This window comes from Lysobacter sp. CCNWLW3, assembly GCF_036697405.1.
Lineage (GTDB): Bacteria > Pseudomonadota > Gammaproteobacteria > Xanthomonadales > Xanthomonadaceae > Lysobacter.
The window spans coordinates 1-115,343 of record NZ_JBAHWA010000007.1; the positions used below are offsets into that span (position 1 = coordinate 1).

Consider the following 115,343-nt stretch of genomic DNA (forward strand, 5'->3'; position numbering starts at 1 on the left):
AGGGTGTAGACGATCTGGTTGCCGGCGCCGTCGGTGACGGTGGTCAGGCGGTGCGCGGCGTCGTAGCCGAAGGTGGTATAGCTGCCGTCGGGCTGGGTGATCTTGTTGACCAGGCCGGTGAGCGTGTACTCGTAACGGGTGATCGCGTCATCAGTCACGCTGCCGGCGTTGGGGCCGCGGACCTTGCTGGCGGTGAGCCAGCCGCGCGGGTGGTACTCCATGTCGGTGACGACGCCATTGGCGTCCTTGACCGATAGCGGACGACCGGCGCCGTCGTAGGCCAGGGTCTCAACGACCTGGCCTAGCGCGTTGGTGACCTTCCACAGGTCGCCCTTGCGGTGCGGGCAAGTGGACGGGGCACTGGCGCAAGTGGCGTCGTCGCTGGCGTAGTAGGTGAACTGGGTGGTGTCGGCGACGTCGGTGCGCGGGCCGTTGATCGAGGTGACCAGACCCAGCATCGGGCAGTTGCCGGCAGTGATGTCGGACTGCTCGCAGTAGGTCGTCGCGCTGGTGCGGGTGTTGGCCGGTACTGCCGGGTCGATCGCGGTGGAAGTCAGCGCCTGGCCGCGGGTGTTGTAACTGTAGTCCTGCTTGGCGAGGAGTGCGCCGCTGGCGCTGTAGGTCTGGCGCTGCGTGGGCAGGTCCAGGGCCGTGTCCCACACCGTGGTCTCGCTGCGCAAGCGGGTGCTGGCAGCGGCCAGGGCGCCGGTGGTCGGGCACTGGGCGGTGGTGGCCGCCGGATAGTCGTAGCGGGCGATCACGCGCTGCCAATCGGCGTCGTAGTACAGGCATGTCAGCTGGTCACCTCGGCGCCGACTGGAGACGTTCGATTTGATGTCGTAAACGTTGCCTGCGGCGATCGTAACCCCGCCCGCCCCTGACTCTACGCGTTGGGTGGGCACCTGCACGCCAAGACGGGTTTGGAACTGGAATTGGAGGTTGCCGCCCTGCGGCGTGGTGACGTTGACGTTGCTGCCGTCGGCACCGTAATTGACCACGTAACGGTCGACACCGCCGGCATGCTCGGTGGAAGTCGCGCGGCCGCGTGTGTCATAGCCGAACGTGGCGTACGCGACGCCGTCATGAGCGATGCTCGTCAAATACGGCAGCCCGGTCCAACCAATAGTGACGTACCCATAGGTGGTGGCAACGCCCGACTTGGTGACGGAGGCGAGCAAACCAGCCGAATCGTAAGCGTAATTTATCGACTGCCCGTCCGGCAGATCGATCCGAGCCAGTTTTCCGGATGCACCGTTGTACGTGAGCGTCGAGGCACGGCCCGTGGCATCGAGTATCGACACGACGATCCCGGAGTAGTCGCGCACATAAGTCGAAAACACCCGACCGTCGCGTAGCTCTTGCTTGATCCGGCCGCGGCTGTCGTAGATTTCCTGGCGGTTGCCGGGCTTGCGCAGCACCCAGAAAGCCTCGCCATTCGTTTCGAACCGTTCCAGACGGTACTGGCGCAAATCATCTTCCGGCCGCCAGGTGCCGTCTTCGTACTTGGTGAACGATAGCGCCGTCCCGTCCCCGCGCATCACGACGGCCGTTTGGAACATGGACGGTCGGACTTCGCTGACTATGAGTTGCCGACTCATGTCGGAGTACCAGCCGTAGCCGAACTCGCCGGACACCTGCCCAATCGGCGGCGCAGAGCGAAATGTTCTGCCCAAATCGAGCTGAGCGGTCAACTCATCGCGGGTGTGTTCGATCTTGAGGCCGTTATCGCATGAGATTGGGTTACCGACCAACGCGCACTGCGAAGGCGGCTTGGATGGTGCGATGACCGACCAGTACCGGACACAGGTGAACTCGTTCTCGTAGTTGTACCCATTCGGACACGCCTGCCTAGGAACCACGTAGTTCTGTCGGAAACTGTTGTATTCGACCTGCCCGGTCGGACGATGCGTTTCGTCGTAGTAGCAACCCACGCCCAGGGTCGGATGCGTCCCATATCGCGCGTTCTCATGCGTGATGGAATACCCGGGATACGGCTGCGCGTTGAGCGAGTCCCCCACCAGACGGCAAGCCAGGTCGGCATCGGCGTAGAGGTTCGACTGCCCCCCTACTCCCGCAAAGTACATCGTGTACGAGGAAACGCGGTGTTCCTGCCCCCATGCGTTGGCCGCTGCGCACAGCAGCATCGCGAGCGCGAAGGCCCGTGTTATCCGATTCATCCCCAGTCCCCGACGCATGCGATCAGTCGCCATGATCGCGGCCGCGCCCCAGCCGGCACAAGACGTTCGGTTTGCGCATTTATGGCGGAGTGGGCTGGGACGCGTCGCGTTGACGCGCTCAGTCGCGATTCGCCTGAGGTAGCCCGCCCTGGCTTGCGCCATCCGGACTAATCGCTGCTCAGATACGCTCCGCCGTCTATCGCCGCTCCCATCGGCGCGGCGCGCGGCCGCCGCGGGCGGCGGTGCGCGTTGCGATCATGGGCACCACATGCGAACCGCGGCGACGACGAGGTCCATCAGGTCGTCGCACATCGAACGGGCGACGCGCAGCACCGACCAGATTGGGCTAAGGGTGCTACGGCGTACGGCTTACGCCGCCGCTAGCCCATCCTCATGCCCGCCTGGGTTTGGCCTTGCGTCTGGCTCTGAACCGCCGTGCGTTGCGCCAGTTCGCGTTCGGCCACCACGCGTTCGCCTTCCTCGGCGCTCTGGCGCTGGGGGACGGCGACGGCGGCGGCGGTGTGGACGGCTTCGGTGCTGCGGTTGAAGGCGGGGTGGTCGTTGACGCGGCTGACTTCGACGGCGCGGGCGCGGGAGCCGTCGTTGTTCAACTCCACGCGGTCGGGGTTGATGTCCGCGCGCAGGCTGGCGACGGTCAGCACGCCGGCCAGGTTGGCGCTGTGCGGGCCGGCGGGGATGCCGCGGTCGCGTTCGACGCCGTGGACTTGGTCCAGCACCTGCGGGAACAGCGCGGCATAGCTGCTAGGCGTGCCGGTGGGCTGGAGCGCGCCCTGGCGTTGGTCGCCGGGCTGGCGCGCGGGCGGTGTGACGGGCTCGGTGGCGGGCGCTTGCGGGGTGGGCGTGGCGGCGTTTTCCTGACGCCGGCGCACGGCCTCGGCCGCTTCGGGCAGGCCGCGTTCCACGGCGCGGGCGTTGAGGGCGTCGCGGGTGCGTTCGTCGGCGATGCCGTTGGCGGGTTCGATGTTCTCGTCGCGCTGGAAGCGGCGCACGGCCGCCTGGGTGTTGGCGTCGTAGCGGCGGGTGACGTCCAGCAGGCCGTCGTCGTCGCGGTAGCCCAGGCCGCGCAGCTGACGTTGCACGTCGGCCACGGGATCGCCACGGTCGCCGGTGTTCAGCACGCGGTCGTTCAAGGGCCCGTACAGGTCGGTGATGCTCTTGAGGCGGAAGTTCGGGTCGGCCTGCAACACTTCGCCGCGCATGCGGTCCATCAGCGCCTGGTCGACGGTGCCGGTCTGCGGGGTGATGCCGGCGCTGCGCTGGTAGTTGCGCACGGCGTGCTCGGTGGCGGGGCCGAAATCGCCGTCCGGAGAGATCGCGCGGCCGTTGGGGCCGGTGACGTTCAAGGCGGCCAGGTATTGCTGCATTTCGAACGCGCGCGCGTTGGCGTCGCCGCTGCGCAAGGTGGCGTCGGCGGCGGGCGCCGGCGCGGCCGGGGTCAGGTCCACGCCGTCGCGCTGCACCGAAGTCACCAGGTCGGCGACGTTGCCCTCCCAGCCGCGCGCCAGCCCGGCGATGTGGGCGGCGCGGTCGCTGCCGTTGACGATGGCGCGGGCGCCGTCGTAATCGGCGTTGTTGGCGTTGATGAACTGGCCCAGGCGCTGCTCGGTGAACAGGCCGTCGCGCATGCCGCGCACGAGGATGCGCGAAGCGGTTTCCGGATCGGCGGCCAAGGCGGGGTTGTCGGCCAGCTCGCTGCCGCGCCCCAGCGCCTCGCCCAGGCGTTGGTAGTTGTCGCGATGGGTGAGGTGGGCGTAGCCGCGGCCGAAGTAATCCTCGCCGCCCTGGTAGCCCAGGCGCGCCGCCTGCTGGCGGCCGTAGTCTTCCTCGGGCTTGGTGAAGTTGAGGCTTTCGTGCTCGGCAGTGGCCAGCACGTAGGCGATCTGGCGCTGGTCGGTTACGCCCTCTTCCAGGCAGGTGCGCACGATCAGGCGCACCGCTTGATCGCGGGTGATCGGGGAGGCGGCGCTGCGCCCGTATCCGTCGCTCATGACGTCATGTCTCCTTGTAGTTTGGAACTCCTGGCGGACCCGCGGCCCCGTTGCCGGCCGCGACCCTGCCGATGTTACTGAGCGTCTTTAGTGCAGGTACTGTAATCCTTGCGTTCGACGACCTTGGGCGTGCGGGCGCGGGCGTCGATGGTCTGCTCGCTGCGCTGGCAGGGCCCGCTGCGGGACCATACGTACAGGCGGCCGTCGGCTATGCGCGACAGCGACTGCCCGCGCACCAGCTCGGCCAGCGCGCGGCTTTCGACCAGGCGCCGGCTGCCGGCGTCGTACAGGTAATAGGTGTAGGACGGGTCGCCGTAGCTGCCGTCCGAGCCGGTCCAGACCAGCAGATCCTCGTGGCCGTCGGCGTTGAGGTCCGACAGGGCGAAGCTGTGCCAGCCGTCGGCGAAACCCGAGGCCAGCGGCCCGCGATAGGCGGTGGCGCCGGACGCCGACGGCGAGCCCACCAGCACCTGCGCGAGCGTCAGCGTTTGCGGCCCGGCCAGGGCCGGCATGGCGATCTGCAGGCTGACGTGCTTGCACGCCACCCGCCCCTGCCCGCCGCAGCCGTCCGAGCTCAGGGCGATCGTGGCGTCGCCCAATTGCAGGCGCAACGCGCCTTGCGCGTCGGGCACGCCCTGGGCGGGCAGCGCCGGCGCAGCGGCGGGGGTTTCGTCGGCCAACACGTCGAAGCGCGCGATGGTGCGCTGCAGCCGGCAGCGCCCGCCGTCGGCGTGGGCCGGCGCGGGCCCCGTGGCCACGGCGCCGCAGGCGCGGTCGGTCTCGGCCTGCCAGGCGGCTTGCTGCGCCTGTAGCGCATCGCGTGGCGCGCCGCTCAGCGCGGCGGCGCGTTCTTGCAGCAGTTGATCCAGCGCACGGGATTGATAGGCCACCTCGTCGTCCAGGCAGCGCACTTGGGCCTGGGCGTCGTCGCCGGCGGCGGCGAGGCAGTCGCGGTACTTGCGGCTGCCCTGCGGGGGCGGCGCGTCCGCCTGCGCGGGTGCGGCGGATGGGGCGGCGGCGGGTGCCGCAGCCGGGGCGGCCTGGGCCGGTTCCGCCGCGGCGGTGTCGGCCGCGGGCTGCGACTGCGCCGGGCCTTGGCAGCCCGACAGCACGGCCCACAGCGCCGCGCTGACCATGAGGGTGCGGTGGCGCCGACGGCGCTGCGCCCGATCGTCCTTGTTACGAGCCATGCCAGCCTTTCTAGACTTGGGGGTGGAAGCGAAGCTTAGCTGGCTTATACCGCAGCAGGCGGGGCCGGGGAAGACGGACGAAACCTGGCCTCAAGGTAAACACATCCCTCCGCCAAAGCGCTCTACGAACTGGCGTGGACGAAAACTCGGCTCTGGCCCCAATGCGGTGCGACCTTCCGTCCCAGACTCCACTAAAACTTCCAGGACGCAGCCGCGATTGGAGGAGATGACTTCGACCTGATATCGGCGCCCTGCTTCGGGGAAAAACGTGCCGGTGGCAGTGCAGCCCACCGTGGTACGGGTCGGGTACCCATACGAATAGCTCTCCGTCAGGCTTAGGGTGAACTCTTTGCCTGCGGGAATCGTGGCGTTGGCGAAGGGACGAGGTTCGACGAACAGCGAGTGTTCTTGGCCGAGCGAGCGCATGCCTTTGCAGGTGCTCGCGTTGACGTAGGTCACGCCCTGAATGGTTTTGGTGTCCGATCGGTTCCGGACCACAAGCACCGCATTGGCGTCGCCGGTGGGCAGCGTGGCCAGCACGCAACCCGACAGCAAAAGAAACGGCGCCATCAGCGCCGCGGTAGACCATAGACGCATTGCTGCCCCTGTTTGCGTTGGATATCCGGCACAAAACCACGCCCGCGACACGCGCCGGGCCGCGTGAGGCTTCGGCCATCGGGCGTTGTTCCTCGATCCGCCGGGAAAGACGACGGCCCACTAATGTAGCGCGCCGTCGGCGGGGCGCCCTCACCGGCCCACCGCACGACGAATCGGTTGCGCGCCCTACTCCGCCGACGGACGGGCCGCGTCCGCGATGCGCTCCAGGTCGTCGGCCAAGCGGTCGAAGCACACCGCCAGCGCTTCGGCCGAGATTGACAGCAGGTCGGGCGTCCAGGTCCTGCGGCTCGGCCAGTTGGGCGAACAGGTGGTCGCGGGTTGGGTTAGGGCTTGGTGGGCGCTTGCGGGCAATACGTAGTTGCTGAGTACGACCGCCGGAATGCCTGAGCCCGCCCCCATGAGTGTCCTCAGCTAGCACTCTGCGCCAGCGAAGCGCGCGCAGGCTAGCCCATGCGGGCGGTGTGGGCTGAATAGGTGGGCCTAGATCTTGCGAGGCGCTACCGTGCGGCTCTGTTCTTGAGATTGCCCTTGGGCGAGCTGGTCCTGGCGCTGGTTGGCTGCGTCGAGCTTCTGGATCGATGCCTCGACCGGGACCTGAGCCGCCGCCTCGGTGTTGACTAAAGCCAGCTTGTGGGCCGGATCGCGCAGGCCGCCTTCGACCGCGAAAATGTCGGCGCCCGACGTGGCGCGTGCGCCCGCAACGACGTGGTCGACGCGATCCAATCCGTTCTGCTTGGCTGTCGCCAGCAATGCCACGACGGTTCGCTCGCCGGCTTCGCCGAACGACATGCCGCGCTGGGCGTAGATCTCCTGGACGCCCGATTTGATCTTCTCGTACATCGGGTGGTCGGGGTGGCTTGGCTGGGCCGGGTCGTGGGCCAGCCGGCGGTCGCCATCCGTTCCGGGACCGGTGCCGCCGTATTGCCGGGGGATTGTCCTGCCTTCGGCGACGTCCTCTTGGAACGCCCGGGAGATGCGGCTCATGTCGTGGCGCTCGGTGGCGTCGGCGCCGATCGCGGCCCCCTTCACCAGATATTCCACCCACTTGGAGCCGGGACCGACCACCCGGCCCAGCGTTTGATCAAGCAGCGGCGTTTCTGCCAACGCGCCGCCAATCAAACCCACCGCCCATTGGCCGTGTTCGAGCACGCCTTCGCGGCCGGCGAGACTGGAGATAGAGAACTTGGTGCCGATGTGATCGCCGGTGCGCTCGTTCACGACACTGTTGTTGACGGTGTAGTTAAGCAGGCTGGTCGGCTGCACAGTTCCGTGCTCGTAGGCGGGGGCGCCCGGCGGGGCAATATTGTTGACTTTGCACCACCCCTTGTAACCATCTGATTCCACAATATTCTGCGCGCCTGGCGCATCGAAGGTGCGTCCGCCCCAACCGAAGGTATGCGCGACGATCTGCGCATGCGCGCCGCCGAGCGAATGCCCCGTGACCTCGATCTTGTGATCGGCGCCGTACCTCTTATGCATCTGCAGGGCGTAGTTCAGCGCCGCTTCGATCTGCGGATCCCAGTCTTTTCCGCCCTGGCTCAAATAGCCTGCCATGGCTCGTTGCACATCGCCCATTTGCTTCTGGGTGTGCTCTGTCTTCGGGCCCGGTGCACCGACGGCGCCGAGAAGATCACCATCGGCGGCTAGCTTGATATCGGGGCCATACCAGTCCAGAGCTTCATCGCTGCCGCGAAAGGCCAGCACTATGCGTCGTTCTGGGTCGCCTTGCTTTTCGAACGCAGCGACAGTCAAGCCGTTCTTGCGGTTATCTTCAAAGTTATCCAGTTGTGCAGACTCAACTTCGCCCAGCAAAGACCATTGTTCAGGGAGCCGATAGGACTGGCTCTTGCCGTCGCGCGCGGCAACCAAGTCAGCATGATCGCCGTAAGCCGCATCTGACAGCATTGCGTAGGCAGCATCTTCCTTAAGGTCAAGCATAGCTCCGGGGAAGATCGGAGCACCGTTTCTGCTCATTACACTGATTCCTTGTGCGGGTCGAACGGCAACTCACTCGGTAGGGGCGGCTTCTTTGTCCAAATCGTAAAAATCGATTTGCACGCGATCCTGCCCGGATTTGATGCGATGGCTCCTCTTAAATTTTGACTTGGTCGACGCGGTGGCTGGGCAGTAGAAACTGGGAGAACTGTTCGGGAAGTTGTCGTAGCTCTGTACTTTGCAAGGAACGACCACCGGGGCGCTCAAGGAGTTCGCCTCAACAGGGCATTCGCGGTGGTCTCCAGACCTCGGGTTGACGTCGCAACCAGATGCATCTGCCCCCTCATGGTAGAAGTTGTAGGTGTGGATCACGCGCTCCACGACCACAGGTTCTTCGCCAGGCTCGCCGGCCTTCACTACCACGGCATCAACCTGCGCCAGTATCCAGTTGCAGGCGCCGGGCAAGTACTTGTCCACGGTCAGCGTCGCTTGGTAGCGGCCGTGTTTTCGTGACACTTCGATGAGTTCCCTGTGGTAATTCGGGCCTTGACCCAATCTCGCACCGGGATGGTTGAAGCAGGTCATGTCCTTGGTGTCCGTGACGTAGAACGCGCCTAGCGCAATCTCCAACGAGTCGGGCACGCGCCCCTCGATGCGGACGACATGCTTGGGCTTCTTGTTTAGAACTCGCGCGACATCCTTAGCCTGCGCTGGAGCGATGCCGGCTGGCGAGGTACAACCCGCCAGCGATGGGGCCAGCATCAATGCCGCGGCGACAAGACCTGTCTTCAAATGATGATTCACGTCGTCTTCCAGTCGATGTGCTGATGCGGCTCTACGGAGAACTGCATTCGTAGTGAAGTTAAGCGCTTGCCGGTTCGCTCCCGACGCTGCGGCCACGGCAGCAAGCTATGGTCGCAATTTCGCATGCGCGGCGCAGTTGGGGAACGCCTCATTGCGGTGCCATATTTTTCTTTGGTTAAAAGTGGTGAGCACAGGCACACGATAGCGAAACGTGCCGTGCCGCACGAAGTGGCTTACTGTGTGGGGTCAGGCTCTTTGTCTAGATCGTAGAAATTGATCTGTATGCGCTTCTGGCCAGGCTTTATTCGATGACCTATCTTGTAATCGGCCTTGGTCAATGTCGGGCAATAGAAGCTAGGCAAGGTCTTGCTTGCGAAAGACTCGACCTTGCAAGGAATGATCACCGGAGTGCTCAAGGAATTTGTCTTGATAGGGCAGCGATACTCATCCATGGAACTCGGACTGACGTCACAACCCGAGGCGTCAGTTTGGTAGCGATTGAATGCAAAAGTGCTGATTACTTTCTCCACAACTTCTGCCTCCTCGCCTGGTTCGCCGACCTTCCCCACGATGGCGTTGACCTGCGCCAGTATCCAGTTGCACGCGCCCGGCAGGTATTTGTCTACGGTCAGCGTCGCTTGGTAGCGGCCGTTCTTGCGTGACAGCTCGATGGGCTCCCGGTGGTAGTTCGGGCCTACACCCCATTTCGCGCCCGGATGGCTGAAGCAGGACATGTCCTTGGTGTCCGTTACGTAGAACGCGTCCAGCTCGATTTGTAACGAGTCGGGCACGCGGCCCTCGATGCGGACGACGTGCTTGGGCGCCTTGTTCAAACTTCGCGTAACGTCCTTGGCGCCTGATGGGGCGATGCCAGCAGGCGGCGTGCAGCCCGCCAGCGATGGGGCCAGCGTCAAAGCCGCGGCGATAAGACCTGCCTTCAATCCTTTGTTCACGTCGCCTTCCAGTCGATGGGCCGATGCGGCTCGGCGGGGAATTGCATCGGCACGAAGTCTAGCGCGCGTCGATGCCCCCGACGCCGACGCCGACGCCGCGGCGGCAGACCCATGATCACAATTTCACGTGCGCGGCGCCGTCAGGAATTGCCGCATCGTGGTGTCAGATTTTTCTTGGGTGAAAAGCGGTGGGCATAGGCACACACAGCTGAAGCATGCGAGGCACCGCGCGAGCGAGCGCGGAAACGCCGCCCTGCCCTGCGTGAGCGGACCCTGCGCCGACCTGGATTGCGCGCACCCGACGAGGCGCGGCGTTCGCCGCCGCACCACCGCAAGGTGCGCTGCGCGCCGGCGGCGGACCGCCGCCCTACTCCGCCGACGGGCGGGCCGCGTCCGCGATGCGCTCCAGGTCGTCGGCCAAGCGGTCGAAGCACACCGCCAGCGCTTCGGCCGAGATCGACAGCTGGTCGGGCGCGTCCTGGTCCTGCGGCTCGGTCAGTTGGGCGAGCAGGCGCAGGTGGTCGCGGGTTTGGGTTAGGGCTTGGTGGGCGGTTGCTGGCAGCGTATAGCTATTAGGTGCGGCGGCCGATGTGCCGTGTCCGTTCTGCATGGTTGTCCTCAACCTTCTTTAGGCGAGGACAACGCTATCTGGCCTGCGGCTATATTCAAAATTCGAATAAATAGCGACTAGCGCGCCACCGTAATTATCTTCGCAAAGGAAGGAAGAGTCACAAGATCAGGGAACGAACAAAAACACACCGAACGACAGCTTGATGGGTGGGCAGGCGCTGCGTTCTGCACACCTTGTCCGCCGCACGACACGTAGCACGTTGCTCGTACTGGGTGGAGAGAATCGGCGCCTCTTTTGGCTTAGCCGGCCAGCTTCACCCGTTAAGGAGCTATAGCTATGGGTTACCGGAAGCGAGAAGGGAAAGACACTTGGCACTTTTGCAAAAATTGCTCGAACTGGCCTTTGAGCAACTACAAAGAACAGGAAGCGAAGCCAACTTCAGGCGAGTTCTGTAACGAGTGTCTCGCTAAAAATAAAAATGGTGACTGTAAGCGTTAGTTGTCAACAGCCCTCCCTGTAACTGGGGAGGGCTGTACCGTACGGCTGATGTCCTGATGACCAATCACGTGCACCTTCTAGTGACGCCGTCCTAGACGGGGCAAGTCGGCTCGATGATGCAAGCACTCGGCCGACGTTTTGTCCGCTACGTGAACGATCGATACCACCGCACCGGTACGCTTTGGGAGGGGCGTTACAAGGCCTGTCTGGTGGACAGCGACCATTACCTACTGCGGTGCTACCGCCACATCGAGCTCAACCCCGTACGGGCAGGGTTGGTGCCCACGCCCGGCCTGTATCGCTGGTCTAGCTATCACGCCAATGCGCTAGGCGAACACGCCCCACTGATCACCGCGCACCCCGCCTACCTGGCATTGGACCCGCAGACCGAACGTCGCGCACATGCGTATCGCGCGTTCGTCGAAGAAGCGCTCAACCCAGAAGAGTTGGATGTCATTCGACTGCGCCTACAACGCCAGCACGCACTCGGCGGAGATCGCTTCCGTACCATGATCGAGGAACAACTACAGCGTCGCGCCGGACCGGCGAAGATCGGGCGGCCACGTAAGGCGTGAGCTGGCGGGACGCTGTAGCTGAAAGTGCACTCTGACCCCTGTTCCGCGCTGTAGCGGAAAGTGCACTCTGACCCCTGTTTCGGCTGTTTCGCGGGGCTCCGTACTGACGCTCCAGCAAAACACTATGTGTTAAGCCTTTACGTCATCTTACCGGAGAAATTGAGATGGGCGCGCAAGAAGAATGTACCACACAAGCCGAGAATTTCCTGCATGCGACGAGACGGGAACCCCTCTCGTAATTAATCCTCAGAATTATCGCAATCAATTTATAAAATGAAACCACATAGATGACACTCGATCGCCACTTGATTAAGCAATGAGTCAATGCGTACTAATTATGGAGCACTTGGGTAAAGGCGATTATCTTGTCCCGCGGAAAGCCAACGCACAGTGCTTTCCAAATGTTGATAAGATCTAGAGCACTGAGCGAGCACCTCTAAGTTAAGCCTCGCTGTTAACGAAGCCTGGTCGAGCGTCGGCATATAAATAGAACCGCGCGGCAGTGAACGAGAAATATGCCCTTTGGCGTCCCTATTATTCTGCCCCGCAGAGAAAATTGGCGCAGGAATACCATAATATCCCTCACAACAGGCAGCATCTTCTAAGAAGAGAGTCTCATACTCCCTAACAATAAAAGCAAAAGCCGTCGGCCGAAGAACTCGTGCATGATTTAGCACTTGATAGGCTACACGTAGAGAATCCAATACGCATCCATCGTCATGATCGAGCAACCAAAGGACTGACTCTGAGTCGCGCTCAGCCACACGCTGAAAGCGAACCAAGCTCTCCCCCCCCCTCGCGAGCAATGAGGGCATGCCGGCTCTTCGCTGCGGCCTCAGAACTGTCGTTTGAAAATCACCAAGCCGCTCTTGAAGAACACGCCTCAGCAATACCTGACTCGCGCTTTCTTCTCCATGGCCTTCAACCACTAATTGAAGCACAGTCATTCTGGCTGCAATCCATCTAGAACCATAATTTCCGGAAGGGTCATTAAACGTTCGCGGACAATATCGAGCTGCTTACTGCTTACCGGCCCAACCTCAGTTCCATTTTCACCTTGAGACACAACCCGTATCGAATCGAGATCAAATAACTCCAATAAATACGGACTATGTGTTGTTATTAACAGCTGCGTTCGCTCTTTAGCTTCCTTGAAAGCATCTGCCAGCACTCTAAGCGCACCGGGATGCACCATTTGCTCCGGCTCCTCAATCGCCAAAAAGCTCGCCGGCGGGGATTGATACAGCGCAAGCAAGAGACCGAACAAGCGCAGCGTCCCATCTGAAAGCTGATATGGAACCAGGTCCATATCTCGCTTCCCATTACCTCTTGCAAATCGAAAATGAGGAACAAGGAAGCCGCCGACACTTTTAATTGCTACATCTTCAAGCTGGGGCAACACGTATCTAATTAAATTTATTACCTTAGTCAGCCCCTCCTGCCCCTCTTCCGTCTTTTGCATACCCCTTATAACGGAAGCCCAATTCCTACAATCCTCTGCAAGCGTCGCCGCGGCCTGACTTGGCGCTGGCGAACGCATAACATTTGGGTAAATAGCGGCGAATCTTGAATCCGCAAGTATCAAATCGAACACGGTCTGCGTGTCCAACATGTTTCCAACGGGCATTGGAAACCTATATGAACGAGACATCGCAAGCTCATCAACCGGAACAAATCGCTTTGACGATGCTCCATCAAGGAAAATCGCACCCTCTTTGTTTCTTTCCATCCAGGTAGTGCTTACCGGATAGAAAATCGGATCATCATCTCGGTCGAAGTACATTTCGTGATGAATTAAGTCCCCCGATTCCTCCAAGACCTTCAACTCATCGTTATTACTACCAAACTTGAACCCATATGACGCGCTCATCGAGCGAACACCCTGCGAAAGGGCTGTATTCGGCGTTGAATCTTCTATCTGAAAATAAAGCCGAAGCTCGACGTTAAACGGCTTCTTAGAATGACTTGCCTGCCGAACGACTCTAACCCCATTCCGAACCGAAACAGCCTGATCGAGGCCCTCTGCCATTGCATCGCGCATAAACCTAATCGCATCAACAACATTGCTTTTTCCAGCAGCGTTTTGCCCAACTAATATAGTCAAGTCACCAAGCTCAATGCTTTGCTCAGCTATGCTTCGAAAATGTTTGATGTGAAGACGCTGAATTCTAGAAAATTGCATCTGCCGCCTCCCATCCACGGACAAGAATTACAGCACCCACTCTACGAGGCATCTTATCTTTACGCAAAGCCGTCGCCAGGCTCTATTCAAGTAGACGAAGATTGCTCCGCTTACCTCGCCTTGCCTCACCAAACCTCATCCGCTGCTTACGTACATGCCCTCTGAGTGCGCTCGCGCAGTGTTGGCCCATATCGAGTGTGAATCACCCGAACTCCAGCTTGCCAGTGTACTCGCCGTAATCACGGTATTGGGCCTGGTGGTAGCAGCTGTATCGGTGGTGACTCCATTGATGACCGCATAGACATAGAACGTTTCACCAATATCCAGCACTTGGGCCCCAAAACTGTGCCCCACACTCTGCAGCCGTACACCATTCTTGCTGTTGGCGACCGGACTCCAGCAGGGCTTCTGAAACTGCAACCGGCTGAACTGGCTACTAGGCAGCTACGTCACGTTGAATCATCTATGGACCATTGAGCACCACGAACGGCGCGACGTAGGCGGCGTTGTTGCGCAGGGTCAGATGGCTCATGGGGTGTCCTGTGCGGTGTAGGCGCCGTCGGCTGGCCGCGTTCCCCGCCGCCTGCCGCGCCTGCCCCGCCTCAACCGATATCGAGCGTGAAATAGCCCTGCTCCAAGGTGCTGGTATCGCTAACCGCCGTCACCGTCGCATTGGGATTGACCGTGCTGAACGTGTCGGTGGTTACCCCATTCACGACCGCATAGACATAGAAGGTGTCGCTGATATCCAGCGTCTGCATCGTGAAGCTGTCGGCCACCACCACCGCCTGCATGGGCACCCCATCCTTTTCGATGGTGAAGGTGACCGGCGCCAGGGTGGTCTTTTGGAACTGCATCTGGTCGGGGCGGGTGCTGTAGCCCTGCACCACGTCGAACTCGTAGGTGCCTTGCTGGCGTACTTGCAGGACCTGGGCCAGGAAGCTGACGGCGCCGGTGACGTCCATCGGGGCGGAGGTGTAGGTGTTGCCGTCGATGATGGTCATGGCGGTGACCTGGTAGCTGCCTTCGGTGGGCACCAACATTTGCGCGTTGGGCTCGATGCCGGGCAGGCGCGCGATGATCTGGCCGCCTTTGCGCACCACGAACTGGGCGATGTAGTTAGTCGTGTTGCGTAGCGTGATGGGCATGGGGCGTCCTGAGGGGTGAGTCGTGTGAAAGGGCGGTAGCGCTTAGCGCGGGACTGCGCGCACAGGTGCGCGTCGCAGGCCGATGACCGGCGTGTTGGCCGCAGCGGTGGATGGCGCAGCTGCGCGGCGTTCGGTGGGTGTGCGGGGCGATGGATGCAAGGACAGGCTGCGGCGCGCTGGCGCCGCGCAGCCGATGGCCGAACGCGTGGCGGGCCGTCCAGCCCGACCGTTGAGGCCCATGAGCATCGATCCCCTCCCTAGATTCGATGACGGCGTGCCGCCCGGCCGCTTGGCGCCGGATTGCGATGGCGTATGCCGGTATTACCCCTAGTGCCGCATGCTGCTACGAAATGTGCGCGCGATCAACTTTTTGAGGGGCGCCGGGCGGCGGGTTGCGGTGGCTGCCGTCCCCTGTCATTGGGAGGGTGTGCCGGAGGGGGGCGGCAGGCGGCCTCTCTCTGCTTGCGGGGGGTGGGGTGGCGCGGTGTGTGGGGGGCGAATCGCGGCTTACGCCGCTCCCACAGGAAGCGGGAGGGTGGCGGCGACGGGGCGCCCCCCCTGCGTGCGATGACGGGGCGCAAGGCGGGCTGGGCCCGCCTTGCGCGTTGGATCGGCTCACCAGACTTCGCAGCGGTCCTTGGCCGGGCGCACCATCGGGGCGTCGGCCTTGCATTGGAAGGCCTGTTGGAACGCCGGCAGGTTGGACAGCGGGCCGTTGACGCGGTACTTGGCGATGGGGTGTGGGTCGCCCTGGATCATGCTGCGCTGGGTTTCCATGCGGGTTTCGTCGCCGCGCCATTGGCCCCAGGCGATGAAGAACTGCTGCTCGGGGGTGAAGCCGTCCAGGGTGGGTTCGGGGCCTTTGCCTTCGCGCGACTTCAGATAACCGCGGTAGGCGAGCTTGGCGCCGGCCAGGTCGCCGATGGATTCGCCCAGCACCAGCTTGCCGTTGTGGTGCACGCCGGGTTCGATGAAGTAGCCCTCGAACTGGTCGACCACGCATTGGCCCTTGGCGGCGAACTGCTTGCCGTCGGCGGGGGTCCACCAGTTGGCCAGGCGGCCCTGGGCGTCGAACTGGGCGCCCTGGTCGTCGAAGCCGTGGCTGATCTCGTGGCCGATGACCACGCCGATGGCGCCGTAGTTGACGGCGTCGGTGGCGGTGAGGTCGAACGCGGGCGGTTGCAGGATGCCGGCGGGGAAGACGATCTCGTTCTGTTGGGGGTTGTAGTAGGCGTTGGAGGTGGGCGGGGTCATGCCCCAGCGGCTGCGGTCGGTGGGTTTGCCGACCTGGCTGCGGTTGTCGGCGACGTTCCAGCGTTGCGCGGCGACCAGGTTGTCCCAGGCGGATCCGCGGCTGACGACCACGCCTTTGTAATCCTTGAACTTGTCGGGGTAGCCCAGTTTGGGGAAGAAGGTGGCGCGCTTTTCCAGGGCTTTTTGCTTGGTGGCCTCGTCCATCCAGTCGAGTTCGCGGAGGGTGTCGTCCATGGCCAGCAGGATGTTTTTGACCATCTCCTGCATGCGCGCCTTGGCTTCGGGCGGGAAGTATTTTTCGACGTACTTCTGGCCAAGGGCTTCGCCGAGCTGGGTGTCGGTGAGTTCGGCGCAGCGCTTCCAGCGCGGTTTGATCTGGGTGGCGCCGGTGAGGAACTTGCCGTTGAAGGCGAAGTTTTCCTCGACGAAGGGCGTGGAGAGGGAGTCGGCGAAGTAATTGAGCAGTTGCCACTCCAGATAGGTCTGCCATTGCGCGACCGGGGTGGTAGCCAGTTCCTTTTCGAACTGGCGCAGGAACTTGGGCTGGCTCACGTTGACGGCGTTGCGCGGGATGCCGGCGGCGTCGAAGTAGCGGGCCCAGTCGAAGCTGGGCGCCAGCTTGGTCAGGTCGGCGAAGGCAGTGGGGTTGTCCTGCAGTTTGGGATCACGCAGTTGCACGTTGTCCAGCGAGGCCTCGGCCAGGCGCTTTTCGAAGTCGAACACGACTTGGGCGTTCTGCTTGGCCTGCTCGACCGGCAATCCAGACAGTTCGAACAGCTTGGCGACGTGCACGAGGTACTTGGCGCGCGCTTCGACGAAACGGGGCTCGGGCTTGAGGTAATAGTCGCGGTCGGGCATGCCCAGGCCGCTGGCGTAGAGGTGGGCGACGGTGCGCGAGGGTTCGTGCAGGTCTTCGCCGGCGTAGAGGCCGAAGGGCACGGGCACACCGACGTCGTGCAGCTTGCCGATCATGCGTTGCACGTCGTCTTTTCCGCTGAAGCTGCTGATCTCAGCGCGCCAGGGTTGCAGCGGCTGGCTGCCCAGCGCGTCGATGCGGGATTCGTCCATGCAGGCGGCGTAGAAGTCGCCGGCGAGCTGGCCGGCGCTGCCCTTGGGCCAGTCGGTGCGCGCGGACAATTCGTTGAGGATGTCGCGCACGTGTTCCTTGTTGACCTCACCGGACTGCCAGCGCCGGCTCCAGCGGTCCATGTAGGCCGGGATCGGGTTCTGTTTGCGCCAGGCGCCGTTGGCGTAGTCGAAGAAGTCGGTGCACGGGTCGCCGGCGCGGTTGATGTCGGCGGGTTGGATGCCATGCACGGCGCCGGCGGAGGCGGTGGTGGAAGCGGCGAGCAATACGACTAGCGGAAGGCTGGACTTCATCGCGGCAACGTCCTTGCTGGAAGGGTTTGGTCACTATAGCCAGGGGGTGGAGGGGGGCCTGTACCGGAAGTCCTGGGGTGGTTTGGGAGGGTTGCGGTTTGATGGGTGCGCGCGGTAAGTGCGGTGGCGTGGTCGCGGCTTGCGCCGCTCCTACAGAGGGCCTTGGGGTGGCGTGGTGTGTGGGGTGGCGGGGTCGCGGCTTACGCCGCTCCTACCCCAAAGCCTGCTGTGGGAGCGGCGTTAGCCGCGAGGGTCGGTCGGTGTGTCGGTCACCTGCCCTACTCTCGTCCCTTAAGCTTCGGGCGGTGGGCTTGTGCGCCGGATCGTTGCGATGCGGTGGTGCAGGCCGAGGGAGCGCGGGCGCGGTGGGTGTGGGCCTGCGCGGGGATGACCACCAGGGGGATGAGATGACTCGATATCGGGGAGTTCGCAGGTTGGCCGTGCTGGCTGCGGCGGCGTTGTGCGTGTTGTCGGGGTGTGCGTCGGTGGGCAAAGGCGACGTTGCGGGCCTGCCCATGGAGCAGCGCGTGGGAACGGGCTTGTTGGGCGCCGGCTTGGTCGGCGCACCGGCGGGTTGGCCGGAGGCGGTGCCGTTGCCCGAAGGCGCGCCGATCGACGGCTACCGTTGCGTGGGGCGGCATTGCACCTTGTGGTTCGGGCTGATGACGCTCGACGAGGCGATGGCGCTGAAGCACAAATACATCAAGTTGCTGCGCGATAGCGGGCAATGGGAATTGCTGGGTTCGGACGAGCAGTACGAGGCGCAGGCCTTTCGCTATACGGGCAAGACGGAGTCCGGCTGCGGGTACACCTTGGAGATCGAGCAAGGGTCCATCCCGAACGACTATTACCATCGTTGGCGGGTGTCGACGTCGTTGACGTGGTGAGGGGGTTGGGGTGAGGGTTCAGCGCAAGCGATGGGCTGCAACCTCCTGCGGCCCTCATCCGCCCTTCGGGCCCCTTCTCCCGCACGCGGGAGAAGGGAAGATCAAAAGGCGCTGCGTGCTTTCGCCCTTCTCCTTCCGGGAGAGGGGTTGGGGTGAGGGTTCGGCGCGAGTGCGTGGCCGCCACCTCATCCCGGACCCTCATCCGGCGCTGCGCGCCACCTTCTCCCAAGGGAGAAGGGAAGACCAAAGGCGCTGCACGTCTTGGCAGGGAAGACCAAAAGCCTGTGTGCTTTAGCCCCTCTCCCTTGGGAGAGGGGTTGGGGTGAGGGTTCGGGGTGCGAGTAATGGGCTCCGACCGCCTGCGGCCCTCATCTGCCCTCCGGGCATCTTCTCACCCCTGGACACCCTCCGGGCGCCGCAAGCGGGAGAAGGGAGGATCAAGAGCGCGGCGGGCTTTGGTAGGAGCGGCGTGAGCCGCGACCGCGCAGTTGTGTCTACGGCGCGGGTGACGATTCGCGTAGCGATCGGCCAACGATGGCGCCCAGAGAAACGCCCGCCGGTGGCGGGCGTTTCGGGTACGGCGGTGCGGCGGTTTACTTCACGTAGATCGAGGTGATGTGCGAGCCCAGCGCGCTGCCGTTGACGCTGCTCATCTCGCCGTTCTTCCAGATCACGGCCTTGGCGTACTGGTTGATGATGTTGTTGGTGCTGCCGCCCACGTAGACGTCGGTGCCGTGGACGAAAACAGAGGTGGCGATGGCGCTTTCGCTCTCTTCGGACAGGTCCACGCCTGTGGTATTGATCCACAGCTTGGCCACGTACTTGCCGCTGGGGCGCAGCTCCCAACCGACGGCGTAGACGCGAGTGCCCACGACCTGCAGGTCGGTCACGCGGGAGTGCATGCCCGCCTTGCCCAGGGTCACGCCGTAGAAGACGCCCGGCGTGCCGTAGTCGGCGGGCGCCGCGCCGTGCGATAGCGCGCGGTAGATGTAGCCGGCACGGTAGAAGATGCTGTTCTCATGGGCATAAGGCGCGAACGAGCCGCCCGCGTACACGTTGGTGGTGGTGGTGGTGACGGCCTCCACGTAAGGCAGCGGGAAGTATGGGATCTCGGTGCCGTTGACCCACATCGTGCCGCTGCCGAACGCGCCGGGGGTTGTCGGGTGGCCTTCCATCGTGAATGCGTGGGTACCGACGACATAGGTCTGGCCGTTGCGCACGGCCATGCGCGTGCCCATGCCGCGGTAGGCGCTGGGGTTGATCGGCAGCAAGGTCATCTGGCCGTTCTTCCAGTACACCGGCTTCATGTCGGCGAAGTTGGGCTGGGGGCCGGCGATGCTGCTGAACTTCGCGTCGGTGTAGCCGGTGGTGTAGATCGTGTTGCCTTCGATGAACAAACCCTTGGCGCCGGCGAACTGGTTGACGTAGGTGCTTGAGATGCTGGCGATCTGGCTGTGGATCTGGCCGTTCTTCCAGACCATGGCCGAGGAATCGGCGGCGGCGGCGTTGTTGGTGGTGATGTTGGCGGTGCCGGCCACGTAGACGTCGGGCTCGCCGGTTTCGAAGTTGTCGACCACGAAGATATCGTTGGCTTCCTTGGCGCCGGTGTTGTAGCTGTTGACCAGCGGCGGCAGGTCGGTGCGCACGCCGTCCACCCACATGGCGGCTTGCCAGTTCGGGGTGTAGGCGGTGCCGACGGCGTAGACCTTGGGGGTGTCGACCGGGCCGCAGGGGTTGCAGAGCTCGAGTGCGGCGACCGGCAGCGACAGCGCGGACAGCAGTACGGTCGCCAGCAGGCGGGGCTTGAGGTTCTTCATGGGTGCCTGGATTCCTTGGTGGGCAGACGCCGCAGTCGTTGCGGCGCGCAGAGGTAGACCGGTGCGGCGCCGGAAACATGACAGGCGGGATGGCGGAAGTGCGGCGGCGTCAGCGGAAGCCGGAGCCGTCGTTTGGATGGCGGTGGGGTTGCGGCCTGCGTGTGGGAGCGAGTGCGGCTTACGCTGTTCCTGCGGGTTGCGACGCCGCTGGGGGGATGGCGCTTGGGGGGATCGCGGCTTACGCCGCTCTCACAAGGGGCGCGGCGATGCGGGTTGGGGCGTCGCTGGCCTCTGGTTGACGGGTCGCGGCTTGCGCCGCTCCTACAGGGGGAGCGGCGGTGCGGGTTGGGACGACGCTGGCCTGTGGTTGACGGGTCGCGGCTTGCGCCGCTCCTACAGGGGGAGCGGCGGTGCGGGTTGGGACGACGCTGGTCTCTGGTGGGCGGGTCGCGGCTTACGCCGCTCCTACAGGGGGGTGCGGCGGTGCGGGTTGGGACGACGCTGGCCTCTGGTGGGCGGGTCGCGGCTTGCGCCGTTTCTAACTTAAAACGATTGGGGTGGCGCGGGTGCGGGGCGTTGGCGCTACGGGGCGCTTAGCCGCGCCAGTTGGCGTGGCTGCGCCAGAACTCGACGCTGCGCTGGTAGGCGGCGCGGTCCAGGCGGACGCCGGAGCCGCCCTCCTCCACGCCCAGGGCGTTGCGCATCATGGTGATCGGCGCCATCGGCGTTTCCACTGGTTCGGCGGTGTACATGCAGCCGACCACGCCCCAGTCGGCGTCGGTGCGGGTGCCCTCTTTCGCCAACTGCTCGCGGCTGTAGAGGATGACGATCAGGTAGTCGGCCACCGGCGGGTCCAGGCCTTCGAACCAGCGCACCAGCACGGGCAACTCGTCCTGGGTGCGCGCGTCGTAGTCGCTGCGCAGCAGGTGGCGGTTGGCGTCGGTGATGGGCACGGCCAGGCAGCGGGTCGAGGTCCAGTTGCGATGCACGTGCAGCTTGCAGAACGGCGCGTAGCCGTCGAGCACCTGCAGCGGCGCCACCTCGTTGAGGTGGCGCTCGAACTGGTCGGGCGTGCAGTCCTGGATGGTGTTGCGGCGCGGCTCGCGCGGGAACAGGCGGGCGCGGGCGAAATCGGTGAGGACGATGGTCATGCGGGGCGCGGGCGACGAGGACAGCGCATTATCCGGCATGCGCGCGGCCTGTCTTCAAACCGGGTTCCGCCGCATGGCGCGGCGGAACCCGGCGGGCATCAACGACCGTCCGGCGCGTTTCCGGCGACGGAGCGCACAGCCTCGGCAACCGCCTTCGGGGCCTCGCGGTGGATGTTGTGGCCGGTGGCGAAGTAGCGGTGCGTGCCGCGTGAGTACGCGGCGAACAGGGCCGCGTGCTGGCGCTTCCACAGCGCCTTGCCCTGCGCGGTTTCCTCGAACACGAAGGGCTCGGCCGCCACTTGCGTGGAGGTCATCAGGGCCACCGGCAGATCGGGTTCGCGCTGCGGCGCCAGCGCCGCTTCGCTGTCCAGCTGGGCGATCAGCAGCTTGTAGTCGGCGACCCACTTGGGCGGCAGGACCGACTCCAGGGTGCGGTCGTCGGCCAGCACGCGCTCGCGATCGGCCTTCATGAACTCGTGCCGCTGCGACAGCGTGGCCGGATCGACCAGCACCAGGCCCTGCAGGCGCTCGGGATGACGCCGCGCGTACTCGGTGGCCAACAGGCCGCCGTAGGAATGGCCCACCAGCACGATCTTTCGGCCCGGCGCCAGCGCCTCGATCACCGCGCCCAGGTCCTGCACGTGCTGGTCGATGGTCTTGGCCTGGCCGTCGCTGCCGGACTTGCCCAGGCCGGCGCGCGCATAGGCGATGCATCGGCACTGCGGGCCGAGGTCGGCGATGACGTCCTTCCACACACCCGCGTCCTGGCCGAAGCCGGACTCGAACACGACGGCCATGGGGCCCTCGCCTTGCTGCTCCGCCGACAGGCTGTAGCCCGTACGCGCGACCTGCACTTCCCCCGCGTAGGCGCCCGTCGCGCACAGTGCTAGCAACGACAACGCCCATGCTTTCATCGACAACGCTTTATGCACTGCATTCCCCTGTGATTTCGATTTGAGTTGGCCCGTCGCAAGGACGGCCAGGAAGTGTATCGGTGATGGACACGGCCGGGCAGCGGGTGGAGGTCCAGTTGCGGTGCACGTGCAGCTTGCAAGAGGACGATGGTCATGCGGGGCTCCGAACGAAGAGGCTGGCCGCGCCTGTCACAGCGCGGAGAACTCCGCCTCCCACTTGCCGTTGTGCAAGCCGAGGATGCTGGCATCGGGCGCGAAACAAAGCACGGGCAGGTCCGGGGCGATGCGCATCAGGCGGCAATTGAACGGCGCCTCGCCCGTTTTGTCCCAGTCGTTCTTGGCCGGCACGAAGGTGTAGGTCTCCCACACGCCGCTGAAGGCATTCATGTTCCAGCGGCTGGCCCAGCCGCGGTCGGCGCTGTCCATCTGCACGTCGTTGATGATGTAGGGCGGTCGGCCGATCTGGGCCCAGGTGTCGCCGTGGTCGGAGGAGATATGGACCTTGGAGAAGGCGCCCTGGCTCCAAAGCGCGCTCACCACGCCGGTGGTCGGATCGATGCGATGAGAGGAAATGCGCGCGCCGGGGGTGATGGTCTTCCACTGCCCGCTGGCCAGGTCCAGCCGTTGCAGGGCCGTACCGGCCAGGACGTAGTAGCGTCCGCCCGCCAACTGCCCGCGCGCGCCGAGCCAACCGACCTGATCCTTGGGCGCCAGGACGAATTCCTTGGACAGGGCCAGGTCGGCGAGGTCGTCGCTGCGCCCGATGTAGACGCGCAGGCGCACCGAGGGCGTGCCTCTCACGGCGGCCACCAGGCCGTTGCCGCGCGGGGCGTTGGAATCCTCGAACTTTTCGGTGGAGGTGACGATCCAGCTGCCGTCGGCGTGGTCGATGTCGATGATGGATTCCAGACGGCCCAGGGCCTTCAGCTCCGCCCAGGTCGCGCCGCCGTCGCGGCTGGCGCGCAGGTGGCCGTCGTCGCTGCCGGCGACCAGGCGACCGTCGGCGTGCTCCACCGCCAGGATCTGCCGCAGCGTGTCCATGCCCGTGCTGCTCCACTGACCATCCGGCGTGCGCTTGCGCAACTGCCCGAGGTCGGCGGGGAAGAACAGCGTGCCGTCGGCGAGCCGCGCGGGCTCGTCCTGCAGCGGCGGCGTGATGCCACGAAGCAGGCGCAGGAATTCCTTGGGGTCCTTGGCCGCGATCAGCGCGTCCTGGGTGGAAGGCTTGTTGACCTTGCGATCGTAGGCCAGCAGCAGGTCGGCGATCAGGCCCAGGCCGGTCTTCTCACGGATGGTGATGGGCGCGGACACCGAGGCCATCGAAAAAGGAATGGGGGCCGGGTCTTTCAGCACCGCCGCGATCGGCTTGATGGCTTCCGCCAGCGCCCCCGCATGCTCCGGATGCGGGACCGGCACCACGACGAACTGATAGCCGCCCACATTCACCGGCATCAGGTCGCCCAGGTCCGTCACACGCCCCGCCTGGACCTCGAACTCCGGCCCTTCCCGCCAATCGGACGCGAGTTTGTCCGGCGGACCGAATGCAGGCGCGGCCGGCCATTTGAGTACGCCCCAGAGTTTGATCTTGTAGCGGCCTGCCGGCAGCCACTTCGCGACGGCGTGCGCCGCAGGCAACGACGTCACGGCCGCCGGTGTGTCTATCACCCAATCCTTGCCGCCCGCCACCGGAGTGACGGTGAGCGCTTCGCCGCCGCCCTTCGGGAATGAGGCATAGACATAACCGTGCGTAGGCGCCAACTCGGCCGGTACCTGCGGTTTTTCCTTGGCGGCTGCCGGCAGCGCCAGCATCAGGCCCATCGCAAACAAAATGGCTCGCACTCGAACTCCCCCTGGACGAATCGCAATTCATGCCGAGGAAGTCCGAACAGACGCGTCCCCCCGGCGCATCAACCACCGGAGCACATCGGCGCCGGGACGGGCGCGGGAACACTCCCGCACCCGCACAAGCTTCACATATTGCGGCGGTATTCGCCGCCCACGTCGTACAGCGCGTGGCTGATCTGGCCCAGGCTGTGGGTCTTGACCGCTTCCATCAGGCTGGCGAACACGTTCTTGCGCTCGCGCGCGGCGGCCTGCAGGCCCTTGAGGCCGTCGGCGGCGTAGGCGTTGCGGCCGGTCTGGTAGGCCAGCACGTTGTCGATCTGCTGGCCCTTTTCGGCTTCGGTGGAGCGGATCAGTTCGATCTCGGTGACGATGTCGCCGCCGTGGTCCTTGGGCAGGAAGGTGTTGACGCCGACCAGCGGCAGGCTGCCGTCGTGCTTCTTGTGTTCGTAGTACAGCGACTCTTCCTGGATCTTGCCGCGCTGGTACATGGTGTCCATGGCGCCGAGCACGCCACCGCGCTCGCTGATGGCCTCGAATTCCTGGTAGACGGCTTCCTCGACGATGTCGGTGAGGTAGTCGACGGCGAAGCTGCCCTGCCAGGGGTTTTCGTTGAAGTTCAGGCCCAGCTCTTTGTTGATGATCATCTGGATCGCCACGGCGCGGCGCACCGACTCTTCGGTGGGCGTGGTGATGGCTTCGTCGTAGGCGTTGGTGTGCAGGCTGTTGCAGTTGTCGAACAGCGCGTACAGGGCCTGCAGGGTGGTGCGGATGTCGTTGAACTGGATTTCCTGGGCGTGCAGGGAGCGGCCCGAGGTTTGGATGTGGTACTTCATCATCTGGCTGCGCGGGTCGGCGCCGTAGCGCTCGCGCATGGCGCGGGCCCAGATGCGGCGGGCGACGCGGCCGATGACGGTGTACTCCGGGTCCATGCCGTTGCTGAAGAAGAACGACAGGTTGGGCGCGAAGTCGTCGATCTTCATCCCGCGGGCGAGGTAGTACTCGACGATGGTGAAGCCGTTGGACAGGGTGAAGGCGAGCTGGCTGATCGGGTTGGCGCCGGCTTCGGCGATGTGGTAGCCCGAGATCGACACCGAGTAGAAGTTGCGGACGTTCTTGTCGACGAAGTACTGCTGGATGTCGCCCATCATGCGCAGGGCGAACTCGGTGCTGAAGATGCAGGTGTTCTGGGCCTGGTCCTCTTTCAGGATGTCGGCCTGGACGGTGCCGCGCACGGTGGCCAGGGTGTGGTCCTTGATGCGCTGGTAGGTCTCCGGGTCGACGACCTGGTCGCCGGTGATGCCGAGCAGGCCCAGGCCGAGGCCGTCGTTGGTCTCGGGCAGCAGGCCGCCGTACTGCGGGCGCTGCTTGCCCTCGTAGAGCTTTTCGATGGTGTCGTGGGCAGCGTCCCAGCGCGCGCCGTCCTCGCGCAGGTACTTCTCGACCTGCTGGTCGATGGCGGTGTTCATGAACATCGCCAGCAGCATCGGCGCGGGGCCGTTGATGGTCATCGACACCGAGGTGGTGGGCGCGCACAGGTCGAAGCCGGAGTACAGCTTCTTCATGTCGTCCAGCGAGGCGATGTTGACGCCGGAATTGCCGATCTTGCCGTAGATGTCCGGGCGCACGGCCGGGTCTTCGCCGTACAGGGTGACGCTGTCGAAGGCGGTGGACAGGCGCGCGGCCGGCTGGCCGACCGACAGGTAGTGGAAGCGGCGGTTGGTGCGCTCGGGCGTGCCTTCGCCGGCGAACATGCGGATGGGGTCTTCGCCGGTGCGGCGGTAGGGATAGACGCCGCCGGTGTAGGGGTAGTAGCCCGGCAGGTTTTCCTTCTGCAGGAAGGTCAGCAGCTCGCCCCAGCTCTTGTAGGTGGGCGCGGCGATCTTGGGGATCTTCTGGTGGCTGAGCGAGTCGCGGTAGTTCTCGACGCGGATGGTCTTGTCGCGGACCTTGTACTCGTTGACCTCGTCGGTGATCGACTTCAGGCGCGCGGGCCAGTCGCGCAGCAGCTTGAGGGCTTCGGAGCTGAGCGATTGGACGGCGTCGTTGTAGCGCTGGCGCAGGGTGAGCAGGGTGCGGTCGCCGCCGTCCAGCAGGGCTTCGGCGGCGTAGAGATCGAGCTGCTTGGGCAGTTGCCCGTCGCCCAGGTCGTGCAGCGATTGCCAGTACGACTGCGCGCGGTCGGCGACCTCGGCCTGGGTCTCGATCTGGCGGTTGATCGCCCTGCCCTGTTCGGCGATCTCGGCCAGGTAGCGCACGCGCGCGCCCGGGATCAGCACGGTGGCGCGCGGTTCCTTGAGGTCGGTGTTGACGTCCGGGGTCCAGCGCTGCGCCGGCAGCGAGAGCTTCTCGCGCAGCAGGCGGCACAGGTTGGCGAACATCCAGCTGATGCCGGGGTCGTTGAACTGGCTGGCGATAGTCGGGTAGACCGGGATGTCCTCGTCCTTGGTGGCGAAGGCGACGCGGTTGCGCTTCCACTGCTTGCGCACGTCGCGCAAGGCGTCTTCGGCGCCGCGCTTGTCGAACTTGTTGAGCACGACCAGCTCGGCGTAGTCGAGCATGTCGATCTTTTCCAGCTGGCTGGGCGCGCCGAAGTCGCTGGTCATGACGTACATGGGGAAGTCGACCAGGTCGACGATCTCCGAGTCGCTCTGGCCGATGCCGGCGGTCTCGACGATGACCAGGTCGTAGCCCAGGCCCTTGAGGAAGCCGATGCAGTCCTTGAGCACGGCGTTGGTGGCCACGTGCTGGCGGCGGGTGGCCATGGAGCGCATATAGACGCGCGGGCTGCGCAGCGAGTTCATGCGGATGCGGTCGCCCAGCAGCGCGCCGCCGGTGCGGCGGCGGGTCGGGTCGACCGAGATCACCGCGATGCGCATCTCGGGGAAGTTGGCCAGGAAGCGGTTGAGCAGTTCGTCGGTGACCGAGGACTTGCCGGCGCCGCCGGTGCCGGTGATGCCCACCACCGGGGTCTTGCCGCCGGACAGCTGCCATTGCTTGCGCAGGTGGGCGAGCTGGGCTTCGTCGAGCAGGCCTTCCTCGATCGCCGACAGGGTCTTGCCGATGGTGATTTCGTCGTCGATCGCGGCCGGCTTGTCGGGCGCGGTGTCGGCGATGCGGCCCTCGTTGGCGCGGCGGATCACGTCCTCGATCATCGCCACCAGACCCATGTGCATGCCGTCGTTGGGGTGGTAGATGCGCTCGACGCCGTAGGCCTGGAGTTCGCGGATTTCCTCGGGGGTGATGGTGCCGCCGCCGCCGCCGAACACGCGGATGTGGCCGGCGCCGCGTTCCCTGAGCATGTCGACCATGTACTTGAAGTACTCGACGTGGCCGCCCTGGTAGCTGGACAGGGCGATGCCGTCGGCGTCTTCCTGCAGGGCGGCGCGGACCACGTCCTCGACCGAGCGGTTGTGGCCCAGGTGGACCACTTCCGCGCCCTGGCCCTGGATCAGGCGACGCATGATGTTGATCGCGGCGTCGTGACCGTCGAACAGGCTGGCGGCGGTGACGAAGCGCAGCGGGGTGGCGTCGGCCTGGGCGGCGGGGACTACGGCAACGGGAGTGCTCATGGCGCGCTCAATACGAAAAACGGATATCGCGCATTGTAGCGCGCGGGGGTGTCGGGGCTGGAGGCCGGGGACGTGCGGGCGGGTATGGGGCGATGGCGGGAGAGGCCGGGCCCGCTTCCTGTGGGAGCGGCGTGAGCCGCGATCGGTGTGTGGTGTCGCAGCCCATCGCCGGCTAACGCCGGCAGGTGTGGTGGCGAATCGCGGCTCACGCCGCTCCCACAGAAAGCCAGAGCTAGAGCCAAAGCCGACGCGGAGCCGTTCACGCGCAGCGAGCTGGGCTTCAGCTTGCTGGCGTGGCACTGAATCGCCGCAGGCGATGCGTCAACAGCGCCGGCGATACGGACGTTGTCGGGCTGACGGCGGATGGCGCCGGTAGCGGAGCAGGAAGATGACGATGCGTCCCTGGGTATTGGCTGCGGCGGTCGCGGTGGCAGCGCTGGGCACGGTGCATGCGCCGCCGGCGCAGGCGCGCGGCTATGTCGACGTGAGCGTGCGGGTGGCGCCGCCGCCGGTGCGCTACGAGCGGGTGCGGCTGCGCCCGGGCTATGCGTGGGCGCCGGGCTATTGGCGCTGGAACGGGCACCGCCACGTCTGGGTCGGCGGGCACTACGTGCGCGTGCGGCCGGGCTATGTCTACGTCGCGCCGCGCTGGCACCGGCACGGGCCGGGCTGGCGCTTCAACGACGGCTATTGGGCCCGGCGCTGAAGCCGGCGCGGGCGTTGCGGAACCGTAACGCCCGCGGCGTCTGCCCAGCGGCGCGAGGCTCGGTTACGCTCAGGCGATGAGCGACGACCCCGACCTCACCCGCCTGCGCCTGGACGCCGAACACGGCTCGCCGCAAGCCCTGTACCGCCTGGCGACCGCGCTGGTCGTGCGCCAGCGCCTGGACGAAGCCTGCATGCTGCACCGGCGCGCGGCCGAGGCCGGGCTGGCCAATGCGCAGATCGAGTACGCGCGCATGCTGATGTTCGGGGTGGGCACCGAGCCCGACCCCGAGCACGCGGTGGAATGGCTGCTGCGCGCGGAGGCGGCCGGCAGCCCGATCGCGGGGTATTTCCTGGCCCTGATCGCCCTGGGCGGGCTGGCCTTGCCGCACGACGGGCGCAGCAACGAGCGCCTGCTGGCGGCGGTCCAGGCCGACTATCCGCCGGCTTTGCGCGCGGCGGCGATCCACTTCGGGCGCCGCCCGAACGAACGCGACCAGACCCTGTGCCTGCAGCTGCTGGAACGCGGCGCGGGACGCGGCGATATCGTCGCCGCGCGCCTGCTGGCCGAGCGCCTGGCGCGCGGCGAAGGCTGCCCGGCGCAGCCGCAGGCGGCGCAGGACATCCTGCAGCAGTTGGCCGCGCACGGCGTGACCCGCCTGCCGGCCAGCACGCCCCCGCCGCCGGCGATGCGCGCGCCGATCGCGCCGGGCACCTTGGCGCTGGAGGAAGCTTTGCAACCGGTCGCGGTGACGCCGTTGTCGTCGGCGCCGCGCGTGGCGACGGTGGATGGCTTGCTGTCGGCGGACGAATGCCGTCTGCTGATCGCCAGCGCCCAGCCTTCGCTGCAGCGTTCGCAGACCATCAACCCGGACACCGGCGAGCCGATGCCGCACGAGCAGCGCACCAGCAGCGATTCGGCGATCGATCCCATCATCGAGGACCTGGCGCTGCGCGTGGTGCAGTTGCGCCTGGCCCATGCCGCCGGCGTCGCCCTGCCCCAGGCCGAACACCTGACCGTGCTGCGCTATGCGCCCGGCGAGGAATACCGCCCGCATCGCGACTACCGCCCGCCGGGATCGCTGGAACGCGACCGGCCCGGCGCGGGCAACCGGCTGCGCACGATCTGCGTCTACCTCAATGCGGTCGAGGCCGGCGGCGAAACCGAGTTCCCGGTGGCCGGCCTGCGGGTCGCGCCGCTGCCGGGGCGAGCGCTGATCTTCGACAACCTGCATGCGGACGGGCGGCCGGATCCGGATTCGCTGCATGCCGGCCTGCCGGTGTTGCGCGGGGAAAAATGGCTGGCGACGCTGTGGCTGCGGGAACGGCCGTATCGGTTGTTTTGAGCGGCAGTTCGGTATTCGGTATTCGGCAACGCCTGCGCGCGTACTGCTTTGGGGTAGGAGCGGCGTGAGCCGCGACATGGTTTCCGAGCTGGCGCCGTTGTTGCGATGACGCGATCGCGGCTTACGCCGCTCCCACAGAAGTCTGGCGCTGCGCTCGAAGCAGGACCGCCGCGGGCTCCGTGACTGCCGCGCGCTTCTTGTGGGAGCGCCGTGAGCCGCGATTCGGTGGCCGCGGGAACGTGGCGCCGGCATGTGCGGTGGCGCGGTCGCGGCGTGTGCCGCTCCTACAGGGAGCGGCCGCAAGGCGCTTCGGCTTTGGGGTAGGAGCCGCGTGAGCCGCGACATGGTTCCCGAGCTGGCGCCGTTGTTGCGATGACGCGATCGCGGCTTACGCCGCTCCCACAGAAGGCTGGCGCTGCGCTCGAAGCAGGACCGCGGTCGGGCTCCGTGACTGCCGCGCGCTTCTTGTGGGAGCGGCGTGAGCCGCGATTCGGCGGCCCGGCGAGCGGCGCCGCATGTGTGGCAGCGCGGTCGCGGCTAGCGCTGCTCCTACCCAAGGCGAATCGGGAACCCGCATTCATGTTTGCCCCGGACCGGGCTCCACGCTGGCGGTTCGCGGGCGCTCGGGCACGCATACGTAGCCGTATCCCCCGATTGCTTTAGACTGTCGCCCCTGCGGCGTCCGCAGTGAAGGCCCCGCGCAAGCGAATTCCTTTAAATTCACCGACTTACCAGACACTTCTGGCGTTAAGCGCAATGCGCGATCCACGCCGTTTCGGAGCACCCGATGATTTTCGAAACCCTCGACACCTTCGGCCATGAGCAGGTCGTGTTCTGCCATAACAAGGACGCCGGCCTGAAGGCCATCATCGCGATCCACAACACGGTGCTGGGCCCGGCCCTGGGCGGCCTGCGCATGTGGCCGTACAAGACCGAGCAGGACGCGCTCAACGACGTGCTGCGTCTGAGCCGCGGCATGACCTACAAGAACGCGGTCGCGGGCCTGAACATCGGCGGCGGCAAGGCGGTGATCATCGGCGATCCGGCCGCCGACAAGTCCGAGGCGCTGTTCCGCGCGTTCGGCAAGTTCGTCGATTCGCTGGGCGGCCGTTACATCACCGCCGAGGACGTCGGCATCGACGTCAACGACATGGAATACGTCTACCGCGAGACCGAGTACGTCACCGGCGTGCACCAGGTCCACGGCGGTTCGGGCGACCCCTCGCCGTTCACCGCCTACGGCACCCTGCAGGGCCTGATGGCGGCGCTGAACAAGCGCTTCGGCGACGAGGAAGTGGGCAAGTACAGCTACGCCGTGCAGGGCCTGGGCCACGTCGGCATGGAGTTCGTGAAGCTGCTGAAGGAACGCGGCGCCAAGATCTTCGTCACCGACATCAACAAGGGCCTGGTCGACAAGGCCGTGAGCGAGTACGGCGCCGAAGCGGTGAGCCTGGACGAGATCTACGACGTCAACGCCGACGTCTACTCGCCCTGCGCCCTGGGCGGCACCATCAACGAGCAGACCCTGCCCCGCCTGAAGGCCAAGATCATCTGCGGCGCGGCCAACAACCAGCTGGCCAACAACGCGATCGGCGACGAAGTGTCCAAGCGCGGCATCCTGTACGCGCCGGACTACGCGGTGAACGCGGGCGGCGTGATGAACGTGGCGCTGGAACTGGACGGCTACAACCGCGAGCGCGCCATGCGCATGATGCGCACGATCTACCACAACCTCGGCCGCATCTTCGAAATCGCCGAGCGCGACGCCATCCCGACCTACAAGGCCGCCGACCGTCTGGCCGAAGAGCGCATCGACGCGATCGGCAAGCTCAAGCTGCCGATGGGTCGCACGGCCCCGAGCTTCCGGGGTCGAATCCGCGGCGGCCACTAAGCGATTCGACGACGACGGGGCCGCAAGGCCCCGTCGCTGTTTGGGCGCTATCCACACATTTTGTGCAACCAGATCAGATCGACAGGAGTCCCGATGCGTCCGTTCCCCCTGGGTGAAGAGATCGATGCGCTGCGCGAGGCCGTGCGCCGCTTCGCCGAAACCGAAATCGCGCCGCGCGCCGCGCAGATCGACCACGACAACGCCTTCCCGCAGGACCTGTGGCCCAAGCTGGGCGAGATGGGCTTGCTGGGCATGACCGTGCCGGGCGAGTACGGCGGCAGCGAGATGGGCTACCTGGCCCACCTGGTGGCGATGGAAGAGATTTCGCGCGCGTCCGGTTCGGTCGGCCTGTCCTACGGCGCGCACTCCAACCTGTGCGTGTCCAACCTGTACGCCAACGCCAACGAGGCCCAGCGCCGCAAGTACCTGCCCAAGCTGTGCACGGGCGAGTGGAAGGGCGCGCTGGCGATGAGCGAGCCGGGCGCGGGCTCCGACGTGGTCGGCTCGATGAGCTGCCGCGCCGAGCTCAAGGGCGAGGTCTGGGTGGCCAACGGCAACAAGATGTGGATCACCAACGGCCCCGAGGCCGACGTGCTGATCGTCTACATGCGCACCGCCGGCAAGGACAGCGGCAGCCGCTGCATGACCGCCTTCATCGTCGAGAAGGGCATGCCGGGCTTCAGCACCGCGCAGAAGCTGGACAAGCTGGGCATGCGCGGTTCCAACACCTGCGAGCTGGTGTTCGAGAACTGCGAGATTCCGGCCGAGAACGTGCTGGGCGAGGTCAACCAGGGCGTCAAGGTGCTGATGAGCGGCTTGAACACCGAGCGCCTGGTGCTCAGCGGCGGCCCGCTGGGCCTGATGCAGGCGGCGATGGACAGCGCCCTGCCCTACGTGCGCGAGCGCAGGCAGTTCGACGCGGCGATCGGCACCTTCGGCCTGATGCAGGGCAAGATCGCCGACATGTACACCGCGCTGCAGTCCAGCCGCGCCTTCGCCTACCAGGTGGCGCGCGATTACGACGCCGGCCACAAGAGCCGCGTGGATGCGGCCTCGTGCCTGCTGCACGCGTCCGACAGCGCGGTGCAGGTGGCGCTGGAAGCGATCCAGACCCTGGGCGGCAACGGCTACATCAACGAGTACCCGACCGGCCGCATCCTGCGCGACGCCAAGCTCTATGCGATCGGCGCGGGCACCAACGAAATCCGGCGCATGCTGATCGGGCGCGAGTTGTTCGACGGCAAGTCGTGAGGTAGAGCGCCCCCGCTTCGGGGTGCCGGGGTGGGCGTGGGTTGTGGTGGCCGCGGCGGTGCGATTTGCTCGCCGCGGCTTTGATGCACTGGGCTGCCTGCTTTCTGGGGGACCCGGTCTCTGTGGAAGCGGCCTCCCACAGACATTTCCTTCGGTCATAGGCCGCGATCGCGCACAGCGTCGGAATCGCGGCGCCAACCACACCTGAGCAATCGCGGCTTACGCCGCTCCCACAGGAAGCTGGGGGCGCAGAGTTGCGCCGGTGTGTGGGGTCTCGCGGTCGCGGCTTGCGCCGCTCCCACAGGGAACGGGTGCGAAGGGCGCTTGGCTTTGGGGTAGGAGCGGCGTGAGCCGCGACCTGATCTCCGAACTCGCGTAGTCATCGAGGTAACGCGGCCGCGGCTTGCGCCGCTCCTACCCCGAGACTTCGGGACAGCCCGGCGGGTACCTGGTCGCCGTCCCACGGCCGGCGCATTGAGCGCAGTTACCTTCGTGGGCGTTTCGTTGGCGTACACCAAGCTGAGCGGGATTGCGAAGGTTTCGTTAGTTCGCTCTCAGCGGTCCCTGCGACGCAATCCACAGTTTCGATGCCTCGCCCAGCCCGTCCCGGACAGGACTTCGACCCACCCGAACCGGGCCCTTTCCGGCATTTGCGGCAGTGCAGCATCGGGTCGCATAATCGGAAAGTTCCGGCCCCTGCGCCGGCCGCACTATTCCGGAGTCCGCCATGAGCGACATCGTCATCGTCGGTGCCAAGCGCACCGCCATCGGTTCCTTCCTCGGCCAATTCACCGGCGTCCCGACCCCGACCCTGGGCAGCGCCGCGATCTCGGCCGCGCTAGAGCAGGCCGGCGTCGCCGCCGACCAGGTCGACGAGGTGATCATGGGCTGCGTGCTGCCCGCCGGCCTCGGCCAGGCGCCGGCGCGCCAGGCCGCGCTGGGCGCGGGCCTGCCGACCGCGGCGGGCTGCACCACCATCAACAAGGTCTGCGGTTCGGGCATGAAGGCGATCATGCTGGGCCACGACCTGATCAAGGCCGGCTCGGCCAAGGTGGTGGTCGCCGGCGGCATGGAGTCGATGACCAATGCCCCGCACCTGCTCAACAATTCGCGTACCGGCATCCGCTACGGCAGCACCGAGATGCTCGACCACATGGCCTGGGACGGTCTGACCAACCCCTACGACGGCAAGGCCATGGGCGTGTTCGGCGACGCCACCTGCGCCCAGTACGGCTACGACCGCGCTGCGATCGACGCCTATTCCGAGGAAAGCGTCAAGCGCGCCCAGGCCGCGATCGCCAACGGCGCCTTCAAGGACGAGATCGTCGCGGTCACGGTCAAGGGCCGCAAGGGCGATGTCGTGGTGGACAGCGACGAAGAGCCGGGCAAGATCGACGTCAGCAAGATCCCGGGCCTGCGCCCGGCGTTCGGCAAGGACGGCGTGCTCACCGCCGCGGCGTCTTCTAAGATTTCCGACGGCGCCGCCGCCGCGGTGCTGATGTCGGCCGACGAGGCCGCCGCGCGCGGGCTCCAGCCGCTGGCGCGCATCGTCGCCCACACCGGCCATGCCCAGGCCCCGGAATGGTTCACCACCGCGCCGGTGAAAGCGATTTCAAACGTGCTCGAGAAGGCCGGCTGGACGGTCGCCGACGTCGACCTGTTCGAGGTCAACGAGGCGTTTTCGGTGGTCGCCATGGCCCCGATGAAGGACCTGGGCATCCCCCACGAGAAGCTCAACGTCAACGGCGGCGCGGTCGCCCTGGGCCACCCGATCGGCGCCAGCGGCGCGCGCCTGGTGGTCACCCTGCTGAACGCCCTGCGCGCCCGCGGCGGCAAGCGCGGCGTGGCCTCGCTGTGCATCGGCGGCGGCGAAGCGACCGCCATTGCGGTCGAGCTCCCGTAAAAAGTTAAAAACGCGTTGTGCAAAAAAAACCGGCCAGCCGCTTGACACGCGTCACTGGCTTGTCATCATGTTATCGGCGCGCAACTGCGCGTTGCCTAACTAATCGACGAGGAAACCGAACCATGACTTTCAACAAGGCGCTGCTCGCCCTGGCTCTGGGCCTGGCCCTGGCCGCTTGCTCGAACCAGAAGCAGGCTGATGACGCTGCTGCTGATGCCGCCGCTGCTTCGACCGAAGCCCAGGCCACCGCCGACGCCGCCGCCGCTACCGGCGACGCCGCCGCTGCCGACGCTGCTCAGGCTGCTGCCGACACGGCCGCTACCGCTGCCGACGCCGCTGCCACCTCGGCCGACGCGACCGCCGCTGCCGCTACCCCGGCCGCTGCTGACGCCGCTGCCGACGCTGCTGGCAAGGCCGCTGACGCTGCCGCCGACGCCGCTTCGGCCGCCACCCAGGCGACCGACGCTGCCAAGGAAGAGCCGAAGAAGTAATACCCTCCTCGGTTCGCTAGAACCGATCGGGTACGCAAGTCAGGAAGAGCCGCCGGTTTACCGGCGGCTTTTCCGTAGCTGATGTAGTGGTCAGTGAACGATAGAACCGGCCAGTCCGGGTCGCTGCGCGCACTGGCGTTGCCTGATGTTCGTCCGCGCTTACATAGATAATCCTTCAGACAACTCCTCCGGAGACAACCATGAACACCAAGCTCCACGTCCTCCTCGCCGCCGCCGTCCTGGCTCTGTCGGCTTGCACCAACAACACCGACGCTGCGAAGGACGAGGCCGCTCAGGCCGCGACCGCCGCCGAGCAGGCTGGCGACGCCGCCGCCCAGGCCGCTGACGCCGCCGGCACCGCCGTCGCCGAAGGCGCCGACGCCGCCGCTGCCGCCACCGGCGAAGCCGCCGCTGAAGCCGGCGCTGCCGTGGACAAGGCTGCCGACGCCGCTGGCGCCGCTGCCTCCGACGCCGCTGCCGGCGCCGCTGCCGCGACCGCCGACGCCGCTGCTGCGACCGCCGACGCCGCTCAGAAGGTCGCCGACAAGGCCGACGCTGCTGCGACCGAAGCCAAGAAGGAAGAAGCGAAGAAGTAATTCGCTTCGCTCCTGCGAAATACGGAGAGGCCCGCGCAAGCGGGCCTTTCTTTTGGTGCCTTGCGTGCGCAGCGCCCTGCCCTGACGCCCCGCGACCGGGACGGTTCTGCGAAAGCGTCATTGGCCGGCGCCGGCTCTTTGTGGTTTGATGCCGCGTCTTTCGAACAGCCCGCCTCGATGCCCGCGATCACCTCCCAGCTCGACCCGCGCTCGCAGGATTTCCGCGACAACGCGGCCTATCACCAGGCCCTGGTCGAAGAGCTCGACGCCCGTCTCGCCCGCGCCGCCCACGGCGGCGGCGACAAGGCCCGCGACAAGCACACCGAGCGCGGCAAGCTGCTCGCGCGCGATCGCATCGCCGCGCTGCTGGATCCGGGCTCGCCGTTCCTGGAAATCGCGCCGCTGGCCGCCGAGGGCATGTACGAAGGCGCCGCGCCGGCCGCCGGCATGGTCGCCGGCATCGGCCGCGTGCAGGGCCAGGAAGTGGTGATCGTGGCCAACGACGCCACCGTCAAGGGCGGCACCTACTTCCCGATGACGGTGAAGAAGCATCTGCGCGCGCAGGAAGTGGCGCGCGAGAACCGCCTGCCCTGCATCTACCTGGTCGACTCCGGCGGCGCCTTCCTGCCGCTGCAGGACGAGGTGTTTCCGGACAAGGAGCACTTCGGCCGCATCTTCTACAACCAGGCCCGGTTGAGCGCGGAGAACATCCCGCAGATCGCCGTGGTCATGGGCAGCTGCACCGCCGGCGGCGCCTACGTGCCGGCGATGTGCGACGAGTCGATCATCGTCAAGGAACAGGGCACGATCTTTCTGGGCGGCCCGCCGCTGGTGAAGGCCGCGACCGGCGAGGTCGTCGACGCCGAGGCCCTGGGCGGCGCCGAGGTCCACACCAGCGTGTCCGGCGTGGCCGACCACTTCGCCCAGGACGACCGCCACGCGCTGCAGATCGCGCGCGAGATCGTCGGCAACCTCAACCGCCGCAAGACCCTGCCGGTGGCCGTGCAGGCCGCGCGCGAGCCGCTGTACGCGGCGCAGGAGCTGTACGGCATCGTGCCCAAGGACACCCGCCGCCCGTTCGACATCCGCGAGGTGATCGCGCGCATCGTCGACGGCAGCGACCTGCACGAGTTCAAGGCGCGCTACGCCAAGACCCTGGTGACCGGCTTCGCCCATGTCCACGGCTACCCGGTCGGGATCGTCGCCAACAACGGCATCCTGTTCGCCGAGAGCGCGCTCAAGGGCGCGCATTTCATCGAGCTGTGCAACCAGCGCGGCATCCCGCTGGTGTTCTTGCAGAACATCACCGGGTTCATGGTCGGCAAGAAATACGAGAACGCGGGCATCGCCAAGGACGGGGCCAAGATGGTCACCGCCGTGGCCTGCTCGCACGTGCCCAAGTTCACCGTGGTGATCGGCGGCAGCTTCGGCGCCGGCAACTACGCCATGTGCGGCCGCGCCTACGGGGCGCGCTTCCTGTGGATGTGGCCGAACGCGCGCATCAGCGTGATGGGCGGCGAACAGGCCGCCTCGGTGCTGGCCACGGTGCGCCGCGACGGCATCGAGGCCGCCGGCAAGGTGTGGACGGCGGACGAGGAAGAGAGCTTCAAGGCGCCGATCCGCGAGCAGTACGAATCGCAGGGCAACCCCTACTACGCCACCGCGCGCCTGTGGGACGACGGCATCATCGACCCGGCCGATACCCGGCGCGTGCTCGGCCTGGGCCTGTCGGCCAGCCTCAATGCGCCGATCGAGGAGCGCACGCGCTTCGGCGTGTTCCGGATGTAAGCCGGTGGGGCGGAGCCCGGCGCCGCGTGCGCGCCGCCGCCGATGGCGGCTAACCGCCTTGCCGCAATATCGCCCGCTCCTGCCCGCGCGCGCGGCTGAGCCGGCCCGCGGCAGGGTATCTTGCCGATCTGCGCGCAGCATGCGCGCCGCCGCGGGCGCTTGCGGCCGGCGGACGCGATGCAGGCGCGCGGCACGACCCCGACCCACCCTCTGCGCGTAGCCCTGACCATGATCGTCGGCATCGACCTCGGCACCACCCATTCCCTGATCGGCAGCTACGGCCCGGACGGCCCGCAGCTGATCCCCAACGCCCTGGGCGAACTGCTGACGCCGTCGGTGGTCAGCGTCGACGACGACGGCGCCATCATCGTCGGCCGCGCCGCCCAGGAGCGCATGGTCTCGCACCCGCAGCGCAGCGTCGGCGCGTTCAAGCGCTGGATGGGCACCGACCGCCGCACCGCGCTGGGCAAGCACGTCTTCCGGCCCGAGGAACTGTCGGCGCTGATCCTCAAATCCCTGCTCGCCGATGCGCAGGCCCAGTTGGACCGCAAGATCGAGGAGGCGGTGATCAGCGTGCCGGCCTATTTCTCCGACAGCCAGCGCAAGGCCACGCGCATCGCCGGCGAACTGGCCGGGATCCGGGTCGAGCGCCTGATCAACGAACCCACCGCCGCCGCGCTGGCCTACGGCCTGCAGCAGCGCAGCGAGGGCCGCTACCTGGTGTTCGACCTGGGCGGCGGCACCTTCGACGTGTCGATCCTGGAGATGTACGACGGGGTGATGGAGGTCCACGCCAGCGCCGGCGACAACTTCCTCGGCGGCGAGGACTTCTCGCGCTGCATGCGCGATGCTTTCCTGCGCGATCACCAGCTGAGCCTGGAGGCGCTGTCGCTGGCCGAGCTGGCGCAGCTGGAGCGCCGCCTGGAACTGGCCAAGCGCGAACTCGCGCACGGCCACGAAGCGCAGGTCGAGCTGGCCCTGCTGGGCCAGCCGCGGCGCTGGCACATGGACGAACACGCCTTCGCCCAGCTCTGCGACCCGCTGGTGCAGCGCCTGCGCGCGCCGTTGGAACGCGCCATGCGCGACGCCAAGCTGAGTCCGGACCAGCTCGACGAGATCGTGCTGGTCGGCGGCGCCTCGCGCATGCCGCTGGCCGCGCGCCTGGTCTCGCGCATGTTCGGGCGCCTGCCTCTGCGTCACGTCAATCCGGACGAGGCGATCGCGCTGGGCGCCTGCGTGGCCGCCGGCATGAAGGCGCGCGACGAGTCGCTGGAGGAGATCATCCTCACCGACGTCTGCCCGCACACCCTGGGCGTGAACACTTCCGAGGAAACCGGCAACGGCCAGCTCGCCAACGGCATCTTCTCGCCGATCATCCACCGCAACAGCACCGTGCCGGTGAGCCGGGTCGAACGCTATTACCCCTTGCGCGACGGCCAGCGCCAGGTCGAGTTCGAGATCTACCAGGGCGAGAGCCCGCGGGTGGAAAACAACGTGCGCCTGGGCAGCATCGCGATCGACCTGCCGCCCAAACGCCGCAACGAAAACCCGGTCGACATCCGCTTCACCTACGACATCAACGGCCTGCTCCAGGTCGAGGCCACCGCGCTGTCCACCGGCCTGACCCACGAAGTGGTGCTGGAGAAGAATCCCGGCGTGCTCGGCCCCGAGGAGATCCGCGCGCGCCTGGCGGTGCTGAGCGCGCTCAAGGTGCACCCGCGCGACCAGCAGGAGAACATCGCCCTGATCGCGCGCGCCGAGCGCCTGTACGAGGAACTGCTGTGGGCGCGCGATCAGCTGCAGTCGGTGCTGGTGCAGTTCCGCGGCGTGCTCGACGGCCAGGACGTGCGCGTCATCTCCGAACATCGCGGCCAACTCAGCCAGTTCCTGGACCAGATCGAGGCCCAGGGCCACGCATGAATCCGTACGCCATTCTCGGCCTGGATGACGGCGCAGACGAGCGCGCCATCCGGCGCGCGTATGCCCAAGCCCTGCGCGGCGCCCGACCGGACGAAGACCCCGAAGCGTTCCAACGCCTCAACGAGGCCTATCGTGCGGCGCTGGAACTGGCGCAGCGGGCCGCCGTCCGCCCGACGACCTCGATGCCGGTCGGCGAAAGGCGCCAGCTCTGGAGCAGCGGCCAGATCACGCTGTCCGCCGAACCCACGAGCCAGGCCGCTGCCGCCCCCGTTGCGGCAGCCGTGGAAACGGTGTCGATCCCGCAATTGGCCCGCACGATCGTCGAAACGGCCGGGGCCGAATCCGCGCCCGCCCTGCGGTTATGGCTGCAAGCCTGCGAGCCCCTGTACTCGCTGGACCGAAAATCCAATGTGGCCTACAGACTGGTACAGGAACTGCACCGGCAGCCGCCGATGCCGGCGGACACGCTGGAAGTCCTGAAGGACTTCTTCGACCTGGGAACGATCGGCGCCCATCCCAGTTCGGTGCAGGCCGCATTCCAGTCCTTGTGGCTGGCGTCGCAGTTCGACTACGAGGCCTTCCTCGCCCAGCTCAAGCGGCGCAGCCGGGCATCCGTCCGCGAGCTCAACCACTGGCTGCAATCGCAACATCCCTTGAACGACGCGAGCTTGCGTCAGGACATCGCGGTGCGCTTGCACGGCTGGCTGATGGACCAGCACGCGTTCCATATGGATTCGCCCGGCTTCGACCTGCTGGCCAGATTCTTCGCCTTTCCGGACGCCCAACTCCTGAGCGACCGCAACTTCGTGCGCATGGTGATCGCCACCGAGAACACGGACTACATGAACGTGCGAACGCCGACGGCGATCAGGCAGTTGAAGCGCAGGTTCGACCCCATGCAGGCGATCCTGATGGCGATCATCCCCGGCATGCCCACGCACATCGCGCGGGTCGCCGAACGCTTGGCGCAGCGCTATCGAGGCGTCCCGGACGCCCTGAACTTCCGTCAGCACCAATTCTTCATGGAGCTGACCCGCAGCAGTCCATGGAATCCGATGCGCTGGGCGGTGGTCGCGCTGCGAACGGCCGCCACCTTCGTGACGTGGCTGGTGGTGAGCTGGTTCGAGCATCGGCAACTCGCGCCCGGCGCCAGCGCGCTGGTCGCGGGCGTCGTCGGCCTGCTCAGCGCGATGGCGATCTTCATCGGCGCCTACGGACGCGGACGCGCGCCGCAATACACGGCTGCCGCGCCTAGCGCTTCGCCCCCCGAAGCATAGCCGGCACATGTCGGACGACCCGTTCCAGACTCTGGGCCTGAGCCGCGACGCCGACGAGCGTGCGATCAAGCATGCGTACGCGCAGCGCCTGCGCGCGACGCGCCCGGACGAGGATCCGATCGGTTTCCAGGAACTCAACGACGCCTATCGGTCCTGCCTGGAGTACGCCGCTTGGCGCGACAGCGGCGGCGCGGCGCGCCCCGACGACGACGCGGACCCGTTGGAAGCCGGCGACGGAGACGGCGACCGCCCAGCCGTCGCGATCCGGGTCAGCGCCGAGGCCCTGGCGGCCGCCATCGCCCTGGATCGCCGGCTGGCCGACGGCAGCGACTTCGATTGCGACGCCTTCATCGCCGGGCTGTTGCGAACCTCCAGCACCGGCAGCGGCACCGATATCCACCGTTGGCTGCAAGCGCACCCGGCCTTCTACGTCGTGGGCGCGCGCGAAGCGCTGGCGCCGCGCGTGCTGTCGGGCTTGCTCGAGGCGTCCGATCTGCCGCCGCGGCACCTGGCCGCCCTGCTGCATTTCTTCGGTTTGAACGAGATGCACGAAGGACGCGAGGGGCTGCTGCCGCGAATCGCCGAACTGCGGCGACGCGCGCAGCTCACGCCGGCGCACATCGCCGCGGCCAAGGCGTTGTTCGACCCGCCCAAGCCCGACGCTGACGACGAAGGCGTCGGCCTACCGCCGTTCTGGACGATCTGGGCCGGCATCGTGCTGATCGTCGGCCTGGTCCGCTGCGGTGCGGCGCTGACCTGATGCGCGAATGCTTCGCCCTGCTCGGCCTGCCGCGCGACGCCGACGAACGCGCGATCAAGCGCGCCTACGCGCAACGCCTACGCGCGACCCGACCGGACGAGGATCCGGCCGGGTTCCAGCGTCTCAACGAGGCGTACCGGCGCTGCCTGGAGCTGGCGACACAACGCGCTGCCAGGTCGCGGGCATCGGACGAGCGCGACCGGGCCGAGGATGAGGACGAAGCGCCCGCACCGCCGACACCGCCGCATCCCGATCCCGTGCCGGTCGGAACGGACCACGCCCCGGCCGCGGCCATCGATGAGGCCCCACGCTACGTGCGCGTCAGCTTCGATGCGCAGGCCTTCATCGACGAGCTGCTCGCGCGCATGCATGCCGAGCCGGCGGACGCGCTGGACGCGTGGTTGCGCAGCCAGGAACCGCTGTATTCGCTGGAACTCAAGCACGCGCTGCACGTGCGCGTCGCCGCGGCGCTGACCGAGGCGGAGCCGGTGCCGCCGTCGTCGCAATTGCGCGCAGTGATGCGGTTCTTCGACCTGGAAGGGGTTTCGGCCGACGGCGATTGGCTGCGTCGCAGCCTGCACGACACCCTGCGTCGGGCCGACGAGGCAGACGCGCTCGATCGCGAGATCGCACGCCTGCGCTCACCGCGGCAGAGAGCCGTCGATCGTTTGCTGATCGCCGAATTGCTGGGCCCCTTGAGTTTCCTGCGGCGCTGGTTCCTGTTGCTGGTGCCGCTGCTGCCGTCGCGCCTGCTCAAACTGATGCTGACGCTGGAGCACGACTATCCCTCCGCCGTTCACGCTCGCCTGGACCTCAGCGCGCGACTGTACTGGCGACTGATCACCGACCGCAGCCGCCTGGAGCCGCGTCGGCTGGCCATCGGCATGATCCGGGTGCCGCTGTACTACGCCGGCATGGCCGGCTTCGTGGCCGCGCTGAGCGCAAGCACGGCCCCGTTCGAAGGCATGGCGCTCAACTGCGCCGCGCTGATGGTTCTGCTGCTGGCCTGGATGCTGCTATCCACGCTCGCGCCACGCGCGAAGCGCTACCTGGAACGACGATACGGCTGGGACGCCAAACTGCAAACGGCGGCCGCCTGTTTTCTGATCGGCCTGATCGCCAGCCCGTGGTGGACGGTCGCGGCGCTGGTGCTGATGGTGGTCGTGGGCCTGTCTTGGTCGATTCCGCGCACCGGGTTGACGCACATGGCCTCGTTCCTTGCCATGGCCAGCGGTGCGTTCGCCGCGTACTTGACCGGCATGGCGCTGCAAGGCGGTAGCGATCCTTCCACCCTGGTGTTGGTGACGACTGCCGCCTACGCGGGCGCCTTGCCCGTGCTGCACGACCTGCTCTACGCGCGCATAAAACGCCGGTCGCTGTCGGAAGCGCGCACGGGCACCGGCTGGCTGTGGTGGGTGCTGGCCTCGCACTTGGTGGCGGCGAGCGCATTCCCGATCTGGATCCGCTTGCTGCGCGGCGAAGTTTGAGCGCGACGCGGGACTAGCCGCTTGCCCGAATCGACAGTCTCGTGACAGCTTGAGTTGGGCGACGGGCGGCGGCGCCCCATTCATCGTCCTGAAAAATTTCTGAACCATTCTGGCCGGGTGCGCGGTGCAACTACGCGGTACGAACCGCGCAAATCCGCGTTGTCGTTGGCGGCATGCAAGCCGCGCCGAAACTGAATCCGCGACGCGGGTTTTCGCTGTGCGGATTGGTGAGGCGCATCACATCGGTCGCGTTGTATCAGCGTGTTAGGCTCCAAAGCTCAACCTCGCTGTTACCCGTTCTTCACCCGAACGTTCCCCCGAACCAGAGGAAGCCGCGTCATGGCCATTTTCAATCAACCCACCCCGCCCAAGCGCGAGACGCTTCCGCCGCTGCAGCCGGAGACGGCGCTCAAGCGCGAGCCGGACACGGCCAACGAGATCAGTTTCGGCCAGGCCTCGACGCCGGCGCCCGCGCCCTTCGCCAACGCCACGCCCGCTCCGTCCTATGCGGCCAAGCCGGCCGAACGCGAAGGCGGCAAGGAATCGCTGATCGCTTCGGACCTGTCGATCGAAGGCAAGATCCAGGGCTCCGGCCATATCCGCATCGCCGGCCGCTTCAAGGGCGATGTGAAGGTCGACGGCGACCTCACCATCGAAGTCGGCGCCAAGTTGAACGGCGGCGTGAGCGCGCGCAAAGTCGTGATCGCGGGCGAGCTGGAAGGCAACATCGAGTCGGCGCAACGCGTCGAACTGCTGGAGAGCGGCATGATGGTCGGCGACGTCAAGGCCAACGTGGTCATCGTCGCCGCCGGATCGCGCATGCGCGGCCAGGTGCAGTTCGGTTTCGAAGACAAGGACGGCAAGGCCGGCGCCGACAAGGGCGGCAAGTCCGACAACGGCGGCAAGGCGGAGAACGGCGCCGGCGCATGAACGCCGCACGCCCGGGCCTGCCGGGAGCGACGCGCACCTGTCCGCACTGCAAGACCACGATCCTCGACAGCGCCAACGTCTGCCCCGCCTGCAAGCACCATCTCAAGTTCGACCCGGACGCGCTGCAACACGCGGCGGCGAAGTTTTCGCCGCTGCATGTCGAAGGCACGATCCACGCGCCCGTCGAGGGCGCGTGGGAGTACACCATGCTGTTGTCGATCCGCGACGAGGACGGCAACGAGGTCACCCGCCAGGTGGTGGGCGTGGGCGCCATGTTTCCGGGCGAGCAACGCACGTTCACCCTGGCCGTCGAAGCCGTGGCCGCGACCGGCTACAAAGCGGTCAAGCGCAAGCGCTGATCCACCACCGCGATCACGCTTCCGCGCAGTCCCCGGGCGCGGCGTTTGTTGCGCCGCCGGGCGCGCGCTAGCATACGAATGCCACCTCGCCGACGTCCGCGCGCCACAACAGGCGCGGCCGACGCCGTGCGACGGAACGGATGCCCCCTACAAGGAGACGTAGTCATGAGCAAATCGCTGATCGACAAGATCGGGCGCGAGCGCGCGAACCAGCTGATGCAGGATGCGGTGGCCAAGGCGGCCGCCGAAACCGACGCGCTCGGCCTGCCTCATGTCGTGGAAATAGACGGAGTGTGGTGCAAGCAGTACCCGGACGGTCGGATCGAACCGATCGATGGGGAGGCTTCCCATGACCCCGTTTGATCGGCCGCAGATGACGGTGCTGGCCGGGCCGAACGGCTCCGGCAAGAGCACCGTGACCGACGCCCTGATGGACAGTCCGGCGTTCCCGGCCATCTACGTCAACGCCGACGACATCGCCAAATGGCTGCAGAAGCCCAGCGGCGACACCGAGCTCAAGCTGCGCACGCCGGCCGTCACCGAGGACGATCGCGCCGCCTACAAGCGCGACGCGCCGGGCATGGCCGCGGGCCTGATCGAGAGCGAACGCGCGCGCGGCGTCGAACTCAGCCCGGCCGGCGCCGAACGCAGGGTATTGGACGGTTACGCGGCCAACCTCGCCGATCGCGCCCGCGCGACCGCGGTGCAGGGCGACCAGCCGTTCGCGTTCGAAAGCGTGATGTCCACGCCGGGCAAGCTCGCCCTGTTCGACGAGGCGCGCAACAAGGGCTTCGATGTCGACCTGGTGTTCGTGACCACCGCCAGCGGAGAGATCAACAAGCAGCGCGTGCAGGATCGCGTCGCCAAGGGCGGGCATCCGGTCGACGTGGGCAAGATCGGCGAACGCTACGAGCGCGCGATGGACCTGCTGCCGCTGGCGGTGGAGAAATCCAAGACCGCGCAGATCTTCGACAACAGCAAGCACGGCGAGCTGCCGAAACTGGTGGCGGAGAAGCTGCCCGACGGCAGCATGCGCTACCCGCAGGGCGAGGAAACGCCGCGCTGGGTGAACGAGCGCCTGCGCATGCCGCTGGAGCAGCGCGAGAAGTCGCGCGCCGAGCTTGCGGCCACCGCCGACAAGATCAAGCCGGGCCTGTCGGACACGATGGTCGACGCCGACATCGGCCGCGGCCTGAGCTACAAGGGCCTGGTCGCCAAGACCACCGACCAGCACATCATGCAGTTCGTGCCCGGCCAAGGCGGAGGTCCGGGTGCGCTGGTGCTGCACGACCGCAGCGTGGCCCCGCCCGGCGACTACGCCGCCCTGCAGCGGCCCGAGCATCGCGGCACCCAGGTCGAGATCGGCTATGCCTTCGGCGTCGACGGCAAGCTGCCCCCGGGCACGCACGTGACCGCGCCGGCGCTGGCGCAAGGCCAGCAACAGGGCCAGATGCCGCCGCCCGGGCAGGAACCGCCGGCGCATGGGTTGCGCTCCAAGCTTTGAGGCCTCGCCTTGGCCGCACCAAGCAGAAGCCCCGCCATCGCGGGGCTTCTTTTTTGTTGGGAGCCGCGCTCGGCGCGGCTGCCTTCCCCCCTTTCAAACGCTTGTCTTCCCCCTTTGAAAAAGGGGGATCGAGGGGGATTTGCTTTGGCTGCGAGGAAGAGCAAATCCCCCCTAGCCCCCCTTTTTCAAAGGGGGGAACTGCTACTGCGCCACCTGCTTGTCTTCCCCCTTTGAAAAGGGGGATCGAGGGGGATTTGCCTTTGCTGGGAGGAAGAGCAAATCCCCTGCCCCCCTTTTTCAAGGGGGGAACTGGCTCAAAGGCAGAGTCGCTACAAAGGGGCGAAGGGCTGCAAGGGAGCCGTACTTCCAAGAGGCAACTGCCGCGACGATTCAGTCCGACGGCCCGCAGCTGTCGCAGCCGGCGCAGTTGGGGCCGGAGGCGCTGGGCGCCGGCGCGATCGCGCGGCCGAGGCGGCGCATCCAGTCGGGGCGGCCGTCGCGCACCAGCGGCAGGGCGCAGGCGATGCGCAGGCGGCGCACGCCGCCGGGGAACTGCTTCTTCGCGACCACCGCCGCGCTGGCGATCACCGCCAGCGCGATCACCACGTATTGCGCGAGCAGCCCGGCGTCCATGTTCAACCCGCGCCCAACGCGACCGCGACCTGGTAGGTCACGAACGAGGCCAGGTAGGCCAGCGCGAACAGATAGCCGGCGCTGATCGCGACCTGCTTCCAGGAGTTGGTCTCGCGCCGGATCGTGGCCAGGGTGGAGATGCACTGCGGCGCGTAGATGAACCACACCAGCAGCGACAGCGCGGTCGCCAGCGACCAGCCATGGCTGATGATCGGCGCCAGCGCCTGCGCCGCGGCCTCGTCGTCGGCGGCCGACAGCGCGTAGACCGTGGCCAGCGAGGACACCGCCACTTCGCGCGCGGCCAGGCCCGGGATCAGGGCGATGCAGATCTGCCAGTTGAAGCCGATCGGCGCGAACACCGCGGTCATGGCGTGGCCGATGCGGCCTGCCAGGCTGTAGTCGATCGCCGGCAGGGTCGCGTCGGCGGGCGCGCCCGGGAAGTTCAGCAGGAACCACAGCAGGATGGTCAGGGCCAGGATGATGCCGCCGACCCGGCGCAGGAAGATCCAGGCGCGCTCCCACAAGCCGATCAGCAGATCGCGCGGATGCGGCAGGCGGTAGGAGGGCAGTTCCAGCAGCAGGGCGTGCTCGCCCTTGTCGCGGCGCCACTTCTTCATCACCCACGACACCATCAGCGCGCTGAGGATGCCGGCCGCGTACAGCGCGAACAGCACCAGGCCCTGCAGGTTGAGCACGCCCAGCACCTGTTGCTGCGGGATGAAGGCGCCGATCAGCAGCGCGTACACCGGCAGTCGCGCCGAACAGGTCATCAGCGGCGCGACCAGGATGGTCGCCAGGCGATCGCGCGGGTCCTGGATGGAGCGCGTGGCCATGATGCCGGGGATGGCGCAGGCGAAGCTCGACAGCAGCGGAATGAAGGAGCGCCCGGACAGGCCGGCGCCGGCCATCATGCGGTCCAGCAGGAAGGCCGCGCGCGGCAGATAACCGGATTCTTCCAGCGCCAGGATGAAGGCGAACAGGATCAGGATCTGCGGCAGGAACACGATCACGCCGCCGAGGCCGGCGATGATGCCGTTTACCACCAGGCTCTTGAGCGGCCCTTCCGGCATGGCCGCGCCGACGCCGTCGCCGAGCAGGGCGGTGCCGGCCTCGATCAGGTCCATCAGCGGCGTGGCCCAGGCGTAGACCGCCTGGAAGATCAGGAACATCACCACCGCCAGCGACAGCAGGCCCAGCACCGGATGCAGCAGCCAGCGATCGAGCGTGTCGTCGATCTCGGCGGTGCGGCGCGGCATGCTCACCGCCAGCGCCAGCAGGCGTCGGGTCTCGGCGTGCAGGTCGTCGGGCTGCAGACCTTCGGTCGGATGCGCGTGCGGCGCATGCGCCAGGTCGGAGATCCGGTCCAGCATCGCCACCAGTTCGCGCGCGCCGTCGCGGCGCACCGCCACCGTGGGCACCACCGGCACGCCGAGCTCGCGCTCGAGCACGGCCAGGTCGACCTCGATGCCGCGGCGCTTGGCCGCGTCCATCATGTTGACCGCCAGCACCATCGGCCGGCCCAGTTCGCGCAGCTCCAGGGCGAAGCGCAGGTGCAGGCGCAGGTTGGTGGCGTCGACCACGCAGACCATCACGTCGGGCGCCGGCTCGCCGGGATAGAAGCCGCGGCAGAGGTCGCGGGTGACCGCTTCGTCCAGGCTGGCCGCGTGCAGGCTGTAGGCGCCGGGCAGGTCGAGCACGGCGTAGCTGCGGCCCGAGGGCGCATGCAGGCGGCCTTCCTTGCGCTCGACGGTGACGCCGGCGTAGTTGGCGACCTTCTGGCGGCTGCCGGTGAGCAGGTTGAACAAGGCGGTCTTGCCGCAATTCGGGCTGCCGACCAGGGCCACGCGCGGGATCCCGGGCGTGGCGGCGGTGGCCATGGTTGCGGCGTGACTCATGTGTCGCTCCCGCCAGCCTGGGGCTGGACCTGGACCCGCGCGGCCTCGCTGCGGCGCAGGGCGAAACGGGTGTAGCCGATCTGGATCAGCAGGGGCTCGGCCGACAACGGCCCGGCCGCCATCACCTCGACCCGTTCGCCCTTGACGAAACCCAGCTCGCGCAGACGCCGCGCGATCGCGTCGTTCGGGGCCTGGTCTTCGACAGACTCGACCGTGGCCGCGATACGGCGCGGCAATTCGGACAATTTCAAGGCTTCACCAATGGCCGCGGCGGGTGTCCGGTCGGACATCACAAATAGGAATTGTTCTCATTCTAGCATCGCCGGCCGTACCGGGGCGGATCGCCACGGGCGCCGGCTATCATTCGCCAGACTCCACACAGCAGCCCCCGCCCGCGATGAACCATCCGTTGCTGAGTTTGCGCGAGGGCCCGGTGGCCCGCCTGCGCCTGAACCGCCCCGCCCTGCACAACGCCTTCGACGCGGTCCTGATCGCGGCCCTGACCGGCGCCCTGGAGGCGGTGGCGAACGACGGCTCGGTGCGGGTGGTGGTGCTGGAAGGCGACGGCGCCTCGTTCTCGGCCGGCGCCGACCTCAACTGGATGCGCGGCATGGCCGCCGCCAGCGAGGCCGCCAACCGCGACGACGCCCTGGCCCTGGCGCGGCTGATGCGGACCCTGGACGAGCTGCCCAAGCCGACCGTGGCGCGCGTGCACGGCGCGGCCTTCGGCGGCGGCGTCGGCCTGGTGGCCTGCTGCGACATCGCCATCGGCGCGCCCGAGGCCAAGTTCGGCCTGACCGAGAGCAAGCTGGGCCTGCTGCCGGCGGTGATCTCGCCCTACGTGATCGAGGCGATAGGCGCGCGCCAGGCGCGGCGCTGGTTCGCGACGGCGGAAATCTTCGACGCCGACACCGCCCTGGCGATCGGCCTGCTGCACGCGGTGGTGCCGGCCGATCAGCTCGACGCGGCGGTGCAGCGCCAGATCGAGCTGCTGCTCAAGGCCGGCCCGGTCGCCGCGGCCCAGGCCAAGGCGCTGGTGCGCCGGGTCGCCGCGCACGGCGACCGCGACCGCCACGACGCCGACAACGCCGACCTGATCGCGCGCCTGCGGGTCTCGCCCGAGGGCCAGGAAGGCCTGGGCGCGTTCCTGGACAAGCGCAAACCGGCCTGGATCCCCTGAGCCGCCCGCCTACCGCCGCACCGTCCCAACCGCTACAAGGAGCCGTACCGTGATCGACCATATGGGTATCAACGTCGCCGACTACGCGCGCAGCCGCGCCTTCTACAGCCAGGTGCTGGCGACGCTGGGCTTTGCCGTGGTCATGGACGTGACCAAGGAGCAAAGCGGCGGATACGAAGGCTGCGGTTTCGGGCCGCCGCAGCAGCCCAAGTTCTGGGTCGGCACCGGTCCGGCCGCCGGCGGCGTGCATATCTGCTTCAGCGCCGGCTCGCGCGCCCAGGTCGACGCCTTCCACGCCGCGGCCCTGGCCCAGGGCGCGCGCGACAACGGAGCGCCGGGCATCCGCGCGCATTACCACCCGAACTACTACGGCGCCTACGCCTACGACCTGGACGGCAACAACATCGAGGCGGTCTGCCACCTGCCACCGGCTTGATTCACTGTTGTCACATAAACGGTGCGGGCCGCCCGCGCGCAGTTGACCGCGCGCGGCGTGGCCGCGTTCACTAGCGTCCCCACCGCGATCCGCACGGAGGCCGTAGGTAGCAGCATGCTGGACCATATCGACTTCGCGGTCTCCGACCTGGCGCGCAGCCGCGCGTTCTACACGCGCGTGCTGGCGCCGCTGGGGATGGCGCCGGTGCTGGAAATCGCGCGCGACGACGGCCGCGAAGGCACCGGCTACGGTCCGCCCGGGCGGCCGCTGTTCTGGATCGGCCGTGGCGACCGCCTGACCGGCCGCCTGCATGTGGCCTTCAGCGCCGACACGCGCGAACAGGTGGATGCCTTCCATCGCGCCGCGCTCGCCGCCGGCGCAGGCGACAACGGCGCGCCGGGCCTGCGGCCGCGCTACCACCCGCATTACTACGCCGCATTCGTGTTGGACCCGGACGGGCACAACATCGAAGCGGTCTGCCATCGGCCGCCGGCATGAACGGCCGGCCCCTCGCCTCGCCCATCCCTGACCGGGAAGGATAGCCCCGCATGTTCAGCAAGATCCTGATCGCCAACCGCGGCGAAATCGCCTGCCGCGTGATCCGCACCTGCCGCCGCCTCGGCATCCGCACCGTCGCGGTGTACTCCGAGGCCGACGCCGATGCCCAGCACGTGCGCCAGGCCGACGAGGCCTATCCGATCGGCGGCCCGCGCCCGGCCGACAGCTACCTGCGCGGCGACGCCATCATCGAGGTCGCCCTGCGCAGCGGCGCCCAGGCGGTGCATCCGGGCTACGGCTTCCTCAGCGAGAACGCCGACTTCGCCGACGCGGTCGCGGCCGCGGGCCTGGCCTTCATCGGCCCGGCCGGCGCCTCGATGCGCAAGATGGGCAGCAAGGCCGGCGCCAAGGAACTGATGCAGGCCGCCGGCGTGCCGGTGGTGCCCGGCTATACCGGCGCCGACCAGACGCCCGAAGTGCTGCATCGCGAAGCGGACGCGATCGGCTACCCGCTGATGATCAAGGCCGCCCACGGCGGCGGCGGCAAGGGCATGCGCATCGTGCGCGCCAGCGACGAGTTCCTGGCCCACCTGGAAAGCTGCCAGCGCGAGGCGCGCAACGCCTTCGGCCGCGACCGCGTGCTGCTGGAACGCTACGTCGAGCAGCCGCGCCATATCGAGATCCAGATCTTCGGCGACCGCCACGGCCAGGTGATCCACCTCAACGAGCGCGAGTGCTCGGCGCAGCGCCGCTACCAGAAGGTGCTGGAGGAATCGCCTTCGTCGTTCCTGAGCCCGGAACTGCGCCAGGCCATGGGCGCGGCCGCGGTCCAGGCCGGGCATGCGATCGACTACGTCAACGCCGGCACGGTCGAATTCATCGTCGGCCAGGACGGCGGCTTCTATTTCATGGAGATCAACACCCGCCTGCAGGTCGAGCACCCGGTGACCGAGTACGTGACCGGCCTGGACCTGGTCGAGTGGCAGCTGCGCGTGGCCTCCGGCGAACCGTTGCCGCTGGCCCAGGACGCGATCGTGCAGCGCGGCCATGCGATCGAAGTGCGCCTGTACGCCGAAGACCCCGAGGCCGGCTTCCTGCCCGGTTCCGGCAAGCTCGAGCGCCTGCGCCTGCCCACGCCCGACGATCACGTGCGCATCGATTCGGGCGTGGTCGAGGGCGACACGGTCACGATTTTCTACGACCCGATGATCGCCAAGCTGATCGTCGCCGACATCGACCGCCCCAGCGCCCTGGCCCGCTTGCGCGCGGCGCTGGCCGAGTGCGAGATCGCCGGGCCCAAGTCCAACATCGAATTCCTGGAGCGCCTGGCGCGCCACCCGGCGGTGGTCGAGGGCCGCATCGACACCGGCTACCTGGACCACCACCTCGACGAGTTCATGCCCGCCGCCGACGGCGCCGACGGCGAGGAAGCCGACGACCTGCTGATCGCCGCCACCGTGGCCGAGCTGCTGGCCCAGGAGCGCGACACTCGCCGCCGCGCCGCCGCCTCCAACGACCCGGAATCGCCCTGGGCGATCGCCGACGGCTGGCGCCTGGGCCACGGCGGCCGCCGCAGCCTGGCCTTCCTGCGCCGCGAGGAGCGCCTGGAGCTGCACGCCCAGGGCAGCGCCGGCGACTACCGCATCGAACAGGCCGGCCGGATCCGCCAGGTCCAGGGCGCGCGCCACGGCGCCGAAGGCCTGAGTCTGCGCATCGACGGCCGCGCACGCCGTTTTGCGTTGCTAGGAGATGAGCGCCGGGTGGTGGTCCACGACGGCGAGCGCCGGCTGCGCTTGTTGCCGGTCCCGATGTATCGTCATGAATCGGCCGCGGCGGCCGGCACCGGCCACCAGGTGGTGGCGCCGATGCCGGGCCGGGTGGTGGTGGCCAAGGCCGCCGCCGGCGACACGGTCGAAGCGGGACAGGAGGTCATGGTGATCGAAGCGATGAAGATGGAACTCAGCCTCAAGGCCCCGCGCGCCGGCACGGTCGCCGAAGTGCGCGCGGCCGCCGGCGAATTCGTCGAAGCCGACGCGGTGCTGGTGGTGCTGGTGGTGCTGGACGCATGAGCCTGCGCCCCGCCCTCGCCGCTTTGCTGCTGCTCGCGCTGTCGGGCTGCGTCGCGTTCGAGCACTCGCCCGCGACCGCGCTGTCCTGCGACCCGGCCCTGGCCGGGCGCTGGCGTGCCGACCGCGACGGTCCCGGGCCCGGTCGCGAGATCGTGGTCGACGCGCAATGCCAGGCGCAGTGGCCGGTGCAAGAGGGCGCGGTCGACGTCAGTCTGCGCGGCTACACCCAGGGCGCCACGCGCTACGTGGTGCTGTCGCCCGACCATGCCCAGCAAATGCTCGGCAACGAGGGCGAGCTGAAGTTCAAGGGCAACGCGCCCAAGCACGCGGTGTTCATGGCCGTTTACCGGATCGACGGCGACCGTCTCCACGCCTGGCTGCCCGACCCGGCCCGGATCAAGGCCGCCATCGGCGAGGGCAAGGTCCACGGCCGCCCGCTCCAGAACGGCGACCCCTCATCGCTGCTGGTGCAAGGCGATGCAAGCCGCATCGCCGGGCTGTTCGCGCAGGGCCCGGAGCCGGTGTTCGGCCCGCTCAGCACCGAAACCGCAGCGGTGCGCCTGCAGCGCGTCGGCGCTGCCCCGATCAAGGCCGCGCCATGACGCTCCGCGCCTCCCTCGCCGGCTTGCTCCTGTTCGCGCTGTCGGGCTGCGTCGCCTTCGAGCATGCGCCTCCCGACCTGTCCTGCGACCCGGCCCTGGTCGGCCAGTGGCGCTCCATCGAAGACAGTCCGCGCATCGATGTCGCGGTCGACGCGCAATGCCGGGCCCGGGTAACGTGGCCCGACGAGACGGTCGAAATCACCCTGCGCAGCTACGGCCGAGGCGGCGTGCGCTACCTGGCGCTGTCGCCGCGGGAAGCCGAATCGATCGCAGGGGAAGGAGGCGAAGGCCTGGAAAGCATCATGCCCGCGAACAGCACCTTGCTGGTGGCCTACCGCATCCGCGGCAAGCGCCTGCGCGCCTACATCCCCGACGCCGAGGCGGTCCAGGCCAGCCGCGCCGCCGGCAAGCTCAAGGCCAGCCCGCTGACGGTGCAGGACGAGGACAAGCACGATCACGACAACTCGCTGGTGGTGCACAGCGATGCCCACGCGATCGCCCGGCTGCTAGATACCGATCCCGATGCGCTGTTCGGCGATCTGGACGCATCCGGCGCGGCAGCGACCGAACTCAAACGCGTCGGCGCCGCGCCGGCGAAGGCCAAGCCATGACGCCGTCCGTGCGCATCGTCGAAGTCGGCCCGCGCGACGGGCTGCAGAACGAAAAGGCGCAGATCGCCACCGCCGACAAGATCGCCCTGATCGATCGCCTGTCCGCGACCGGCCTGCGCAGCATCGAAGCGACCAGCTTCGTCAGCCCCAAGTGGGTGCCGCAGCTGGCCGACGCCGCCGAGGTGTTTTCCGGCATCCAGCGCAAGCCGGGCGTGCACTACCCGGTGCTGGTGCCCAACGAACAGGGCTACGAGCGGGCGCGCGCGGTCGGGGTGGAGGAGATCGCGGTGTTCACCGCCGCCTCGGAAGCCTTCAACCAGAAGAACATCAACGCCAGCATCGACGAATCGCTGGCGCGCTTCGCGCCGGTGCTGGCGCGCGCCAAGGCCGACGGCGTGGCGGTGCGCGGCTACGTCTCCACCGTGCTCGGCTGCCCTTACCAGGGCGCGGTGCCGGTGGCCGACGTGGTGCGCGTGGCCAAGGCCCTGCACGCGATGGGCTGCTACGAAATCTCGCTGGGCGACACCATCGGCGTGGGCACGCCCGGCAAGGCGCGCGCGATGCTGAAGGCGGTCGCCGCGGAAGTGCCGATGCCGGCGCTGGCGGTGCATTTCCACGACACCTACGGCCAGGCCCTGTCCAACATCCTGGCCTGCCTGGAAGAAGGCGTGGCGGTGGTCGACTCGGCGGTGTCCGGCACCGGCGGCTGCCCCTACGCCAAGGGCGCCAGCGGCAACGTCGCCAGCGAGGACGTGGTCTACATGCTGCATGGGCTGGGCATCGAGACCGGCGTGGATTTGAACGCGCTGGCCGACACCGGGCGCTGGCTGGCCGGCCTGCTCGGCCGCGAGACCGGCAGCAAGGTCGGCAAGGCATTGGGAGCGACATGAGCCAGCATCCGCCCGGGAACGAAACGCCCGCGCCGCCGCCCACGGCGGACGCGGCCGCGACCCTGGCGGCGCTGGAACTGGCCTGCCACGACAGCAGTCTGTCGGAGGCCACGCGCGCCCTGCTGCTGCAGGCCGCCGAGGCGATCCGCAGCAGCAGCGACGACGCCGACGTCGCCCACACGCGCTACCGCGCGGTGTTCGACGCGGTGCCCGACCCGGTCAGCATCCTCGACGAGGCCGGCACCGTGCTCGACCTCAACAAGGCCGGCATGGCCGCCTACCGCCGGCCGCGCGACCAGATCGTCGGCCAGCCGATCCATGTGCTCAATCCTGAGCTGCCGCGCGACCACCTCAACCCGGTCTGGGAATCCCTCAACCGCGGCGAGACCTACGTCATCGAAGTCACCAACATGCGCGGCGACGGCACCCGCTTCCCCGTCGAGGTGCACTCGGCCGGCTTCGAGCACGAGGGCCGGCGCTGCATCGTCGCGGTCGCGCGCGACCTCAGCGGCCGCCGCGACGCCGAGCTGCGCTACCGCGAGCTGATGGAGACCGTCGACCGCGGCATCGTCGTGCACGATCCCGATTTCCGGGTGATCTACGCCAACGGCGCGGCCATGCGCATCCTGGGCATGGGCGAAGGCCTGAGCGCCGACCACGAAATGGCCGCCGAGCACTGGATGGTGATCGACGAGCACGGCCGCGAACTGAGCCAGAAGGAATTCCCGGCCCAGCGCGCGCTCGACAGCGGCCGCCGCGTCGAGAGCATGGTGATCGGCCTGTACCACCGCGTGCGCCGCAACCTGATCTGGCTGTCGGTGACCTCGCTGCCGCAGTTCCCGGCCGGCGGCAACCGTCCGCACCAGGTGCTGTCGCTGTTCACCGACGTCACCGCGCTCAAGCGCGACAGCGCCCTGTTCGACCGCGCCCAGAGCCTGGCCCATATCGGCGGCTGGGAATGGGAGGCCGGCCCCGACCTGCTCTACCTCACCGAGGAAGCGCAGCGCATCCTCGGCCACGATCCCGCCCCGGCCAGCATGGGCGAGATGCTCAACTGCCTGCGTCCGGGCGACCGTCAGCGCCTGCGCGACGCGCTCGACCACGCGATCGCGTTCAGCCGCAACATCGACCTGGAACTGCAGGGCATGCGCGCCGACGGGCGCGGCTTCTGGGTGCGCGCCATCGCCCAGGCCGAGGCCGCCGACGCGCTCAACGCGCGCCTGATCGGCACCCTGCAGGACATCACCGAACGCAAGCACGACGAAGAGAACCTGCGCATCCAGGCGCGCAGCGATCCGCTCACCGGCCTGCTCAATCGCGACGCGGTGCTGTCGGAACTGGAAAGCCGCCTGGACGATCCCAACCGCGCGGCGCTGGCGGTGCTCTACATCGACCTGGACCGCTTCAAGGTGGTCAACGACGTGCTCGGCCACGCCGCCGGCGACCGCCTGCTGGCCTCGGCCGCGCGCCGCATCCAGCGCGCGGTCGGCAGCGAGGGCTCGATCGCGCGTTTCGGCGGCGACGAATTCCTGGTGGTCTGCGACACCGGCGACGACCCGGCGCGGCCCGAGCGCCTGGCCGACTCGATCCTGGAGATCTTCGGCGACAGCTTCCGCCTCGACGGCGAGGAGTTCAGCATCACCGCCAGCATCGGCATCGCCCAGGCGCCGCTGGACGGCGTGCGCTCGCAGCAGCTGATCCAGAGCGCCGACGTGGCCATGTACGACAGCAAGCGCCGCGGCCGCAACGGCTGGCAAAGCTTCACCCCGGAACTGGCCGAGCAGCAATTGCACCGCCTGCAACTGGAAACCCATCTGCGCCGCGCCGTCCACAACGACGAGTTCCACCTGGTCTACCAGCCGCAGGTCAATCTGGCCGACGGCTCGGTGGTCGCGGTCGAGGCGCTGATCCGCTGGCGCAACCAGTCGCTGGGCGAAATGCGTCCGGACCGTTTCATCGACCACGCCGAAACCACCGGCGACATCGTCGGCATCGGCAGTTGGGTGCTGAAGGAAGCCTGCCGCCAACTGCGGCGCTGGCACGAACGCGGCCTGGACGTGCATCGGGTCGCGGTCAACGTGTCCTATCGCCAGTTCCTGGGCGAGGACCTGGCCAGTTCCGTGGCCGCGGCCCTGGCCGAGTCCGGCCTGCCCGGCACCGCGCTGGAACTGGAGTTCACCGAGCGCGTGCTGATCGAGGACGTGCCCGACACCATGCGTACCTTCCATGCCCTGCGCGAGATGGGCGTGATGCTGACCATCGACGACTTCGGCGAAGGCTACAGCGCGCTCAACTACCTGCGCCGCCTGCCGATCCACGGGCTCAAGCTCAGCCAGTTGTTCGTGCAGGGCGTGCCGGACAACCAGTCCGACGTCGCGGTCTGCCAGGCGGTGACCGGCATCGCGCGCAGCCTGGGCCTGGGCCTGGTCGCCGAAGGCGTGGAATCCGAACGCCAGCGCGCGTTTTTGCTCAAGCTCGGCGTCGAGGTCGGCCAGGGTTTCCTGTTCGCGCCCGGCCTGCTGCCGGACGATCTGCAGCAGTACTACCGCTCGCCGCTCGCGCAGCCGGGTTGAGCGCGCACGCCCCGCTGTTTTCGCCGTCGTTCCCGCGAAAGCGGGCTGCGCCGCCCTTTCTTAGCCGTCATCCCCGCGAAGGCGGGGATCCAGTGACTTCAGCGCCCCCGCAGGTATCGACGTCGCCCCCTCTCACGCGAGGCCCGCCAATGAACCACCGCTTGCGCCTGGCCCTGTGCGCCGTACTGCTCACCGCCACCCTCACCACCCAAGCCGCCGACCCCAAACTCGCCCCCCGCGGCGAAACCCTGCTGCTGCGCCCCGAACGGGTCTGGACCGGCGACGGCGAGGCTTCGCATGCAGGCTGGGCGGTGCTGGTGCGCGACGGCGCGATCGTCGCGGTCGGCCCCGCGGACGGCATCGAAGCGCCCGCCGATGCGCGCCGCATCGACCTGCCCGGCGCGACCCTGACCCCGGGCCTGATCGACCTGCACGCGCACCTGTTCCTACACCCCTACAACGAGGCGGCCTGGAACGACCAGGTGCTGAAGGAAGCCGAGGCCTATCGCACCCTGCTCGCCGCGCGCCATGCGCGCGAAACCCTGCGCGCCGGCTTCACCACCCTGCGCGACCTGGGCACCGAAGGCGCCGGCTACGCCGATCTCTCGCTCAAGCGCGCCATCGACGAAGGCCTGATCCCCGGCCCGCGTCTGTTCGTGGCCACCCGCGCCATCGTCGCCACCGCCAGCTACGGGCCGGGCCCGCGCGGTTTCCGCCCCGACCTGGAGCTGCCCGGCGGCGCCCAGGAGGTCAGCGGCGTCGACGAAACCGTGCGCGCGGTGCGCGAACAGGCCGGCCACGGCGCCGACTGGATCAAGGTCTACGCCGACTATCGCATCGGCGCCGACGGCAGCGCCCAGCCCACCTTCAGCGCGGCCGAACTGCGCGCCCTGGTCGACGCCGCCCACCTCAGCGGGCGCCCGGTCGCCGCGCATGCGGCCAGCGATGCCGGCATGCGCCTGGCGATCGCGGCCGGCGTGGACAGCATCGAACACGGCTACGGCGGCAGCGCCGCGACCTTCCGCCTGATGCGCGAGCGCGATGTCGCCTACCTGCCGACCCTGACCGCGGTCGAATCCACCGAGCAGTACTACGCCGGCTACGTGCCCGGCCAGACGCCGCCGACGCCGAAACTGCGCGAAGCCGAGCAGGCCTTCCGCACCGCCCTGGCCGAACGCACCACGATCGGCTGCGGCAGCGACGTCGGCGTGTTCCGCCACGGCGACAACTACCGCGAGCCGGTGTGGATGGCCAAACTGGGCATGGCCCCGGCCCAGGCCCTGCGCGCCTGCACCTCGGTGGCCGCGCGCATCCTGCGCCAGTCCGAACGCATCGGCCGGATCGCCCCCGGCCTGCGCGCCGACCTGGCCGCGTTCGCCGGCGACCCCAGCGGCGACATCGAGGCCCTGAAACAGCCCGTGCTGGTGGTCAAGGACGGCACGGTCTACCGCGAACCGGGGCGGGACGCGCTGGCGCCGGCGCCAGCGGCGGCCCGGCCAGTCCGGTAAAATCGCCGTTTTCCCCGACCCGGACCTCCCTATGCAACTCGACACCGTGCGCGCCATCGTCACCGGCGGCGTCTCCGGCCTCGGCCTCGCGGTCGCCCAGCACCTGGTCGCCCACGGCGGCAAGGTCGCCCTGTTCGACCTCAACGACGACAAGGGCGCCAGCGCGGTCGCCGAACTCGGCGCCGAGCGTGCGCGCTACTTCCGCACCGACGTCGCCGACGAAGCCGGCGTGGTCGCCAACGTGGCCGCGGCCAAGGACTTCCTGGGCGGGCTCAACGTCGCCATCAACTGCGCCGGCATCCTCGGCGCCGGCCGCGTCCTGGGCAAGGACGCGCCGATGCCGCTGGCGCAGTTCCAGGGCACGGTCATGGTCAACCTGGTCGGCAGCTTCAACGTCGCCAAGGCCGCCGCCAACCTGATGCAGCACAACCAGGCCAGCGCCGACGGCGAGCGCGGCGTGATCGTCAACACCGCCTCGGTGGCCGCCTACGAGGGCCAGATCGGCCAGGCCGCGTACTCGGCGTCCAAGGGCGGCGTGGTCGGCATGACCCTGCCGATGGCGCGCGAGCTGGCGCGCTTCGGCATCCGCGTGATGACGATCGCGCCGGGCATCTTCTGGACTCCGATGGTCGACGGCATGCCCGAGTCGGTGCAGCAGTCGCTGAGCGCGTCGATCCCCTTCCCCTCGCGCCTGGGCCGCCCGCAGGAATTCGCCGACCTGGTCGCCTACATCCTCGGCAACACCTACCTCAACGGCGAGACCATCCGTCTCGACGGCGCGACCCGTCTGGCGCCCAAGTAAGGCCGGGAATCGGGAATGGGGAATCGGGAATCGCCAAAGCGCTTCCGTCTCCGTCCCGCTTCTCCACGCCGTTGCCTTGCCGATTCCCTACTCCCTACTCCCGATTCCCTATTCCCGGCCCCAAACCCATGAAAGCCTACGACGTCAAAAAAGGTAACGTAATCGAGCACAACAACACCGTGTACCAGGTGCGCGATATCGAACGCAGCTCGCCGCAGGGCCGCGGCGGCAACGTCAAGTTCCGCTTCACCATGTACTCGGTCCCCGGCGGCAGCAAGTTCGACCTCAGCGTCGGCGGTGACGACGAACTCAAGGAAGTCGAGCTCAGCCGCCGCCAGGCGACCTACTCGTACAAGGACGGCGACGCCTTCGTCTTCCTCGACGACGAGGACTACACCCCGTACACGCTGGATGCCGACGTGGTCGGCGACGCCGCCGGCTACATCGTCGACGACCTGTCGGGCTGCTACGTGCAGATCATCGACGACCAGCCGGTCGCCCTGCAGCTGCCGGCGAGCGTGACCCTGGAAGTGATCGAGACGCCGCCGGAGCTCAAGGGCGGCACCGCCACCAAGCGCCCGAAGCCGGCCAAGCTCTCCACCGGCATCGAGATCATGGTGCCCGAGTACATCGTCAACGGCGAACGCGTGCTGGTGAACACCGTCACCGGCGAGTTCGCCGGCCGCGCGGATTGATCCAAGCGCCGCCCGACGCGCAGGCCGCTCCGGCCTGCGCGTCGCCGATGTGGCGGCGTCAAGCATCGGTCGATGCCCCGACGTGAACGAGTACGGAATCGTCCTCCACGCGACCGACACGCGCCAGGCTTCCAGGCACATGCTCACCAATCCCGAAGCAGCGGAATTCTTCAAAGGCCAGTCGGCGCATTCCGACTTGACCACGGAGTTGCTCGCGTCGCTGGCGCGACTCGGAGCGTACGAATCGGCGGGCGACGGCGCCCCCTTCGCCGCGCCCTGCTTCATCACCGCGGGTACCGTTTTCTGCGGTGCCGCCGGCATGTGCGACACCTACTGGCGGTTGCGCGCCAGCGATATCGCCATCGCCATGGCGACCGGAGCCGAAGCCGCCGCCGTGGGCCCGGAATGGGTGCGCATCGCGCTGTTCCGGCCGTCCTGGCCGCGGCCCGATCTGGCGCATTGGGCTTTGCGCGCGTACGACTACGCCCGCACGGGGCCTTAGCCGCGCGGCCCTTGCGCAGCAGCCGCTGGCTGCGGGCCCATCGAGCGGCTCGCCGGCCTTCGAGCAATGCGTTGACACGGCTTCTGCGCCGCCTGAATATCGGACGCAACGCCCGTCTCCGCCTGCCCGCGCTGGAAGCCCCATGAAATTGCTGCTTTCGGCCGCGGTCTTCGCACTCCTGCTGACGCCGGTCTCCGAATCCCAGCGAACCGGCGAACCGGCGCGGCAAGCCGCCGACTATGCCTCCGTGGCGGGGCTTCCGCCCCTCTCATCGAACCCGGCACAGCCTTCGGTGCGTGTGTGGCGCCGTATCGCGCTGACCGACTCGATAACCGCCTGGGTCGTCACGCGGGGCAGTATCTCGGTCTATTCGGGAAGCGACTCGAGGAAGCTGCGCCTGACCAGCAGCATTACGACGCATCGGGCGCAGAAGGTGCTGAAAGCGTTCCAGCGGTTGCGCGCCTATGACGGCCAGTGGATCTTTTGCTCCCGCGTCAAAGATGGCTGGGGCCTGGTCATAGAAGGAGCGGACGCATCGGGGCACTTCGCTTTCACGTCGAGCACTCCGAACCTATGCGCGGAATATGAGACGAAGCGGATTCATCGGGCCTACGAACTGCTGACCGATATCGCTGGCGACGGGCAGTAGCGCCGCTCTGAATACGCTGGCCATCACCCTCAGTGCCAGCCGCCGGGCAGGTCCGGGCCCCGTCGTCGTCTCCGGAGCAACGGCAGGCGGGCTTGCGTATGGCTACGGCGGCCGCCGTCTGGATATTCCGTGTATTTCTTCCGCCGGGATTCCGATGCCGGACGGCCGCCGGGCGCACGACGCGCCCGCCGGTGTTACGGTTGAGGCCTAGCAGTGCTTGCTAGCCAGAGCCGCCGTTCGGCTCGCCCCGATCGGGGCATCAGGCAACAGGAGATCGTGTGATCAAGTTTCTTCAAGGCTTGCTGGGCAAAAAGTCGTCGTCGGGATCGGCCGACGCTTCCTCGGACACGGAAGCCCTGCTCAAGAGCGAACCGCCGTCGGTGCAGTGGCTGAGCAAGGACGATCCCAAGAACCCCTTCGTCGTGGACGGATACGATTGCCTGGCGTTCGTCAGGTCCATGCTGTCGTCCACGCAAGACCCCGGCGTCGCCGCTTCCTTCACCGCGCTGCGCGGCAGCCTGGGCCAGGAACACGTCGGCCGGTTCCCTTCCGACAGCGTCGCGCTGGACTGCCGGCTCGCCTATCCCTTCGACGGCGAAACCTCCGAGGGCGTGCTGTTCAAGGCGGCGCGCATGGAAGAGAAGTGGGACATCTACCTCTATGGCGATCGTCTCTACTTCAGCCGCAGCTGGACGGGCGGCCTGGCCTTCGTGGCGCAGTTCAGCGTCGCCGGCGGTTCGCTCACGATTTCGCAGATATCGGCGTCCTCCAGCGGCACCGGCATGGATTACCGCTACGCGGTCAGACAGGTCGACTACCTGGTGCGCAGCCATATCCTGAAGGAGTCGCTGCCCCATCCGCTGCCGACGGGCCTGGACCGGGACCCGGCCAGCATCGGCCTGTTTTCGTTCAGCCAATACGGCTGGCTTTGCTGTTTCGGCACCTTCGACGAGACTTTGCGGCGGGACCTCGCAAAGGCGCAAGCCGACCTGCCGACATAAAGCGCGAGCGCCCCGATCGCGATTCGGTCCAAGTCTTAGCAATACGGTCAGGCCAGGAACCACTCATGTTCAACAACCTCATCCCCAAGATCTTCTACGACCGCCTCGAAGACGGGCTGGAATTCTTCGTCGACGGCCTGGGTTTCGAGCTGCGCTACCGCGACGCGGGCATGGCCGTGGTCGCGCGCGACGGCGCCAAGGCCTACATCGTGGAGAGCCCGGAGTACGCGGCCAAGGACCGCCCCGAGCTGGGCATCGATACCGACGACGTCGACGCGGTGTTCAAGGAGATGTCCGCGCGCGCGCCGCAGCTGCTGCATCCCAACTCGAACCGGGTCGCGCTCAAACCCTGGGGCAGTCGCGAGTTCGCCATGTTGGACAAGACCACGGTCTGCGTGAACTTCCGCCAGTGGCCGGCCGAAAACTGAGATGGTCCAGGCCGACTACCGCTTCGTGCCGGCGACCACGGCGGACCTGCCGCGGCTGATGCCGGTGCTGCGCGAGTTCTACGCCGAGGAACACCTGCCCTGGAACGAGCCGGCGCTGCGTGCGGCGCTGACGCGGTTGGTCGCCGACCCGGGCGCGGGCCGTCTGCGCCTGATCCTGCGCGGCGACGAGATCGCCGGCCACCTCGCGGTCGGCTTTTGCTTCAGCCTGGAATTCGGCGGCCGCTACGGCCTGCTCGACGAGCTGTTCGTGCGGCCCGCCCACCGCGGCGCCGGCCTGGGCAAGCGCGCCCTGGCCGAGGCCGAAGCGCTGTGCCGCGCGGAAGGCCTGCTGGCGCTGCGGCTGGAGGTCAACTACGACAATGCGCACGCACGCGGCATCTACGAACGCGCGGGCTACACGGCGCATGCGCGGCGCCTGATGACGCGCTGGCTCACGGCGGACTAGGCGCGCTGCTGTATTCCACCGGACAAGCCGAGCTTATTCGGGCTACTTACCGGCACATAAAATACGCAGACATCCGCTCAGCCGTCACGATCGGCGCGCGCCTGCGGTTTATTCTGGCCGCACTCCGCTCCCCCAGGCCCGAGGAAGGATGCATGCGCCGCCGCAACGCCTTGCTGCTGAGTCTCACCTTCTTCGCGGCCGTCGCGCAGGCGCGCGAAGCCAAGCTCGACGACCCTCGCCCCGGCGGCCGTTTGAGCGCGCGCGAGCGCTCGCTGTGCGAGGCGCCGGAAGCCTACCCCGGCTGGTGCGAGCAAGCGCACGAAGTACGCGCCTTCCTGCAGCGCTACGACCTGTGCGAGCACTGGCGCGGCGAGGAAGCGCCGCCGGGCGACAAGCGACGTCGAAAAGAAATCGCCGAAGGCGCCAATGGCGCCTGCAAGGGCAACGACCGCCGCCTGACCGAATTGCGACGCCGTTACCGGAACGATCCCGCGGCCGCGGCCTTGCTGTCGCAGTTGGAGTTCAATGGCGGGCCCTGAGCGCCCGCTGCCATACCCCTGCAACCATCCTCGCTCAGCATCGCGCCTTCCCCCGCACCAGCGCTCGCAAGGAAAGCCCATGGTCTCCGACACCCGTCGCGATTTCCTCAAGTTCGCCGGCGCCGCCGCCACCTTGGCGATGCTGCCGCCGTCGATCCGCAACGCGCTGGCCACGCCCGCCGCGCGCGTGACCGGCACGATCCAGGACGTGCAGCACGTGGTGATCCTGATGCAGGAGAACCGTTCCTTCGACCATTACCTGGGCGCGCTGCGCGGCGTGCGCGGCTTCGACGACCCGCGCCCGATCGCGCTGCCCAACGGCGATCCGGTCTGGCGCCAGCCCAAGAGCGCCGGCCAGGCCGTGCTGCCGTTCCGGCTCAGCACCGACAGCACCGCCTCGCAATGCCTGGCCGACATCGACCACAGCTGGAAGGGTTCGCACGCGCGCTGGAAGGACTACAACGCCTGGATCGCGACCAAGGGCCCGATGTGCATGGGCCACTTCACCCGCGCCGACCTGCCCTACTACTACGCGCTGGCCGACGCGTTCACGGTCTGCGACGCCTACTACTGCTCGCACCACGGCCCGACCAATCCCAACCGCATGCATTTGTTCACCGGCACCAGCGGCATGACCGTGGGCGACTACGGCGCGCAGGCGGTCAACAACGCCGACGACGGCAACTGGACCTCGGACATGTCCAAGGACAAGGCCAGCTTCGTCGGCCACCGCTGGAGCACCTACGCCGAGCGCCTGCAGAACGCCGGCATCGGCTGGCGCGTGTACCAGGAGTACGACAACTACGGCGACAACTCGCTGCAGTCCTTCGCCAACTTCCGCAATCTCGACCGCAACTCGGAGCTGTACCGGCGCGGGCGCGCCTGGGTGGACGGCTCGACCGCCGCCAACGCCGCCGCCTCGCGCGGCGAGCACCTGGTCGCGGCCTTCGCCAAGGACGTGCGCGAAGGCACGCTGCCGGCGGTGTCCTGGATCGTGCCGCCCTACATCATGAGCGAGCACCCGGCTGCGACCCCGGCCTACGGCGAATCGCTGACCGCGCGCCTGCTGGAGGCGCTGGTCGCCAATCCCGAGGTCTGGTCCAAGACCGTGTTCATCATCAACTACGACGAGAACGGCGGCTTCTTCGACCACGTGCCGCCGCCGCTGCCGGCGATCAAGCCCGAGTTGGGCAAGAGCACGGTCGACACCGCCACCGAGAACTACAACGGCGTGCCGGTGGGCCTGGGCATCCGCGTGCCGATGTTCGTGGTCTCGCCCTGGAGCAAGGGCGGCTGGGTCAACTCGCAGGTGTTCGATCACACCTCGGTGCTGCGCTTCCTGGAGGCGCGCTTCGGCGTCGCCGAACCCAACATCAGCGCCTGGCGGCGGGCGGTGGCCGGCGACCTCAGCACGGCCTTGGACTTCGCCGGCGCCGATCCGGCGTGGCCGGTGCTGCCGGACACGCGCGAGCACATGACGCGCGCCGACCAGAGCTGCAAATTGCCGGTGCCCAGCGCGCCCAAGCAGCCGAAGATGCCGCGCCAGGAACCGGGCCAGCGTCCGGCGCGCGCGCTGCCGTACCAATTGCAGGTGCACGGCCGCATCGAGGCCTCCAGCGGCCGCTATTGGCTGGACTTCGCCAACACCGGCATCGCCGGCGCCGGCTTCAACGTATACGCGCGCAATCGCAGCGACGGCCCCTGGTACTACACCCTGACGCCGGGCACGCAGCTGTCGGATTACTGGAGCGCCAAGGCCTATACGCAGGGCAAGTACGATCTCAGCGCGCACGGGCCGAACGGCTTCCTGCGCGTATTCCAGGGCGATCTGCTGAAGGCGACCGCCAGCGGCGGCGCGAATCCGGAGCTGCGGATCGAGTACGACCCGGTCAACGAACGCTTGCTGCTGCGCTTCACGAACTCGGGCACCGGCGCCTGCCGCCTGAGCCTGCGGCCGAACCACTACAGCAGCGCCGCGCCGCGCAGCTATCCGCTGGCGCCGGGCGCCAGCGTCGACGACAGCTGGCCGCTGGCGGCCAGCGCGCATTGGTACGACCTGAGCCTGAGTTCGGACCACGACACGACCTACCTGCGCCGCTTCGCGGGGCATGTGGAGACGGGGCGGCCCAGCGTCAGCGATCCGGCGATCGGCGCGGTTTAAGAGCGGCCCTCACCCCAACCCGCGCTCAGGCCCGACCGCATGGCGGTCGGGCCTGAGCGCGAGAGAGGGGCTACGCCAGAGTCATGGAGCGCAGTGTCGCCCGGCATCGAACCTTCGCGACGATGCGGTTCGCCTGCGGCTCACCACATCCTACGGCTCTGCCACCGTTTACTCGGACACCGGACAACGCGCTAAAGGCACTGGATCCCCGCCTTCGCGGGGATGACGGCAACAACAACACGGCCGCTACCGCTGCCGTTGTCGTCGTTGTCGTTGTCGTCGTCGTTGCCGTTGCCGTTGCCGTTGCCCCGGCATTTGAATCCAATGCCACGAACTCGCCCAGCCCCACTCAGACCCGGAGGGCGGCGCGCAGGACGCGCGCCGTTTTTCGATAGGACAAGGATGTCCTATCGAAAAATCCCGGCGCCCACCCCGATCTCGCAAGGGAGGTTTGGCGAGACCCTGCCCTTCTCTTTGGTTACTTTCTCTTGGGCAAGCAAGAGAAAGTGACCCGCATGCGCAGCAGGCGGAAGCCGTTGACTTTGCTAACCACCATTCGCAGCAGCACCCGACGAAGCGCTGAAGTCACTGGATCCCCGCCTTCGCGGGGATGACGAGCAAGAGCAAGAAAAAGTAACTGCACGCGCAGCGGGCGAAAGCCGTTGACCTTGCCATCAACCATTCGCCGCAACACCCGACGAAGCGCTGAAGTCACTGGATCCCCGCCTTCGCGGGGATGACGAGCAAAAGCAAATCCTCCCCAGCCCGCCCGGCCAGCAGGCATAGCCTGCCGGCGTTCACCCGTGCACGAACCTGGGCTTCGTAAGCGCACAGCTTCGCCCTTCAAGAAAGAAGGGAGCCTGAAGCTGGAGCATGCGCGAGCGCCGAACATGGCGACGATGCGGTTCGCCTGCGGCTCACCGCATCCTACGGTGCCGGATCCCCGCACGCGCAGGGATGACAGGCCTAGGCGAGAGCGGTGCCACCGAATAACGACTAGAACTCGGACTCGCTCGGTTACCGCAGTTCGCGGTCGCGGCTTGCGCCGCTCCTACAGGGAGCCGATTGCCATCGAAGGCCATGCAGGAACCGGGAGCGCGGTCGCGGCTTATGCCGCTCCTACAGGGAGCGAGGGACCTCGCGAGGTTCACCCCTGCCGCGCCAACCACTTCCTCGCCATCCGGCGCATCGACTCATCGCTGCCCGGATCGTCCAGCAGCTCGTCGATGCGGCGCCAGGCCAGGTCCAGCGATTCCTCGCTGACCACGTAATCCTCGCTGCCGTTGGCGCGCACCACGTAGCGCACGTCGTAGTGCCAATGCCCGGGCACCTCGCGGCGTTCGGGGATCCAGTGCCGGTCCAGGTCGAAGGGTTCGGGCTCCACGCTCAGGTCGGACAGCCCGGACTCCTCCTCGGCCTCGCGCAGGGTCACCCGGGCCAGGTCGCGGTCGCCGTCGGCGTGGCCGCCCAACTGCAGCCAGCGTTCGAGCTTGCGGTGGTGGGTCAGCAGCACGCGCTCGCCGGCACGGTCGACCAGCCAGCAGCCGCCGGTGTAGTGGCCCTCGAGCCGTTCGCGCCGGAACGGGTCCTGGGCGTCGTCCAACAGGTCCAGGAAAGGCTGGACGCGTTCGGCCTCGTCGGGCCAGCGCCGCGCATAGTCGATGAGATTGGAACGCAGCTCGGCGTCCGGGTCTGAATGTCTCACGAGCATCCCAAATGCTGCACTGCGGCTTGATCCGGAGGCGGATTATGCCGGCAAAGACCATGACTTTGTCCCGCTTGCCGCTGCTTTCCCCGCTGGGTTATGGTGGCCCGCCATTGCGCCATACGCCGGTCGTGCCGTTTGTACGGGGCGGCCGACCATTCACCATCTGGGGATACTGATGTCTAAGGGCCTATTCATCACCAAGCCGGTGCAAGCCGCGCCGCACGTGGACGCCGGGGAAACCCACGGCAGTCTTCAAGGCGAAGCCTCGCTCAAACGCGCACTGACTTCGAAACATTTGGTGATGCTGGGCATCGGCGGTGTGATCGGTGCCGGTATCTTCGTCCTCACCGGCCAGGCCGCGGCGCAGCACGCCGGCCCGGCGGTGGTCATCAGCTTCATCCTGGCCGGCTTCGCCTGCGCCCTGGCCGGCCTGTGCTATGCCGAGTTCGCGGCCATGCTGCCGGTCTCGGGCAGCGCCTACTCCTACTCCTACGCCACCCTGGGCGAGTTCGTGGCCTGGTTCATCGGCTGGAACCTGGTGCTGGAGTATCTGTTCGCGGCCTCGACGGTATCGGTAGGCTGGTCCGGCTACTTCAGCGAGCTCTTGCAATTGATAGGCGGATGGACAGGCACCGACCTGGCCTTGCCCAAGGCCCTGGCCTCGGCGCCCTACACCTTCGTCAACGGCAGCATCCAGGCCACCGGCACCTTCATCAACCTGCCCGCGGTCTGCATCGTCGCCGCGCTCAGCGGCCTGTGCTACGTCGGCGTGACCCAGTCGGCCTTCGTCAACTCGATCATCGTGACCATCAAGCTGGTCGTGATCCTGCTGTTCCTGGCCTTCGCGGTGAAGTACATCAGCGCCGACAACTGGACCCCGTTCATCCCCGAGAACGAAGGCCCCGGCAAGTTCGGCTGGGAGGGCATCGCGCGCGCCTCGGCGATCGTGTTCTTCTCCTACATCGGCTTCGACGCGGTCTCCACCGCCGCCGGCGAGGCCAAGAACCCGCAGCGCGACATGCCGATCGGCATCCTGGGTTCGCTGTTCATCTGCACCATCCTGTACATCCTGGTGTCGCTGACCCTGACCGGCATCGCCGACTTCCGCACCCTCAACACGCCGGAACCGGTCGCGACCGCGCTGGGCAACTACCCGGCGCTGAACTGGCTGCGCTTCATCGTGGTGATCGGCGCGCTCGCCGGCCTGTCCTCGGTGATCCTGGTCATGCTGATGGGCCAGCCGCGCATCTTCTTCACGATGTCGCAGGACGGCCTGATCCCGAAGGTGTTCGCCAAGGTCCATCCGAAGCACCAGACCCCGTACATCGGCACCATCATCGTCGGCATCTTCGCCTGCACCCTGGCCGGCCTGTTCCCGATCGACGTGCTCGGCGAACTGGTCTCGATGGGCACCCTGCTGGCCTTCGCCACGGTCTGCGTCGGCGTACTCGTGCTGCGCTACACCCGTCCCGATCTGCCGCGCCCGTTCAAGGTGCCGCTGGCGATCATCGTCTGCCCGCTGGGCGCGATCGCCTGCCTGTTCCTGTTCTGGCAGGCCTTCTCCGAGCATTGGCGCCTGATGGTCGGCTGGACCGCGATCGGCATGGTGATCTACATGGTCTACGGCTACCGCAACAGCAAGCTGCGCAAGGCGGGCTGAACATAGCAAGAGGCGCAAGGCCGGCGGAGGCTCCTGAACAGCCCGCCGGCCTTGTCCATTTCAGGACCGACAGTTCAGGCCCCAGGGCCTGCCCGATTCCGCCGGACGCACCGCGGCCCGGCGCCAGGAAGATGCGATGAAACAACTCTGGGCGACCAAACACCCGCACGCCGCACACGCCGATGCCGAGGGCCTGAGCCTGCACCGCACGCTCGGGCCCTGGGGCCTGACCGCGCTGGGCATAGGCGCGGTGATCGGCGGCGGCATCTTCGTGATCACCGGCCAGGCCGCGGCCGACCACGCCGGCCCGGCGATCATGCTCTCGTTCGTGCTGGCGGCGATCTGCTGCACCTTCTGCGCCCTGGCCTACGCCGAGTTCGCGGCGATGGTGCCGGTGTCCGGCAGCGCCTATTCCTACACCTACGCCACCCTGGGCGAGCTGGCGGCCTGGTTCATCGGCTGGATGCTGGTGCTGGAGTACGGCGTATCGGCCTCGGCGGTCGCGGTCAGCTGGACCGGCTACTTCCTCAGCCTGCTCGATCATTTCGACATCCACCTGCCGTCGGCCCTGGTCAGCGCGCCGCTGGATGCGCAGCTGCGCCCGACCGGCGCGATCGCCAACCTGCCCGCGGCCGCGATCGTGCTGCTGCTGACCTGGCTGTGCTACGTCGGCATCCGCAAATCCTCGGCGATGAACATGGCCATGGTGGTGCTCAAGACCGGCCTGATCCTGCTGGTCATCGTCGCCGGCTGGAAGTACGTGGACCCGGCCAACTGGCAGCCTTTCATCCCCGAGAACCAGGGGCCGGGCAAGTACGGCTTCGAAGGCGTGCTGCGCGGCGCGGCGCTGGTGTTCTTCGCCTACATCGGCTTCGAGGCGGTGTCGGTGGCGGCGCAGGAATCGCACAAGCCGCAGCGCGACCTGCCGATCGGCATGCTGCTGTCGCTGGCGATCTGCACCGTGCTCTACATCGCCATGGCCGCGATCATGACCGGCCTGGTGCCCTATACCCAGCTGGGCACCGACGAGCCGGTGGTGACCGCGGTCGCGGCGCATCCGCAACTGGGCTGGCTGCGGGTGGTGGTGGAGATCGGCGCCCTGATCGGCCTGTCCTCGGTGGTGCTGGTGATGATCATCGGCCAGCCGCGCATCTTCATGATCATGGGCCGCGACGGCCTGCTGCCGCCGGTGTTCACCAAGATCCACCCGGTCTACCGCACCCCGCACATCAACACCGTGATCACCGGCATCGGCATCGCCGTGCTGGCCGCGCTGTTCCCGCTGGACGTGCTGGGCGAGCTGACCTCGATGGGCACCCTGATCGCGTTCGCCGCGGTCTGCGCCGGCGTGCTGATCCTGCGCCGCACCCAGCCCGACCTGCCGCGGCCGTTCAAGATCCCGTTCGCCTGGGCGATCTGCCTGGCCGGCATCTTCAGCTGCCTGGCGCTGCTGTCGACCATGACCGCGCACAACTGGTTCCTGATGGCGGTCTGGACCGCGATCGGCTTCGCGATCTACTTCCTGTACGGCATCCGCCACAGCCGCCTGCGCGCGGCCTCGGGCCGCTGAGCCCGGCGCGGGCCGGCCGGCCCGCGCGCAACCAACCCCGGCGGGCCGCCCTGGCGGCCCGTCGCCGGCCGGAACGCTGCGTCGCCGGCCGCGGACACGCCGTCGACGCGCAGAGTTTGTAAACTGGCGGCATGAGCACCGCCCTGCCCTACGACCCGCAACGCCTGGCCCACTGCGCCGGCGAAATCATCGTCAACGTGCGCGAGCTGTCCGCGCGCGGCTGGACGCCCGCGACCAGCAGCAATTTCTCGCGCCGGATCGACGAACGCCACGCGGCGATCACCGTCTCCGGCCGCGACAAGGGCCGCCTGACCGAGTCCGACATCATGGTCGTGGACCTGGAGGGCGCGCCGGTCGCGACCAGCCACCGGCCCTCGGCCGAGACCCTGCTGCACACCCAGCTGTACAAGCGCTTCCCCGAGATCGGCTGTGTGCTGCACACGCATTCGCAGACCCAGACCGTGGCCTCGCGCCTGTACGCCGGCATGGGCCACGTGCATCTGGAAGGCTACGAGCTGCTGAAGGCCTTCACCGGCAACACCACCCACGAGATGAGCCTGGAACTGCCGGTGCTGCCCAACACCCAGGACATGCACACCCTCGCCGCCCAGGTCGACGCCCTGCTCGACCGCCAGGACATGTGGGGCTATCTGATCGACGGTCACGGCCTGTACGCCTGGGGCCGCGACATGCCCGAGGCGCGGCGCCACCTGGAAGCGTTCGAGTTCCTGCTCGGATGCGAACTGGAATTGAGGAGACTGCAGCGATGAGCCGCCTGCGCATATTCGACGAAGACGACGCCCGCACGCCGCGCCTGAGCACCAGCGACCGCGCCGAAATGGCGCGCGAACTGGCCAAGATCGGGGTCGGCTTCGAGCAGTGGCAGGCCAGCCGCCCGGTCGCGCCCGGCGATGCGCCGGATGCGATCATGGAAGCCTACCGCGCCGACATCGACCGCCTGGTCGCCGAGCGCGGCTTCAAGAGCGTGGACGTGGTCAGCATCGCCCCGGACAACCCGCAGCGCGAGACGATGCGGCACAAGTTCCTCGACGAGCACTACCACAAGGAAGACGAGGTCCGCTTCTTCGTCGCCGGCTCCGGCCTGTTCACCCTGCACGTCGACACCGGCGTGTACGAGATCAAGTGCGAGCAGGGCGACCTGATCTCGGTGCCCGACAGCACCCTGCACTGGTTCGACATGGGCCCGGAGCCCAGCTTCGTCGCGATCCGCTTCTTCACCGAGCCGGATGGCTGGGTCGGCCATTTCACCGGCACCGACATCGCCCAGCGCTTCCCGCGCTACGAGAAGGGCCAGGCGGCCTGAGACCAGGCGCGCCCGCGCTCAGGACAGGCGTTCGACCGCCAGCACCGGGGTTTCCACCAGCGGGCTGAAGCGCTGCAGGTCGCGCACCTCGTCCAGGGCCCACCACGGCCCCGGGCTGCGGATGTGCAGGCGAATGCGATTGGCCGGCCCCACCCCGGACGGCAGGATCCTGATCAACACCTTGCCGTTGAGGGTGCCGGTGCCGCCGCTCAGGCGCACGTCGTTGCCCTCCACGATGGTCCGGTTGTCCGGGGTATCGGCGATCGCCACGATGAATTCGATGCTCATGCCCGCTCCGCGCTCGGGCCCGGAGCGGCCCGCCTAACCGCAAGAACGCCGCCGGCGGCCGCGCGTGAACGCTCGCGCCGGCGCGGCGCACGCACGCGCCTTTGCCTCGTCGCGCCCGGAAGGCGACAATCCCAGGTCCCCACCGCGACACCCCCGCCATGCCCATCCGCGCCATCCTCACCGACATCGAAGGCACCACCAGCAGCATCTCCTTCGTCAAGGACGTGTTGTTCCCGTACGCGCGCCGCGCCCTGCCCGGCTTCGTCAAGGCGCGCGGACGCGAGCCGGCGGTGCGCAAATGGCTGGACGCGGTGGCGACCGAGAACGGCGGCCTGTGCCAGGACGAGATGATCGTCGAGGTGCTGCAGGGCTGGATCGACGAGGACCGCAAGCACACCGCGCTCAAGGCGCTGCAGGGCATGGTCTGGGCCGACGGTTACCAGGGCGCCGACTTCACCGCGCACATCTATCCCGATGCCGCGGCCGCCTTGCGTGCCTGGCACGCGGCCGGGCTGCCGCTGTACGTGTACTCCTCCGGCAGCGTGCCGGCGCAGCGCCTGTTCTTCGGCCACAGCGACGACGGCGACCTGACCGGCCTGATCTCGGGCTGGTTCGACACCGAGATCGGCGGCAAGCGCGAGGCCGCCAGCTACGCCCGCATCGCCGAGTCGATCGGCCTGCCCCCGGACGAGATCCTGTTCCTGTCCGACGTGGTCGAGGAATCCGACGCCGCGCGCGAGGCCGGTCTGGCGACGGTGCTGATCGACCGCCTGGAAGATTACCCGCAGCCGCGCCTGGGCGAAGCGGCGCATGGGCATATACGCGCGACCGCGTTCGATCAGGTCGAGGTCTGACCGGCACCCGTAGTTTCGGCCGTCGTAGTCGGGCTGCGCCGACGCTCGAAATCTCGATCGCGGCTCACGCCGCTCCCATATGCGCAGGCGCGCCTCGCTTTGGGGTAGGAGCGGCGTGAGCCGCGACCGTCATCGCGAACGGCCGCGCCGATCGCGCCGGCTTTCGCGGCCGTCCAGGCACATCGGCCCTGCGTGGGGATGCCGCGGCGTGGAGAGGTCGCGGCTCACGCCGCTCCTACCCCACAGCCGGGCAGGTGCTACAGGCGACTGACGCTGCGCACCCGCACCTCGGTGCAATCCACGCCGTGCGCATCCGCGGCCTGGCGGCGGATGCGCTCCAGCACTTCGGCCGGATCGAAGGCAGCGGTCGGCGCGTAGTCCAGGGTGCTCTGCCCCCACACGACATAGCGCCCGCCGACCAGGATCTCGTAGTCGGCGAAGTAGTAGTAATGCGCGCTCATGGCTGTATCGCCGCGCGCCGCTCAGGTACCCACGTGCACGCCGTGCCCGCATTCGGCGCAGCCCAGGTGTTCCAGGGCGATCGCCAGCGCCAGGGTGTAGCTCTGCGCGGCATAGCCGTGCACCTGGGCCAGGCAGGCGCCGCCGTGGGGCGCCAGCGAGGGTTCGGGCGCGTCCATGTCGTCGTCGTGGACTTCGATGTAGGGCGTGTCCAGCGCCTCCAGGGCGCGGCGCAGGCGTTCGCTGGCCGGGGCGCAGGCGCCGGGGTCGAACAGCAGCAGTTCGACCCCGCCGGAACGCAGGCCGCTCAGGCCTTCGACCAGTTCGGCCTCGCTGCGGCAACTGCGCAGGGCGATGGTCTTGCCGGCGTCGGCCGCGGACTGGGCCAGGCGCGCGCGCACCGCATCGGGCACGCGCGCGCCGGCGCCGGCATGGAGGGATTCGGGGCCACGCAGAATGACGATGGACACGTTGTCGCTCGTTGCGCGCTCGGGGCGGCGCGCTTGCGAAAACTGTAGGCGCGTCGGGCGTAAAGCCTCCATGCCCCGGAACGGCGCGGGCGTAACCGTCGCGTAAAACCCAGCGCCGCGATGGCGCGCGTTCATGCGCGGGCGCTGCGGCTCAGCCGTGGATCTTCTCGCCGCGCTCCAGCATCGCCACCAGCTTCTCGATCCGCGCCGCGCGCGTCTCGGGCTTCTTGGCGGTCTGGATCCGCCACAACACCGCGTAACGGTTGCTGCGGTCGATCTGCTCGAAGAACTTGCGCGCCTTGGCGTTCTTCTTGAATGCCGCGGCCAGGTCGTCGGGCACCTCGATAGTGCGCGCCGAGGCGTAGGCGCCCTGCCAGCGTCCGTCGGCCTGCGCCGCCTCGACTTCGCGCAGCCCCGCCGGGCGCATGCGGCCGGCCGCGATCAGCGCTTCGACCTTGCCGATGTTGATCTGCGACCAGATGCTGCGCGGCCGGCGCGGAGTGAAGCGCTGCAGGAAGTAGCGCTCGTCGCAGCTGCGCTTGAGGCCGTCGATCCAGCCGTGGCACAGCGCCACGTCCAAGGCCTCGGGATACGACACCGAGGCCACGCCCTGGTTCTTCTTGGCGATCTTCAGCCACAGGCCGGGCGCGCCGGCGTGCGTCTCCAGCCAGCGCTCCCAGGCCGCGGCGTCGGCGAACAGTTCGATCGGCAGGTCGGTCGGCAGTTCGGCGGCCATCGGCTACTCCTCCGCGTCCTGCAGGCGGTAGACGGTATGCGCGCGCTGCTCGCCCTGCCAGGGATCGAGCGTGCGCACTTCGATGCGGTGTTCGCCCGCCGCCAGATCGGTCGGCAAGGCCGCGCGCCACAGGTGCGCGGAAGGCTCGGCCTCGGGCGAGCGATCGTAGCCGCGCAGGCTGGCGGCCTCGTCGTCGCGCACGTTCTCGGCCCGCAGCGCCGGGTCCGGCTGGGCCACGCGTCGCATCGGCGCCCAGGCGCCGTCGTCGATGCGGAACTCGACCTGGCGGTCGTCCTGGCCCATGTAGACGTTGGCGTACAGGCCGAAGGCCGGATAGGCGCCGCGGCGCAGCACGCGCGGCGCGTGCAGGGACATCGCCGGCGTCGAGGCGGCCGCGGCGTGCAGGCGCGCGGGGTGCCAGCTCAGGCGATAGGCGCCGTCCGCGTTCACGCCCAGGCGCGCGTAACCGTTCGGGGTGCCGTCGGCCATGGTCGCGGCGGGAATGCCCTGGGCGTCCTTGACGCCGGACCAGAACGCGCCGCAGGCGGCGCCGACGTTGTACTCGTGCAGCGGCGCGGCGCCGTGCCAGCCGTCCTGGGCGTCGTGGTAGACGTGGCGCTGGACGTGGCCGTGGCCGCTGAGCAGCAGCACCTTGGGGAAATCGCGCAGCAGCGCGAACAGGCGCTCGCGGTCGGCACGGCGGAAGGTCTCGCGTCCGGGCGCGGCATCGAAGAAGGGAATATGCACGCCGAGCACCAGCAGGCGGTCCTTGCGCGCGCCGGCCAGGTAGCGCTCGAGGAAGGCGAACTGCTCCTCGCGCAGGCCGCCGATGTAGGCCGGGCTCTGGCCGGGGCGGTAGATCACGTCGTCCAGCATCACGAACGAGGCCGCCTGCTCTTCCCAGGCATAGGTCTCGGGACCGAACACGTGGCGGTAGCTGAGCAGGGAATCCTCGTCGCGCGTGGCGTCGAAGTCGAGATCGTGATTGCCGGGCACGTGCAGCCAGGGCACGCCGAGCTGGGCGGTGGCGCGGTTCATGGCCGGATACAGCGAGAGGTCGTCGTTGACGATGTCGCCCAGGCTCAGGCCCAGGTCGGCGATCGCGCCCTGCCCCACGCGCGCGGCCAGCAGCGGCTCGACGATGTCGCGGCGGTAGTAGTCGACATCGGTCGCGGTCTTGGGCTGGGGATCGGCGAACACCAGCACGTCCAGCTCGGCGCGCGCGGGCGCGGCGTCGGGGATCAGGGCGTAGTCGCGGCAGCTCGGGAACGAGGCCGGGATGCCGCCGTATTTGAGCTTGGGTCCGGGCTCGCGCTGCACGTTGAAGCTGAAATCCGGCAGGCCGTTGTCGCGCCGGCCGACGCGATAGCCCGGCGGCTTGATCACGAAGCTGGTGCGGCCGTCGATCGCGGGCAGGTGGTAATGGCCGTGCGCGTCGCTGGCGACCAGCTCGACGCCATCGGACACGCGGATGTCCGGCAGGCCCGGCTCGCCCTGGTCGCGGTTGCCGTTGCCGTTGCGGTCTTCGTAGACGATGCCGCTGTTGCACGGCGGCGGCAGCGCGAGCGCGCTGGCCGGAGCGATCAGGGCCAGCGACAGGACGCAGGCGGTGACGGATGGACGCATGGCGGGCTCCGGACGGGGGGCCCATTATGCGACGCCGGCTTGGCGATCCATGTGCCGGAGCGCACGAGTGCGCGCTGTCGCTTCCTATGGGAGCGACGTAAACCGCGATGCGCGACAACACGTCAACCGACGCGGGTCCAGGCGGGCGTTTTCTCGGCAGGTCGCGGTTCTCGTCGCACGCCGAAGGTCGAATCGCGGCTTACGCCGCTCCCACGAAGAACAGGAACCGATGGGCGCGAAAGCCTGCTCAGGCCGGTTCGGAACCCCGATGCGGCTGGCCGTGGCGCGACTTCAGCACCGCGACCGCATCGTCCAGCGACAGGCCGCGCGCGCGCAGCAGCACCAGCAGGTGGTAGAGCAGGTCCGCGACCTCGCCGCACAGCGCGGCATCGTCCTGGACCACGCCGGCCAGGGCGGTTTCCACGCCCTCCTCGCCCACCTTCTGGGCGATGCTGCGCCTGCCCTGCTCGAACAGGCGCGTGGTGTAGCTGCCGGGCGGGCGCTCGCGTTCGCGGCGCGCGACCAAGCGGTCGAGCTCGGCCAGGAAATCCGTGGGCGCGTGTTCGAAGCAGCTGTCGCGACCGAGATGGCAGGTCGGCCCTTGCGGACGCGCCTGCACCAACAGGGTGTCGCCGTCGCAATCGGCTTCGATCGCCAGCAGCTGCAGCACGTTGCCGGAGGTCTCGCCCTTGGTCCACAGCCGTTGCCGGCTGCGGCTGTAGAAGGTGACGTGGCCGCTGGCCAGGGTCTGGGCCAGGGCTTGCCGATTCATATAGCCCAGCATCAGCACGCGCAGGGTCGCCGCGTCCTGAACGATGGCCGGCAGCAGGCCGTCCTGCTTGTCCCAGGACAGGCGGTCGATGGCGTCCGGAGCCAGCATCGGCGGTGTCGCCTCAGTGGACATCGCGGACTTCCACGCCTTGCGTGCGCAGCGCGCGCTTGAGTTCGGGAATGCGGATCGCGCCGGAGTGGAACACGCTGGCCGCGAGCGCGGCATCGGCGTCGGCGTCGCGGAATACTTCGGTGAAATGGGCGATCTCGCCGGCGCCGCCGGAGGCGACCAGCGGCACTTCGCAAACGGCGCGCACCGCCGCAAGCTGCTCCAGGTCGTAGCCGCGGCGCACGCCGTCGCTGCCCATGCAATTGAGCACGATCTCGCCGGCGCCGCGCTCCTGCGCCTCGACCACCCAATCCAGGGTGCGCCGCGCCAGCGCGCGGCTGCGCTCGGGATCGCCGGTGTACTGGCGCACGCGCCATTGCCCGTCCTCGTCGCGCAGGCTGTCGACGCCGACCACCACGCACTGCACGCCGAAGGCGTCGGCGATCTCGCCGATCAGCTCCGGCCGCTCCAGCGCCGGCGTGTTGATCGAGATCTTGTCGGCGCCGGCGCTGAGCACCGCGCGCGCGTCCTCGACGCTGCGGATGCCGCCGGCGACGCAGAACGGGATGTCGATCGTGCGCGCCACCCGTTCCACCCATTCGCGGTCGACGCTGCGCCCCTGCGGGCTGGCGGTGATGTCGTAGAACACCAACTCGTCCGCGCCCTCGTCGCGATAGCGCAAGGCCAGTTCGACGATATCGCCCATGTCGACGTGGTCGCGAAAGCGCACGCCTTTGACGACGCGGCCCTCGCGCACGTCCAGACAGGGGACGATGCGGCGGCTCAGCATCGCTGCGCCTTGTGCAGGGCTTCGCCGAGGCCGAAGCGGCCTTCGATCAGGGCCTTGCCCAGCACCGCGCCGCGGCAGCCGGCTTCGTGGGCGGCGACGATGTCGGCGATGTCGCGGATGCCGCCGGAGGCCTGCACCTGCATCTCCGGCGCGATCACGCGCACGTGCCGGTACAGGTCCAGGTTCGGCCCCAGCAGGGTGCCGTCGCGGGAGACGTCGGTGCACAGCAGGTGGCGCACGCCGACGTTGGCGAAGTGCTCCAGCATCGGCTCCAGCTGGGCGCCGCTGTCCTCGGTCCAGCCCGCGACCGGCAGGCGCCAGTGGCCGGTGCTGGACTGGCGCGCGTCCAGGGCGACGGTGATGCGGTCGGCGCCGTAGCGCTGCAGCCAGTCGCCGACGCGGTCGGGCTCGCGCACCGCCAGCGAGCCGACCACGACGCGGTCGGCGCCGGCGTCGAGGATGGCCTCGATGTCGGCCTCGCTGCGCACGCCGCCGCCGGTCTGCACGCGCATCCAACTGGTGGTGGTGATCGCGCGCAGCAGCGGCGCCAGGGTGTAGCCGCCGTAGCGCGCGGCGTCCAGGTCGACCAGGTGCAGCCAGCGCGCGCCGGTGTCGGCGTAGCGCTTGGCCATGCTCAGCGGTTCCTCGTCGTAGGCGGTTTCCTGCTCGTAGTCGCCCTGGCGCAGGCGTACCACGCGCCCGGCGCGCACGTCGATGGCCGGGTACAGCGTGCAGTTGTTCATGCCGGCACCCCGTCGAGGAAGTTGCGCAACAGGCGCGCGCCCACCGCCGCCGAACGCTCGGGGTGGAATTGCGCGCCGTAGCGGTTGTCGCGCCCGACCACGGCCGAGAACGGCACGCCGTGTTCGCTCGCGGCCAGCGTGTCGGGGCCGACCGGCACCGCGTAGCTGTGCACGAAATAGGCGCGGTCACCGTCGGCGATGCCGTCCAGCAGGGGCGACGTGCGTCGCCGTTCCAATGCATTCCATCCCATGTGCGGCACGCGAACTCCCTGGCGCGGTTGCAGTTTGCCGATGCGTCCCGGCAACAGCCCGAGACACTCCACGTCGCCCTCCTCGGACGACTCGAACAGCAGCTGCATGCCCAGACAGATCCCGAGCAGCGGCTGACGCAGCGCCCGGATGGTGTCGACCAAACCGAGCTCACGCAGCCGCGCCATCGCTGGCGCCGCCGCCCCGACCCCCGGCAGGATCACTCGCTCGGCCGAACGGATCGTGGCGGGGTCGGCGCTCAGAACTGCGTGCGCACCCAACCGCTCCAGTGCATAACGCACCGAGCCGATGTTCCCCCCACCCATGTCGATCAGTACGACGCCCGTCACGAAAACCTCTTGCTCGCGCTGTCGCCAACCGCAGGGGCTGGCTCAACTATCGTCATTACGGCCCGGAAGCGGACTTGCGGCCGCCACGCCGGACCGGACTGCATATTCCTGAACGGCAACGCCCGAATCAGAGCGTGCCCTTGGTGCTGGGCAGGCCGTGGCCCTCGCGCCGGATCGCCTGCCGCAGCGCGCGCGCGACCGCCTTAAAGCAGGCCTCGACCTTGTGGTGGTCGTTGTCGCCCTGCACGTTCAGGTTCAAGTTCAGGCCTGCTGTCTCACATAAAGAACGGAAAAAATGCGGCACCAGTTCGGTAGGCACGTCGCCCACGCGTTCGCGCGCGAACGCGCCCTCGAACACGAAATAGGGCCGGCCGGAGAAATCCAGCGCCGCCGTGGCCAGGCTTTCGTCCATCGGCAGGACGAAGCCGTAGCGGCCGATGCCGCGCTTGTCGCCCAGCGCCGCGCGCAGCGCCTGCCCCAGCGCGAGCGCGCTGTCCTCGATGGTGTGGTGCTCGTCGATGTGCAGGTCGCCGCGGCATTCCAGCTCCAGCGCGAAACCGCCGTGCTTGCCCAACTGCTCCAGCATGTGGTCGAAGAAGCCCAGGCCGGTGGACACGCGCGGGTCGGCTTCGCGGTCCAGGTCCACGCCTACTTCGATGCGGGTCTCGCGGGTGTTGCGCTGGATGCGCGCGGTGCGCGGCGCATCGGCCAGCGCATGGGCGATGCCCGTCCAGTCCCAGTCGCCGCCAAAGGCCTCGGTGCGCAGTTGGAAACCGCGGATGCCCAGGTTGCGCGCGAACGCGATGTCGGTGTCGCGGTCGCCGACCATGGCGCTGCGCGTCCAGTCGATGCCGCGGTCCTTGAGCAGCGGCAGGGCCAGGCCGATCGCCGGTTTGCGCGTGGGCGCGTTGTCGGCCGGCAGGCTGGTGTCGATCAGGATGTCGCGGAACACGATGCCCTGGCTGGCGAACACCTGCAGCATCAGCGCGTGCGGGCCTTCGAAGTCCTCGCGCGGGAACGCGGCGCTGCCCAGGCCGTCCTGGTTGCTGATCATCACGAACTGATAGCCGGCGTCGCGCAGGCGCAACATCGCCGGGATCACGCCGTCGACGAAGCGCAGCTTGGCGTAGCTGTCGATCTGGAAATCGTCGGGCTCGGCGATCAGGGTGCCGTCGCGGTCGACGAACAGGAGCGGGATCTGGCTCATGGGCAGGATTCGAAGCTGAGGTTCATGCGGCGCGCTCGCCGGCGTCGGCGCGGGTCAGGGCCTGCAGCACGCGCGCGTTCTGTTCGGCCGTGCCCAGGCTGATGCGCAGGGCGTCGGCCAGCTGCGGCGCCGCGCGCATGTCGCGCACCACCACGCCGGCGGCGAGCAACGCGTCGTAGGCGGCCTGGGCGCGTTCGAAGCGCGCCAGCAGGAAATTGGCCTGCGAGGGATAGACCTGGCGCAGGCCCGGCACGCCGGGCAGCGCGGCGTACAGGCGTTCGCGCTCCAGCACGCAGGCGGCCGCGTTGGCCAGGCTGAGCGCGCGCGCGCCGCCGTCGAGCGCGCGCAGGGCCAGCGCGACGCAGGGCTCGGCCAACGGATACGGCGCCTGGCAGCGCTGCAGGGCCGCGATCAGGGCGGCGTCGGCGATGGTGCTGCCGATCCGCGCCGCCGCCAGCGCATGCGCCTTCGACAGCGTACGCAACACCACCACATTGGGCTGGGCGGCGATCAGGCCGATCGCCGACGGCGCCTGCGCGTATTCGAGATAGGCCTCGTCGACGATCACCAGCGCGCGTTCGCGCAAGCGCCGCGCAAGCGCCGAGATCGCGTCCAGCGGCAGCAGCGTGCCGGAGGGATTGCCGGGCGAGCACAGGAACACCAGCTTGGCGCCGGACGCCTCCGCGGCCGTGGCGACCGCGTCGAAATCGCAGACGAAGCCCGCGGGCGTGTCGCGCAGGTCGACCTCGACCACGCGCGTGCCGTGCAGGCGCGCGCACACCGCGTACATGCCGAAGGTCGGCGGCGTGGTCACGATGGCGTCGCCGCCGGGGCGGCAGAACGCGCGCAGCAGCAGGTCGATGCCTTCGTCGCTGCCGCGGCCGGCCAGCAGTTGCTCCGGCGCGCAGCCGTACAGCTCGGCCAGGGCCGCGCGCAGGCGCGGCGGCTGCGGATCCGGGTAACGGCGCAGCGCGCCCTCGGCGTCGGCGGCGTTGGCCCAGGCCGATTCGTTGGCGTTGAGCCAGACCGAGCCGGCCAGGGCTTCGCTGCGCGCCGACTTGTAGCCGGCGAAATCGCGCAGGTCCTCGCGCAGCAGCGACAGCGGCGCGCTCATGCGGCCACCTGCCGCAAACGCAGCGCGACGGCGATGCGGTGAGCGTCCAGGCCCTCGGCGCTGGCCAGCTCGACCGCGCAGGGGCCGATCGCGGCGATGCCGCGCGGCTGCACTTCCTGGACCGTGATCGCGACCTGGAAGCTGGCGACGTTGACGCCGCCGGCATAGCGCGCCGCGCCGCTGGTGGGCAATACGTGGTTGGTGCCGCTGCAGTAGTCGCCCAGCGCTTCCGGGGCCCAGTCGCCGAGGAACACCGAGCCGGCCGCGAGCACGCGCGGCAGCCAGGCGCGCGCGTCGCGCAGCGCCAGGATCAGGTGTTCGGGGGCGTAGCGGTTGCTGACTTCCAGCGCGTCGGCGATCGAATCCACCCGGATCGAACGCGAGGCGCGCAGCGCCGCGCGCGCGGTCTCGGCGCGCGGCAGGGCCGCCAGTTGGGTTTCGATCTCGGCCTCGACCGCGGCCAGCAGCGCGGCGTCGTCGCTGAGCAGGATCACCTGCGAATCCGGGCCGTGCTCGGCCTGCGACAGCAGGTCGGCGGCGACGAAGGCCGGATTGGCGCCGGCGTCGGCGATCACCAGCACTTCCGAAGGGCCGGCCGGCAGGTCGATCGCCGCCCCGTCCTCCAGCAGCGCGACCTGGCGCTTGGCCTCGGTGACGTAGGCATTGCCCGGCCCGAACAGCTTGTCGCACTTGCCGACGCTGGCGGTGCCGAAGGCCATGGCCGCGATCGCCTGCGCGCCGCCGAGCTTGTAGACCCGCTCCACGCCGCAGCGGCGCGCGGCGTACAGCACGGCGGGATCGGCGCGGCCGTCGCGGCGCGGCGGCGTGCACAGCGCGACCTGCGGGCAACCGGCCAGGCGCGCGGGCATGCACAGCATCAGCGCGGTCGAGGGCAGCGGCGCCGAGCCGGCCGGCACGTACAGGCCGACGCGCTGGATCGGACGCAGGATGCGCTCGCAGCGCACGCCGTCGCCGCTGTCCAGGATGTAGGGCTGGGTCATGCCGGCGGCGTGGAAGGCTTCGATGCGCGCGGCGGCCTGATCGATCGCGGCGCGCAAGGTGGCCGGCAGCTCGCGTTCGGCGGCGTCGAACTCGGCGGCGCCGACCGCGAATGCGTCCAGGGCGACGCCGTCGTAGCGCGCGCTCAAGGCGCGCAACGCGGCATCGCCGCCGGCGCGCACCTGCTCCAGGATCGCCGTCACCGCCTCGGCGGTTTCGCGCCGGGTCCGCTGCGCCGGGCGGCGCAGCGCCGTCTCGCGCCGGCCCTCGTCGAGCGCATTCCAGTCCAGGCGCTGCATCAATGCCGGGCCGCTCATGCCAGCATGCCCTCGACCGGCAACACCATCAGGCCGCGCGCGCCGGCGCGCTTGAGTTCCTCCAGCCGCTGCCAGGTCACCGCGCCGTGGCACAACGCCTGCAGGGCGACGCCGTCGCCGCCGTCGAGCTGCATCACCGTCGGCGCCTCGGCATCGGGCAGCAGCGGCAGCAGATCGGCCAAAAGCTGGCGCGGCGCCTGGAACAGCAACAGCTTGCTGTGGCGGATGCGCAAGGCGCCGTCGAGGCGGCGCAGCAGCAGGTCGGCGAGTTCGCCGCGCACGTCGTCGAAGGCTTCGACCGGGCCGGCCAGCACGGCCTCGCTCTGGATCAGGGTGGTCACGGCCTTGAGCTGGTTCGCGGCCAGGGTGGCGCCGCTGGAGACCAGGTCGCAGATCGCTTCGGCCTGGCCCAGGCGCGGCGCGATCTCGACCGAACCCGACAGCAGCACCACCTGCGCGTCCACGCCCTGCTCGGCCAGCCACTGCGACAGCAGGGCCGGATAGCTGGTCGCGATGCGCTTGCCCGCGAGCTGCGCCGGGCCCTGCCAGTCCCAGCCCTCGGGCACGGCCAGGTCCAGCCGGCAGGCGCCGAAACCGAGCGCGCGCCATTCGCGGAACGCCGGCGCGCGGCCGCTGCCGCGACGGTCGCCGTCCTGCTCCAGCAAGACGTTGCGGCCGACCACGCCGAGGTCGCAGACGCCGTCGGCGATCAGGCCGGGGATGTCGTCGTCGCGCACCAGCAGCAGGTCCACCGGCAGGGTTTCGCCGTAGCAGAACAGGCGGTCGCGACTCTCGCGCCAGCTCAGGCCGCAGGAGGCCAACAGCGCGCGCGCCGGCTCGGCCAGGCGGCCGGACTTCTGGATGGCGATGCGCAACCGGTCGCGCGCGGCCGGGCTGGCGGGAGGACTCATGGGGAAATCTCGAAGAGGAGGGGCATGGGCGCTCGGCCCGGCGGAACGGTTCAGCGGACGCGCGTGGGGCGTCGATGGAGGGCCGCGGCGTAGCCGCCGGCGCCGCGTTCCAGGGTGCGGGCGACGCGACCGATCGTGGTCACGCTGACCCCGGTGCGGTCGTGGATCTCGCGGTAAGGCACGCCCTCGCGCAGCAGCGGCACGACCCGCCAGCGGTCGGTCATGGCTTCCAGCTCGGCCGGCGTGCACAGGTCTTCGAGGAAGGCGCGCATCTGCTCCGGATTGCGCAGCCCCAGCAGCGCGCCCGCCAGGCTGGCGATCGGGTCTTCGCTGTCGTCGATGTCTACGGCGCGGCGCTTCACGGGGGCTTCGCTCTATCGATAATGTATTAACGCGTTAATACATTAGACGAACCGGACCGCCCTCGTCAAGCCGCCCCGCCCGGCCGCGCGGCGGCGGCCGGCATCGGCGAAAACCGCCGTTCATCACAATATGGGCGACCGACCGGCGGTCGCTGGCGCCTCGTCTGTGGCCGTGCAGGCCGCAAACTAAGACGGTGCCGGAGCGTAGACTGCCTCCGAGCCCGCGCCGCCGAGAGCCACCGCCGGCCGGACCAACGGAGAGGGTGCGAATGGGGCGTGGTTGCAGAGTCCTACAAGTTTGGCTGCTCGCACTCGGGCTTTGCCTAGCCGCTACCTCGTGGGCCGCGTTCGCCAACAACGACGCCTCCCTGGTGCTGGACGGCACCCACGTCGGCGTGCCGCTGGAACCGCACATCGCCTATTACCACGATGCCGACGGCCGCCTGGACCTGCTCGGCGCCGAGCGGACCCTGCGCGAAGGCCGCTACGCGCCGCTGCCCAACGGCAACGCCGCGTTCGGCTTCCAGCCCGGCGCCTACTGGTTCCACGTGCGCCTGCTCAACCGCGACCGCGACGAACCGCGCTGGCTGCTGGTGCAGCAGTACGCGCTCAGCGATCGCATCGACGTCTACACGCGCCATCCCGACGGCCGCGTCGATCATCTGGCCGGCGGCGACAGCCTGCCCTTCGCCTCGCGCAGCATCCGCTACCGGCATCCGAACTTCTGGTTGAACCTGCCCGCCGACCAGCCCGCCGACCTGTACGTGCGCGTGCACAGCCAGAGCTCGATGCAGGTGCCGCTGACCCTGTTCACGCCGACCGCGTTCACCGAGGTTTCGCGCGACGCCCAGTTCGGCATCGGCCTGTACTACGGCATCCTGCTGGCCTTGTTCATCTACAACCTGGTGCTGTGGCTGAGCCTGCGCGACGCCAGTTACTTCTGGTACCTGCTGCATATCTCCGCCTTCGGCCTGGTCCTGATGACCCTCAACGGCCTGGGCTTCGAGTACCTGTGGCCGCGTTCGACCTGGCTGGCCGACAAATCGGTGCCGCTGTCGATCTGCCTGGCCCAGGTCGGCATGCAGCAGTTCGCGCGCACCTTCCTGGGCCTGAAGCAGCGTTGGCGCCTGGGCGATCGGGTCGGCCTGGGAATGATTGCCTTCTTCGTCCTGCTCGGCGTCGCCGCGACCCGCCTGCCCTACAACGTCGCCACCCCGATCGCCTCGGCGGCGGTGTTCTTCAGCATCGCCTGGATCGCGGTGGCGACCCTGGTGGTGCTACGGCGCGGCTACAAGCCGGCGCAGCTGTTCCTGCTGGCCTGGTCGATGTTCCTGCTGGGCACCGGCATGTTCACCGCGATCGCCTTCGGCCTGCTGCCCAAGGTGTTCATCACCGAGTACGGCGTGCAGATCGGCTCGGCGCTGGAGATGCTGCTGTTGTCGGTGGCGCTGGGCTATCGCTACGCTTCGCTGCGCAACGAGAACGAGCGCATCGTCCACGAGGCCAAGACCCAGCTCGAACACAAGGTCGAGCAGCGCACGGTCGAGCTGCGCAGCGCGCTGGCGCAGTTGGAGGACGCGCACGAGCGCCTGCGCGAAAGCAGCCAGCGCGACGGCCTGACCGGCCTGCACAACCGCACCCATTTCCGCAACGTGTTCCAGGATCTGCTGGCGAAGTCGCAGCAAAGCGGCCGGCCGCTGTCGCTGCTGATGATCGACCTGGACCACTTCAAACAGATCAACGACCGCTATGGCCACCTGGTCGGCGACGAATGCCTGTGCTGGGCCGCGCGCACCATGGGCCATGCCCTGCAGCCGCATCGCGCGCTGCTGGCGCGTTTCGGCGGCGAGGAATTCATCGTCGCCCTGCCCGGCCTGGACCTGCAAGCGGCCTCGCGCGTGGCCGAGGACCTGCGCCAGCACCTGCGCGAACAACCCTGCCGCAGCGGCGAGCACGCGATCACCATCACCGCCAGCATCGGCGTGCACGCGATCGCGCGCGAGGCCGACAACGACAGCGATTGCGACAACGCCATCGATCCCGCCCTGCAGGACGCCGACCAGGCCCTGTACCAGGCCAAGGCCGACGGCCGCGACTGCGTGCGCACCTCGGTGCAGGAAGACCGCAGGCGCAACTAGCCCATAATGCGCACGTGGGATGCGGCGAGCGCGGCGAACCGCACCCTACCCCGGCTTGCGCTAGACCGCCGGCGCGTACATCACGTCGGAACGCAGCACGTACTTGCAGCCGGACTCGACCGCGGCGCCCTCGTGCCAGGTGTCGTGCACGAACAGCAGGGCGGCGCCGCGCCGGGGCACGACGCGGAAGCTGCGGAAGTCGGTATCGCCGCCGGCGAAGCCGTCGTTGAGATAGACCAGCAGGGTCAGCCGGCTGCCGCGCCCGTCTTCCAGCCAGGGGCCGTCCTTGTGCATGCGGAAGCGCTGCCCGGGCCCGTACTTGTAGAACCGCAGCGCGCGCGGCAAGCCGATCGCGGACTCGCCGTCCAGCAGCGGCAGCGCGATCCCGTCCAGACCGCGCCACAGGCGCTGGACCCAGTCCGGCGATTCGAACACCACCCGCTCGTTGTTGCGCACCTGCGGCATCGTGCGCGCGCCGCCCGGCGCGCGCACGTCGGCGGCGGCGAAGCCGCGCGCCTCCGCCAGTTCGATCAAAGCCTCGCACTCGCCGGCGCCGAGGAAATCCTCGACGCTGAACACCCGTTCGTTATGCACGATCAGCCGCATGACCGAACCTCGCGATCCGGCCGTTTCACAGCACCGAACGCGCCGCCGCGAGCACGCTGCCGTCGGCGACCATGCCCAGCGCGGTGGCGACTTCGCCGTCCAGGGCGCGGTCGCGCGACAGGAAGGCGATGCGCTCGCGGATCGCCGCATGCGCGGCCGCGACCGCACGGCCCGGACGGAACTCGTCGGCCGCCGCGAGTTCGGCGCGCAGGCCCTCGACCTCGGCCACGAAGCCCGCATGGTCGGCGTCGCCGGCGGCCGGGCCTCCGGCGACCTTGGCCGCCAGCCCCAGCGCGTCGGCGCGATCGGCCAGATCGCGCGCGGCGTTGATCATGTCGCGTCGCAGGTCCAGCGCTTGCGCGGCGGTGTACAGCTCCAGCGCCAGCACCTTGCCCAGGTCGTCGGCCATGGCCAGCACGTGACGGGCCTCGTTGGCGCCCATCGAGACGTGGTCCTCGGCGTTGGCGCTGGTCGGTATCGAATACACCGAGGCCGGATGCGCGCGGCTGGCCAGGTCGTTGACGATGGCCGCGGCGGTGTACTGCACGATCATGTGGCCGGACTCGGTCGAGTCCTCGTTGCCGATCAGGAACGCCGGCAGGCCGTCGTTGGTGGCCGGGTCGACCAGCTTGTTGAGGCGGCGCTCGGAAATGCTCGCCAGCACCGGGATCGCGGCCTTGACGTAGCTCATCGCCAGCGCCAGCGGCATGCCGTGGAAATGCCCGGCCGAGATCACCTGCTGCTCGACGTGCTCGGCCTGCGCGTCCGGGAACACGATCGGATTGTCGGTCAGCGAGTTGAGCTCGACCTCCAGCACGCGCGCGGCCTGGGCCAGCGCGTCGCGCACGGCGCCGTGCACCTGCGGGATGCAGCGCAGCGAATAGCTGTCCTGCGGCTGGTGCTTCTTGCCGCCGCGGAACGGCCGGAACCGCAGGTAGAACTTCTCGCGGCCGTGGCGCTGACCGAACGGCACCCAGTCCCAGCCGATGTCGAAGCGCAGCGCCTGCGATTCGGGCGTGTCCCAGCTGCGCGGCTGCCAGGCGCGGAAACGCGGCACCAGGTGATAGGGAATGTCGGACAGGGTCGAGCCCTCGAGCAGGCGGCGCAGATGCGCGGCCACCTCGACCTGGCCCGGATGCGGACGCAGCGCGTGCACTTCCTCGGCGAAGGCGCCCAGGCGGCCGGCGAAGGCGTCGATGGTCATGGCCGCGGCCAGGTCGGCGGTGTCGGCCAGATCCTCCAGCTTCTCCAGCGCCAGCACGCCGCACGCCAGCATCTGCGCGGTGCCATTGTTCAACGCCAGACCTTCCTTGTACGACAGGGTCACCGGCTTCAGACCGGCGCGCTGCAGCGCCTGGCCGCCGGGCATGCGCTCGCCCTGGTAGTAGGCTTCGCCGCCGCCCAGCAGCACGATCGCCAGGTGCGACAACGGCGCCAGATCGCCGCTGGCGCCTACCGAACCCAGCTGCGGCACCACCGGCACGATGCCGGCGTTGAGCATCGCGGTCAGCGCCTGCAGGGTCTGCACGCGGATGCCGGAATGGCCGCGCATCAGGGTGTTGATGCGGATGCACAGCATCGCGCGCACGATCTCCGGGGCGAAGGGCTCGCCGACGCAGACCGCATGGGTGACGATCAGATTGCGTTGCAGTTCCTCGTGCAGGGTTTCGCCCGAGGCCTGCGCGCCCGGCAACTGGTCGCGCAGATGATGGGCGCCGAGCAGACGGTCGGCGTTGCTGCCGAAACCGGTGGAGACGCCGTAGATCGGCTCTTCGCGACGCACCTGTTCGGCCAGGAAATCGGCCGCGCGTTGCACCGCCGGCAATTGCGCCGCGGCCAGTTCGACCTGGGCGCCATAGGCCACCGCCACCAGCTGCGCGCGCGTCAGCGAACGGCCATCGAGTTGAATCTTGTTCATTTGCAACCTCGCCTCGCACCCTGGCGATCATCTGAACGGCGGGCCTGCGCCGCGAACGGCTGGGCCCGGCCGAGCGTACTCGGGAGTCGGTGCGTCAATGCCACATTGGGAACCGCGACGGCGGATGCGCGCCGCGGGGTGATTCGATCCGCCGCGGCGCCGGATTCCGATCCGGCGCGCGGCGAACCGTGGAGCGGAATCCGGACGCGAACCCGCACGCCCGGCACCGCGATTCATCGGCGCGACAAGACGCCATCGGAGCCGCGCGATTCGCGACGCCGACGCCGTCCGCGCCGTTCGAACTCATTCGGAGACGGCCTGCGGCATGACCCGCGCCTGCTCCAGCTCGACCCGCAGGGTGCGCGCCAGATCGCCGCGCGCGACCTCGAACTGGTCCTCGCGGCGCAGGTCCTTGACCGTGGCCACGCCCTTGGCGATCTCGTCCTCGCCCAGCACCACCACGAAACGGATGCCGGCGCGGTCGGCGTACTTGAACTGCTTGCCCAGCTTGGACGGCTCCATCACCACTTCGGTGTTGAGGCCGCCGTGGCGCAGCTCGTTGGCGACCGCCAGGCAGTGCGGCAGGTGGGCGCCGTCCATCTGGGTCACCAGCACCTGCACCGTGCTGGCGGCGGTGTCGACCAGGCCGGCCTCGCGCAGCTGCCAGAACAAGCGGGTCAGGCCGATCGAAATGCCGACGCCGGGCAGGCGCGACTTGGTGTAGTGGCTGGCCAGGTCTTCGTAGCGGCCGCCCGAGCAGATCGAACCGATCTGCGGGTAATCGTCCAGGGTAGTCTCGTAGACGGTGCCGGTGTAGTAGTCCAGGCCGCGCGCGATCGAGAAATTGAGCGCGTAGTTGGCTTCGGGCACGCCCAGCGCGCGCACCAGCTCCAGCACCTCGCGCAGCTCGGCCACGCCGACGCGCAGCGACTCGTTGCCCTCGCCCAGCGCGTCCAGCCGCGCCATCGCGTCGGCGTGCGAAGTCGAGCGGATCTTGACGAAATCCAGGATGGTCGCGGTGCCCTGCGCGCTCAGGCCGAACTCGGGGCCGGTCAGGGTCTCGCGCACGTAGTCTTCGCCGCGCTTGTCGAGCTTGTCGACCTCGCGCAGCACCCGCGCCTGCAGCTCGCCGTCGGCCACGCCCTGGGCCTCGAAGAAGCCGCGCAGCAGCTTGCGGTTGTTGAGCTGGATGGTGAACTTGCCGATGTTCAGCTCGGAGAACACCGCGTGGATCGCGGCCGGCATCTCGGCGTCGTGGCGCACGCTCAACGAATCCTTGCCGATCACGTCGATGTCGCACTGGTAGAACTCGCGGAAGCGCCCGCGCTGCTGGCGCTCGCCGCGGTACACCCGCTGCATCTGGTAGCGGCGGAACGGGAACGTCAGCTCGTGCTCGTGCTCGGCCACGTAGCGCGCCAGCGGCACGGTCAGGTCGAAGCGCAGCGCCAGCTCGGGCACGCCCTCGCCGCCGCCCTCGGCGGCCTTGTTCAAATTGCCGGTGGACTGGACGAAGTAGACCTGGCGCTCGGTCTCGCCACCGGACTTGGTCAGCAGCACCTCCGACAACTCCATCACCGGCGTTTCCACCGGCAGGAAGCCGAAGCGCTCGAAGTTGCGGCGGATCGTGTCCAGCATGCGCTGGAAGGCGATCTGGTCGGGCGGCAACAGCTCCATGACGCCGGGCGGGGTGCGTGGCTTGATCAAGCGGGACTCCGGGGGTGGGACGCGTCGGCACGGCGCGCTGCGGCGCGCGCCTGGTGGACGCAAGGGCCGTAGTTTAACGTTCCGCCCGGATGCCGCACCCTCACCCGGAACGGCGCCTGCACCGGCCCGCGCAAGGGATTGCTCTCTGCCCCTTGCTCGCCTCGATGGGTGTCGCTAGAATTGTCGGCTCAGCTGTCGGGGTGTAGCTCAGTCTGGTAGAGCGCTACGTTCGGGACGTAGAGGTCGCAGGTTCGAATCCTGTCTCCCCGACCAAAATTGCTAGAGAAATCAGTAATTTGCATGAGAACCGGCCAAGCGCCGGTTTTTTTGTGCCCGTCCATCCTGCATACATCCTGCAAAGGGATAGGAAGACACCTACCCCACACCACACAGTGCCCCGATGGCGGCGGCAGCGCGCGGGCACGATGTTGACCCCGCCAGCAACGTGCGGCGCCCGCCCATGGTTATCCACGCGCACGGACTACCGCAGGGATGCCGTGGGGCGGACTAGACTAGACGGCATGGCAGACCCACCCTCATGGATCACGACAGCAGGCAAGGCCGCAGCAAAGTACCTGCGGGCCTACCCACTCCGTCAACTTGCGTTGGCTGCCGTGCTGTTTGTTCCGTTCCACGTAGTCATCCGCCTAGCCTTGGCGGTATTAGGCACCGAGCAGGCATTAGTTGAACTAGCCGGCGGTTGGGGCATCCAAGTTATGGCAGCGGGCTTGGCATTAGTGACGGCATTCTTCTGGATAGCGTTAGGTACGCGCGGCGCATCCAACGCCAAGAGAAAAGCTCGAGCGAACGCCCGCGAGAAGGCCAAGGCCGAGCGTGAAGTTCAGCGCGAACGCTGGCGCGCAGTTGTTCGTGGATTGAACGAAGGGGACAAGGTGATATTGCGCCGGTTCGTCGACCAGCGCCGCATACAGTTTGAAGGTAGGGATTTGGTGCCTGGAGACGAAGATACCGATGCGCTACAGCGGATCCAGGCGCTTGGAATCTTTGGTATGTATTGGCCCTACTCCCGTTTAGAAGATGCTGTTTTTGACCTTTTGCTTGCCGAGCCGGCGCTAGTTGGATCAAACGCCCAGCCGACACAGAGAATCCGAGCCAACTAGCCGAGCATGCACAACGCGCACGAAGAACGTTACGTCTTCTACAGGTCATGCCATGCCGACTTCAGCGAGGCCTTACGCTTGCTGGAAGACGCGGAGGAACTGGAAGACAACAATGCGATACCAAACAGGGTGTCGGGCACGTTGCAGCGTTACGCCGTGGTCGTATACTTCCGACCGTTCACAAGGGCAGACACAACGTTTGCCCACCCGCAACACCATGGCAAGAATGCGAAGAAGATTTGTCTTGGCAAGGGATTCATTCCCGCCGAGCTGCTGCCATTCCATGATGAGTTGCGGACCTATCGTGATTCCGCATACGCCCACACTGACATAGCGATCAGGAACCCACGGCTTCACTTCTGGCGTGGCGGACCCTGGGAGTTTCCTATCGCGATTTCACCACCCGACAAGAAGCCGCTGCACATCCACCGAGACAAGATGAAACAACTGTGCGCGACGGGATTGGCATGGTTGAACAACGAGATTAAGAACATGGAAGAACAGTTCCGAATTCAGTATCGCGATGATTAGCAGAACCGTGCGCTATTCGCTGTTGCGTACCACCGTCAGCTGCGGCGGCGCCTGCGTGGCGAACTTATGACGACCACGCGCGATGGCGCGGGCGTTCTCTTTCATAGTCTCTTTCTTGCCCGTCTCGCCCATGCGAGCGTGCATGTACGGCAGCAGTTGCTTTGCGGCATCAGCACGCATAGCGATCGGCAGGCCAGCCAGGTTCATCACGTCTAGCAGGAACGTTTTGGGATCGGCGTACCTCTCGCGCGGCATTGCCGGCGCGCCTGACTTGATGTCCACGCCAGGCGTGGCCTTCGTTGCAATCTTGAGCGCCGCTCGGATTGCAGGATTCGCCATGAGTTTGTCGGCGGCGACAGATGCGCCCGCCACCGCATAGCCTGCCGCAATGGCAGCATCCCGGTTAGTGCAGCCCGCCGCCTTGTTGGCGACAAATGCCCGCTGTTTGTCGGTAAGTTTCGTCATGGTGGTTAAGCCTTCATGGTCATTTTTATCCCTGCATGAGGGAACGGGCGGTCTAGGCGTCAACAGATCGCCAGTGATTTCCTGTCACGCCGCGCTGGCGTCGTCAACGCGGCGCTGCGGCAAGTTCTCCAACCGCCTCACTTCGTCAACGTCCATCCATGGCTCGTTGTTCAATGCCTTGGCGTAGAACTCCGCACGCTCGCCAGCCGTGCCGCGCAACAGCGCGTCCACGGCATGTTCCGCATAGAACCGTTGGCGCGCGATAGGGCCAAGCAACTGCTGCGAGATAGCCGACTCCCACAGGTTGAGCCAACGTGTCAGGCTGAACTTCACGAACTGTTCGCCCAACGACTCTACGTTGTTGTAGGACGCCTGCTCCAAGGTCTGGACAAGAATGGGCGGCACGCGGAACAGACGGCAAACCTCTGTCACGCTGAAGTTCATGGCTTCCAACCATTGGGCGTCTTCATTCGACAGGCCCACGTTCTCCAACTTCAGCCCACGAAGACCCATGATTAGAGTCTTTCCGGCATTGGCCGGAGAAGCGTAGTTATTCAATAGTCCACGCAGACTGTGCATGTCTTCGGTGGTCAGGTCGCGCTTGCTCTCGTTGTATAGGACAGAAGCAGGACGGGCGCCGCGTCCGAAGCTGGAAGAACCATGTGTCCGTAACGACAACGACAGGCCCAGTGTTTCGCGTGCGATGGTCACACGGGACTTGCCCACTATGCTGCCTGGATCGGTCCGGTCGCGAAGGTGTAGTACTTCATCGGCCAGCAGGCGCACGGGCTTGCCATTGTCGTCGGTGTAGTCGTACCTGTATCTACCGCTATCCAGCTTAACGATGGACACGCGACCAGGGTGCAGTGGATGCAACGCCGACACTTCGCCGGCACCGTTCGATTCCTTCCGCGCATAGCCGTTCCCATTCAGCAGCACGCTGGCGGTCATGCACTCTCGGAACTCCATGCCGGACTGATAGTCGTTCGGCCGTTCCAGCACCCGGGACAACCAATGACCGTCTGCACGTTCGCGACTGCCATCCTCATTCCGGCGGTACGTGTGCAGCGGCAGGCATGCCGTCGATTCGCTCAACGCCTGCACACACGCAAATACCGTGGAAATGGATTCGGCCGACTTGGCGTCAACATAAGCGCCTGCCGTGCTGCTTCCACCACCGTTCGCCAGTGCGTTCCACGAAGGGTCTTCGGCTCGCGTCTCGCGCCCACCTTTCAGCATGCTCCAGATGTTCATAGCGTCAACTCCTAGCGAACGGTGTCAAGCCAATAGCGCAGCATCGACAGTTGCGATGCGGGCTGAAGGCTGCGCAGGTGGACTTCGGTTGCGCCGTAGGCGGGACGACTCTGGACAATGGACACCTCATCCAACGTCACATTGCGCAGTTCGCGCGTGTTGCCGTTCCAGTAGTCGCCACCCTTCGGGACGTTGAAAGCGAAGGAACAGCCCCCCAGGTCGCCACGCTGCGCCAGTGCGGCAAGGTCACGCCCGGCTTGCGTGTCGGGCAGGTCCAGCGTGAACGCTAAGCCGGCGTCATCCTCTGCCAGCGTCAACGTTCCGCTGCGGGTCCGGCCCAGCACTCGGCTGGTGTCGTGGTCGGCCAGCGCAAGAATGTCGGCACCGGACGCCAACGACGCAGCGAATGCTCCGCGCCGGATGACTTCAGTGAAATCGCCAATGGTGGTGGGGCTATCAAACTTTGCGATGTAGCCCGTCAGCTTGCGACCGTTGGCGGTAACGCCAGCCGTGGCGCGTTTCTCGATCATGGGTGCGTCTCCAAAGACACAGCCCGCCGCTAGGACGGGCTGCGTTGTAGCGGGCAGTTACAGCGCGAGGTCGGAGGCGACCACGAACGCCTGCGGATGGCGCACGGCCACGTCCACAGTGGACATCGCACGCACCAGCACGCCACCGCGACCGTAGGCCGGCTGCGCGTAGGGGTTCACGAGGATGTCGATTTCGCTCCAGATGCCAAGCAACACCTGCGACCAGTCGCCGAGAATGGCAATGCCGGCATCCGGGTCGGGCGTGGCGTTGTTCGGCACCTGATTGGTGCTGTAGGACTGGATGCCCGCCATGCGGCCGTCATCGCCCAGCAGGTAGATGCCCGTGCCATTGGACTTTTCCGTGCCGGCGAACTTCGCGGCCACGCTGGGATTGAACAGCCACGACGACGCATCGACATTCGCCAACTCGGCCTTGGCTTTCATCGCAAGCACGTTCACCCAATTGAGCGTCGCGAGATTGGCGGTCTGAATGCCCAGGGTGGACAGCACGCCGGTCGGCTCATTCGCGCCACCGCCCTTGATGAGCGCCGAGTCGATGGCCTGCGCCAACACCGCCGCGAAGTCATCGCGCACCAGCTGCTCCACGTCCGGGCTGGACTGCATGATGAGTTGCCGGGACAGTTCGGTGACACCACCCGCGTGCTTCGGCGCCAGCGTAACGTTGGTCGGGTTCACGTCCGAGTCCGGCACCGCACCGTTTTCGGCTACCCAGCCAACGGACACGCCCGTACCGTGCTTCGGAACGGTGACGTTGCCATGCAGCCCGGATAGCACACGGACACCCAGGCGACGCGCCAGCAGCTTGTTGCGCAGCGGCTGGATGTACAGGTCGCCACGGTGGTCTGTGGGCACCAGTTCCGGCGCGCTTCCAGTGGTGTTGACGCGGCGTTCCAGCGCGGACATGGGCACGAACACGCCCTGCGCCTTGCGGCCGGTGCGGCGTTCGGTTTCCTGCGCGTATTCCAGTTCCGCACCGGACAGCGCGCGGCCTTCCACGCCGGCCTGTAGCACGCGCAGCAGCGAGACGCGGCCTTCCAGCGCAGCGACGGTGTCACCACCGTTACCGGCCACCACCGTCACGCCAACGGCGCGGCGTTCGGCATCGTCCAGGAACTGTTGCCGCTGTTCGTCCTGCTCCAGCGATTCGATATCGGCGCGGATGGTGGCGAAGTTGGCCGACTCATCGGCGGTAAGTTGACGCTTTTCCGTTTCGGCCTTGGCGACGATCGCGCGGGCTTCAGCGGTACGGGCAGCCTTACGCTGCCGGATTTCCTGAAGGGTCATAGCTATTGCTCCGGGTTGTTTGGGACAGTCCCGGTTGCCCATTAACCACACCCTTTACGGCCCTAGAAGCAATTTTGCTCGCGACTCGCGGCGCACTATTCGCGACGCGATCGGTTGACGCCGCGAAGCGTAGAAATGCGCAAAACTCAATAGCCGGTTACGTCGATGATCAGGATGCGACGCCCGATGTCGGCAGGCTGCGCGAAGATGGTCACCATGTCGCCAACAATACGATTCAGGACGCCCTGCGTTGCGATGGCATATTCACGCCCAGCGGGCATCATGGTATCGAAGGTACCCGTAGCAGTCGGGACGATGACTTCCGCGATTACTGGATGCTTTAACCGTGAATCAAACGTCAACTCGTTTGATGCGTTGAACACTTGAATGCCATAGGTCGAACCACCGGGCGCTGCGGGCTTGTCGAACAAATAGTAGTGATAGTCCCCAGCACCAGGAGTCGATCCGCCAACAAGTAGCGTTGAAACACCGGCGCTGTACGTTCTTGCGTGCATGGATGACAGCACTTCTGACTGGCGATATGCCCATACCGGCAGTTGCGCGGTGCTGTTGCTTACATGAGCCAAGTAAGGCGGGCCACCGCCAAGCGGCGTAGCAATGCCTTTGGCGGCAAGTGCGATATTGAAATTGGTGTCGTCGATTAGCACGGTACCGTGTTCGTTGCTTATCAGAATTCCTGCGGGCATGTCAAAAAACTCCAATTGAGAGATAGCTGTCCCGGCGACTATCTGTTGGCGTTCCTCCGAAGTCCCACGAAACCACGTCACCACTTACGTTCACGGATGGCGAAACGCCTGTTGTCCCGGTCGGCAGAACATCGACCTGCGCCGTTCCTTGCGATGACAAGCCGGAGACATTGACGCTGCCGTTACTTGTGCCTGTGTATTGGATAGTCAGCATTCGATAGAGACGGTTTGACGTATCGAACTGCAACGTTCCGTCTTCATTGAACACTTGAATTCCAGATGGCATTGTTGATTCCTCCTTCATTGTTGAGATGTGCATTGGTCACGCCAGCGGGTAACAGGTAACAGGCCGCTTCTGCCAAACCTAAAAAGAAAAAAGATATGTATGGGTCATACCCTCAAACCTACTCAAACCTTATATTCCTTCTCTACTACCACCTATTTCTTCTTTTACCTGTTACCTACAAGAATTAAACAGCTAAAAACAAGGTGTTTTGGCAAGTAACAGGTAGTAGCAGGCTCTATCAGCTGTTACCCGTTGACGCGTCCAACGTTCGTTGACGCCTCCAACGCAGCATGCGCCGACCTGTCGAGTTCAGCCCGCACTTCATCGTTGGTGAGTTCTACGCCGTTACAAACCCACACGCGGCAAGGCTCCCCGCTCCATTTGAGCTGTCCAGCCACGTTGCTGTAGCCCATCCGCGTGAACATGTGATGCAACGCCGTCGAGCGCGGCATGTCGAAGCTGTCGAAGCGTGAGCGGGCCTCTAGCAACCGGCCAAGGTGGGCGCTGGAGAACACGCGCGCCGTCACCCCGTGAGCCCCCTCAGCGATGATGGCCTTGGCTACGCTTTCGGCTTCATCCTCGCTGGAGGCCATCATCCGCTGCTTCTCGGGCGTCATCATGGCGCTGCCGTTGATGTCAAAGCTGGCCGGGATATCCACGCCAAGCAGCCATTTACGCAGTTCACCCGCGCAGTTGTTCTTCGCCTGGTCGATGGCATCGGTGCGGGCCTTCCAACTGGCAGCATCCAGGCCACAGTAAGCGAGCATGCCGGCCATGTCCGCCCAGGGCGTATAGATGACGAACCAGCGACGGTCGGTCGGCTCCAGCGGTAGCGCGTCGTTATGATTCGTGGTCGCGATATGGTTTGTGCAATTCCACGTCTGATACGGCTTTGCACCCTTTGGGTTCACGTCAACGATGTTGTTAGATATGAACTCTTTCATAGCGTTGTAAAGCTGGTGACGCACCTTGCCCGTGAGCATCACTTCTTCGATGACATTCACAGCACCTCGCACCGCCCAATCTGTAAAGCCGCCGCTGTTGGCAATATTGCTGTTGCTTGTGGTGGACATGTTGCGGAATCCCATCGCAGCGCGAAGCACCGTCATTGCGAGGGTCTTACCATCGCCATGGATACCTTTGATGATGGGCGACCAGCGGACTTTCACGCCGGGCCGCTGCACGTTGTGTGCGAACCAGTACAGCAGTTGACGGAATACGGCGTCGCGACGGCCGCACATGTCATACAACATTGCTTGAAACGCCATGATGCCGTCCCACCCCTGCGGGGTGTACAGCACTGCGACGACCGGCAGGCTGCTGGGGCTATAGCTGTTGGCGTACTGTGCCCCGTCCCATTCGTAGATCGAGCCTTGATCCGGCCGATAGCCCACCTCATCGACCTTGGGCATACCCCAAAAGTGCAGGCACTGCTCGGCGGCATTCTCACGCCGGCCGGTATTGTTAACAGGCATTTTTTCGCCATAGATGGCCTGAAAACCGATCATGTCCATACTCTTGCCGTTGTCGGTGTTGTAGAACCGATTACCGTTGGCAACGAAACAGAACGGCCTAGCCCAATCCGGCAGCGCGTCGGGGTTTATCGCAACATCGGTGTGCGGCATCGCCGGCGGGAACAGCAGCGCGCGCAGCCTAGCGATGGGAATGTCGCTATCCCAGAACCTGAGTTTCTTCTGTATTGCTTTAACCACGCGCTCTTGCAGCGCGGGCACGATGCCGCGCAGTTGAATGGCAGGAATCACATTCTCATGTAGTTCCTGCTCATCGCCGCACGCCGCGATCCATTCGAGAAGTTCGCGCTGAGCGGTATACGATTCGTCGCTAATAATTGGCGCGCGCGTGACGGTAACAAGTGACTTGTTCAAGTTCAACCTCTGTTTTTATCCGCGTGAAGGTGTCGCTCTGCCAAGGCGGACGCGGGTGCACGGAGGTGCTATTTCTTGGGCGAAACGTACATCGTCACCAGCGACCACATGCCGTGGAAATGCTCGGCTCGTTCGTCGTACTCGTCGCACAAGGTGCCGTGGACGAACAGGGCGCGGGCTGCGGTCAACTCGCGCGGCTCATCGGCCAGCACTTCCGCCAGCACATCGAACCAATGCAGTGACGCGTTGTGCCAGCACGCGATGATGTCAGCGCGCGTGGCATGCGGATATTCCCGGCACAGGCTGTCAATAACGCGGGGATCAGGCTGCGGGCGCATTGTCCACCCCCGGATAGAACGGCCTGCAAAGAGTGTCGATATTCCGCCGATAGATGCGCTTGTAATGATCGTTTGCCACAAGGCCATATAGCGCGAACAGTTGCGCGACGGCTTCGCGCTCGCGGGATGGCAATTTGTCTAGACGATCAGCGTAGGCAATACCACCTTCGACCCACCGGCAAATATCAGCAGTGGATGCGCGAGGAACGATAATGCGGATGCGGCCATGGATATCCATCAGTGGACCTCCCTGCCAGCCAACCATTCCTGATAGATGCGCGCAGCTTCAGCATCGAAGCGCGCATACACCTCGGCGTCGCCGGACTCCATGCCCTCCAGGTACAGGACGAACATGACTCTGGCGGCGTCCGGCACCTCGTCAACTTCGGTCAACTTGAACATGCCAGTGATCTTCAGCACGATCTGACCGAGGAAAAACATGCGACGGTGCGACGCGGACGACCAATGGTCATGCACGAAGTCCGCCATAGCCGGCATAAGAATGTTAGCCATCATGGCTTAAGCCCGCCGACGCTGGCGGGCGCGTTCGGCCTTCGCGCGTTCCGGCGTGCGCCGCTCGGCTAAGTCACGCGCCATGTACCGCACCGGACGGCCAGCATTGCTTTCAGACGCTAGGAACGCGCACCACTTCTGCGCAGCGGCAGGCGTGGCGAACCGCTTGCGACCTACCACAACGGTTTCAAGGTCGCCGCACGCGATAGCGCGATCCACGTTGGACAGGCTCTGCCCGGTGATCGCCGGCAGTTCAAGCCGGCCGTACATGAGTTTGCTAGTCATCTTACTGCACCCTTGATTGATGCTGGCGACGACTCGCCAGTAGGTGCAGCTTGAAACGGAACAGTTCCAGCAGTAATCCTGGAAAGTTTGGAATATCGCGGGAGGGACCGGCTAGCCCTCTGTCACGCCAGCCATTTGCATTGCCACGACATAGATATCGCTCCGTGCGTTCTTGTGATTGTAGAACCAGTTTTCTGCGGTCGTTTTCTTCACACCGCACGTCTCGCCGGCAATTTCAAATATCTCAACACTAATTGGCACCTTCTGAACATGATGAAGTCGTAAAACCTCGGCTATCACATAAATCGCGCTGGCTCTTTCCTTCCGCTCTGCATCCTGCCGCTTGCCCTTGGGACGTTCAACGCCGAATGCCTCATCTAGCGTCCTAACGTCATAGTTCTTGTATGCAGCAATTGCGCCAGTGACCGCACTTGCGAGCCATACGGGCATCGGCAGCGCTAATGTCGCAGCCGTGGATATAGCTTCAAGCAACGCGTCTCCGTTAATGATGATGTTGCCGGCTTTGTCGTGAGACTCGACGCGATCTCGCATCCGTTCCAGCATGTCCACGCGCAAGTTTTCAGTCGTCATCTCTTCACCCCCAATTTGGCGACCGCATCGGCCAACTTGTCCGGCGCAAGGTGCGAGTAGCGCAGTGTCATCGCGATGTCCGCGTGCCCTAACAGTTCACGCACCGTGTTCAAGTCCACGCCAGCCATGACCAGCTTGGACGCAAAGTCGTGCCGCAAGTCGTGAAAACGGAAGTCTGTCAACTTGGCACCCGTCCCCAGCCCGTCCCATGACTTGTTGACGTTCGTCAGCCGCCCACCACCAGCACTGGGAAACACCAGCCCTCCCGCGTCGCCCTGCTTTTTCCACCGTTTCAGCACGTCCACGGCTTCAGCATTCAACGGCACATGGCGGGCCTTACGGCTCTTGGCGTTGCCTGCCGTGACCGTCAATAGCTTGCCGGGCAAGTTCACGTCTGACCATGACAAGCCAAACAGTTCTCCACGCCGCAGGCCCGTGTTCCTGGCGACAAGCACCAGCGGCATAAGGTGATCCGTAAATCCATCCTTCGGCCACTGCGGATGCCCGACGCTGCCGCGCGCTGCGTGCCAGGCGTTGTGCCGCTCCCGGCTAGCCCTACGCTCGGTCTCACGGGCTGCCAGCGCGTCACGTAGGCGCTTTTCCTCATCGGCGGTCAGATAACGCACGCGGCTGTTATCGGCTCCCTTGGCGCGCTTGACGGCCTTCAGCGGGTGATCCGACAAGAACCCCCATTCCACAGCGCGCGAGAACACGGACCGGATGCGGTCAAGGTCACGATTGACGGTGGCGGGCTTGCGCTTGGCTTTCAGCCGCTTGGCCTTGAATCGCTCAACGTCGAACGCGGACAGGCTGCGCAACTCCCGTTCGTACAGGTCGCCAAAGCAGGCTTTGAGTGCGTCAACGGTCGCCTGCCCGGCCTTTTGGTGAGCCTTGGCCCACGGGGCGTAGTGGTCAGCAACGAAGTCGCCCAGTGTGATCGGCTTTTCCGCTGCCGGCTTGTTGGCCTCAATGACCGCCACAGGCGCGCCGTGCTCGGCGACCTCCCCCAGTTCGCGGCGCGCAGCATCGCGAGCGCCTTCTAACGTCATCACGGGATACGTGCCAATGATTCGCTCTTGACCACGCCCCCACGTCACCGCCCAGGTACGTTTGCCCGTGGCATTCACGCGCAGCAGCAGACCCGGCACGGTCGCATCCCGCAACCGGTACAGCTTGCCAGTGGTCTTGGCCGCCTCAACGGTCTTTCGTGTCAACGCTTCGCGCGTGATTCTCGCCATGTCGATTCCCGTAGTTCACAGGACCATCCTGCAACCGTCCTGCAAAATACACCATAGCGCGACGCGTCGCAAAACGTCACGACCATATAAATCAATTACTTAATTAATATCCTATTGATCCACGACCCCTATAAATTACGTTCGGGACGTAGAGGTCGCATGTTCGAATCCTGTCTCCCCGACCAACTGAATCAAGCAGTTACGAACGAACCGGCCTCTCGCCGGTTTTTTTGTGCGCGCGGAAAACCTGCCCAACAGCGCAGCGGGACCGCAGCGCCTCCGCGCAAACGCCCTACTCCGCTTGGGACCGCCAAGATCAAACGCCGCTGGCGTCGCGAACCGCACCTGCGGACCTCGATCCAGTGCATATCTCGCGATTCAGACGACCGCCGGCCTTGATCTCGGCCGCTTGCCTGTTCGTCGCCCTGTTGCTCCTCTCCCAAGCGGTGGCCGGATCCGTTGGGCGATGCACGGCCTCATCACCGGAAGCCAAAATGGCCATGGGTAGCTTGATGGGCTTGGTGATGCCGCTTACCGCCGTCAGATGACGCCATGCGCCACGCCGCCGCGGGCCAAGTTACGCGAGTCCTCCGCGTCGCTTGCCCATAGCCACCGGTCGACGCCATCCACAAGCAAAAATGCCCGAATTAAGGCGTGATCACGGCTCCAAGAGCAGGTGCAGCATCTTACGGTGGGTCTCTTTGATGCGCTCCACTTCGCCGGTGGCGGCATCCCCGAAAGCTAATTTAGCGACCGCCACGTACACCACCGGCGTCATGGCGAACTCGAAATGCTCGGTGAGCGGATTGGCTTTCATGCGCCCTGCCGCCACTTGTTCATTGATGACGGCCTGTCGTTCCGCCCGCCCTTGCAGATTGGATTCATGCCACTTGGCCAACAGATCCGGAATGCGGTGCCCCTCCGAGATCAGCAGCCGCATGATCGCGAGTGCTTCGGGCGTAAGCCCTCCATAGATCACATCGATCAGGTTATCGACGAACTCAGCAACGCTTTGCGCATCTTGAATTTTCGCCCAGTTGTCCTGCGACTTCCCTACCGAGGACAAGGACTGAAGCAGGGTTTCGAAGATCTCGTCCTTGCTGGAGAAATGAGCGTAGACGTTGGCTTTTGAAATGCCTACGCGTTCGGCGATCTTGGAGATGCTGGTGGCAGCGAATCCCAAGGCGCTGAATTCGATCAGGGCGGCCTCCAAGATCTGCTTGCGGCGGACCTCGGGAGACAGTCGCGTCCTCTTCCCCTTGTGATCGGCGTCCTGCCCCGCCTTCGTACCTTTTTTCATCATCGCAATATTGTTCCTGGGGAAGACGCGCAACGCGCGTATCTATCGCTGGCGATCCGCCGTTTCCGCGTTCGCCGGCCCTTCGAAGTTTAGACAGGCATCGGCCCCGATAGGCCGGCATGGCCGGCCGCGCCGCATCTGGGCCTCCGTCGGCGAACTTTCTTATGAATCTCAGCGGCTTGCCTTTCAGGCTGAACCACCGCTTACCGCCGCAAAATCACTAACGACCGATCGGTCATTATAACGTAAGATCGCTACCGTCCGATCGGTCATTAGTGGAGACCGACGCGATTCGGGGCTCTCAGCCCATGTCACGACCGCCCTCCGAAACACAGGAGGTGATCGCGCATCCATTCCCTGACACCGTCAAACCAAGAGGATCCGCCCATGGAGCACCGCAGCACCCGACCCGGCACCACCGCCTCTCTACTCGCCCTCGGCCTCACGGCCGCGATGGCATCGTTCTCCTGCCAGGCGCAGAACAGCGAAGACGAGCCAGGCGACGAATCCCACTGGGGATTGGGTGTCGGCACCACCTTGCTGCAGCGGCCTCACCGCGACATAGACGATGAAGTGAAGGTCTTTCCCGTCGTGAGCTACGAGAATCGCTGGGTCAGCCTGGCCGGCTCTCGATTCGATCTCAAGGTCAATGAAAGCGAGCGGCTCTCGTTCCGTGCGAGGGCGCGCTACAGCTTGGATGGCTACGAGTCGGGCGACTCGGAGTTTCTGCGCGGCATGCAAGATCGCGACGACAGCGTCTGGCTTGGCGGTGCGCTGGTGTGGCGCTTGCCTGCGGCCGAACTGTCGGCGGAGTACCTCGCCGACGCGATGGGGAACAGCAAGGGATCGCGCGCGCATGTTCAAGCCGAACACCGCTTCGGCTTCGGGCGCTTTGGCCTGACTCCCCGCATAGCGGCCGAATGGGTCGACAAGAAATACGTCGCCTACTACTACGGCGTGCAGCCAGACGAAGCCACGCTGGTTCGTCCCGCTTATGCAGGAAAATCTACGATCAACGTCGAGGGTGGCGTTCGCGCCGACTACACGTTCGGGCTCAAGCACACCGTATTCCTGGACATCGGCGTGACCGGGTACGGCAGCGCCATCAAGGATAGCCCGATCGTCGATGGTTCCAACCAGAGCCGAACGTCGCTCGGCTACGTCTATCGGTTCTGACGGCCGAATTGCCGTTTGCGTGCAACGCCTATCTCTCCGCCCCATCCCCTGAACCTAGGACACCCATCGTGCAGCCTCGACGACCAAGGAAGACGCAATTGTCGCCGAGGCTGCCAGGACGAGACTTGTCGGACCTGCTGCCCGATCTTCCTCCACGGAGAAGAAAAGCATGCGCAATGCCTCTTCGCTTCAGCCTTCTCCTGGTCGGCGCGGCGACGCTCGCTTTGCTGGTCGCTTCTTCGATCCTGCTACTGATGGCGGCCTCCTTTCCTTGAATCGACATCTCCGACCTGTGCTACTGGAGCACTAGATGAACGCCATCCGCTCTTGCTTGATCGCCGCATTCGTAGTCGCCCTATCGGCCTGCGCCAGTCATTCCGTGAAATACGAGGCGCCGCCGCTCGCGTACGAAAGTACGCTGGTGAACTCCACTGCCAGCGCAGAAAATCCGGCGCCGCCCACACTCGAGCGCCCCGATGACTCCACGCCTTCGACAAGCACGGGTACCGACCATCGTTCGGTAGCCAGTTCCGTCCCCGCCGCGTCTTCGCAGATGCAGACGACGTCAACCTCCACCACCAACAGCGACAGTTCCCTCGCCGCGTCTACGGCAGCCGTAGACGTCCCAACGCAAGCCGAACGCGATGCCTTGTCGATCTATGGACTGCCTGAGGTCCGCGACCCCTGGGAGCGATTCAACCGTCGCATGCACCGGTTCAATACGGCAGCCGACAAAGCCGTCGCCCGGCCATTGGCTGTCGCTTACAAGGCCGTTACACCAGACCCAGTAGAGAACAGCGTGACGAAGTTCTTCGGCAACCTTCGCTCTCCCGGCACCGCTATCAATCAAGTGCTCCAGGGGCGTCCGATACGCGCGCTCCAATCCGCGGGCCGCTTTGCGCTGAACTCCACCCTCGGCGTCGGCGGCTTATTCGACCCCGCCTCGCGCTTCGGCATGCCCAAGTACAACGAAGATTTCGGACAGACCATGGCGACCTGGGGATGGCGCGACTCACGCTATCTGGTCTTGCCCCTGATGGGGCCGCGCACCGCTCGCGACGCAGCAGGCATGTTGGTTGACCAGCCGCTCTCCCCTGTCAGCCACATCAAGAGCGGCATGGCAGCCAATGGATTTAGCGTCCTGCAGACGATCGACGGACGGGCCCGTCTACTCCCCATGGATGCGATGCGAGAGCGGGCAGTGGATGACTACGCCCTTGTCCGCGATGCCTGGATGCAACGCCGCAATGGCCAGGTCGATCAGGACATACGTCACTCCAAGGACTGAACCCTTGGCGCCGCAGTTATGCTGCCCTCGAAGCGCCCCTATTGGGAGCAGGTCTTCAGTGCGCGGACCGCGAGATCAGCGTAAGCGCGGCCTCTAGGCACTTCAGGTCGCGACGGTTGCCAAACGAGCGATATATCGCTCGCTCCTGCACGTAATCGGAAAGAATGGTTGGCGGCCTCCCGGTCGCCGGATCTTTGGCGCCCGAGTAGGTCGGCATCTGGACAACACCCAGCCCCGCGCGAGCGGCGGTAATCAACGACTCGTTCGCCAGCTCCAGGACCGACACCCCCTTCCCGCACCAGCCCAACCGGCCGCTCCGCAGCGCATCCGTGCCGGAGGGACGCCCCCGGCCGGATGCGATCGCTTTCCTTATTGCTGCACGGCATAGCCGGCGAAGCGCCAGTTGCCGTCTTCGTCGAGACGGAACGACACCAGTTCGCGCACCGGCGGCTTGCCGGCGAATTCGGCCAGGAATTCGGTCGAGGCGTACAGGCCCGGCGGCAGGGCATTGCCGTCGCCGGACTGGCGGCGCACCGACAGCCAGCTGCGGTTGGGGGTCTTGCCCAGGGGCTGTCGGGACTTGGTGATGCCGGCCACGAAGGCGTCGCGGGTCAGCGATTTCTTGGTGACCACGGAGGCCTCGTCCCACAGCTTGGCCGCTTGCCCGGCGTCGACCGCGGTGGCCACGCGCAGGGCCGCGTCGCGTATCGCGTTGGGATCGACCGCCCCCGGGCTTGCGGGCTGGGATGCGGCCGGGCGGGCCGCCTGCGGCTGCTGCGCGACCACGGCGCCGGTGGCCAGCAGCAGGACGATACCGACTACGGAAAGACACTTGTTCATGCGAATACCTCGATCGAAGTTACATGCCGCGCGCGTTTAGCGACGTCGCGGTGTTATTGAAGTCCCCACACCACCACCTCGACGCGGCGATTGGGCTGCAGGCAGTCCACCAGTTCGTTCCTGGGCAGCGAATCGGAGCACTCCTTCACCGGTTCCGATTCCCCTACCCCCTGCGCCTTGAGCCCGTCCGCGGCCACGCCGTTGTGGATCAGCAGTGCGCGAACGGTCTGCGCGCGCCGCTGCGACAAGGCCAGATTGGCGGCTTCGTCGCCGATCCGGTCGGTGTGCCCGATCACCTGGACGACGGTCGCCTGGGCGCCCTTGAGCTGGCCGGCGACGGCCGCCAGTTGCTCGCGGCCTTGCGGCAGGATGTCCTGCGGCTCGGAACGCGCGAACGCGAACAGCGCATCGGCCGACAGTTCGAAGCGCTTGGGCCCGGCCGCCGCCGCGGCCGTGGCCACGACGGCCGGCGCCTGGGTCTTGAGCCGGTCCGCGCATCCGGCCGGCGACCAATGGAAGCTGCGGCCGTGGTAGTCCTGGTCGAAGATGACCTTGTACTGACAGGTGACGACCGCCTCGCCCTGGCGGAAATGGAACAGGTAGTCCCACTCGCGGGCGGCGTAGCCTTCGCGGAAATGCGGCCTGCCGATCAGGTGGTACAGCTGATCCTTGGTGACCCCCGAGCCGATCTGGCCCAGGTTGTCCACATTGGGAAAGGTGCCTTCCTTCAGCACGATCCTGTCGACGGACGGAAACACGACCTCGTCCGCGCGCGCGTCCGGTCCGATGCCGCGGCTGACATGGCGCGTGCACGCGCTCAGCGTGACGGCCGCGATGAGGGCGCATAGCGCGAACCGTGCGATACGCGCCGAACTGTTCCTGATGACCATGCCTGTCTCGCCTCTTGTATGTCGTCTCAAAACTTCGGTGATCGGTCGGATGTCCCGGCGGCTGCCACCTACTCGGGGATCTCCGCCGCCGCTGGTGCTCGGCTTGTAAAAGAAGCGGCAGGCCATGCCGGGGTAGGCGTTCGCGCCGGCCTGCCGCTCAGGCAGCTACCACTGGATGCCGGCGCCCACCGAGAAGCCCCAATCGCGCGTGGTGTTGCCGCTGGCCTGGGCCTTGTAGACGTAGCGGCCGTTATCGGTGATGCCCGACAGGCCGATGGCCATGCCGTACTCGCCCTGATAGCCGCCGAAGCCCACCGCCAGCATGCTCTTGCCCGGCAGGTAGGCCTGCGGCAGGCCCGCCATCGCCATCGCCGACGAGGTCGCGCCGCGATAGCCGCGTTCCATCGTCCACACGTCGTTGTCCAACTGGGCCAGGCGGGCGTCGGTGTACTGATTGGCCTGGTTGATCGCGTAGTTCACGCCCGAGCTGAGCTGATTGACGTTGACCGCGTCGGTGCCGGCGATGCCCGGCGCCACGCCGGTGATCGTGCGTCCGCCGATGTTCATCTCGCCGGTCGAGGTGCTGTTGCCGACATAGGCCGCGTTGTAGTTGGTCTGCGCGCCGACGGTGGTGGCCGAGCCGTTGCCGACGGCCACGCTGTTGACGTGGGTGGCCTTGGAACCCGCGCCCAGCGCCGCCGAATCGTTGGCCGTGGCGCTGGTGTTGGCGCCGATGGCGACGCTGTTGTTGCCGCTGGCGCTGGAGTTCACGCCGCCGGCCATGGCGTTGACGCCGGTGGCGCCGTTGTTGGCGTAGTTGCCGCCCTGCACGCCGCCGTCGTTGACGCTGTAGTAATGGGTCGCGGTGGCGTTGACGTGGTTCTGCACCGCCTGCAGCTGGGCGACGTTGACCGCATCGCTGGGCGCGGTGCCCGCGGCCACGCCGGTGATCTGGCGGTACAGGCCGCTGCCGGCGTCGCCGACGCTGACCGCGCCGGCGGTGCTGGTGGTGGCCGCGATGGCCGCGGTCTGGCCGGCGGTCGCGCCCGGGGGCACGTAGCCGGCGACGCCGGCCGCGGTGTTGGAGACCGAGCCCGCACCCAGCGCGACGCCGCCGGCGACCGTGGATTGCGAACCCGAGCCCACCGCCACCGAACCGGCGCCGGAGGCGTTGCTGTTGACGCCCACCGCGACGCCGCCCTGGCCGCTGGCCGAGGCGTTGACGCCGGCCGCCACCGAGTTCACGCCGCTGGCGCCGTCGTTGTTGTAGTTGCCGCCGCGGGTGCCGCCGTCGTTGACGCTGTAGTAGTGCGCCGTGGACGAGTTGACCACGTTGCTCAGGTTGGCGATCGCCTGGTTGGTCGCGTGCAGCTGCGAGCCGTTGATCGCATCCGTGCTGGTGTCCGAGATGCGGCCGGCCGCCACGTTGGTGATGGTGCGCTCGGCGCCCAGGCTGCCCACGCTCACGGTGCCGACCGGCGCGGTGCCGGCGAAGCTGTAGCTGGTGCCGCCGATGACGACGCCCGCCGTGCCCACCGCCGCCGCCGTCGACGCGTTCGACCCCAGGGCCACGCTGTCGGCGTCGTTCGCCGTGGCACCGTAGCCGATCGCCACGGCCCCATCCCCGCCCGCGGCCGCGTTCACGCCCGCGGCCAGCGAGTTCAGACCGGTGGCGCCGTCGTTGGCATGGTTGCCGCCCTGCACGCCGCCGTCGTTGACGCTGTAGTAATGGGTCGCGCTGGCGTCGACCTCGTTGCTGAGGTTCTCGATCGACTGGTTGGTGGCGAACAGCTGCGAGCCGTTGATCGCATCGGTCGAGCTGCCGGAGATCCGGCCCGCGGCGACGTTGGTGATGGTGCGCTCGGCGCCCAGGCTGCCCACGCTGACGGTGCCGGTGGGTGTGGTGCCGGCGAAGTTGTAGCTGGTGCCGGCGATGACGACGCTGGAGGTGCCCACCGCGACCGCCGTCGCGGCGTTCGATCCCAGGGCCACGCTGTTCGCGTCCGCCGCCGTCGCCCCGAAACCGATAGCCACCGAGCCGGCGCCGCCGGCCCCCGCGTTCACGCCCGCGGCCAGCGAGTTCAAGCCGGTGGCGCCGTCGTTGGCGTAGTTGCCGCCCTGCACGCCGCCGTCGTTGACGCTGTAGTAATGCGTGGCACCGGCTTCGACCACGTTGCTGAGGTTCTCGATCGATTGGTTGGTCGCGAACAGCTGCGAGCCGTTGATCGCGTCGGTGGAACTGCCCGATATCCGGCCCGCCGCGACGTTGGTGATGGTGCGCTCGGCGCCGAGGCTGCCCACGCTGACCGTGCCGGTCGGCGTGGTGCCGGCGAAGTTGTAGGTCGTGCCGTCGATCGTCGTGCTGGAGGTCCCCACGGCGGCCGCGGTGGCCGATCCGGAACCCAGCGCCACGCTGTTGGCATCGGCCGCGGTCGCGCCGGCGCCGATGGCGACGGAACCGCTGCCGCTGGCCGCCGCGTTCACGCCCGCGGCCAGCGAGTTCAGGCCGGTTGCGCCGTCGTTGGCGTAGTTACCGCCCTGCACGCCGCCGTCGTTGACGCTGTAGTAGTGGGTCTGCCCGGCCGTCACTTCCTGCGATAGCGCGCGCAACTGGGCGACGTTGACCGCATCGGTGTCGGTGGAGCCCGCCGCCACGTTGGTGATCTGGCGGGTCTGGCCGCTGCTGCCCACGCTCACCGCACCCAGGCGGCTGACCCAGGTGCTGCTGGTGTCGGTGGACGGCAAACCGGTGACGGGGTCGTAGCCGGCCGCGCCGGCGGCCGTATTGGCCACCGAGAACGAACCCAGGGCGACGCCCTGCGGAGCGCTGGCGTTCGCGCCCGCACCCAGGGCCGTGGCGTACTCGCCGCTGGCGGCGGAACTGTCGCCCAGCGCTGTGGCGCTGCGCCCGCTGGCTGCCGAGGCCGGTCCCATCGCCAGCGCGCCCAGGGCGCTGGCATTGGAGCCGCGGCCGAACGCGGCCGACGAAACGCCCGACGCCTGCGAGGTGTCGCCCACCGCGACGGCGCTGGCGCCGGAGGCTCCGGCGTTCGGACCGATGGCGGTGGCCGCGCGTCCCGAAGCGGCCGAGTTCGCGCCGAACGCGCTGGAGAACTGATCGCCGGCCTGGGCGTTGTTGCCCACGGCCGTCGCGAACTGCCCGGTCGCGGTCGCGGTATCGCCGACCGCGGTCGTCCAGGCCGCGGCCGCGTCGGAGTTCACGCCCACCGCCACCGCGCCCTGATCGGCGGCGGTGGAATTGAAACCGACCGCCACCGACAGGTTGCCGCTGGCGCTGGCGTTCACACCCGCCGCCAAGGCATTGGTCCCGGTGGCGCCGTCGTTGGCGTAGTTGCCGCCCTGCACGCCGTTGTCGTTGACGCTGTAGTAATGCGTGGCGCCGGCTTCGACCACGTTGCTGAGGTTTTCGATCGACTGGTTGGTCGCGAACAGCTGCGAGCCGTTGATCGCGTCGGTGGAGCTACCGGAGATCCGGCCCGCGGCGACGTTGGTGATGGTGCGCTCGGTGCCCAGATTGCCCACGCTGACCGTGCTGGTCGGCGTGATGCCGGCGAAGTTGTAGGTCACGCCGTCGATCGTCGTGCTGGCCGTCGCCACCGCGGTCGCCGTCACCGAGCCCGAACCCAAGGCGATGTCGCCGGCGCTGGCCGCCGCGCTGGCGCCGTCGCCGATCGCGACATTGCCCGCGATGCCGGCCGCGCCCGCGGTGGAGCCGTTGCCCAGCGCCACGCTGCCCTGGCCGATGGCGCGGTTGTTGTTGCCGATCGCCACCGCGCCGTTGGCCTGGTTGGCGGCCGTGGCGGTGGCGGTGCCGTCGCTGTTGGCGATGTTGTTGGCGCCACCGACGAAGGCGCCGGTGCCGCTGGCGAAGCTGGGGTCGCCGATCGCCACCGCGCCGTCGCCGAAAGCGGTGTTCGAGCGACCGATCGCCACCGCGCCGCCCGCGGCGCTGCCGGCGGTGGCGGTGCTCAGATTGCCGATGGCCACGTTGGCGCCGGTCGCGCCGGTCGTGGAGGCGTCGCCGATCGCGACCGAGGACGCGCTGCCGACCGTGGCCCGGTAGCCCAGGGCCACGGATTGGGTCAGGGCCGTCGTGTTTTGCCCGATCGCGATGGCGCGGGCGCCCGTTGCGGAGGCCGGCGCACCGGTGAGCGGCGTTCCGCCGCCGCCGCCGATGGCGATCGAGCCGGAGCCGGTCGCGCTGGTTCCCGTGCCGGTGCCGGATCCGCCGATGGCGATGGCGTAGGGATTGGTCGCCGAGGCCTGCGAGCCTAGCGCGACCGACCCGAGCATACCCGCTTGCGATTGGAAGCCGATGGCGGTCGTATAACTTTGGTTGGTCAGCGCCGAGGCGCCGATCGCCGTCGCGCCTACGTTGCCGCCCGTATTCTGATTGGCAGCGCCACGGCCGATGGCCACGCCATCGAGCACCGTCGAGACGGCGTCGCGTCCCACCGCGATCGAATTCGTTCCGGCCGCACCGTCGTTGTTGTAGTTGCCGCCGGCGGCACCGCCGTCGTTCACGCTGAAGTAGTGGATGGCGCCGGCTTCGACCACGTTGCTGAGGTTCTCGATCGACTGATTGGTCGCGAACAGCTGCGAACCGTTGATCGCATCGGTCGAGCTGCCGGAGATCCGGCCTGCGGCGACATTGGTGATGGTGCGTTCGGCGCCCAGGTTGCCCACGCTGACCGTGCTGGTCGGCGCGGTACCGGCGAAGTTGTAGGTCACGCCGTCGATCGTCGTGCTGGTCGTAGCCACGGCCGCGGCCGTCGCCGAACCCGAGCCCAGCGCCACGCCGCCGGCATCGGCCGCGCTCGCGCCGGAACCGATGGCCACGGCGCCATCCCCGGCCGCCGCCGCGTTCACGCCCGCGGCCAGCGCGTTCAAGCCGATGGCGCCGTCGTTGGCGTAGTTGCCGCCCTGCACACCGTTGTCGTTGACGCTGTAGTAGTGCGTGGCGCCGGCTTCGACCACGTTGCTCAGATTCTCGATCGACTGGTTGGTCGCGAACAGCTGCGAACCGTTGATCGCATCGGTCGAGCTGCCGGAGATCCGCCCCGCCGCGACGTTGGTGATGGTGCGTTCCGAACCCAGGTCGCCCACGCTGACCGTGCTGGTCGGCGTGGTGCCGGCGAAGTTGTAGGTCACCCCGTCGATCGTCGTGCTGGTGGTGCCGACCGCCGTCGCCGTCACCGAGCCCGAGCCCAGCGCCACGTCGCCGGCATTGTTGGCCACGGCGGTATCGCCGAATGCGACCGCGCCCGCCGCCAACGCGCGGCTGGTGCTGCCCAGCGCGACGCTGCCCTGGCCGACCACGGTGTTCTGGTAGCCGATGCCGACCGCGCCCTGCGCCGCCGTGCCGGCAACGCCCACGGCCTGGCCGCCGCCGCCGACCATATTGGTGTTGCCCATCGCCACCGAACCGTTGCCGGTGGCGGTGTTGTCCAGGCCCTGCGCGACCGCACCGTTGCCGGTGGCGGTGTTCGGGTCGCCGATGGCGACCGCGCCGTCGCCGTTGGCGATATTGCCCGAACCGATAGCGACAGCCCGCCCCCCGGTGGCCGTGGAGCCGTGGCCGATGGCGACTGCATCATCGGCATCGGCGACGGATTCACCGCCAATGGCGATCGCGTTGGCGCCCGACGCATCGGCACCCGCGGTCGCATTGCCGCCAAGCGCGACCGCGCCCGCGCCCGAGGCGCGCACGGCGGTCGCTGCGTTGACGCCGCCGCTGCCTAGCGCCGTCGCATAGGTGCCGCTTGCCTCGGCGAGCGTGCCGAGGGCGGTGGATCTTTCAGCGGACGCGATGGCGGAATTGCCGACTGCTGTGCTGCTCAAACTCTCCGCACGCGCCAAGCGCCCGACGGCCGTTGAGAAATGGGCAGTGGCCGCTGCGGACGAGCCGAGCGCGGTGGAGGAAACGCCCGTTGCGACCGACAAAACGCCGCCCGCTAGGGAAGCGGAGCCCGATGCTGTGCTGCTGATGCCGATCGTCGTCGCATTCTGCGCCGACGCAACGGCGTCGGGGCCTATCGCCACCGAATTCGCTACTGTGGCGCCGTTGTTGTTGTAATTCCCTTTGATCACGCCGCCATCGTTGACGCTGACGTAGTGCGTCGCCGCCCCGGCGATGGTCGCCTGCAGGGCCTGATTGGTCGCGAACAGCTGCGAGCCGTTGATCGCATCGGTCGAGCTGCCGGAGATCCGGCCTGCGGCGACGTTGGTGATGGTGCGTTCCGAACCCAGGTTGCCCACGCTGACCGTGCTGGTCGGTGCGATGCCGGCGAAGTTGTAGGTCGTACCGCCGATGGTCGTGCTGGTCGTCGCCACGGCGGTCGAGGTCACCGAGCCCGAGCCCAGCGCCACGTCGCGGGCATTGTTGGCCACGGCGGTATCGCCGAAGGCGACCGCGCCCGCCGCCAACGCGCGGCTGGTGCTGCCCAGCGCGACGCTGCCCTGGCCGACCACGGTGTTCTGGTAGCCGATGCCGACCGCGCCCTGCGCCGCCGTGCCGGCAACGCCCACGGCCTGGCCGCCGCCGCCGACCATATTGGTGTTGCCCATCGCCACCGAACCGTTGCCGGTGGCGGTGTTGTCCAGGCCCTGCGCGACCGCGCCGTTGCCGGTGGCGGTGTTGGGATCGCCGATGGCGACCGCGCCGTTGCCGCTGGCGAAGTTGCCGTCACCGATCGCTACCGCCCTGCCGCCAGTGGCGGTCGAATCGTTACCGATCGCCACGGCGCCGGCCGAGTCCGCGAGCGCTGAGCGGCCCATCGCGATCGTGTTGTCGGCGGTCGCGCTGGCCTGGGTGCCGATGGCCAGGGCGTTGACGCCGGTCGCCTGGGCTTCGGCCGAAATCGCCACGGCATTGGTGGCGGTTGCATCGGTATCGACACCCAGCGTTATCGCGTTGACCGCGCCTGACGTGCTATTGCGCCCGATAGCGATGGCGCTCAGGTCCGTCGATGCGGCGCTTTGCCCCAAGGCGATGGCGTTCGTAGCGGTGGCCTGGCTCGAGAGTCCCACCGCAATGGCGTACTCCTGGGAGGCCGTCACATCCGTGCCGATGGCGATGGAGCCCACCGCGGTGGCGCCCGCCCCCGGAGCGGTGCGCCCGCCGATATTGATCGAGTTCAATTGAGAGGCGATCGCCTGGAAGCCGATGGCGACGCCGTTCCGGCCGCCTGCGCTGGCGCCGGTGCCTTGCGCGACGGCGTCCAGTCCGGACGCGTTTGCTCGGGTACCGAAGGCGAGCGCGTTTTCCGCGCTAGCTCTCGCGTTCAGGCCGATCGATGTCGTCGCATTGCTCGCGATACCGATGCCCGCGTTGGTGCCGATGGCGATATTGTCGTTGCCGCTTACCAGGTTGCCCGCGGAAGCGTCCAGATTGGCATCGTAGGCGACCGTGCCGTCGCCTACGCCGAAGGCGACGTTGCGCGTTCCGGTGACGCCCGAACCCGCGCCCCGCATCGCGCTAGGAACGCCTCCGCCCATGGCGGTGTTCTGTGCGCCGCTGACCAGGGTTCCGGCAGCGATGCCCACGGCGACCGAACCCGTATTGGCGGTCGTCGAACCCGCACCGGCGCCTTGGCCGACCGCCACCGTGCTGGATCCGGAAGCGACCGCCTGCGCTCCCAGCGCAAGCGAACTGTTCCCTAGCGCCCTGGCGCTGTTGCCCACGGCGGTGGCTGCATCGACGGATGCCGTTGCCTGGCTGCCTATCGCGATGGCATTGGTTCCGCTGGCGACGGACGCCCAGCCCCCGGCGAATGAAGTATTGCCGCTGGCCTGGGAGCTGACGCCGACCGCGGTGGAGTTGCCTCCCGTAGCCTCGGCGAAGGTGCCCAAGGCACTGGCACCTGCGCCGGTGGCCTGGGAGCTGGCGCCAAGCGCGACCGTATTGATATTGCTCGCGACCGTTTGGAAGCCGAGCGCGACGGACAGGTTGCCCGTTGACCTGGCTTGCGTA

At 67.3% G+C, this 115,343-nt stretch carries 101 protein-coding genes, 1 tRNA gene and 1 pseudogene (1 of these 103 running past the window's edge); 47 read left to right on the plus strand and 56 right to left on the minus strand.

Features of this window, described 5'->3' with window-relative positions; genetic code table 11:
* The 9 genes and pseudogenes from V1318_RS12740 to V1318_RS12780 form a co-directional block, all read right to left on the minus strand.
* Positions 1-2,195 (minus strand): annotated as a pseudogene (locus V1318_RS12740) (hypothetical protein); the annotation flags it as partial.
* Positions 2,196-2,557: 362 nt separating this feature from the next.
* On the minus strand, positions 2,558-4,186 hold the full coding sequence (locus tag V1318_RS12745; protein ID WP_332940061.1) for a peptidoglycan-binding protein: 1,629 nt from the start codon (positions 4,184-4,186) through the stop codon (positions 2,558-2,560).
* Positions 4,187-4,260: 74 nt separating this feature from the next.
* The gene (locus V1318_RS12750; RefSeq protein WP_332940062.1) at positions 4,261-5,376 is read right to left on the minus strand and encodes a lysozyme inhibitor LprI family protein; all 1,116 of its coding nucleotides are present in this window, start codon (positions 5,374-5,376) and stop codon (positions 4,261-4,263) included.
* Positions 5,377-5,466: 90 nt separating this feature from the next.
* The gene (locus V1318_RS12755; protein WP_332940063.1) at positions 5,467-5,973 is read right to left on the minus strand and encodes a hypothetical protein; all 507 of its coding nucleotides are present in this window, start codon (positions 5,971-5,973) and stop codon (positions 5,467-5,469) included.
* A gap of 186 nt (positions 5,974-6,159) precedes the next feature.
* Positions 6,160-6,393, minus strand: a complete 234-nt coding sequence (locus V1318_RS12760) for a hypothetical protein (protein ID WP_332940064.1) — start codon at positions 6,391-6,393, stop codon at positions 6,160-6,162.
* An 81-nt stretch (positions 6,394-6,474) separates the two neighbouring features.
* Positions 6,475-7,968 (minus strand): XVIPCD domain-containing protein, encoded by a 1,494-nt coding sequence (locus tag V1318_RS12765; RefSeq protein ID WP_332940065.1) that lies wholly within the window; start codon positions 7,966-7,968, stop codon positions 6,475-6,477.
* 33 nt (positions 7,969-8,001) lie between these two features.
* The gene (locus V1318_RS12770) at positions 8,002-8,733 is read right to left on the minus strand and encodes a hypothetical protein (RefSeq protein WP_332940066.1); all 732 of its coding nucleotides are present in this window, start codon (positions 8,731-8,733) and stop codon (positions 8,002-8,004) included.
* A gap of 233 nt (positions 8,734-8,966) precedes the next feature.
* Entirely contained in the window at positions 8,967-9,686 is a 720-nt protein-coding gene (locus V1318_RS12775; protein WP_332940067.1) for a hypothetical protein, read from the minus strand.
* A gap of 367 nt (positions 9,687-10,053) precedes the next feature.
* Positions 10,054-10,296, minus strand: coding sequence for a hypothetical protein (locus V1318_RS12780; protein WP_332940068.1), 243 nt, complete (start codon positions 10,294-10,296; stop codon positions 10,054-10,056).
* Between the two features lie 575 nt (positions 10,297-10,871).
* On the opposite strand from V1318_RS12780, the gene V1318_RS12785 reads away from it, so the two are divergent.
* Positions 10,872-11,330 carry a hypothetical protein gene (locus V1318_RS12785; RefSeq protein WP_332940069.1) on the plus strand — a complete coding sequence of 153 codons (459 nt, stop codon included), beginning with the start codon at positions 10,872-10,874 and terminating at the stop codon, positions 11,328-11,330.
* Between the two features lie 943 nt (positions 11,331-12,273).
* Here V1318_RS12785 and V1318_RS12790 read toward each other — a convergent pair.
* The 3 genes from V1318_RS12790 to V1318_RS12800 form a co-directional block, all read right to left on the minus strand.
* Complete coding sequence (locus V1318_RS12790; protein WP_332940070.1) at positions 12,274-13,512, minus strand: AAA family ATPase; 1,239 nt, start codon at positions 13,510-13,512, stop codon at positions 12,274-12,276.
* Positions 13,513-14,114: 602 nt separating this feature from the next.
* Complete coding sequence (locus V1318_RS12795) at positions 14,115-14,660, minus strand: hypothetical protein (protein WP_332940071.1); 546 nt, start codon at positions 14,658-14,660, stop codon at positions 14,115-14,117.
* A gap of 615 nt (positions 14,661-15,275) precedes the next feature.
* A complete protein-coding gene (locus tag V1318_RS12800) occupies positions 15,276-17,294 on the minus strand; it encodes a M13 family metallopeptidase (RefSeq protein ID WP_332940072.1) in 2,019 nt (672 codons plus the stop codon).
* Positions 17,295-17,728: 434 nt separating this feature from the next.
* Between V1318_RS12800 and V1318_RS12805 the strand changes: the two genes are divergently transcribed.
* A complete protein-coding gene (locus V1318_RS12805; RefSeq protein ID WP_332940073.1) occupies positions 17,729-18,181 on the plus strand; it encodes a hypothetical protein in 453 nt (150 codons plus the stop codon).
* Positions 18,182-18,774: 593 nt separating this feature from the next.
* On the opposite strand, the gene V1318_RS12810 is transcribed toward V1318_RS12805, so the two are convergent.
* From V1318_RS12810 to V1318_RS12830, 5 genes are all read right to left on the minus strand, one after another.
* The gene (locus V1318_RS12810) at positions 18,775-19,998 is read right to left on the minus strand and encodes a hypothetical protein (protein WP_332940074.1); all 1,224 of its coding nucleotides are present in this window, start codon (positions 19,996-19,998) and stop codon (positions 18,775-18,777) included.
* 593 nt (positions 19,999-20,591) lie between these two features.
* Complete coding sequence (locus V1318_RS12815; RefSeq protein WP_332940075.1) at positions 20,592-21,149, minus strand: DUF3228 family protein; 558 nt, start codon at positions 21,147-21,149, stop codon at positions 20,592-20,594.
* Between the two features lie 98 nt (positions 21,150-21,247).
* Positions 21,248-22,063, minus strand: coding sequence for an alpha/beta hydrolase (locus V1318_RS12820; RefSeq protein ID WP_332940076.1), 816 nt, complete (start codon positions 22,061-22,063; stop codon positions 21,248-21,250).
* A gap of 189 nt (positions 22,064-22,252) precedes the next feature.
* The gene (locus V1318_RS12825) at positions 22,253-23,902 is read right to left on the minus strand and encodes a hypothetical protein (protein ID WP_332940077.1); all 1,650 of its coding nucleotides are present in this window, start codon (positions 23,900-23,902) and stop codon (positions 22,253-22,255) included.
* A 131-nt stretch (positions 23,903-24,033) separates the two neighbouring features.
* Positions 24,034-27,477, minus strand: a complete 3,444-nt coding sequence (locus tag V1318_RS12830; protein ID WP_332940078.1) for a methylmalonyl-CoA mutase family protein — start codon at positions 27,475-27,477, stop codon at positions 24,034-24,036.
* Positions 27,478-27,865: 388 nt separating this feature from the next.
* On the opposite strand from V1318_RS12830, the gene V1318_RS12835 reads away from it, so the two are divergent.
* From V1318_RS12835 to V1318_RS12910, 16 genes are all read left to right on the plus strand, one after another.
* On the plus strand, positions 27,866-28,183 hold the full coding sequence (locus V1318_RS12835) for a hypothetical protein (RefSeq protein WP_332940079.1): 318 nt from the start codon (positions 27,866-27,868) through the stop codon (positions 28,181-28,183).
* 76 nt (positions 28,184-28,259) lie between these two features.
* Positions 28,260-29,528, plus strand: coding sequence for a 2OG-Fe(II) oxygenase (locus V1318_RS12840; RefSeq protein ID WP_332940080.1), 1,269 nt, complete (start codon positions 28,260-28,262; stop codon positions 29,526-29,528).
* A gap of 787 nt (positions 29,529-30,315) precedes the next feature.
* A complete protein-coding gene (locus V1318_RS12845) occupies positions 30,316-31,419 on the plus strand; it encodes a Glu/Leu/Phe/Val dehydrogenase dimerization domain-containing protein (protein ID WP_055910189.1) in 1,104 nt (367 codons plus the stop codon).
* A 93-nt stretch (positions 31,420-31,512) separates the two neighbouring features.
* Positions 31,513-32,670 carry an isovaleryl-CoA dehydrogenase gene (locus tag V1318_RS12850; RefSeq protein ID WP_332940081.1) on the plus strand — a complete coding sequence of 386 codons (1,158 nt, stop codon included), beginning with the start codon at positions 31,513-31,515 and terminating at the stop codon, positions 32,668-32,670.
* Between the two features lie 727 nt (positions 32,671-33,397).
* On the plus strand, positions 33,398-34,573 hold the full coding sequence (locus V1318_RS12855) for an acetyl-CoA C-acyltransferase (RefSeq protein ID WP_332940082.1): 1,176 nt from the start codon (positions 33,398-33,400) through the stop codon (positions 34,571-34,573).
* Between the two features lie 122 nt (positions 34,574-34,695).
* The gene (locus V1318_RS12860; RefSeq protein ID WP_091634888.1) at positions 34,696-35,064 is read left to right on the plus strand and encodes a hypothetical protein; all 369 of its coding nucleotides are present in this window, start codon (positions 34,696-34,698) and stop codon (positions 35,062-35,064) included.
* Positions 35,065-35,264: 200 nt separating this feature from the next.
* On the plus strand, positions 35,265-35,660 hold the full coding sequence (locus V1318_RS12865; RefSeq protein WP_332940083.1) for a hypothetical protein: 396 nt from the start codon (positions 35,265-35,267) through the stop codon (positions 35,658-35,660).
* A 177-nt stretch (positions 35,661-35,837) separates the two neighbouring features.
* Positions 35,838-37,448, plus strand: a complete 1,611-nt coding sequence (locus tag V1318_RS12870) for a carboxyl transferase domain-containing protein (protein WP_332940084.1) — start codon at positions 35,838-35,840, stop codon at positions 37,446-37,448.
* Positions 37,449-37,676: 228 nt separating this feature from the next.
* Entirely contained in the window at positions 37,677-39,368 is a 1,692-nt protein-coding gene (locus tag V1318_RS12875) for a molecular chaperone HscC (RefSeq protein ID WP_332940278.1), read from the plus strand.
* On the plus strand, positions 39,365-40,645 hold the full coding sequence (locus tag V1318_RS12880) for a J domain-containing protein (RefSeq protein ID WP_332940085.1): 1,281 nt from the start codon (positions 39,365-39,367) through the stop codon (positions 40,643-40,645). The genes V1318_RS12875 and V1318_RS12880 overlap by 4 nt, the downstream gene beginning before the upstream one ends.
* A gap of 7 nt (positions 40,646-40,652) precedes the next feature.
* Positions 40,653-41,405: a J domain-containing protein gene (locus V1318_RS12885; RefSeq protein ID WP_332940086.1), complete on the plus strand. Its 753-nt coding sequence runs from the start codon at positions 40,653-40,655 to the stop codon at positions 41,403-41,405.
* Positions 41,405-42,892, plus strand: a complete 1,488-nt coding sequence (locus V1318_RS12890; RefSeq protein ID WP_332940087.1) for a J domain-containing protein — start codon at positions 41,405-41,407, stop codon at positions 42,890-42,892. Before V1318_RS12885 ends, V1318_RS12890 begins: the two co-directional genes overlap by 1 nt.
* Positions 42,893-43,231: 339 nt before the next feature.
* Positions 43,232-43,822, plus strand: a complete 591-nt coding sequence (locus V1318_RS12895) for a polymer-forming cytoskeletal protein (RefSeq protein WP_332940088.1) — start codon at positions 43,232-43,234, stop codon at positions 43,820-43,822.
* Positions 43,819-44,181, plus strand: a complete 363-nt coding sequence (locus V1318_RS12900; RefSeq protein WP_332940089.1) for a hypothetical protein — start codon at positions 43,819-43,821, stop codon at positions 44,179-44,181. The genes V1318_RS12895 and V1318_RS12900 overlap by 4 nt, the downstream gene beginning before the upstream one ends.
* 165 nt (positions 44,182-44,346) lie before the next feature.
* On the plus strand, positions 44,347-44,544 hold the full coding sequence (locus V1318_RS12905) for a hypothetical protein (RefSeq protein WP_332940090.1): 198 nt from the start codon (positions 44,347-44,349) through the stop codon (positions 44,542-44,544).
* Positions 44,531-45,685, plus strand: coding sequence for an AAA family ATPase (locus V1318_RS12910; RefSeq protein WP_332940091.1), 1,155 nt, complete (start codon positions 44,531-44,533; stop codon positions 45,683-45,685). Before V1318_RS12905 ends, V1318_RS12910 begins: the two co-directional genes overlap by 14 nt.
* A gap of 390 nt (positions 45,686-46,075) precedes the next feature.
* Here the strand turns inward: V1318_RS12910 and V1318_RS12915 are convergent, their stop codons facing one another.
* Genes V1318_RS12915 through V1318_RS12925 form a run of 3 tightly spaced genes read right to left on the minus strand, consistent with a single transcriptional unit; the run spans position 46,076 to position 48,464 of the window.
* Positions 46,076-46,318, minus strand: coding sequence for a DUF6587 family protein (locus V1318_RS12915; RefSeq protein WP_332940092.1), 243 nt, complete (start codon positions 46,316-46,318; stop codon positions 46,076-46,078).
* Between the two features lie 2 nt (positions 46,319-46,320).
* Positions 46,321-48,195: a ferrous iron transporter B gene (locus tag V1318_RS12920; protein ID WP_332940279.1), complete on the minus strand. Its 1,875-nt coding sequence runs from the start codon at positions 48,193-48,195 to the stop codon at positions 46,321-46,323.
* Between the two features lie 14 nt (positions 48,196-48,209).
* On the minus strand, positions 48,210-48,464 hold the full coding sequence (locus V1318_RS12925) for a FeoA family protein (protein WP_332940093.1): 255 nt from the start codon (positions 48,462-48,464) through the stop codon (positions 48,210-48,212).
* Positions 48,465-48,610: 146 nt separating this feature from the next.
* Here V1318_RS12925 and V1318_RS12930 point away from each other — a divergent pair, with 146 nt between their 5' ends.
* From V1318_RS12930 to V1318_RS13015, 18 genes are all read left to right on the plus strand, one after another.
* Positions 48,611-49,393 (plus strand): enoyl-CoA hydratase-related protein, encoded by a 783-nt coding sequence (locus V1318_RS12930; RefSeq protein WP_332940094.1) that lies wholly within the window; start codon positions 48,611-48,613, stop codon positions 49,391-49,393.
* A 49-nt stretch (positions 49,394-49,442) separates the two neighbouring features.
* Entirely contained in the window at positions 49,443-49,829 is a 387-nt protein-coding gene (locus V1318_RS12935) for a VOC family protein (RefSeq protein ID WP_332940095.1), read from the plus strand.
* Positions 49,830-49,943: 114 nt separating this feature from the next.
* The gene (locus V1318_RS12940; RefSeq protein ID WP_332940096.1) at positions 49,944-50,327 is read left to right on the plus strand and encodes a VOC family protein; all 384 of its coding nucleotides are present in this window, start codon (positions 49,944-49,946) and stop codon (positions 50,325-50,327) included.
* Positions 50,328-50,377: 50 nt separating this feature from the next.
* A complete protein-coding gene (locus V1318_RS12945; RefSeq protein WP_332940097.1) occupies positions 50,378-52,396 on the plus strand; it encodes a biotin carboxylase N-terminal domain-containing protein in 2,019 nt (672 codons plus the stop codon).
* The gene (locus V1318_RS12950; protein ID WP_332940099.1) at positions 52,393-52,998 is read left to right on the plus strand and encodes a hypothetical protein; all 606 of its coding nucleotides are present in this window, start codon (positions 52,393-52,395) and stop codon (positions 52,996-52,998) included. The genes V1318_RS12945 and V1318_RS12950 overlap by 4 nt, the downstream gene beginning before the upstream one ends.
* Complete coding sequence (locus V1318_RS12955; protein ID WP_332940100.1) at positions 52,995-53,609, plus strand: hypothetical protein; 615 nt, start codon at positions 52,995-52,997, stop codon at positions 53,607-53,609. The genes V1318_RS12950 and V1318_RS12955 overlap by 4 nt, the downstream gene beginning before the upstream one ends.
* A complete protein-coding gene (locus V1318_RS12960) occupies positions 53,606-54,499 on the plus strand; it encodes a hydroxymethylglutaryl-CoA lyase (protein WP_332940101.1) in 894 nt (297 codons plus the stop codon). The genes V1318_RS12955 and V1318_RS12960 overlap by 4 nt, the downstream gene beginning before the upstream one ends.
* Positions 54,496-57,072, plus strand: a complete 2,577-nt coding sequence (locus V1318_RS12965) for an EAL domain-containing protein (protein ID WP_332940102.1) — start codon at positions 54,496-54,498, stop codon at positions 57,070-57,072. The genes V1318_RS12960 and V1318_RS12965 overlap by 4 nt, the downstream gene beginning before the upstream one ends.
* 149 nt (positions 57,073-57,221) lie before the next feature.
* Entirely contained in the window at positions 57,222-58,580 is a 1,359-nt protein-coding gene (locus V1318_RS12970) for an amidohydrolase family protein (RefSeq protein ID WP_332940103.1), read from the plus strand.
* A 31-nt stretch (positions 58,581-58,611) separates the two neighbouring features.
* The gene (locus V1318_RS12975; RefSeq protein WP_332940104.1) at positions 58,612-59,382 is read left to right on the plus strand and encodes an SDR family NAD(P)-dependent oxidoreductase; all 771 of its coding nucleotides are present in this window, start codon (positions 58,612-58,614) and stop codon (positions 59,380-59,382) included.
* 128 nt (positions 59,383-59,510) lie between these two features.
* On the plus strand, positions 59,511-60,077 hold the full coding sequence (yeiP, locus tag V1318_RS12980) for an elongation factor P-like protein YeiP (RefSeq protein WP_332940105.1): 567 nt from the start codon (positions 59,511-59,513) through the stop codon (positions 60,075-60,077).
* 82 nt (positions 60,078-60,159) lie between these two features.
* Positions 60,160-60,579, plus strand: a complete 420-nt coding sequence (locus V1318_RS12985; protein ID WP_332940106.1) for a hypothetical protein — start codon at positions 60,160-60,162, stop codon at positions 60,577-60,579.
* A 142-nt stretch (positions 60,580-60,721) separates the two neighbouring features.
* A complete protein-coding gene (locus V1318_RS12990) occupies positions 60,722-61,228 on the plus strand; it encodes a hypothetical protein (protein WP_332940107.1) in 507 nt (168 codons plus the stop codon).
* Positions 61,229-61,506: 278 nt separating this feature from the next.
* Complete coding sequence (locus tag V1318_RS12995; RefSeq protein ID WP_332940108.1) at positions 61,507-62,229, plus strand: hypothetical protein; 723 nt, start codon at positions 61,507-61,509, stop codon at positions 62,227-62,229.
* 65 nt (positions 62,230-62,294) lie between these two features.
* Entirely contained in the window at positions 62,295-62,657 is a 363-nt protein-coding gene (locus tag V1318_RS13000) for a hypothetical protein (RefSeq protein ID WP_332940109.1), read from the plus strand.
* A gap of 1 nt (position 62,658) precedes the next feature.
* Positions 62,659-63,123 carry a GNAT family N-acetyltransferase gene (locus V1318_RS13005; protein WP_332940110.1) on the plus strand — a complete coding sequence of 155 codons (465 nt, stop codon included), beginning with the start codon at positions 62,659-62,661 and terminating at the stop codon, positions 63,121-63,123.
* A 152-nt stretch (positions 63,124-63,275) separates the two neighbouring features.
* Positions 63,276-63,662, plus strand: coding sequence for a hypothetical protein (locus tag V1318_RS13010; protein ID WP_332940111.1), 387 nt, complete (start codon positions 63,276-63,278; stop codon positions 63,660-63,662).
* A gap of 79 nt (positions 63,663-63,741) precedes the next feature.
* Positions 63,742-65,823 (plus strand): phospholipase C, phosphocholine-specific, encoded by a 2,082-nt coding sequence (locus V1318_RS13015; RefSeq protein WP_332940112.1) that lies wholly within the window; start codon positions 63,742-63,744, stop codon positions 65,821-65,823.
* 478 nt (positions 65,824-66,301) lie between these two features.
* On the opposite strand, the gene V1318_RS13020 is transcribed toward V1318_RS13015, so the two are convergent.
* Both V1318_RS13020 and V1318_RS13025 read right to left on the minus strand, forming a co-directional pair.
* Entirely contained in the window at positions 66,302-66,505 is a 204-nt protein-coding gene (locus tag V1318_RS13020) for a hypothetical protein (protein WP_332940114.1), read from the minus strand.
* A 465-nt stretch (positions 66,506-66,970) separates the two neighbouring features.
* Complete coding sequence (locus V1318_RS13025) at positions 66,971-67,486, minus strand: NUDIX hydrolase (protein ID WP_332940280.1); 516 nt, start codon at positions 67,484-67,486, stop codon at positions 66,971-66,973.
* A 220-nt stretch (positions 67,487-67,706) separates the two neighbouring features.
* Here V1318_RS13025 and V1318_RS13030 point away from each other — a divergent pair, with 220 nt between their 5' ends.
* The 4 genes from V1318_RS13030 to V1318_RS13045 all read left to right on the plus strand — a co-directional run bounded on the left by V1318_RS13030 (position 67,707) and on the right by V1318_RS13045 (position 72,085).
* Positions 67,707-69,191 (plus strand): amino acid permease, encoded by a 1,485-nt coding sequence (locus tag V1318_RS13030; protein ID WP_332940115.1) that lies wholly within the window; start codon positions 67,707-67,709, stop codon positions 69,189-69,191.
* 136 nt (positions 69,192-69,327) lie between these two features.
* A complete protein-coding gene (locus V1318_RS13035) occupies positions 69,328-70,761 on the plus strand; it encodes an amino acid permease (protein WP_332940116.1) in 1,434 nt (477 codons plus the stop codon).
* A 131-nt stretch (positions 70,762-70,892) separates the two neighbouring features.
* A complete protein-coding gene (locus V1318_RS13040; protein WP_332940117.1) occupies positions 70,893-71,531 on the plus strand; it encodes a methylthioribulose 1-phosphate dehydratase in 639 nt (212 codons plus the stop codon).
* A complete protein-coding gene (locus tag V1318_RS13045) occupies positions 71,528-72,085 on the plus strand; it encodes an acireductone dioxygenase (RefSeq protein ID WP_332940118.1) in 558 nt (185 codons plus the stop codon). The genes V1318_RS13040 and V1318_RS13045 overlap by 4 nt, the downstream gene beginning before the upstream one ends.
* Positions 72,086-72,103: 18 nt before the next feature.
* On the opposite strand, the gene V1318_RS13050 is transcribed toward V1318_RS13045, so the two are convergent.
* Positions 72,104-72,373, minus strand: coding sequence for a hypothetical protein (locus V1318_RS13050; protein WP_332940119.1), 270 nt, complete (start codon positions 72,371-72,373; stop codon positions 72,104-72,106).
* Between the two features lie 158 nt (positions 72,374-72,531).
* On the opposite strand from V1318_RS13050, the gene mtnC reads away from it, so the two are divergent.
* Positions 72,532-73,227 (plus strand): acireductone synthase, encoded by a 696-nt coding sequence (mtnC, locus tag V1318_RS13055; RefSeq protein WP_332940120.1) that lies wholly within the window; start codon positions 72,532-72,534, stop codon positions 73,225-73,227.
* 257 nt (positions 73,228-73,484) lie between these two features.
* Here mtnC and V1318_RS13060 read toward each other — a convergent pair whose 3' ends face one another.
* The 13 genes from V1318_RS13060 to V1318_RS13120 form a co-directional block, all read right to left on the minus strand.
* Positions 73,485-73,688 (minus strand): hypothetical protein, encoded by a 204-nt coding sequence (locus tag V1318_RS13060; protein WP_332940121.1) that lies wholly within the window; start codon positions 73,686-73,688, stop codon positions 73,485-73,487.
* Positions 73,689-73,709: 21 nt separating this feature from the next.
* A complete protein-coding gene (locus V1318_RS13065; protein ID WP_332940123.1) occupies positions 73,710-74,156 on the minus strand; it encodes a type II 3-dehydroquinate dehydratase in 447 nt (148 codons plus the stop codon).
* Positions 74,157-74,307: 151 nt separating this feature from the next.
* A complete protein-coding gene (locus V1318_RS13070) occupies positions 74,308-74,892 on the minus strand; it encodes a YdeI/OmpD-associated family protein (protein WP_332940124.1) in 585 nt (194 codons plus the stop codon).
* Positions 74,893-74,895: 3 nt separating this feature from the next.
* Positions 74,896-76,518, minus strand: coding sequence for a calcineurin-like phosphoesterase family protein (locus V1318_RS13075; protein ID WP_332940125.1), 1,623 nt, complete (start codon positions 76,516-76,518; stop codon positions 74,896-74,898).
* A gap of 247 nt (positions 76,519-76,765) precedes the next feature.
* Positions 76,766-77,422: a bifunctional phosphoribosyl-AMP cyclohydrolase/phosphoribosyl-ATP diphosphatase HisIE gene (gene hisIE / locus V1318_RS13080; protein ID WP_332940126.1), complete on the minus strand. Its 657-nt coding sequence runs from the start codon at positions 77,420-77,422 to the stop codon at positions 76,766-76,768.
* Entirely contained in the window at positions 77,412-78,188 is a 777-nt protein-coding gene (gene hisF / locus V1318_RS13085) for an imidazole glycerol phosphate synthase subunit HisF (protein WP_332940127.1), read from the minus strand. The genes hisIE and hisF overlap by 11 nt, the downstream gene beginning before the upstream one ends.
* Positions 78,182-78,931: a 1-(5-phosphoribosyl)-5-[(5-phosphoribosylamino)methylideneamino]imidazole-4-carboxamide isomerase gene (hisA, locus tag V1318_RS13090; RefSeq protein ID WP_332940128.1), complete on the minus strand. Its 750-nt coding sequence runs from the start codon at positions 78,929-78,931 to the stop codon at positions 78,182-78,184. The genes hisF and hisA overlap by 7 nt, the downstream gene beginning before the upstream one ends.
* The gene (hisH, locus tag V1318_RS13095; protein ID WP_332940129.1) at positions 78,928-79,530 is read right to left on the minus strand and encodes an imidazole glycerol phosphate synthase subunit HisH; all 603 of its coding nucleotides are present in this window, start codon (positions 79,528-79,530) and stop codon (positions 78,928-78,930) included. The genes hisA and hisH overlap by 4 nt, the downstream gene beginning before the upstream one ends.
* A 127-nt stretch (positions 79,531-79,657) precedes the next feature.
* Positions 79,658-80,737 (minus strand): bifunctional histidinol-phosphatase/imidazoleglycerol-phosphate dehydratase HisB, encoded by a 1,080-nt coding sequence (gene hisB, locus V1318_RS13100; protein WP_332940130.1) that lies wholly within the window; start codon positions 80,735-80,737, stop codon positions 79,658-79,660.
* A gap of 22 nt (positions 80,738-80,759) precedes the next feature.
* Complete coding sequence (hisC, locus tag V1318_RS13105) at positions 80,760-81,851, minus strand: histidinol-phosphate transaminase (RefSeq protein WP_332940131.1); 1,092 nt, start codon at positions 81,849-81,851, stop codon at positions 80,760-80,762.
* Positions 81,848-83,149: a histidinol dehydrogenase gene (hisD, locus tag V1318_RS13110; RefSeq protein WP_332940281.1), complete on the minus strand. Its 1,302-nt coding sequence runs from the start codon at positions 83,147-83,149 to the stop codon at positions 81,848-81,850. The genes hisC and hisD overlap by 4 nt, the downstream gene beginning before the upstream one ends.
* Positions 83,150-83,163: 14 nt before the next feature.
* On the minus strand, positions 83,164-84,078 hold the full coding sequence (gene hisG / locus V1318_RS13115) for an ATP phosphoribosyltransferase (RefSeq protein ID WP_332940132.1): 915 nt from the start codon (positions 84,076-84,078) through the stop codon (positions 83,164-83,166).
* A gap of 50 nt (positions 84,079-84,128) precedes the next feature.
* On the minus strand, positions 84,129-84,398 hold the full coding sequence (locus V1318_RS13120; protein WP_332940282.1) for a YerC/YecD family TrpR-related protein: 270 nt from the start codon (positions 84,396-84,398) through the stop codon (positions 84,129-84,131).
* Between the two features lie 413 nt (positions 84,399-84,811).
* On the opposite strand from V1318_RS13120, the gene V1318_RS13125 reads away from it, so the two are divergent.
* Positions 84,812-86,578, plus strand: coding sequence for a diguanylate cyclase (locus V1318_RS13125; protein WP_332940133.1), 1,767 nt, complete (start codon positions 84,812-84,814; stop codon positions 86,576-86,578).
* A 60-nt stretch (positions 86,579-86,638) separates the two neighbouring features.
* On the opposite strand, the gene V1318_RS13130 is transcribed toward V1318_RS13125, so the two are convergent.
* The 3 genes from V1318_RS13130 to hisS form a co-directional block, all read right to left on the minus strand.
* Entirely contained in the window at positions 86,639-87,184 is a 546-nt protein-coding gene (locus tag V1318_RS13130) for a 2OG-Fe(II) oxygenase (RefSeq protein WP_332940134.1), read from the minus strand.
* Positions 87,185-87,209: 25 nt separating this feature from the next.
* The gene (locus tag V1318_RS13135) at positions 87,210-89,102 is read right to left on the minus strand and encodes an aromatic amino acid ammonia-lyase (RefSeq protein ID WP_332940135.1); all 1,893 of its coding nucleotides are present in this window, start codon (positions 89,100-89,102) and stop codon (positions 87,210-87,212) included.
* A gap of 303 nt (positions 89,103-89,405) precedes the next feature.
* Entirely contained in the window at positions 89,406-90,806 is a 1,401-nt protein-coding gene (gene hisS / locus V1318_RS13140; protein WP_332940136.1) for a histidine--tRNA ligase, read from the minus strand.
* Between the two features lie 196 nt (positions 90,807-91,002).
* Between hisS and V1318_RS13145 the strand changes: the two genes are divergently transcribed.
* The 3 genes from V1318_RS13145 (at position 91,003) to V1318_RS13155 (ending at position 92,458) form a co-directional block, all read left to right on the plus strand.
* Positions 91,003-91,079 (plus strand) — tRNA-Pro (locus tag V1318_RS13145).
* A 248-nt stretch (positions 91,080-91,327) separates the two neighbouring features.
* Positions 91,328-91,927, plus strand: coding sequence for a hypothetical protein (locus V1318_RS13150; protein WP_332940137.1), 600 nt, complete (start codon positions 91,328-91,330; stop codon positions 91,925-91,927).
* Positions 91,928-91,933: 6 nt separating this feature from the next.
* Positions 91,934-92,458 carry a hypothetical protein gene (locus V1318_RS13155; protein ID WP_332940138.1) on the plus strand — a complete coding sequence of 175 codons (525 nt, stop codon included), beginning with the start codon at positions 91,934-91,936 and terminating at the stop codon, positions 92,456-92,458.
* Positions 92,459-92,470: 12 nt separating this feature from the next.
* Here the strand turns inward: V1318_RS13155 and V1318_RS13160 are convergent, their stop codons facing one another.
* The 14 genes from V1318_RS13160 to V1318_RS13225 all read right to left on the minus strand — a co-directional run bounded on the left by V1318_RS13160 (position 92,471) and on the right by V1318_RS13225 (position 103,189).
* Entirely contained in the window at positions 92,471-92,923 is a 453-nt protein-coding gene (locus tag V1318_RS13160) for a terminase small subunit (RefSeq protein ID WP_332940139.1), read from the minus strand.
* An 84-nt stretch (positions 92,924-93,007) separates the two neighbouring features.
* Complete coding sequence (locus tag V1318_RS13165) at positions 93,008-94,177, minus strand: phage portal protein (RefSeq protein WP_332940140.1); 1,170 nt, start codon at positions 94,175-94,177, stop codon at positions 93,008-93,010.
* An 11-nt stretch (positions 94,178-94,188) separates the two neighbouring features.
* On the minus strand, positions 94,189-94,707 hold the full coding sequence (locus V1318_RS13170; RefSeq protein ID WP_332940141.1) for an HK97 family phage prohead protease: 519 nt from the start codon (positions 94,705-94,707) through the stop codon (positions 94,189-94,191).
* Positions 94,708-94,764: 57 nt separating this feature from the next.
* Entirely contained in the window at positions 94,765-96,012 is a 1,248-nt protein-coding gene (locus V1318_RS13175; protein WP_332940142.1) for a phage major capsid protein, read from the minus strand.
* Between the two features lie 146 nt (positions 96,013-96,158).
* Positions 96,159-96,719: a hypothetical protein gene (locus V1318_RS13180; RefSeq protein ID WP_332940143.1), complete on the minus strand. Its 561-nt coding sequence runs from the start codon at positions 96,717-96,719 to the stop codon at positions 96,159-96,161.
* A 1-nt stretch (position 96,720) separates the two neighbouring features.
* On the minus strand, positions 96,721-97,005 hold the full coding sequence (locus V1318_RS13185; RefSeq protein WP_332940144.1) for a hypothetical protein: 285 nt from the start codon (positions 97,003-97,005) through the stop codon (positions 96,721-96,723).
* A 245-nt stretch (positions 97,006-97,250) separates the two neighbouring features.
* Positions 97,251-98,891 carry a primase-helicase family protein gene (locus tag V1318_RS13190; RefSeq protein ID WP_332940145.1) on the minus strand — a complete coding sequence of 547 codons (1,641 nt, stop codon included), beginning with the start codon at positions 98,889-98,891 and terminating at the stop codon, positions 97,251-97,253.
* 68 nt (positions 98,892-98,959) lie between these two features.
* Complete coding sequence (locus V1318_RS13195; protein ID WP_332940146.1) at positions 98,960-99,229, minus strand: hypothetical protein; 270 nt, start codon at positions 99,227-99,229, stop codon at positions 98,960-98,962.
* Positions 99,213-99,467 carry a hypothetical protein gene (locus V1318_RS13200; protein WP_332940147.1) on the minus strand — a complete coding sequence of 85 codons (255 nt, stop codon included), beginning with the start codon at positions 99,465-99,467 and terminating at the stop codon, positions 99,213-99,215. The genes V1318_RS13195 and V1318_RS13200 overlap by 17 nt, the downstream gene beginning before the upstream one ends.
* Complete coding sequence (locus V1318_RS13205) at positions 99,467-99,745, minus strand: hypothetical protein (RefSeq protein ID WP_332940149.1); 279 nt, start codon at positions 99,743-99,745, stop codon at positions 99,467-99,469. Before V1318_RS13205 ends, V1318_RS13200 begins: the two co-directional genes overlap by 1 nt.
* A gap of 3 nt (positions 99,746-99,748) precedes the next feature.
* On the minus strand, positions 99,749-100,027 hold the full coding sequence (locus tag V1318_RS13210) for a hypothetical protein (RefSeq protein ID WP_332940150.1): 279 nt from the start codon (positions 100,025-100,027) through the stop codon (positions 99,749-99,751).
* Between the two features lie 111 nt (positions 100,028-100,138).
* Entirely contained in the window at positions 100,139-100,618 is a 480-nt protein-coding gene (locus tag V1318_RS13215) for a hypothetical protein (RefSeq protein WP_332940151.1), read from the minus strand.
* Entirely contained in the window at positions 100,615-101,856 is a 1,242-nt protein-coding gene (locus tag V1318_RS13220; RefSeq protein WP_332940153.1) for a site-specific integrase, read from the minus strand. Before V1318_RS13220 ends, V1318_RS13215 begins: the two co-directional genes overlap by 4 nt.
* A 658-nt stretch (positions 101,857-102,514) precedes the next feature.
* The gene (locus V1318_RS13225) at positions 102,515-103,189 is read right to left on the minus strand and encodes a helix-turn-helix domain-containing protein (protein WP_332940154.1); all 675 of its coding nucleotides are present in this window, start codon (positions 103,187-103,189) and stop codon (positions 102,515-102,517) included.
* Positions 103,190-103,543: 354 nt separating this feature from the next.
* On the opposite strand from V1318_RS13225, the gene V1318_RS13230 reads away from it, so the two are divergent.
* Both V1318_RS13230 and V1318_RS13235 read left to right on the plus strand, forming a co-directional pair.
* Positions 103,544-104,332: a MipA/OmpV family protein gene (locus tag V1318_RS13230; protein WP_332940156.1), complete on the plus strand. Its 789-nt coding sequence runs from the start codon at positions 103,544-103,546 to the stop codon at positions 104,330-104,332.
* Positions 104,333-104,642: 310 nt separating this feature from the next.
* Positions 104,643-105,620: a VacJ family lipoprotein gene (locus V1318_RS13235; protein WP_332940158.1), complete on the plus strand. Its 978-nt coding sequence runs from the start codon at positions 104,643-104,645 to the stop codon at positions 105,618-105,620.
* A gap of 369 nt (positions 105,621-105,989) precedes the next feature.
* Here the strand turns inward: V1318_RS13235 and V1318_RS13240 are convergent, their stop codons facing one another.
* The 3 genes in view from V1318_RS13240 to V1318_RS13250 are tightly spaced (at most 53 nt apart) and all read right to left on the minus strand, a layout consistent with a single transcriptional unit that may run on beyond the window.
* Positions 105,990-106,460 (minus strand): DUF4019 domain-containing protein, encoded by a 471-nt coding sequence (locus V1318_RS13240; protein WP_332940159.1) that lies wholly within the window; start codon positions 106,458-106,460, stop codon positions 105,990-105,992.
* A gap of 53 nt (positions 106,461-106,513) precedes the next feature.
* Positions 106,514-107,476 carry an OmpA family protein gene (locus V1318_RS13245; RefSeq protein ID WP_332940160.1) on the minus strand — a complete coding sequence of 321 codons (963 nt, stop codon included), beginning with the start codon at positions 107,474-107,476 and terminating at the stop codon, positions 106,514-106,516.
* 39 nt (positions 107,477-107,515) lie between these two features.
* Positions 107,516-115,343: the 3' portion of an ESPR-type extended signal peptide-containing protein gene (locus V1318_RS13250; protein ID WP_332940161.1), read on the minus strand. The gene runs 515 nt beyond the window's last position; the window shows 7,828 of its 8,343 coding nt (coding positions 516-8,343); its start codon lies off the right edge, out of view; it ends in the stop codon at positions 107,516-107,518.

Excerpts from the sequence above, each read along its gene's own strand:
- V1318_RS12895 (WP_332940088.1), top strand. The coding sequence starts at position 43,232 with ATGGCCATTTTCAATCAACCCACCCCGCCCAAGCGCGAGACGCTTCCG.
- V1318_RS12815 (WP_332940075.1), bottom strand. The coding sequence starts at position 21,149 with ATGACCATCGTCCTCACCGATTTCGCCCGCGCCCGCCTGTTCCCGCGC.
- V1318_RS13215 (WP_332940151.1), bottom strand. The coding sequence starts at position 100,618 with ATGACGACTGAAAACTTGCGCGTGGACATGCTGGAACGGATGCGAGAT.
- V1318_RS12890 (WP_332940087.1), top strand. The coding sequence starts at position 41,405 with ATGCGCGAATGCTTCGCCCTGCTCGGCCTGCCGCGCGACGCCGACGAA.
- V1318_RS12800 (WP_332940072.1), bottom strand. The coding sequence starts at position 17,294 with ATGAAGTCCAGCCTTCCGCTAGTCGTATTGCTCGCCGCTTCCACCACC.
- V1318_RS12795 (WP_332940071.1), bottom strand. The coding sequence starts at position 14,660 with ATGCCCATCACGCTACGCAACACGACTAACTACATCGCCCAGTTCGTG.
- V1318_RS12965 (WP_332940102.1), top strand. The coding sequence starts at position 54,496 with ATGAGCCAGCATCCGCCCGGGAACGAAACGCCCGCGCCGCCGCCCACG.
- hisA (WP_332940128.1), bottom strand. The coding sequence starts at position 78,931 with ATGAACAACTGCACGCTGTACCCGGCCATCGACGTGCGCGCCGGGCGC.
- V1318_RS12905 (WP_332940090.1), top strand. The coding sequence starts at position 44,347 with ATGAGCAAATCGCTGATCGACAAGATCGGGCGCGAGCGCGCGAACCAG.
- V1318_RS12875 (WP_332940278.1), top strand. The coding sequence starts at position 37,677 with ATGATCGTCGGCATCGACCTCGGCACCACCCATTCCCTGATCGGCAGC.
- V1318_RS12850 (WP_332940081.1), top strand. The coding sequence starts at position 31,513 with ATGCGTCCGTTCCCCCTGGGTGAAGAGATCGATGCGCTGCGCGAGGCC.
- V1318_RS13130 (WP_332940134.1), bottom strand. The coding sequence starts at position 87,184 with ATGCGGCTGATCGTGCATAACGAACGGGTGTTCAGCGTCGAGGATTTC.
- V1318_RS12765 (WP_332940065.1), bottom strand. The coding sequence starts at position 7,968 with ATGAGCAGAAACGGTGCTCCGATCTTCCCCGGAGCTATGCTTGACCTT.
- V1318_RS12855 (WP_332940082.1), top strand. The coding sequence starts at position 33,398 with ATGAGCGACATCGTCATCGTCGGTGCCAAGCGCACCGCCATCGGTTCC.
- V1318_RS12970 (WP_332940103.1), top strand. The coding sequence starts at position 57,222 with ATGAACCACCGCTTGCGCCTGGCCCTGTGCGCCGTACTGCTCACCGCC.
- V1318_RS12915 (WP_332940092.1), bottom strand. The coding sequence starts at position 46,318 with ATGGACGCCGGGCTGCTCGCGCAATACGTGGTGATCGCGCTGGCGGTG.
- yeiP (WP_332940105.1), top strand. The coding sequence starts at position 59,511 with ATGAAAGCCTACGACGTCAAAAAAGGTAACGTAATCGAGCACAACAAC.
- V1318_RS12830 (WP_332940078.1), bottom strand. The coding sequence starts at position 27,477 with ATGAGCACTCCCGTTGCCGTAGTCCCCGCCGCCCAGGCCGACGCCACC.
- V1318_RS13135 (WP_332940135.1), bottom strand. The coding sequence starts at position 89,102 with ATGAACAAGATTCAACTCGATGGCCGTTCGCTGACGCGCGCGCAGCTG.
- V1318_RS13030 (WP_332940115.1), top strand. The coding sequence starts at position 67,707 with ATGTCTAAGGGCCTATTCATCACCAAGCCGGTGCAAGCCGCGCCGCAC.
- V1318_RS13075 (WP_332940125.1), bottom strand. The coding sequence starts at position 76,518 with ATGCGTCCATCCGTCACCGCCTGCGTCCTGTCGCTGGCCCTGATCGCT.
- hisC (WP_332940131.1), bottom strand. The coding sequence starts at position 81,851 with ATGAGCGCGCCGCTGTCGCTGCTGCGCGAGGACCTGCGCGATTTCGCC.
- V1318_RS13165 (WP_332940140.1), bottom strand. The coding sequence starts at position 94,177 with ATGAACATCTGGAGCATGCTGAAAGGTGGGCGCGAGACGCGAGCCGAA.
- V1318_RS12810 (WP_332940074.1), bottom strand. The coding sequence starts at position 19,998 with ATGAAGAACCTCAAGCCCCGCCTGCTGGCGACCGTACTGCTGTCCGCG.
- V1318_RS13010 (WP_332940111.1), top strand. The coding sequence starts at position 63,276 with ATGCGCCGCCGCAACGCCTTGCTGCTGAGTCTCACCTTCTTCGCGGCC.
- V1318_RS13160 (WP_332940139.1), bottom strand. The coding sequence starts at position 92,923 with ATGACGAAACTTACCGACAAACAGCGGGCATTTGTCGCCAACAAGGCG.
- V1318_RS13000 (WP_332940109.1), top strand. The coding sequence starts at position 62,295 with ATGTTCAACAACCTCATCCCCAAGATCTTCTACGACCGCCTCGAAGAC.
- V1318_RS12745 (WP_332940061.1), bottom strand. The coding sequence starts at position 4,186 with ATGAGCGACGGATACGGGCGCAGCGCCGCCTCCCCGATCACCCGCGAT.
- V1318_RS12860 (WP_091634888.1), top strand. The coding sequence starts at position 34,696 with ATGACTTTCAACAAGGCGCTGCTCGCCCTGGCTCTGGGCCTGGCCCTG.
- V1318_RS12790 (WP_332940070.1), bottom strand. The coding sequence starts at position 13,512 with ATGCAATTTTCTAGAATTCAGCGTCTTCACATCAAACATTTTCGAAGC.
- V1318_RS13050 (WP_332940119.1), bottom strand. The coding sequence starts at position 72,373 with ATGAGCATCGAATTCATCGTGGCGATCGCCGATACCCCGGACAACCGG.
- V1318_RS12990 (WP_332940107.1), top strand. The coding sequence starts at position 60,722 with ATGAAATTGCTGCTTTCGGCCGCGGTCTTCGCACTCCTGCTGACGCCG.
- V1318_RS12945 (WP_332940097.1), top strand. The coding sequence starts at position 50,378 with ATGTTCAGCAAGATCCTGATCGCCAACCGCGGCGAAATCGCCTGCCGC.
- V1318_RS13155 (WP_332940138.1), top strand. The coding sequence starts at position 91,934 with ATGCACAACGCGCACGAAGAACGTTACGTCTTCTACAGGTCATGCCAT.
- V1318_RS13060 (WP_332940121.1), bottom strand. The coding sequence starts at position 73,688 with ATGAGCGCGCATTACTACTACTTCGCCGACTACGAGATCCTGGTCGGC.
- V1318_RS12835 (WP_332940079.1), top strand. The coding sequence starts at position 27,866 with ATGACGATGCGTCCCTGGGTATTGGCTGCGGCGGTCGCGGTGGCAGCG.
- V1318_RS13235 (WP_332940158.1), top strand. The coding sequence starts at position 104,643 with ATGAACGCCATCCGCTCTTGCTTGATCGCCGCATTCGTAGTCGCCCTA.
- V1318_RS13180 (WP_332940143.1), bottom strand. The coding sequence starts at position 96,719 with ATGCCCGCAGGAATTCTGATAAGCAACGAACACGGTACCGTGCTAATC.
- V1318_RS12750 (WP_332940062.1), bottom strand. The coding sequence starts at position 5,376 with ATGGCTCGTAACAAGGACGATCGGGCGCAGCGCCGTCGGCGCCACCGC.
- hisD (WP_332940281.1), bottom strand. The coding sequence starts at position 83,149 with ATGCAGCGCCTGGACTGGAATGCGCTCGACGAGGGCCGGCGCGAGACG.
- V1318_RS13230 (WP_332940156.1), top strand. The coding sequence starts at position 103,544 with ATGGAGCACCGCAGCACCCGACCCGGCACCACCGCCTCTCTACTCGCC.
- V1318_RS13195 (WP_332940146.1), bottom strand. The coding sequence starts at position 99,229 with ATGCGCCCGCAGCCTGATCCCCGCGTTATTGACAGCCTGTGCCGGGAA.
- V1318_RS12760 (WP_332940064.1), bottom strand. The coding sequence starts at position 6,393 with ATGGGGGCGGGCTCAGGCATTCCGGCGGTCGTACTCAGCAACTACGTA.
- V1318_RS12845 (WP_055910189.1), top strand. The coding sequence starts at position 30,316 with ATGATTTTCGAAACCCTCGACACCTTCGGCCATGAGCAGGTCGTGTTC.
- V1318_RS12785 (WP_332940069.1), top strand. The coding sequence starts at position 10,872 with ATGCAAGCACTCGGCCGACGTTTTGTCCGCTACGTGAACGATCGATAC.
- V1318_RS12840 (WP_332940080.1), top strand. The coding sequence starts at position 28,260 with ATGAGCGACGACCCCGACCTCACCCGCCTGCGCCTGGACGCCGAACAC.
- V1318_RS12900 (WP_332940089.1), top strand. The coding sequence starts at position 43,819 with ATGAACGCCGCACGCCCGGGCCTGCCGGGAGCGACGCGCACCTGTCCG.
- hisB (WP_332940130.1), bottom strand. The coding sequence starts at position 80,737 with ATGAGCCAGATCCCGCTCCTGTTCGTCGACCGCGACGGCACCCTGATC.
- V1318_RS12880 (WP_332940085.1), top strand. The coding sequence starts at position 39,365 with ATGAATCCGTACGCCATTCTCGGCCTGGATGACGGCGCAGACGAGCGC.
- V1318_RS12820 (WP_332940076.1), bottom strand. The coding sequence starts at position 22,063 with ATGAAAGCATGGGCGTTGTCGTTGCTAGCACTGTGCGCGACGGGCGCC.
- V1318_RS12920 (WP_332940279.1), bottom strand. The coding sequence starts at position 48,195 with ATGGCCACCGCCGCCACGCCCGGGATCCCGCGCGTGGCCCTGGTCGGC.
- V1318_RS12865 (WP_332940083.1), top strand. The coding sequence starts at position 35,265 with ATGAACACCAAGCTCCACGTCCTCCTCGCCGCCGCCGTCCTGGCTCTG.
- V1318_RS13005 (WP_332940110.1), top strand. The coding sequence starts at position 62,659 with ATGGTCCAGGCCGACTACCGCTTCGTGCCGGCGACCACGGCGGACCTG.
- hisF (WP_332940127.1), bottom strand. The coding sequence starts at position 78,188 with ATGCTGAGCCGCCGCATCGTCCCCTGTCTGGACGTGCGCGAGGGCCGC.
- V1318_RS13035 (WP_332940116.1), top strand. The coding sequence starts at position 69,328 with ATGAAACAACTCTGGGCGACCAAACACCCGCACGCCGCACACGCCGAT.
- V1318_RS13040 (WP_332940117.1), top strand. The coding sequence starts at position 70,893 with ATGAGCACCGCCCTGCCCTACGACCCGCAACGCCTGGCCCACTGCGCC.
- V1318_RS13205 (WP_332940149.1), bottom strand. The coding sequence starts at position 99,745 with ATGATGGCTAACATTCTTATGCCGGCTATGGCGGACTTCGTGCATGAC.
- V1318_RS13240 (WP_332940159.1), bottom strand. The coding sequence starts at position 106,460 with ATGAACAAGTGTCTTTCCGTAGTCGGTATCGTCCTGCTGCTGGCCACC.
- V1318_RS12930 (WP_332940094.1), top strand. The coding sequence starts at position 48,611 with ATGAACCATCCGTTGCTGAGTTTGCGCGAGGGCCCGGTGGCCCGCCTG.
- V1318_RS12870 (WP_332940084.1), top strand. The coding sequence starts at position 35,838 with ATGCCCGCGATCACCTCCCAGCTCGACCCGCGCTCGCAGGATTTCCGC.
- V1318_RS13175 (WP_332940142.1), bottom strand. The coding sequence starts at position 96,012 with ATGACCCTTCAGGAAATCCGGCAGCGTAAGGCTGCCCGTACCGCTGAA.
- V1318_RS13045 (WP_332940118.1), top strand. The coding sequence starts at position 71,528 with ATGAGCCGCCTGCGCATATTCGACGAAGACGACGCCCGCACGCCGCGC.
- V1318_RS13185 (WP_332940144.1), bottom strand. The coding sequence starts at position 97,005 with ATGCCATCTGGAATTCAAGTGTTCAATGAAGACGGAACGTTGCAGTTC.
- V1318_RS13070 (WP_332940124.1), bottom strand. The coding sequence starts at position 74,892 with ATGGCCGCCGAACTGCCGACCGACCTGCCGATCGAACTGTTCGCCGAC.
- V1318_RS12975 (WP_332940104.1), top strand. The coding sequence starts at position 58,612 with ATGCAACTCGACACCGTGCGCGCCATCGTCACCGGCGGCGTCTCCGGC.
- V1318_RS13245 (WP_332940160.1), bottom strand. The coding sequence starts at position 107,476 with ATGGCCTGCCGCTTCTTTTACAAGCCGAGCACCAGCGGCGGCGGAGAT.
- V1318_RS13200 (WP_332940147.1), bottom strand. The coding sequence starts at position 99,467 with ATGGATATCCATGGCCGCATCCGCATTATCGTTCCTCGCGCATCCACT.
- V1318_RS12955 (WP_332940100.1), top strand. The coding sequence starts at position 52,995 with ATGACGCTCCGCGCCTCCCTCGCCGGCTTGCTCCTGTTCGCGCTGTCG.
- V1318_RS13020 (WP_332940114.1), bottom strand. The coding sequence starts at position 66,505 with ATGGTTGATGGCAAGGTCAACGGCTTTCGCCCGCTGCGCGTGCAGTTA.
- V1318_RS12950 (WP_332940099.1), top strand. The coding sequence starts at position 52,393 with ATGAGCCTGCGCCCCGCCCTCGCCGCTTTGCTGCTGCTCGCGCTGTCG.
- mtnC (WP_332940120.1), top strand. The coding sequence starts at position 72,532 with ATGCCCATCCGCGCCATCCTCACCGACATCGAAGGCACCACCAGCAGC.
- V1318_RS13220 (WP_332940153.1), bottom strand. The coding sequence starts at position 101,856 with ATGGCGAGAATCACGCGCGAAGCGTTGACACGAAAGACCGTTGAGGCG.
- hisIE (WP_332940126.1), bottom strand. The coding sequence starts at position 77,422 with ATGTCCACTGAGGCGACACCGCCGATGCTGGCTCCGGACGCCATCGAC.
- hisG (WP_332940132.1), bottom strand. The coding sequence starts at position 84,078 with ATGAGTCCTCCCGCCAGCCCGGCCGCGCGCGACCGGTTGCGCATCGCC.
- V1318_RS12780 (WP_332940068.1), bottom strand. The coding sequence starts at position 10,296 with ATGCAGAACGGACACGGCACATCGGCCGCCGCACCTAATAGCTATACG.
- V1318_RS12885 (WP_332940086.1), top strand. The coding sequence starts at position 40,653 with ATGTCGGACGACCCGTTCCAGACTCTGGGCCTGAGCCGCGACGCCGAC.
- V1318_RS13015 (WP_332940112.1), top strand. The coding sequence starts at position 63,742 with ATGGTCTCCGACACCCGTCGCGATTTCCTCAAGTTCGCCGGCGCCGCC.
- V1318_RS13150 (WP_332940137.1), top strand. The coding sequence starts at position 91,328 with ATGGCAGACCCACCCTCATGGATCACGACAGCAGGCAAGGCCGCAGCA.
- V1318_RS12910 (WP_332940091.1), top strand. The coding sequence starts at position 44,531 with ATGACCCCGTTTGATCGGCCGCAGATGACGGTGCTGGCCGGGCCGAAC.
- V1318_RS12960 (WP_332940101.1), top strand. The coding sequence starts at position 53,606 with ATGACGCCGTCCGTGCGCATCGTCGAAGTCGGCCCGCGCGACGGGCTG.
- V1318_RS12755 (WP_332940063.1), bottom strand. The coding sequence starts at position 5,973 with ATGCGTCTATGGTCTACCGCGGCGCTGATGGCGCCGTTTCTTTTGCTG.
- V1318_RS12940 (WP_332940096.1), top strand. The coding sequence starts at position 49,944 with ATGCTGGACCATATCGACTTCGCGGTCTCCGACCTGGCGCGCAGCCGC.
- V1318_RS13210 (WP_332940150.1), bottom strand. The coding sequence starts at position 100,027 with ATGACTAGCAAACTCATGTACGGCCGGCTTGAACTGCCGGCGATCACC.
- V1318_RS13170 (WP_332940141.1), bottom strand. The coding sequence starts at position 94,707 with ATGATCGAGAAACGCGCCACGGCTGGCGTTACCGCCAACGGTCGCAAG.